Source organism: Finegoldia sp. P2-F-LR (assembly GCF_052932265.1).
Window position 1 is genome coordinate 1 of record NZ_JBRFJF010000003.1, and the last position, 115,343, is coordinate 115,343.

At 30.0% G+C, this 115,343-nt stretch carries 94 protein-coding genes and 5 pseudogenes; 5 read left to right on the forward strand and 94 right to left on the reverse strand.

Translation table 11 applies throughout. The features are described from left to right. On the reverse strand, positions 1–346 hold a 346-nt coding region (locus ACU68W_RS02350; RefSeq protein WP_446756047.1), incomplete at its 3' end, for a hypothetical protein. 793 nt (positions 347–1,139) lie between these two features. Between ACU68W_RS02350 and ACU68W_RS02355 the strand changes: the two genes are divergently transcribed. The 3 genes from ACU68W_RS02355 to ACU68W_RS02365 all read left to right on the forward strand — a co-directional run bounded on the left by ACU68W_RS02355 (position 1,140) and on the right by ACU68W_RS02365 (position 3,190). Continuing rightward, positions 1,140–1,688: a hypothetical protein gene (locus ACU68W_RS02355; RefSeq protein ID WP_311437624.1), complete on the forward strand. Its 549-nt coding sequence runs from the start codon at positions 1,140–1,142 to the stop codon at positions 1,686–1,688. A 60-nt stretch (positions 1,689–1,748) separates the two neighbouring features. Then, positions 1,749–1,961 (forward strand): hypothetical protein, encoded by a 213-nt coding sequence (locus ACU68W_RS02360; RefSeq protein WP_094204433.1) that lies wholly within the window; start codon positions 1,749–1,751, stop codon positions 1,959–1,961. An 80-nt stretch (positions 1,962–2,041) separates the two neighbouring features. Next, positions 2,042–3,190, forward strand: coding sequence for an MFS transporter (locus ACU68W_RS02365; protein WP_311437625.1), 1,149 nt, complete (start codon positions 2,042–2,044; stop codon positions 3,188–3,190). An 80-nt stretch (positions 3,191–3,270) separates the two neighbouring features. On the opposite strand, the gene ACU68W_RS02370 is transcribed toward ACU68W_RS02365, so the two are convergent. From ACU68W_RS02370 to ACU68W_RS02625, 52 genes and pseudogenes are all read right to left on the reverse strand, one after another. Next, positions 3,271–3,768 carry a M50 family metallopeptidase gene (locus tag ACU68W_RS02370; protein WP_311437626.1) on the reverse strand — a complete coding sequence of 166 codons (498 nt, stop codon included), beginning with the start codon at positions 3,766–3,768 and terminating at the stop codon, positions 3,271–3,273. Positions 3,769–3,800: 32 nt separating this feature from the next. Further along, the gene (locus tag ACU68W_RS02375; protein ID WP_278731750.1) at positions 3,801–4,274 is read right to left on the reverse strand and encodes a site-2 protease family protein; all 474 of its coding nucleotides are present in this window, start codon (positions 4,272–4,274) and stop codon (positions 3,801–3,803) included. Positions 4,275–5,096: 822 nt separating this feature from the next. Next, complete coding sequence (locus ACU68W_RS02380) at positions 5,097–5,579, reverse strand: site-2 protease family protein (protein WP_094223936.1); 483 nt, start codon at positions 5,577–5,579, stop codon at positions 5,097–5,099. Positions 5,580–5,651: 72 nt separating this feature from the next. Further along, on the reverse strand, positions 5,652–6,074 hold the full coding sequence (locus ACU68W_RS02385; protein WP_035109434.1) for an ATP-binding protein: 423 nt from the start codon (positions 6,072–6,074) through the stop codon (positions 5,652–5,654). A gap of 44 nt (positions 6,075–6,118) precedes the next feature. Next, positions 6,119–7,054, reverse strand: coding sequence for a TIGR01212 family radical SAM protein (locus tag ACU68W_RS02390; RefSeq protein WP_446756048.1), 936 nt, complete (start codon positions 7,052–7,054; stop codon positions 6,119–6,121). Continuing rightward, the gene (locus ACU68W_RS02395; RefSeq protein WP_094207729.1) at positions 7,047–7,487 is read right to left on the reverse strand and encodes a peroxiredoxin; all 441 of its coding nucleotides are present in this window, start codon (positions 7,485–7,487) and stop codon (positions 7,047–7,049) included. The genes ACU68W_RS02390 and ACU68W_RS02395 overlap by 8 nt, the downstream gene beginning before the upstream one ends. Further along, positions 7,480–8,316 carry a Cof-type HAD-IIB family hydrolase gene (locus tag ACU68W_RS02400; protein WP_446756049.1) on the reverse strand — a complete coding sequence of 279 codons (837 nt, stop codon included), beginning with the start codon at positions 8,314–8,316 and terminating at the stop codon, positions 7,480–7,482. Before ACU68W_RS02400 ends, ACU68W_RS02395 begins: the two co-directional genes overlap by 8 nt. Continuing rightward, a complete protein-coding gene (locus ACU68W_RS02405; protein WP_002836077.1) occupies positions 8,306–8,629 on the reverse strand; it encodes a DUF1292 domain-containing protein in 324 nt (107 codons plus the stop codon). The genes ACU68W_RS02400 and ACU68W_RS02405 overlap by 11 nt, the downstream gene beginning before the upstream one ends. Before the next feature lie 14 nt (positions 8,630–8,643). Further along, positions 8,644–10,035: a beta-Ala-His dipeptidase gene (gene pepD / locus ACU68W_RS02410; RefSeq protein WP_446756050.1), complete on the reverse strand. Its 1,392-nt coding sequence runs from the start codon at positions 10,033–10,035 to the stop codon at positions 8,644–8,646. A gap of 61 nt (positions 10,036–10,096) precedes the next feature. Further along, positions 10,097–11,192 (reverse strand): peptide chain release factor 2 gene (gene prfB / locus ACU68W_RS02415; RefSeq protein WP_374047978.1). Its coding sequence is split into 2 segments (ribosomal slippage): positions 10,097–11,119 and positions 11,121–11,192, totalling 1,095 coding nucleotides; the frame shifts between segments, so codons are not numbered across the junction. Between the two features lie 80 nt (positions 11,193–11,272). Next, on the reverse strand, positions 11,273–14,002 hold the full coding sequence (gene secA / locus ACU68W_RS02420) for a preprotein translocase subunit SecA (RefSeq protein WP_002840721.1): 2,730 nt from the start codon (positions 14,000–14,002) through the stop codon (positions 11,273–11,275). Between the two features lie 554 nt (positions 14,003–14,556). Beyond that, positions 14,557–15,267 carry a transaldolase gene (locus tag ACU68W_RS02425; protein ID WP_446756051.1) on the reverse strand — a complete coding sequence of 237 codons (711 nt, stop codon included), beginning with the start codon at positions 15,265–15,267 and terminating at the stop codon, positions 14,557–14,559. A gap of 27 nt (positions 15,268–15,294) precedes the next feature. Next, positions 15,295–16,653: a PTS ascorbate transporter subunit IIC gene (locus tag ACU68W_RS02430; protein WP_094206392.1), complete on the reverse strand. Its 1,359-nt coding sequence runs from the start codon at positions 16,651–16,653 to the stop codon at positions 15,295–15,297. A 27-nt stretch (positions 16,654–16,680) separates the two neighbouring features. Next, positions 16,681–16,956: a PTS sugar transporter subunit IIB gene (locus ACU68W_RS02435; RefSeq protein ID WP_002838763.1), complete on the reverse strand. Its 276-nt coding sequence runs from the start codon at positions 16,954–16,956 to the stop codon at positions 16,681–16,683. Then, positions 16,949–17,419, reverse strand: a complete 471-nt coding sequence (locus ACU68W_RS02440) for a PTS sugar transporter subunit IIA (RefSeq protein WP_094223945.1) — start codon at positions 17,417–17,419, stop codon at positions 16,949–16,951. The genes ACU68W_RS02435 and ACU68W_RS02440 overlap by 8 nt, the downstream gene beginning before the upstream one ends. Positions 17,420–17,525: 106 nt before the next feature. Then, on the reverse strand, positions 17,526–18,431 hold the full coding sequence (locus ACU68W_RS02445) for an AEC family transporter (RefSeq protein WP_275542321.1): 906 nt from the start codon (positions 18,429–18,431) through the stop codon (positions 17,526–17,528). Positions 18,432–18,979: 548 nt separating this feature from the next. After that, complete coding sequence (locus ACU68W_RS02450) at positions 18,980–19,729, reverse strand: ABC transporter permease (protein WP_446756052.1); 750 nt, start codon at positions 19,727–19,729, stop codon at positions 18,980–18,982. Continuing rightward, on the reverse strand, positions 19,713–20,597 hold the full coding sequence (locus tag ACU68W_RS02455) for an ABC transporter ATP-binding protein (RefSeq protein WP_446756053.1): 885 nt from the start codon (positions 20,595–20,597) through the stop codon (positions 19,713–19,715). Before ACU68W_RS02455 ends, ACU68W_RS02450 begins: the two co-directional genes overlap by 17 nt. Continuing rightward, positions 20,575–21,162, reverse strand: a complete 588-nt coding sequence (locus tag ACU68W_RS02460; protein WP_446756054.1) for an ATP-binding cassette domain-containing protein — start codon at positions 21,160–21,162, stop codon at positions 20,575–20,577. Before ACU68W_RS02460 ends, ACU68W_RS02455 begins: the two co-directional genes overlap by 23 nt. Positions 21,163–21,243: 81 nt before the next feature. After that, positions 21,244–22,047 carry a KilA-N domain-containing protein gene (locus ACU68W_RS02465; protein ID WP_022620611.1) on the reverse strand — a complete coding sequence of 268 codons (804 nt, stop codon included), beginning with the start codon at positions 22,045–22,047 and terminating at the stop codon, positions 21,244–21,246. 189 nt (positions 22,048–22,236) lie between these two features. Next, positions 22,237–23,757 (reverse strand): recombinase family protein, encoded by a 1,521-nt coding sequence (locus ACU68W_RS02470; protein ID WP_446756055.1) that lies wholly within the window; start codon positions 23,755–23,757, stop codon positions 22,237–22,239. Beyond that, positions 23,750–25,492: a recombinase family protein gene (locus ACU68W_RS02475; RefSeq protein ID WP_446756056.1), complete on the reverse strand. Its 1,743-nt coding sequence runs from the start codon at positions 25,490–25,492 to the stop codon at positions 23,750–23,752. The genes ACU68W_RS02470 and ACU68W_RS02475 overlap by 8 nt, the downstream gene beginning before the upstream one ends. Continuing rightward, complete coding sequence (locus ACU68W_RS02480; RefSeq protein ID WP_446756057.1) at positions 25,485–27,203, reverse strand: recombinase family protein; 1,719 nt, start codon at positions 27,201–27,203, stop codon at positions 25,485–25,487. Before ACU68W_RS02480 ends, ACU68W_RS02475 begins: the two co-directional genes overlap by 8 nt. A gap of 98 nt (positions 27,204–27,301) precedes the next feature. Further along, the gene (locus ACU68W_RS02485; protein ID WP_000332792.1) at positions 27,302–27,469 is read right to left on the reverse strand and encodes a hypothetical protein; all 168 of its coding nucleotides are present in this window, start codon (positions 27,467–27,469) and stop codon (positions 27,302–27,304) included. A 416-nt stretch (positions 27,470–27,885) separates the two neighbouring features. Next, positions 27,886–28,296, reverse strand: a complete 411-nt coding sequence (locus ACU68W_RS02490) for a sigma-70 family RNA polymerase sigma factor (protein WP_035110847.1) — start codon at positions 28,294–28,296, stop codon at positions 27,886–27,888. A gap of 618 nt (positions 28,297–28,914) precedes the next feature. Continuing rightward, complete coding sequence (locus ACU68W_RS02495) at positions 28,915–29,115, reverse strand: DapH/DapD/GlmU-related protein (protein WP_110057757.1); 201 nt, start codon at positions 29,113–29,115, stop codon at positions 28,915–28,917. Between the two features lie 12 nt (positions 29,116–29,127). Further along, a pseudogene (locus tag ACU68W_RS02500) lies at positions 29,128–29,466 on the reverse strand (maltose acetyltransferase domain-containing protein); the annotation flags it as partial. 67 nt (positions 29,467–29,533) lie between these two features. Next, the gene (gene rfbC, locus ACU68W_RS02505; RefSeq protein ID WP_051484041.1) at positions 29,534–30,130 is read right to left on the reverse strand and encodes a dTDP-4-dehydrorhamnose 3,5-epimerase; all 597 of its coding nucleotides are present in this window, start codon (positions 30,128–30,130) and stop codon (positions 29,534–29,536) included. Further along, a complete protein-coding gene (rfbD, locus tag ACU68W_RS02510; RefSeq protein WP_051484042.1) occupies positions 30,123–31,058 on the reverse strand; it encodes a dTDP-4-dehydrorhamnose reductase in 936 nt (311 codons plus the stop codon). The genes rfbC and rfbD overlap by 8 nt, the downstream gene beginning before the upstream one ends. Then, complete coding sequence (gene rfbB / locus ACU68W_RS02515) at positions 31,055–32,053, reverse strand: dTDP-glucose 4,6-dehydratase (RefSeq protein ID WP_035112325.1); 999 nt, start codon at positions 32,051–32,053, stop codon at positions 31,055–31,057. The genes rfbD and rfbB overlap by 4 nt, the downstream gene beginning before the upstream one ends. 15 nt (positions 32,054–32,068) lie before the next feature. Beyond that, positions 32,069–32,941: a sugar nucleotidyltransferase gene (locus ACU68W_RS02520; RefSeq protein WP_211305667.1), complete on the reverse strand. Its 873-nt coding sequence runs from the start codon at positions 32,939–32,941 to the stop codon at positions 32,069–32,071. Continuing rightward, on the reverse strand, positions 32,938–34,224 hold the full coding sequence (locus ACU68W_RS02525; RefSeq protein ID WP_110057755.1) for a glycosyltransferase: 1,287 nt from the start codon (positions 34,222–34,224) through the stop codon (positions 32,938–32,940). Before ACU68W_RS02525 ends, ACU68W_RS02520 begins: the two co-directional genes overlap by 4 nt. 42 nt (positions 34,225–34,266) lie before the next feature. Continuing rightward, positions 34,267–34,818: a sugar O-acetyltransferase gene (locus tag ACU68W_RS02530; RefSeq protein ID WP_035112330.1), complete on the reverse strand. Its 552-nt coding sequence runs from the start codon at positions 34,816–34,818 to the stop codon at positions 34,267–34,269. Next, complete coding sequence (locus tag ACU68W_RS02535; RefSeq protein ID WP_446756058.1) at positions 34,808–36,265, reverse strand: ABC transporter ATP-binding protein; 1,458 nt, start codon at positions 36,263–36,265, stop codon at positions 34,808–34,810. Before ACU68W_RS02535 ends, ACU68W_RS02530 begins: the two co-directional genes overlap by 11 nt. 35 nt (positions 36,266–36,300) lie before the next feature. After that, entirely contained in the window at positions 36,301–37,011 is a 711-nt protein-coding gene (locus ACU68W_RS02540; RefSeq protein ID WP_110057753.1) for an energy-coupling factor transporter transmembrane component T family protein, read from the reverse strand. After that, positions 37,012–37,590, reverse strand: a complete 579-nt coding sequence (locus ACU68W_RS02545) for an MptD family putative ECF transporter S component (RefSeq protein WP_019132828.1) — start codon at positions 37,588–37,590, stop codon at positions 37,012–37,014. A gap of 13 nt (positions 37,591–37,603) precedes the next feature. Then, positions 37,604–39,334: an ABC transporter ATP-binding protein gene (locus ACU68W_RS02550; protein ID WP_035112331.1), complete on the reverse strand. Its 1,731-nt coding sequence runs from the start codon at positions 39,332–39,334 to the stop codon at positions 37,604–37,606. 26 nt (positions 39,335–39,360) lie between these two features. Further along, positions 39,361–41,082: an ABC transporter ATP-binding protein gene (locus ACU68W_RS02555; RefSeq protein ID WP_035112332.1), complete on the reverse strand. Its 1,722-nt coding sequence runs from the start codon at positions 41,080–41,082 to the stop codon at positions 39,361–39,363. Then, entirely contained in the window at positions 41,069–43,537 is a 2,469-nt protein-coding gene (locus tag ACU68W_RS02560) for a methyltransferase (RefSeq protein WP_446756059.1), read from the reverse strand. The genes ACU68W_RS02555 and ACU68W_RS02560 overlap by 14 nt, the downstream gene beginning before the upstream one ends. Continuing rightward, positions 43,485–45,251: a condensation domain-containing protein gene (locus ACU68W_RS02565; protein ID WP_446756060.1), complete on the reverse strand. Its 1,767-nt coding sequence runs from the start codon at positions 45,249–45,251 to the stop codon at positions 43,485–43,487. Before ACU68W_RS02565 ends, ACU68W_RS02560 begins: the two co-directional genes overlap by 53 nt. Next, entirely contained in the window at positions 45,248–46,267 is a 1,020-nt protein-coding gene (locus tag ACU68W_RS02570) for a Gfo/Idh/MocA family oxidoreductase (protein ID WP_110057751.1), read from the reverse strand. Before ACU68W_RS02570 ends, ACU68W_RS02565 begins: the two co-directional genes overlap by 4 nt. A 2-nt stretch (positions 46,268–46,269) precedes the next feature. Next, on the reverse strand, positions 46,270–47,340 hold the full coding sequence (locus tag ACU68W_RS02575; protein ID WP_110057750.1) for a hypothetical protein: 1,071 nt from the start codon (positions 47,338–47,340) through the stop codon (positions 46,270–46,272). Continuing rightward, positions 47,337–48,776 carry an acyl carrier protein gene (locus ACU68W_RS02580; RefSeq protein WP_110057749.1) on the reverse strand — a complete coding sequence of 480 codons (1,440 nt, stop codon included), beginning with the start codon at positions 48,774–48,776 and terminating at the stop codon, positions 47,337–47,339. Before ACU68W_RS02580 ends, ACU68W_RS02575 begins: the two co-directional genes overlap by 4 nt. Continuing rightward, the gene (locus ACU68W_RS02585; RefSeq protein WP_446756061.1) at positions 48,773–50,224 is read right to left on the reverse strand and encodes a condensation domain-containing protein; all 1,452 of its coding nucleotides are present in this window, start codon (positions 50,222–50,224) and stop codon (positions 48,773–48,775) included. Before ACU68W_RS02585 ends, ACU68W_RS02580 begins: the two co-directional genes overlap by 4 nt. Then, complete coding sequence (locus ACU68W_RS02590) at positions 50,221–51,279, reverse strand: Gfo/Idh/MocA family oxidoreductase (protein ID WP_110057748.1); 1,059 nt, start codon at positions 51,277–51,279, stop codon at positions 50,221–50,223. The genes ACU68W_RS02585 and ACU68W_RS02590 overlap by 4 nt, the downstream gene beginning before the upstream one ends. A 19-nt stretch (positions 51,280–51,298) precedes the next feature. After that, a pseudogene (locus tag ACU68W_RS02595) lies at positions 51,299–57,169 on the reverse strand (amino acid adenylation domain-containing protein); the annotation flags it as partial. A gap of 3 nt (positions 57,170–57,172) precedes the next feature. Further along, positions 57,173–57,457 carry a phosphopantetheine-binding protein gene (locus ACU68W_RS02600; RefSeq protein WP_446756062.1) on the reverse strand — a complete coding sequence of 95 codons (285 nt, stop codon included), beginning with the start codon at positions 57,455–57,457 and terminating at the stop codon, positions 57,173–57,175. Further along, positions 57,438–59,045 carry an AMP-binding protein gene (locus ACU68W_RS02605; RefSeq protein WP_446756063.1) on the reverse strand — a complete coding sequence of 536 codons (1,608 nt, stop codon included), beginning with the start codon at positions 59,043–59,045 and terminating at the stop codon, positions 57,438–57,440. The genes ACU68W_RS02600 and ACU68W_RS02605 overlap by 20 nt, the downstream gene beginning before the upstream one ends. Further along, positions 59,045–59,737, reverse strand: a complete 693-nt coding sequence (locus ACU68W_RS02610; RefSeq protein ID WP_035112354.1) for a 4'-phosphopantetheinyl transferase family protein — start codon at positions 59,735–59,737, stop codon at positions 59,045–59,047. Before ACU68W_RS02610 ends, ACU68W_RS02605 begins: the two co-directional genes overlap by 1 nt. Next, the gene (locus ACU68W_RS02615) at positions 59,727–60,479 is read right to left on the reverse strand and encodes a thioesterase II family protein (protein WP_446756064.1); all 753 of its coding nucleotides are present in this window, start codon (positions 60,477–60,479) and stop codon (positions 59,727–59,729) included. Before ACU68W_RS02615 ends, ACU68W_RS02610 begins: the two co-directional genes overlap by 11 nt. Positions 60,480–60,641: 162 nt before the next feature. Continuing rightward, the gene (locus ACU68W_RS02620) at positions 60,642–60,791 is read right to left on the reverse strand and encodes an iron dependent repressor, metal binding and dimerization domain protein (RefSeq protein ID WP_005956652.1); all 150 of its coding nucleotides are present in this window, start codon (positions 60,789–60,791) and stop codon (positions 60,642–60,644) included. Further along, positions 60,767–60,931, reverse strand: a complete 165-nt coding sequence (locus tag ACU68W_RS02625) for a helix-turn-helix domain-containing protein (RefSeq protein WP_446756065.1) — start codon at positions 60,929–60,931, stop codon at positions 60,767–60,769. The genes ACU68W_RS02620 and ACU68W_RS02625 overlap by 25 nt, the downstream gene beginning before the upstream one ends. 729 nt (positions 60,932–61,660) lie before the next feature. Here ACU68W_RS02625 and ACU68W_RS02630 point away from each other — a divergent pair. Then, positions 61,661–62,029 (forward strand): plasmid mobilization protein, encoded by a 369-nt coding sequence (locus ACU68W_RS02630; protein WP_446756066.1) that lies wholly within the window; start codon positions 61,661–61,663, stop codon positions 62,027–62,029. Beyond that, positions 62,029–63,399 carry a relaxase/mobilization nuclease domain-containing protein gene (locus tag ACU68W_RS02635; protein ID WP_446756067.1) on the forward strand — a complete coding sequence of 457 codons (1,371 nt, stop codon included), beginning with the start codon at positions 62,029–62,031 and terminating at the stop codon, positions 63,397–63,399. Before ACU68W_RS02630 ends, ACU68W_RS02635 begins: the two co-directional genes overlap by 1 nt. Positions 63,400–64,120: 721 nt before the next feature. Here ACU68W_RS02635 and ACU68W_RS02640 read toward each other — a convergent pair. The 41 genes and pseudogenes from ACU68W_RS02640 to ACU68W_RS02840 form a co-directional block, all read right to left on the reverse strand. After that, positions 64,121–64,642, reverse strand: a complete 522-nt coding sequence (locus ACU68W_RS02640) for a VanZ family protein (RefSeq protein ID WP_004812176.1) — start codon at positions 64,640–64,642, stop codon at positions 64,121–64,123. Between the two features lie 27 nt (positions 64,643–64,669). Beyond that, positions 64,670–66,445: an ABC transporter ATP-binding protein gene (locus ACU68W_RS02645; RefSeq protein WP_022620836.1), complete on the reverse strand. Its 1,776-nt coding sequence runs from the start codon at positions 66,443–66,445 to the stop codon at positions 64,670–64,672. 30 nt (positions 66,446–66,475) lie between these two features. Beyond that, the gene (locus ACU68W_RS02650; RefSeq protein ID WP_022620837.1) at positions 66,476–67,705 is read right to left on the reverse strand and encodes an ABC transporter permease; all 1,230 of its coding nucleotides are present in this window, start codon (positions 67,703–67,705) and stop codon (positions 66,476–66,478) included. A 127-nt stretch (positions 67,706–67,832) separates the two neighbouring features. Next, a complete protein-coding gene (locus ACU68W_RS02655) occupies positions 67,833–68,030 on the reverse strand; it encodes an Apre_1838 family putative sactipeptide bacteriocin (RefSeq protein WP_022620838.1) in 198 nt (65 codons plus the stop codon). A 67-nt stretch (positions 68,031–68,097) separates the two neighbouring features. After that, the gene (locus ACU68W_RS02660) at positions 68,098–69,654 is read right to left on the reverse strand and encodes a radical SAM protein (RefSeq protein ID WP_022620839.1); all 1,557 of its coding nucleotides are present in this window, start codon (positions 69,652–69,654) and stop codon (positions 68,098–68,100) included. Further along, on the reverse strand, positions 69,614–70,894 hold the full coding sequence (locus ACU68W_RS02665) for an ABC transporter permease (RefSeq protein ID WP_446756068.1): 1,281 nt from the start codon (positions 70,892–70,894) through the stop codon (positions 69,614–69,616). Before ACU68W_RS02665 ends, ACU68W_RS02660 begins: the two co-directional genes overlap by 41 nt. Position 70,895: 1 nt before the next feature. Beyond that, the gene (locus ACU68W_RS02670; RefSeq protein WP_004818904.1) at positions 70,896–71,783 is read right to left on the reverse strand and encodes an ABC transporter ATP-binding protein; all 888 of its coding nucleotides are present in this window, start codon (positions 71,781–71,783) and stop codon (positions 70,896–70,898) included. 219 nt (positions 71,784–72,002) lie between these two features. Then, positions 72,003–73,049: a sensor histidine kinase gene (locus ACU68W_RS02675; protein ID WP_004816329.1), complete on the reverse strand. Its 1,047-nt coding sequence runs from the start codon at positions 73,047–73,049 to the stop codon at positions 72,003–72,005. Beyond that, positions 73,042–73,725: a response regulator transcription factor gene (locus ACU68W_RS02680; RefSeq protein ID WP_004816327.1), complete on the reverse strand. Its 684-nt coding sequence runs from the start codon at positions 73,723–73,725 to the stop codon at positions 73,042–73,044. The genes ACU68W_RS02675 and ACU68W_RS02680 overlap by 8 nt, the downstream gene beginning before the upstream one ends. Before the next feature lie 684 nt (positions 73,726–74,409). Continuing rightward, entirely contained in the window at positions 74,410–75,552 is a 1,143-nt protein-coding gene (locus ACU68W_RS02685; protein WP_022620871.1) for a hypothetical protein, read from the reverse strand. Between the two features lie 33 nt (positions 75,553–75,585). Further along, positions 75,586–83,952, reverse strand: coding sequence for an SNF2-related protein (locus tag ACU68W_RS02690; protein WP_446756105.1), 8,367 nt, complete (start codon positions 83,950–83,952; stop codon positions 75,586–75,588). A gap of 1,262 nt (positions 83,953–85,214) precedes the next feature. Next, positions 85,215–85,673 (reverse strand): TnpV protein, encoded by a 459-nt coding sequence (locus ACU68W_RS02695; protein WP_079392108.1) that lies wholly within the window; start codon positions 85,671–85,673, stop codon positions 85,215–85,217. Between the two features lie 1,029 nt (positions 85,674–86,702). After that, on the reverse strand, positions 86,703–86,933 hold the full coding sequence (locus tag ACU68W_RS02700; RefSeq protein WP_008901383.1) for a type III toxin-antitoxin system ToxN/AbiQ family toxin: 231 nt from the start codon (positions 86,931–86,933) through the stop codon (positions 86,703–86,705). Then, entirely contained in the window at positions 86,930–87,262 is a 333-nt protein-coding gene (locus tag ACU68W_RS02705) for a type III toxin-antitoxin system ToxN/AbiQ family toxin (protein ID WP_008901382.1), read from the reverse strand. The genes ACU68W_RS02700 and ACU68W_RS02705 overlap by 4 nt, the downstream gene beginning before the upstream one ends. Positions 87,263–87,540: 278 nt before the next feature. Continuing rightward, positions 87,541–89,247 carry a DNA topoisomerase 3 gene (locus tag ACU68W_RS02710; RefSeq protein ID WP_019117159.1) on the reverse strand — a complete coding sequence of 569 codons (1,707 nt, stop codon included), beginning with the start codon at positions 89,245–89,247 and terminating at the stop codon, positions 87,541–87,543. Positions 89,248–89,673: 426 nt separating this feature from the next. Then, positions 89,674–90,552, reverse strand: a complete 879-nt coding sequence (locus ACU68W_RS02715) for a CD1107 family mobile element protein (protein ID WP_019132978.1) — start codon at positions 90,550–90,552, stop codon at positions 89,674–89,676. 15 nt (positions 90,553–90,567) lie between these two features. Next, a complete protein-coding gene (locus tag ACU68W_RS02720; protein WP_116479662.1) occupies positions 90,568–92,922 on the reverse strand; it encodes a leucine-rich repeat protein in 2,355 nt (784 codons plus the stop codon). After that, a complete protein-coding gene (locus ACU68W_RS02725; protein ID WP_004837916.1) occupies positions 92,919–93,176 on the reverse strand; it encodes a hypothetical protein in 258 nt (85 codons plus the stop codon). Before ACU68W_RS02725 ends, ACU68W_RS02720 begins: the two co-directional genes overlap by 4 nt. 20 nt (positions 93,177–93,196) lie before the next feature. Continuing rightward, on the reverse strand, positions 93,197–96,163 hold the full coding sequence (locus tag ACU68W_RS02730) for a C40 family peptidase (RefSeq protein ID WP_019117237.1): 2,967 nt from the start codon (positions 96,161–96,163) through the stop codon (positions 93,197–93,199). Positions 96,164–96,172: 9 nt separating this feature from the next. Beyond that, a complete protein-coding gene (locus ACU68W_RS02735) occupies positions 96,173–97,138 on the reverse strand; it encodes a DNA-methyltransferase (RefSeq protein ID WP_019107261.1) in 966 nt (321 codons plus the stop codon). Continuing rightward, entirely contained in the window at positions 97,110–99,605 is a 2,496-nt protein-coding gene (locus ACU68W_RS02740) for a VirB4-like conjugal transfer ATPase, CD1110 family (protein WP_022620875.1), read from the reverse strand. Before ACU68W_RS02740 ends, ACU68W_RS02735 begins: the two co-directional genes overlap by 29 nt. Further along, positions 99,602–99,940: a PrgI family protein gene (locus ACU68W_RS02745; RefSeq protein ID WP_336195740.1), complete on the reverse strand. Its 339-nt coding sequence runs from the start codon at positions 99,938–99,940 to the stop codon at positions 99,602–99,604. The genes ACU68W_RS02740 and ACU68W_RS02745 overlap by 4 nt, the downstream gene beginning before the upstream one ends. Continuing rightward, on the reverse strand, positions 99,940–100,197 hold the full coding sequence (locus ACU68W_RS02750) for a hypothetical protein (protein ID WP_019107263.1): 258 nt from the start codon (positions 100,195–100,197) through the stop codon (positions 99,940–99,942). Before ACU68W_RS02750 ends, ACU68W_RS02745 begins: the two co-directional genes overlap by 1 nt. Before the next feature lie 17 nt (positions 100,198–100,214). Beyond that, on the reverse strand, positions 100,215–101,078 hold the full coding sequence (locus ACU68W_RS02755) for a VirB6/TrbL-like conjugal transfer protein, CD1112 family (protein ID WP_019107264.1): 864 nt from the start codon (positions 101,076–101,078) through the stop codon (positions 100,215–100,217). A 1-nt stretch (position 101,079) separates the two neighbouring features. Next, positions 101,080–101,160 carry a Maff2 family mobile element protein gene (locus tag ACU68W_RS02760; RefSeq protein WP_202947905.1) on the reverse strand — a complete coding sequence of 27 codons (81 nt, stop codon included), beginning with the start codon at positions 101,158–101,160 and terminating at the stop codon, positions 101,080–101,082. Positions 101,161–101,166: 6 nt separating this feature from the next. Beyond that, positions 101,167–102,813 (reverse strand): recombinase family protein, encoded by a 1,647-nt coding sequence (locus tag ACU68W_RS02765; protein ID WP_446756069.1) that lies wholly within the window; start codon positions 102,811–102,813, stop codon positions 101,167–101,169. A 3-nt stretch (positions 102,814–102,816) separates the two neighbouring features. Next, positions 102,817–103,041 carry a hypothetical protein gene (locus ACU68W_RS02770; protein ID WP_019132817.1) on the reverse strand — a complete coding sequence of 75 codons (225 nt, stop codon included), beginning with the start codon at positions 103,039–103,041 and terminating at the stop codon, positions 102,817–102,819. Positions 103,042–103,196: 155 nt separating this feature from the next. Further along, positions 103,197–103,898 (reverse strand): replisome organizer, encoded by a 702-nt coding sequence (locus ACU68W_RS02775; protein WP_446756070.1) that lies wholly within the window; start codon positions 103,896–103,898, stop codon positions 103,197–103,199. 82 nt (positions 103,899–103,980) lie between these two features. Beyond that, a complete protein-coding gene (locus tag ACU68W_RS02780; protein ID WP_446756106.1) occupies positions 103,981–104,340 on the reverse strand; it encodes a PDDEXK nuclease domain-containing protein in 360 nt (119 codons plus the stop codon). Positions 104,341–104,382: 42 nt separating this feature from the next. Then, positions 104,383–104,505: pseudogene (locus ACU68W_RS02785) on the reverse strand (DUF1016 N-terminal domain-containing protein); the annotation flags it as partial. Positions 104,506–104,642: 137 nt separating this feature from the next. Further along, positions 104,643–104,975 (reverse strand): annotated as a pseudogene (locus ACU68W_RS02790) (phage replisome organizer N-terminal domain-containing protein); the annotation flags it as partial. A gap of 66 nt (positions 104,976–105,041) precedes the next feature. Then, positions 105,042–106,073: a PDDEXK nuclease domain-containing protein gene (locus ACU68W_RS02795; protein WP_446756071.1), complete on the reverse strand. Its 1,032-nt coding sequence runs from the start codon at positions 106,071–106,073 to the stop codon at positions 105,042–105,044. A 202-nt stretch (positions 106,074–106,275) separates the two neighbouring features. Next, on the reverse strand, positions 106,276–106,803 hold the full coding sequence (locus ACU68W_RS02800; RefSeq protein WP_446756072.1) for a PcfB family protein: 528 nt from the start codon (positions 106,801–106,803) through the stop codon (positions 106,276–106,278). Positions 106,804–106,986: 183 nt separating this feature from the next. Continuing rightward, positions 106,987–107,160, reverse strand: a complete 174-nt coding sequence (locus ACU68W_RS02805; RefSeq protein ID WP_446756073.1) for a hypothetical protein — start codon at positions 107,158–107,160, stop codon at positions 106,987–106,989. 221 nt (positions 107,161–107,381) lie between these two features. Then, positions 107,382–107,476 (reverse strand): annotated as a pseudogene (locus tag ACU68W_RS02810) (PcfB family protein); the annotation flags it as partial. 202 nt (positions 107,477–107,678) lie between these two features. Beyond that, a complete protein-coding gene (locus ACU68W_RS02815; RefSeq protein WP_068455219.1) occupies positions 107,679–109,409 on the reverse strand; it encodes an ABC transporter ATP-binding protein in 1,731 nt (576 codons plus the stop codon). A 14-nt stretch (positions 109,410–109,423) separates the two neighbouring features. Continuing rightward, entirely contained in the window at positions 109,424–111,145 is a 1,722-nt protein-coding gene (locus ACU68W_RS02820) for an ABC transporter ATP-binding protein (RefSeq protein WP_446756074.1), read from the reverse strand. Positions 111,146–111,154: 9 nt separating this feature from the next. Next, positions 111,155–111,736: an MptD family putative ECF transporter S component gene (locus ACU68W_RS02825; protein ID WP_446756075.1), complete on the reverse strand. Its 582-nt coding sequence runs from the start codon at positions 111,734–111,736 to the stop codon at positions 111,155–111,157. A gap of 18 nt (positions 111,737–111,754) precedes the next feature. Continuing rightward, on the reverse strand, positions 111,755–113,920 hold the full coding sequence (locus ACU68W_RS02830) for an ATP-binding cassette domain-containing protein (RefSeq protein ID WP_446756076.1): 2,166 nt from the start codon (positions 113,918–113,920) through the stop codon (positions 111,755–111,757). Positions 113,921–113,924: 4 nt separating this feature from the next. Continuing rightward, positions 113,925–114,551: a TetR/AcrR family transcriptional regulator gene (locus tag ACU68W_RS02835; protein WP_237037597.1), complete on the reverse strand. Its 627-nt coding sequence runs from the start codon at positions 114,549–114,551 to the stop codon at positions 113,925–113,927. A gap of 308 nt (positions 114,552–114,859) precedes the next feature. Then, complete coding sequence (locus tag ACU68W_RS02840) at positions 114,860–115,183, reverse strand: DUF4368 domain-containing protein (protein WP_446756077.1); 324 nt, start codon at positions 115,181–115,183, stop codon at positions 114,860–114,862. Positions 115,184–115,343 lie beyond the last annotated feature (160 nt).

Consider the following 115,343-nt stretch of genomic DNA (forward strand, 5'->3'; position numbering starts at 1 on the left):
ACATTGGATTTCCTGAATCGTCTACTTTTTTTGGAATTCCGTCATTTGTTTCTTCAGTTTCTGTTTCTGTTTCTTCTTCTTTTTCAGATGGTTTTAAATCATGATCTGTGAACATTGGATTTCCTGAATCGTCTACTTTTTTTGGAATTCCGTCATTTGTTTCTTCAGTTTCTGTTTCTGTTTCTTCTTCTTTTTCAGATGGTTTTAAATCATGATCTGTGAACATTGGATTTCCTGAGTTATCTACTCCTTTTGGAATTCCATCATCTGCGTAAGATCCTACTCCACCTGTTACTACAATTGCTCCTGCAAGTGCAGCCATTAATAATTTCTTATTAATTTTCATAATATCATGACAATGGAAACTTCCCTTGTATAAGGGTGGAATTTGTCTCCTCCTTTTAAATTTTTTTGCATTCAATGCTATTTAAATCAAATTCGTTTCCAAGCAATTATATTGCCATTCCTTAGTTATTGTTTACCCAAAAAGGTATTTCAACAATCGAATTTCTCCAATTTATTAAATCGGTGTTCTTGCTTCGTCCACTGTCCAAAAATTTCCCAAGTGCAATGTCCACAAGCGTTAGGTTCGGTGAATTCAACGCCTACCTTTTATTTTAGCTACTATTTCTAGTAGTTATTATCATATTTTAGTGTGTAATTATGGAAAACATTATTCAGACTTCCAAAAAAATCATCAGAATATTTGTTAATAAATATCCAAACATTTAATTTTGATAGAGTTTCCTTTATCACACTACTATATTAGTTTAAGCTCATTATACTACATAAGTTCAAATAATACAATAAGTTTACAAAAATCTTTTTGTGTATATATTTTGCAGAATAGTTATGCAATTTGTTATTCAGTATTTTTTATTCCAAAACCAACATGTAGTGTATTTGCTTTATTCCTAATCACTTATTGTGTTGTGCTTAAATATTATTACAATTATTTATTTTTTTATTATTTTATGATGTTTTGAATTTGAATTTCCGAGTGTGAACTACCAGTTTTTCTTTGGTTTATGAGCTAATTCTACGAATTTTTCTTTTCAATTTAATTATACCCCGTAACAATGGTTACGGATTATTGTAACTGTTATTAGTATAATATAATCAAAAAATGGAGGAATAGTATGTCAAGATTTTTAGGAAAAATTCATTATATAATGTTCGATAAGATAAATTACGTTGACGAGATTACACGCAAGATGAGTGAGTTGTTGGATGATATTGATTTAAAAAATATTGAACGTGGAGCCTTGGAGGATTTGATCGACACGGACAATATTCACGGATGGTTACAAGTGAGAGTAGCAATTGTGGAGGATAATTTGGCGAGGGTTTTGAGCGAGCTTAAAAAAGAAGATAGACTCGAAGATGCTCTTGAAATCGCGTATAATTTTGGCGCTAAGGAAAATTTCTCGGGTGATGCTACCTGTGCATTTCAATTAATGTCCGAGAAATTCTTGGATGGTATGCCATGTGATATGGCGAATTTGCCAGTGGAATCAAATGAAGGAGAGTTCCGTTGGCTTAAGAGAATTGATGTGCACGAACAATATTACATCTACGGAGAATCTTCTGAAGTTTACGATGAGTTTCGTCGTGCGTGGATGAATGGTTTGTTGAATAATTGTGATCTAAAATACGTCGTGGAAGACGGAGTAAATATTATAAGGTAGATTTGTGCGTTTTTGGGGTATAATTATATGTAAGATAACAACAATTGTAGGAGGTATGTTATGTATATTAGAGAAGAAGTACTTAAAAACGCAAATAATAAGGAAAAAGTTTCAGAGATTTTGGAAAATTATTTCAAAACAGATGCAAATTACGAAAACGAACACGATCGTGACGAACTTCGCCGTCGTGGCTTTGAAGAATTGAAGTTAATCGGAGAAATCCAAGTTTATCAATTGTTGATGAACTCAGATAACGATAGAAGTAAATTATAATAATCAATCCCTTGTCATGTGGCAAGGGATTTTTGTGTGTGATAAAGTATATTTTATTGAAAAAGAGTTATAATGTATGTATGAAAACTTCAAGAAAAATATACGCAATGAATTTATTTTCCAATTTAATATTTTATGCGCCTGTTGCGTTGTTGGTTAGGACGAATAGAGGAATTAGCTTGTCTCAGTTTTTTGTGTTACAAGCGATACTATCTGTTACTTGCATGATTTGTGAATTTCCTTTGGGTATGTTGACTGATAAAATCGGACTGAAAAAGTCAATAGTTCTCGCACAGTTTACTATGCTAACTGCAAGGATAATTTTACTGGTATCCAATAATTTTATGCTTTTTGCGGTGGAATCCTTGCTTGAAGGAATTGCTTTTGCATTGAATTCCGGAACAATAAGCGCCTACATATACAAGCTTTTCGGCGACGATAATTACAGTAATAATATTTCGAAGTTCTATAATTGGGGAACAATAGCTTTTATCTTATCAACCGTAATGTTTCCTTTTATTAATTCAAGATGGAACATTAACGCTTTGATTTGGGTAACCATAATTGCAAACGCAATCGCAACTATGATTTCTATTTTTATTCCAGATACCGACAACTCAATAGAAAATGAGGAACAATTTAATTTGTCAAAAACATTGAAGCTATTGGTACACGATAAAACTTTTAGAGTAATCGTGTTAATCGTGTCGTTGTTTAATTTGTCATTTTTGTTGATCAACTTCTTCTATGTAAAAGTCATAATTGACAACGGATATTCGGAAAACATAGTGTCGCCATTGATCCTAGCTTACTCAGGACTTCAACTCTCACAAACATTTATCATAAAATATCTAGGAGAACAAAAAGCATGGAACAAAGTTCGATTATTTTCAGTTATTGCATCATTGTTCTTTGCTGGATTATGTGTGATATCTGGAAAGCCTGTAGTGTTGTTAATGATTATACTTCCAACAATCTTGTCTGTCTTGGGGATATTTATTGAAAAAATCCAAAACAATTATATAGACACAATAGGCTTCAAAAATCACAGAGCAACCATGTTATCAGCATTTAGCTTCTTCGCTGATGTCTTCGAAGTAGTATTCTTGTTGGCAAACTCGTATATTTCATCGTTCAATTACAAATATATCTTCGTGTTTATAGCCGCATCACTATTGTTGAGTGCAATTATGCTTAGAAATGATAATACCGTAAAGTCTGTATCGTGATTTGTGAGTTTGGTAAGTATGATATAAATTATAAAAATCCCTTGTCAGATGGCAAGGGATTTTTGGTGTGTTTAATAGTATTAGATTTTCGTTGTTTTTTTCATTCCTTTTATTGCGTTTAGGCATTGAAGTCCGTCAGATTGTTTCGCTCTAGCACCTTCGTATTCTTTTGGTAATAAGCTAAAAAAAGCCTTCCACAGATTAACATAAAATGTGATAAATACGATGTTACGGTAAAAACTACTCACATCAGTTGAATGATTGATATCATAGATAAATGGAATCATACTTACAAATAAAATAATGTTAACAAGTGGCCCCGCTAAAAAGACAATAAAATTTCTCTTGTAATACCAATCTTCATAATCATCATCTAAGTAGCATGCTCCATCGGCGGGAATTAAATGTATTTTAAACCTTTTGGTTTTCAATATTTGTTTGCCCCTTCCGATTTCAATTCTCCATTTTTTTGATTTGTATACTACTCTATAAGCAACAGCATGTCCCATCTCATGTAAGATTTGAGAAATTTGATAAACAAAATAAGATATTACGACTATCATTAGTGTATTAAGCATTTTAACCTCGATTATGTAAAATAAAAAACAAATCAGTCTTTAATTATTTCAATTATTCTTCTTCCGTCGCTAGGAACATCTCTTTTATAATTAATTGGCAACAAAGTCCAGAAAAGTGTTGCCATATTAAATTGCAACAAAAACCTTATTGATTCTTGAAAAAGATGTGAATATCCAGCTATCATTTTCCCTTCACTTATTAATAATGGAATTGTAACAATCAGTACTATTAAATTAAATAATGGTCCACCTAATGGAATCATTATTTTTTGTAATTTGCTCTTGCTATTATAATATTCTCCATCTAACTGTGGGAGTATTTTACCAACAACAATTATAGGTCTTATAATAAGTCTTTTAGTTTCAAATAAAACCTTACCAAGTCCCATATCTATTTTCCAATCTTCACATTTAAAGAAAATAATACACATTAAAATATGTCCCATTTCATGACAAAAAACAAGTACAATTATTATCAAGTATTTAATGATTAACTCAATCATCATCGTCTCCTCCTGAGTATTTATGATTACGATTTCATTCTACCTCCCCACACTATTTTTTGTCAAGCATTTTGTGAAAAAATATGCATTCAGGGAGTGTCTATAAGTGGTATGCAATACATCTTTTTGTCAGGTACACAAATCAGATTACTGCATTTGCTAAGAATATCGTCTGGAGAAAATAACTAAAAATCCAAGCGAAGTGACCCGTCAAAAATCTCACTCGTGCCAGTCGCAGACGCACTTGAGATTTTAGGGGCATGAGCGTGAGGATTTTTTTATTTTCGTAAGCCAGATATTCGTGCAAATCAGTTTCCTGATTTATCTAGGTCTGAAACAATTTCGGCATTCAATTTGCGTAAGCCAGACGATGCGCGTTACGACTTTTATTACGTATCTTTGTGAAGCGACAAACTTTTTTGCATATCAGTGAAACAATCAGATTACTGCATTTGCTAAGAATATCGTCTGGAGAAAATAACCAAAAATCCAAGCGAAGTGACCCGTCAAAAATCTCACTCGTGCCAGTCGCAGACGCACTTGAGATTTTAGGGGCACAAGCGTGAGGATTTTTTTATTTTCGTAAGCAGATATTCGTGCAAATCAGTTTTCTGATTTCCCATAAACCTAAACAGTCTGCTCTATTGCACCAATTTTCGTAAGTGAGATTTTGCGTGTTACGACTTTTATTCCGTATTTTTTGTGTTGCGATAAATTTCCTTGTCTCAGTGTTCGTGCAAATCAGTTTTCTAAGAATTCTTCTAATTGTTGTTCTGTCATCACAACTTATATAAAAATCCTTGCCTTACTCAGACAAGGATTACTTTAATTATATTGATTTCTAATTATATTTAGAATTCTTCTACCGTCACTAGGTTCCCCTTTTTTGTAGTATATCGGCAACAATGTCCAAAAAAGCATCCCAGCATTACACTTATAGAAAAATTTGAAACAATTTATAAAAAGTTCAGAATATCCCTCAATAGCAGCTCCATTATTTAAAGCTATCGGCAAAGCTAATAGCAACACTAGAATATTAAATAACGGTCCACCTAGAGGAATCATTGTTTTCTCTAATTTACTTTTATTCATATAGTATTCTGGATCTATGTTTGGCAATATTTTACCACAAATAATGAGAGGTTTAACAATAAATCTCCTCGTTTCAAATAAAACTTTTCCAAATCCCAGCTCTACTTTCCACTCTTTGCAATTAAAGAAAATAACACACATAAGAATATGTCCCATTTCATGACAAAAAATAAGCAAAATAATTATTAAATATTTAATGATTAATTCCAATATCATTTTACACTCCATTGAATATTTTACAAAAATAGACCTCTACAGAATATAGAGATCTATTCTAAACTTTTTAAATTATGCGTGCAATTCCACTGTTTCTTCGTGGTATTTTGCTGGTAAGCTTGTTTTTTCTTTGTTCATTCCTATGAAGAAGTTAACGTTAGCTTCTTTTGATAGAACTTCCAAGTTTTCTAGGAATTCTTCTAATTGTTGTTCTGTCATTTCAACGATTGAGTAAATTCCGTCTACGTAAATTGTTTCGATGTCGAAATCTTGTGACATTATTCCTGCCAAAAATCCATACAAACTTTCTGGACTTGAGATGTGGAATGTCGATGCATCTATAAGTCTTACTGAGTGATCAAGTGAGAATATATGCTTGTCATCAGAGTCTATAAATATTATGTTACCGTTTTTGTTTTGTTTTTCGTCGTTGGCCTTATCGATCAACCATTTTGTTTTTCCGCTACCTTTAGGACCTACTACAAATTTAACCATTATTATCATCCTTTCTTAAACCATTTTAAAAAGTTTAATTTACTTTATATTATTATACCCATTCTTTTACTAAAATTATCACCTTGGAAAATATTTTCTCGTTCCATTTTTTCAATTATCATATCTTGTATTTTCCAATGACTTGTATTCCAGTTGCAAAACACGGAAGTCTCTTCGGGCATTCTGCCGACTAGGCGTTGAATGAGGATATCCTTATCCAAATATTTCAAAAATTCACAAACTTCATTCACATAAATCTCCAGTGATTTGAGTTTCACTTTTCCTTCTTCGTACCACTTCGCAAGTATTGTGTGTTTGGGAATGTACAGTGAATGGATTTTGCATTCGTCAACTTTTAATACCGACAAAAGCTTCGCAGTTTCCTTGACATCGTCCATGTCATCCCATGGAAGTGCGAGTATTACGTGTGTGCAAATTCTAAATCCGTATTCTTTTATCATCAAACAAGCACGAATGAAATCCGCGACTGTGTGTTGTCTGTTGATTATCTTCAAAGTTTTGTTGTTGGATGTTTGAAGTCCAAGCTCTATGATGATGTCGACGTTTTTTTCGTCTTGAAGTTGTTTCAATATTTCCAAATGCTCACGTGCTATACAATCCGGTCTTGTGGATACGCTGACTGCAACGACATTTTCTACAACTGCTTCGTTGACGTATTGTCTGAACAATTCAAGCGGCATATATGTGTTGGAGTAATTTTGAAAATACGATATGAATTTGTGGGCGTTGTATTTGTTTTCGATGGTTTGTTTGTCTTTTTCCAATTGTTCTGTAATTGAAAGGTGTTTTTCTTTATTTTCGAAGCTTCCACCTTCTTCGTGACAATAAATGCAACCACCATGCCCCAACCTTCCATCTCTGTTGGGACAAGTCAAATCCAGTTTTATGGGTAGTTTGTAGACTTTTTCTCCGTAATGTTCTTTTAGATATTTGCTGTAAATGTTATATCTATCAGTCATTTAGGTTGTCTCGTACGAAATCCAACACTTCTTGTGGATTTTCGTCTGGTTTTACTTTTCTGAATTCTTTGACCAAGTTCATATCCTTGTCAAATACAAACGTGCTTCTTTCTGTTTTGGTAACTTCTTTGCCGAACATTTTGCCCTTGTAAACGCAACCAAAATTGTTCAAGAATATTCTTTCTGGGTCGGATATCAATTCTTGTTTTAGCCCTTGTTTTTTTCTGAAATTTTCGTGTGTCTTTTCTGTATCCTTGCTAATTCCCACAACTTCTGTGTTAAGCTTTTGAAATTCGTCGTAAATTTCAGAAAATCCGTCTGCTTCTATTGTACATCCACTTGTGTTATCTTTTGGATAGATGTATACTACCAAGTTTTTGCCCTTGTATTTGTCATAATATTCTTCATTCAAAAATTCTTTTAAATTATTCATAATCCCTCAACTCAAATAGTTCTTCTAAAAATTTCGCCAGTCCGTCTTCTTCGTTTGTGTATTGTGTTATGATGTCTGCGTTTTGTTTCAAAATATCGTCGGAGTTTTTCATCGCAACTCCAAGCCCACTGTTCACAACCATTTCCAAATCGTTGTGCGCATCGCCAATAGCAATCACTTCGTCACTTTTTATTCCAAAATGTTCAAGCACATGAATTGCCCTTTTGTATTTGTCCGTGTTAACGTTTTGCACTTCAAGCATTCTGATGTTTTTGGAAAAATACTTCGTGTGAATGTGATATGTCACGTTAGAATTAGCCTTGATATGATCAACAATATCGTAAATACGGTCTTTTCTTGCTATCATAATCATGCTAACACAATCATCTATCGGCAAATTCCTCTCAGACACTGCCATTATCTCACCAATATCTCCCACGCTATCCTCAAAATTCTTCTTATCTTCTTCATCTTGGATAAGAAGTGCGCATTTGTTTTCCACAAAAAAATATGGTCTTATCCCATACTCCTCTGATAGAGTGCTAAGCTCATCCACCACATTGGATTCCAACTTCAAATCCTCATCCGTTGCAATATTGGAGCTACTGTGAATAATAGCTCCATTATTTGCAAGGATTATTTTGTCAAAATCTAATTTTTCGGTTAATTGCTTAGCTCTGGATAGACCTCTTCCTGTCGCAATAATAATCTTTATGCCATTGTCATAAAGTTTTTGTAAAATTTGATTACTGAAATCAGTAATTTTTTTATCATCTGTCAGAAGAGTTCCGTCCAGATCAATCATAACAGCCTTAAAATTATTCTTCATCTTCTCCTTCAAAATCCACGAAAAGAGATTCAAATGTTTCTTTTGCTTTTTCGTATTCAGCATCGTCTTCGATAACATCTAAGTTAGCTTCTTCTTCGTTGATTTCTTCGTATTTGTAAATCATAATTTCGTTGTCATCTTCAGATACAAGTGCGATGTAATCACTGTCGTAGCCTTCAACTTCGAATACTCCAAGTATTCCACATTCGATTTCGCCGCCATCTTCTAATGTTAGTACGATTGTATCTAACTCTTCTTCATCATACATTTCTTCGTTTAATTCTTCGTTTTCTAAATTTCTTTCGTCACTCATTTTTATCCTCCATTTTATAATGATTCTACTAATTTCTTCAAGAATTCGTACACCCTAGCTGTAGATTCCAAATCCAAAGTTTCTTTTGGTGTGTGAACCCCCGTCATATCTGGGCCGATGGAAATCATGTCCATGTCCGGATATTTCTTTGAAAATACTGCACACTCAAGACCTGCGTGAATAACATTCACTTGCATGTCTTTTCCTGTGACTTCCTTATAAACTTTCAAACATTTGTCTCTTAGTTCGCTATCTTCACGGTATTCCCAAGGTTCGTAGAATCCTTCAGATTTAACTATTCCATTGTTTGATTTTGTTGTATTTGTAATCAAATCTTCAATTTCTTTTATCTTATCCAAAACTGAGGATCTGATTGATACCATAAACACGAATTTGTCATCTTCTGTTTTTGCGATTGATTGGTTAAGAGAAGTTTCCACCAAATCGGCGTTTCCTTTTACCATGTCCACAACTCCGTTTGGAATTGTTGTTAGGAAATTCAAGATATGTTCAGTAGATTGTTCGTCCATTGGAGTTTTTTCATCTACTTGTTCAAACTTAAATTCCATCTTTTCTTCGACTTGTTTAAAACCATCAACGTTTATTTCGTCGTCTTTGATTTCATCTTCACTTGCAATTATAAGTTCACAATTTCTTGGGATTGCGTTGTGTTTTGTACCACCATTTAATGATACAATTCTCAAATTGTGACGTGTCGATAATTCTTTAAGGATTTTAACTGTGGATTCTATGGCGTTAAGGTGATTTTTGTTGATATCTTGACCACTGTGACCACCTCTGAAACCATTGATTGCTATCCTGTAGAAATATTTGCCGAAATCTTCGCGTTTGATTGCAAATTCAGAATTCAAAGTATTGCCACCAGCACAACCACAAGTCATGATTCCTTCTTCTTCGCTGTCAACGTTGATAAGGTATTTGCCCTTTAAGAAATCTTCACTTACGGCATTCGCACCGATAAGTCCAACTTCTTCGTTTGTCGTAATCATCAATTCCAAATCAGGATGTGACAAGTTTTCATCTTGCAAAATAGCAATTCCCATTGCGATTGCTATTCCATTGTCAGCTCCAAGTGTTGTCTTGTTGGCAGTTAATTTGCCATCTTTTTCGATAAATTCTATCGGATCTTTTGTAAAATCGTGATTGCTGTCATCTTCTTTTTCGCAAACCATGTCCATATGACCTTGCAAAATAACTCCTGGATGATCCTTTTTGTCTTCTGTTGCAGGCTTTCTGATTACGATGTTTAATTCATCGTCAACATCGTAGTCAAGCCCCAATTCTTTTGCTTTATTTACTAAGTATTCGTTAATTCTTTTTTGGTCAAATGAACAACGAGGAACATTCGACAATTCTCTAAAATTTTCTAATACTATATTTTTCATTTAATTACACCTCAAGACTTATATACCCAATAAATTAATAAAACTCACAAAAATTTTGATTTTAATTGTGGCTCAAATACGCATTTATAAATTTATCCAAATCGCCATCCAACACATCTTGCACTTGTGAACTTTCGCAGTTTGTTCGGTGATCTTTTACCAATGTGTATGGTTGAAAGACGTAGGATCTGATTTGTGATCCCCACGCTATTTGGTTGTATTTTCCTTGGATGTCTTCGATTTTTTCACGCTTTTCTTCTTCTTTTATCATTATAAGCTTGGCGATAAGCATATCCATTGCGTATTTTCTGTTCGCGATTTGCGATCTTTCTGTTTGACATTGGACTGTAACTCCAGTTGGAATGTGCGTGATTCTAACTGCGGAGTCTGTCATGTTTACGTGTTGTCCACCGGCTCCCGATGCTCTGTATGTGTCGATTTTCAAATCTTTGTCGTCGATTTGAATGTCGTGATTGTCCTTTATTTCTGGGAATACGTCCACCGATGCAAATGATGTGTGGCGGCGTTTTTGTTGGTCAAACGGAGAAATCCTGACAAGTCTGTGGACTCCTTTTTCGCTTTTCAAAAATCCATACGCGTTAATTCCTTGCACGATTAGTGATACGGATTTGATGCCGCCTTCTGTGTCTTGGTTGTAGTCGGTGATTTTGTAGGAATATTTCTTGTCTGCAATCCACCTCGTGTACATTCTCAGTAACATTTCCGCCCAATCTTGTGCTTCAGTCCCACCTGCACCTGCGTGAATTGACATTATCGCATTATTTCTGTCGTATTCTCCCACCAAGAGAGTTTTGATTTTGAATTCGTCGACATTTTTTTCCAAATTTTTGAGCGTCTTGGAGATTTCTTTCTCGTATTCTTCGGTGTTGTCTTCCTTGCTGATTTCAAGCATCATCTTGACTTCTTCGATTTTTTCTTCGATGTCATCGTAGTTTTCGACATCGTCTTTTACAGAATTTAATTCGTCAAATATTTCTTGTGCCTTGTCGCTGTCATCCCAAAATCCCGGTTTCAATGTTTCTTGTTGCAATTCATCTAATTTTTTTCTTAAATTTTCTAAGTCAAAGAGACTCCTTTATTTCTTTTAGATTTTGAGATAAATTTTCTATTTTTTCGTTAATTAAAAATACGTCCATTTTTATCCTCCAATTGCATATATTTTTTGAACAAAAAAGGAGGATTTCTCCTCCTTTGTGTTTGTATTTGTTTTTATTTATTATCTGTTTTTACCACAGCAGTTTTTGTATTTCTTACCACTTCCGCATGGACATGGATCGTTTCTACCGATTTTCTTACCTTTAACTACTGGTTTGTTAATTTCTTCTTCTCCACCTGTTGCTGATGTTTCGTGAGCTACTTGTTTTCTTTCGATTTCTTCAACTGGTTGAACGTTGAACATTCCTCTAACTGTGTCTTCTTTGATAGAGTGGTTCATATCTTCAAACATTTCGAAACCTTCGTTGTTGTAAGCTCTTACTGGGTCTTGTTGACCAAATGCTCTTAGACCGATACCTTGACGCAATTGATCCATCGCATCAATGTGATCCATCCATTTTCTATCTACAACCATAAGAAGAATTACACGTTCGATTTCTCTGAATTTTTCTTTGCCGATGGCTTCTTCTTTTGCATTGTAAACTTCCAACGCTTTTTGAATTACATAATCTGTGAAAGTTTTCTTGTTGTAGCTGTTGAGTCTTGTAAGATCCAAAGTTCCTTCTGGAATGAATGTGTTAAGGTAAGTCATCAATGCTTCCATTTCCCAATTTTCTGATTTAGGATCTTGGCAATATGTGTCGATAGCATTTGAAATGATGTCCTTGATCATAGCAACGATAGATTCGTGCATGTCTTCACCATCAAGCACTTTATCTCTTTCAGTATAAATTACTTTACGTTGTGCATTCATAACGTCGTCGTATTTCAATACGTTCTTTCTGATACCAAAGTTATTAGATTCAACTTTTGTTTGCGCTCTTTCGATTGCTTTAGTAATTGTTCTGAATTCCATTGGTTCGTCTTCTGGGAACTTGCCAGATTCAGCGTATTTTTGGATAGTTTCTCCACCGAACAATCTCATTAAGTTGTCACCCAATGATACGAAAAATCTTGATCTACCAGGGTCACCTTGACGGCCAGAACGACCACGCAATTGGTTGTCGATACGACGTGATTCGTGACGTTCCGTACCGATAATATATAATCCACCGACTTCAAGAACTTTCTTCTTGTTTTCGTCAGTCATTTTCTTGTATTTTTTGTGCAATTCGTTGTAAACATTTCTTGCTGCAACTAATTCTTCATCTGTGCTTGGTAAGAATGAATCCAAACTTTCGATTACATAATCTCCGTAACCTTGTTTTTTCATGTCGTGTTTTGCCATGAAATCTGGGTTACCGCCTAAAAGAATGTCGGTACCACGGCCTGCCATGTTTGTTGCGATAGTAACTTTGTCAAACATACCTGCTTGTGCTACGATTTCTGCTTCACGTTCGTGTTGCTTAGCGTTCAATACGTCGTGTTTGATTCCATTTTTCTTCAACAAGTTGGACAATCTTTCTGAAACTTCAATTGAAATTGTACCAACTAGAATTGGTTGACCAGTCTTGTGAATTTCTTTTATTTCTTCAACGATTGCGTTGAATTTTGCATTTTCGTTGATGTAAACTCTGTCTTGTTCGTCAACTCTGGCTACTGGTTTGTTAGTAGGAATTTCAACAACGTCCATCTTGTAGATTTCATTGAATTCTGCTTCTTCAGTCTTGGCAGTACCAGTCATACCACTTAATTTGTTGTACATTCTGAAGTAATTTTGGAATGTAACTGTTGCCAAAGTTTTGGATTCGCTCTTAACTTCTACGCCTTCTTTTGCTTCGATAGCTTGGTGAAGGCCGTCAGAATATCTTCTACCTTCCATGATACGACCAGTAAATTCATCAACGATAAGAATTTCATCGTCTTTTACTACGTAATCAATATCACGTTTCATCGTATTGTTAGCCTTCAAAGCTTGATTGATGTGGTGAGCTAATTCCATGTTATTAGGGTCAGACAAATTTTCTACGCCGAAATATTCTTCAGCTTTTCTAGTACCAACTTCTGTAAGACTGGCAGTTTTTCTCTTTTCGTCAACCAAGAAATCAACAGTTTCATCCTTGAATTCACGATCGAAAATATCTGGCTTGTCTTCTTCTGGATCCATAATACGTCCAGTCAAACCATTAGCAAACATATTTGCTCTCATGTACATATCTGTAGATTCGTCGCCTTGACCAGAAATAATAAGTGGAGTTCTAGCTTCATCTATTAAGATAGAGTCTACTTCGTCCACGATTGCAAAGTTAAGGCCTCTTTGAACCTTGTCTTTTTTGTAAATAACCATGTTGTCACGCAAATAATCGAAACCGTATTGGTTATTAGTACCGTAAGTAATATCACAAGCGTAGTTTTCACGTCTTTCATCATTGTCCAAACCATAAACGATAACGCCTACAGTTAATCCCAAAAATTCGTGAACTTTTCCCATCCATTCCTTATCTCTCTTTGCAAGATAATCATTGACAGTAACCACGTGAACGCCCTTACCACTAAGCGCATTCAAATATGCAGGTAAAGTTGCAACCAAAGTCTTACCTTCACCAGTTTTCATTTCTGCAATTCTACCTTGGTGTAATACAACACCACCGATTAATTGCACACGATATTGTTTCATACCCAAAACTCTGTAGCTGGCTTCTCTAACTACAGCAAAAGCTTCTGGCAAAATATCGTCCAAAGTTTCTCCGTTTTTTAATCTTTCCTTGAATTCAACAGTTTTATGCTTTAATTCATCATCTGATAATTGTTGCATAGACTTATCATATGATTCAATTTTTTTAATAATTGGTTCTATTTTCTTTAGCTCTTTTTTATTAGCTGAGCCAAAAATAGATTCAAATACTCCCATATAAATCTCCTTACTTTAATATCTATAAATACTACCTTTTATTTTAACATGTAAACACATCATTTACAACAAAAACATCAACATTTAAAGGAAATCACTTATAAAATTTTCAATAAATTACAGAGCATATAATTTTAGGTGTAATTCATTCCTCTCTCCTCGTTTAAGTTAAATTACACTCTGTAATTCTTCGAAAACCTTCAAGCAATTGAGTTGAATATCCTCAATTTATGTAAACAGTCAAGCCTTTTTGCTAAGAATATCATACGGAAAAAATATGTATAAATTCAAGTGAAGTGAACCGTTAAAAAATTGTGCTGTCTGAGTGCGTAGCACGAGTTCACAATTTTAGGTTCACAAGCTTAGAATTTATTTATTTTTGTAGTCTAGATATTCGTGCAAAATGCTTGATCTGTGTTGTGTCTGAATAAGATTATTAAATTTTCACCAAGATATTCGTGCGCGATTGTTGCCGTAGCCTAGATATTCGTGCATGATGATTTTTCAATCACAGGACTAAAAAAAGAGCCCACATTTGTGAGCTCTTGTGTTTATTAAAGTATTGAAAATCCTAATTCTTTTGAGTCTTTGCAGAATGTTTTCACTGTATCTAGTGAGTATTCGTTCAAATCTTTTCCCATCAATGAAAGTTTCTTGATGATTGCAGGAGTACATGTGATGATGTCTACTCCCAATTCATTTGCTTGGTAAATGTTGAACACTTCTCTTGGAGATGCCCACAACAATTCGCAACCTTTTTTAGTTTTGCAAATTTCCAAAGCTTCTTTCATGATTGGCATTGGATCAACCCCTGTGTCTGCAATTCTTCCAGCAAATACTGAAACAATGCTTGGAACATTTTCAGTCAAGTTGTCTACAACTTCTCTTACTTGATCCACTGTGAAGATTGCTGTAACGTTGAGTTTGATTCCTTTTGAACTAAGTTTTTTCAATAATGGAGCAGTTGATGTTCCATCGCTTGTAGTTACTGGAATTTTGACGTAAACATTGTCGCCTAGTGATGCGATTTTTTCTGCTTCTTTTTCCATAGTTTCCAAATCATCTGCGAATACTTCAAATGATACTGGATATTCTGTAATCTCAGCTAGAACTTTCTTGGCAAATTCAACGTAATCAGTGATTCCAGCTTTTTTCATCAATGATGGGTTAGTTGTGAATCCCGTTACTTTTTTTGATGCCAATGATTCTAACATGTCTTCTAATACTGCACCGTCTGAGTAAATTTTTGTGTTAATTTTATCCATTTCAACCTCTTTCTTGTGTAGTTCAAATTATTGTTCGTTGTTAATTGCTGTGTCTTTCTTAGTGATAATTGAAGGAGCTATTAAAACTACTGCCAAAACAGCGATAATAATATAAACTCCGACATTACCCATAGCGTTACCGATCTTTCCTAATAATATTCCCAAAACTCCGAAGTCAAAATCTCCGAATGTTGTATTATTGAATCCTAATTGTCCTAAAACTGGAAGTAAGAATGCTGGAAGGAATGCCAAAAATAATCCGTTGATGAATGAACCTATCATAGCTCCTCTTCTACCACCAGTTGCATTACCGTAAATACCAGCAGTTGCACCGCAGAAGAAGTGAGGAACAAGTCCTGGAATAATTAATACTCCACCGATAGCTCCCAAAATAAACATACCGATCAATCCGCCTACAAAACTACATGCAAATCCCAAAATAACTGCTGTTGGTGCGTATGGGAAGAATACTGCACAGTCAACTGCAGGAACAGAGTTAGGAATAAGTTTTGTAGCAATTCCTTCGAATGCAGGAATTAAATCTGCCAAAATCATTCTAACACCGGCATATACGATTGCTACACCAACTGCGAAGTTTAATGCAGAGATGATTGCAAACAAATATGGGTTTTGTCCGTTAGACATTTTGCCAACGAAATCTGGACCAGCTTTGATACTTGCGATTAAATAGAACACAATCATTGTCAACGCTGTTGAAATTGTAGTGTTTCTCAAGAAACCCCATTTTTCTGGAATTTCGATATCTTCAGTTGATTTGGAATCTTTTCCAACTAATGAACCGATAAAAGCTGACAAATAATATCCCAATGATCCGAAGTGACCAAGTGCGATTTCGTCTCCGTCAGTAGCTTTCAAAGTGTATTTTTGTCCGATTGCTGGAGAGATAGAACTCCATGCTCCCAATATAAATCCACCAGCCAACACCAAAGCCACGCCTTTAAATCCGATCGCTCCTAATGTTGCTGACAATAGACATGCCATGAAAAAGCTGTGGTGACCAGTCAAGAAAATGTATTTGTATCTTGTAAATCTTGCTATTAATAAGTTAAAAATAAGTCCTACTAACAAAATTGACATTGTTTCAACGCCCAAAACTTTTTGAGCAACAGATGTGATAGCTTCATTATTAGGAACAACACCTGTTATGTTGAATCCGTGTTGAATCATTTGACTTAATGGATCCAAGTTAGTTGTAATAACATTCGCACCTGCAGCCAACATTAAATATCCCAAAATAGGACCTAATGTACCAGTCATAACCTTGTGAGCTGGTTTTTTAAGTGCGATAAGTCCTACCATTGCGATAAGCCCCATCAAAAACGCAGGTTCAGATAGAATGTCTTTTAAAACATTTAGAAATCCCATAAATTCCTCCTAATTTTTTAAATTATTTTATTTGAATTCTTCTAATACAGGAACTAAATCTTCTTCGATTTTCTTTCTATTTGTGTAGCTTTTTACTATGGCTACTTTTTGATCGTCTGAAAAAATCGACTTAAATTCCTTAACAGTTACAAAAAGGTCAGCGCCTTTTCCTACTGCTGCGTTAGAATCACAAGATTCAACGTTCGCTTCAATTCCCATTTCCTTGCAAATAGCTTCCACCTTCATTTTCAAAAGAAGACTACTTCCAATTCCATTACCACATACAGTAACAATATTAATCATCATTTCCCTCCTCTAATTTTTTATTAATAATATCCAACATTTCGTCCTCAGATTTTGCGTCGATAAGCTCATCTGTGATTTCGTCCGAATCCAAAAGCACTGCCAACTGTTGAAGTGCTACAATGTGTGATGAAGAATCCACAGCTGCTAAGCAGAACAAAATTCTAACCCAGTTGTCTTCATCTTCTTCATCGTTTCTAAAATTTACAGGCTCATTTAATTTTGTCAAACTAATAGCCATTTTGTCTACATTGCTGTTTGGTCGTGCGTGAGGAACTGCAATGTTCGGAGCAAGCACAATGTATGGGCCAGCATCCTCAACGCTTTTTATCATGTCTTCTACATATTGTTCATTAATGTAATCATTATCCAACAAACTTTTTGCTGCAATTCTTATTGCATCCTTCCAATCATTTGCATGATCTTCAATTCGTATCAATTCTTTTTTTATTAAATCGCTCAAACTATCACCTCTTTACAAAAAATATTGATTAACAAAAGTATTGTTAACCTTATTTTACCATATATTCACATTAGATTATATATGCGTTTCAAAAAATTTTGCCAATTTAAAGGATTAAACTACCAATCAAAATTATTACCGGCAAAGTCACCACCGAAAATATCGTCGACAAACACAAAGCCCTAGAAGGAAAATCCGTAGATTTATTAAACATCAAACAGAAAAGCACACTCACACCTGCAATAGGAGCTGATGCCATCGCCAACGTCGCAATCTTTGCATCTGTTTTCATCGGAATAATTAACAAAATTGCGATATAAATCAAAGGAAACAAAATATTTCTGATAAAAGAAACTTCCCACGCCATTTTATCCCTGTGAAAGGGCTCAGTAATACTCACGAAATTTGCGCCGATAATTATCATACTAAGAGGAGTATTCATACTAGCCAAATAATAAACAGGTTTTGTCACAACATTCGGCATTTTGTAAATTACTCCGAAGAAAAACAAAACAAACCCCAAAACAGAAGAAATAATACATGGATTTTTCACGACCTTATTCCATTGAATTTTCCCGTTTCCAGTCATTTCGTACAAACCAATCCCGTGACTCCACAACAAAATATTGAACACCGCCAAATAAGGAATTGCAAAAAAAGTTCCATCAGCACCAAGCAATGCTTCAATCAAAGGAATCCCCATGAAACCACAATTGCTATACACAGATGCAAACTTGTACGTACTTATGTTTTCGTTCTTAGAAAATCTATCGAATTTGAACAAAAAATGAGAAATCAAAATAGATGAACCCATCAAAACCACCGCAGCAAAGGCAGTCATACCAAAATTATTCAAAAGCACTGGCGTAACAGGTCTATTAAACGCGTTGATAATAACACTTGACCCCACAACATACATTACAAACCCAGTCATTTCTCTGATAGTTTCTCTACTGAAAAACCCCGTTTTCGCAAAAATGTAGCCCATCGCCATGAACACAAACATAATCAAAATCTGCTGCAACGTAACTAAAAAAATAAAAAACCACTCCTTAATACTCAATTATTTTATTATACCATCATTGTGAAAAATTTCTAGTAGTAGTTTAGGGAGTTTATGCGTGAAATGAGGGATTGATTGTAGTAGGTAGTTTCATAAAAAAAGAAAGCAGAAAACCAGTTTGCACGAATATCTAGACTACGAACGAATAAAACCACAAAAACTCGTAAATCGCTCATCTGTCTACAAAAATTGATAAATTCTAATCTCGAAATCCTAAAATTTGAAGCACGCTTCGCTTACGCGGTCAAATTTTGGACGGATTTCTTCGATTGAATTTAAAACAATTTTTTTCGAATGATTCGCTCCTTTACGATGTTTTTTGTTTTGTAATATCAAATTTCTTGTAAAGATTAGTTTTCTGCTTTTGTTTTCTGAAGTCACCTCTTACTACACACCCCAGCTCCAATCAAAAAAACAACATCACTCATCAAAAAATCCATCGCATAAATCTTTGAATAAAATTTAATGCAATGGATTGATGTGTTATTAATTATTTACTATAAATCTTTCTGTCTAAATTTTCGAACAGAAATATAAATTATTAAACTTATACATACTGCGAATACGACTAATTGAATCATTATAGTTTCTGGATTTATGACATTATCTGATTTTAAATTAAAATATCCTATGATAAACTTGTCTATTGTTTTCGCTCTGGTTAATAGCGATGTAACAACATATAACCCCATCGAACTTAATGTTCCGATTATCGCTCCTTTATCGATGGAAACTAACATCGCCGAGATTACCATAAAATAAACTTCTAAAAACCCAAACAATACTTGAACTAAAATCTCGAAGTTATCTTTAGTAAACAAATTGCCACTTACAGCATAATTTGTCCCCTTCACAAAAATTAAATAAGCTAAAACATTGAATGCTATATTAGTGATGAAATAAAAAAGAGTCATGCAAATCATAGATATAAATTTCCCGCAGATAAGTTTTTTTCTGTCTGCTACAGGAGCTACTTCCAGAATGATTTGACCTTTTTGAATTTCATCTCCTAAAATTTTCGATCCAGCATACATCAAAATTATCATTGGAACTCCCAATATGAAGTACAATTGCCATATTGAAAATACGTATCTGCATATGTCAAATTGACCTTTAAAAGTCACAAAACTCCATCCAAATTTAACACCAGCTCCATATAATATGGAAACAAGATTCAATAATAAAATCAACAAGAAAGCCTTGCTCTTTTTAAGCTTGAATAATTCTGCTTTAACTATTTTTTTCATTTTGCACCTCATCAAATAACTTGTTTATAGAATCAGATTCAATTAAAATGTCCTTTATCTCAATATTTTTATCCGCCAATATCTTAAAGGTTTTGTTTAATTGATTTTTATCACTTACAAGTATTTTATTGTCTTTTAAGACAATGTTCTTGTCATTTATTTCTAAGTTTGGTGTTTTGTTTGAAATTTCTATTATAAACATTTTTTCTTTGTTTAAGTTGTGATTTCTTATCTTTTTGTTTTCCAAGAATAAAAACCTATCACATAATTCGTCTATTTCCTTCATTTGATGCGAAGAAATCAGAAGTGCAATCTCTTCTTTTTCAACAATCTCTTTAATAAATTTCTTCACCCCATTTATACCGTTCGGATCAAGTCCAACAAACGGCTCATCTAATATAAGCAACTTCACATCTCCAAGTAGCGCCAAAGTTAGACTTAGTCTTTGTTTCATCCCAAACGAATAATCAGACACCTTTTTCTTGACACCTTTTAGCCCCACAAGTTCTAATAAATAGTTAGCTCTATCCCAAGTTTCTTTTTCATTTTTCAAATTTCTGTAAAGAATTTGAATTTGAATATTTTCCTCTGCTGTTAAATTCTCATAAAGTCTTGTGTCGACCAAAAATCCTATCTTACTCATTAATTCATGTTTATTGCTATAAGATTGATCGTTTAAAAATTTTACCTCGCCACTATCTTTAAAAATAAATCCCAATATCGTCTTCATCAAAGTTGTTTTCCCTGCTCCATTTGTCCCTACTAAACCCACAATCTCTTTAGGTTTAAGACTAAAATTCACATCATCTAAAATCAACACATCTTTGTAAGACTTCCTTAAATTATTAATCTCTAAAATATTTTCCATATAATTCTCCAAAATTTCTATAAAAATAACCCTGTTTTTCCAATAATTCTTCCAAGTTTCCGTTTTCTACAATCTCTCCATCATCCATGCAGATTATTTCATCTGCTTTAACTAAATTATGATAATTAATCTTATGAGTAACCATGACGATGGTTTTGTCTTTCAAATCAAAAATTCTATCCTCTAAAATTTTTGAACTAGTAGAATCAAGAGACGAGTTCAATTCGTCTAATAGAATTACATCTGTATCATTAAGAATTGCTCTTGCAAGACCAATTTTCTTCCTTTCACCACCTGACAAGGTATCCTGCAAGTTTGAATTTTCGTTCATCTTTCTGTCTTTTAAACTATCGAGCAGAGAGAATTCTATTGCTTTATTTGTTTCTTCATCAGAATACTCGTTGTATAAGGTAATGTTATTTTTCAATGTATCGTTGAATATAAATGTTTCTTGGGATACAAAAGAAATCATCTGCGATATGTTCTTATGAATTGAGTACTCACTTTCATTTAGGTACAGATTTCCAGAAGTATTTGATAAAATATTTGCCAAAATTTTTAGCAATGTCGATTTACCCTACAATGTCAAGCAATTGTTACATAAAATTAGACGATATTTCTATCGCCTAATTTATATACAAAACTTTTATTTTAACTTTTTTATACGTTCACTTTCTGTTAGAATCCTCATTTGTTCAATAGCAATTGCATTTAATTTTTCTATCCTTTCAGTTGCATCCATTCCCTCATTTATAAAAACAGCATTTAAGTTCTCAAGATTTGATAAACACACTAATTGTGATATATCAGCATAGTCTCTCATATTTCCTTTTAACTCCGGATTACTTTCACGCCATTCTTTTGCTGTCATTCCAAACAAAGCTACATTTAATATATCTGCTTCACTTGCATAGATATAGTTTATTCTTTCCTTTGATAATTTTTCAGGGACAAGATTATTCTTAATTGCATCTGTATGAATTTTGTAATTTATCTTAGCTAAATTCCTCTTGATATCCCAACCTAATTGTTTTTGTTCTTCTTCTTTTAAGCGCTCAAACTCTTTAATAAGATAGAGCTTAAAATAAGGTGATACCCACGACGCAAATTCAAAAGCTATGTCTTTATGTGCATATGTTCCACCATATCTTCCTGCTTTGGCAATAATTCCGATAGAATTCGTCTTATTGACCCATTGTTTAACCGATAAAATAAAACGATTAAAACCTGCTTCATTTTTAATTCCCTCGAATTCGGTGGAATTAAAATTCGCATTATACATTTCTTCCCATATTCCTAAAAATTCAATTGTATTTTTATTCCTTAGCCATTTTTCTATCAGTGCCACACCATTTTCAACATTTCTAACCATGTCGGTTAAAGAAATATAATCTCTATTATCTATGGCAATAATGCTAATTTCTGATCCTTCCACATTTATTTTAGACACAAAAATCACCTCACAATATCTCATTTTAACTATAATTATATCATTTTTTTGTTTGTTCCTAAATATTTACCCTATCAACTCATAGTAAACAGTACTATTTATTTCCGCAAATTTTCTCGTCATTATTTACATTTTGGCGTATTAAAATTAAAGTTGGCGAGATTATGAGTTACTTTTAATACTATCCATCTATATTTCTACAATTTCTATTTCTCCACTTCTTGATACAATTATCTTATCAATTTTATTGTCTAAATAAGCCTTCAATAAACTTTCTTCGTCTAAGACTGTAATATCCATTTCTTTCCTTGAATCAATCTTCTCTGACTTCAATTCTTCCAACTTACTCTCCAATAATATCTTTTTATCTTTGATAAAAGTTTTTTCCTTTAGATACTCCTCTTTCGAAATATTTTTCTTTTTATAGTTTTCATAGATGATTTGTAAATTGCTGTTTAATATGGATATTTCCTTTAAAATCTCTTCTTTTACATTCTTGTGTTCTATAACTTTCTCTTTATTTAATGTGTTTTGTATCTTAAAATCTTTTAATTTGGGTTTTATAAGTTCAATAATATCTTTCTCTTTGATATTGTTTGGTGTTTTCTCAGCTTTACATAAATTACAATAATAACTTTTATACTTGTATATTTTATCTGAATTCTTCTTTTGTCTACTGTCACATCGTAAACTCATATGTCTACCACATTCTTTACAAAAAATCTTATCAGAAAAAATAGAACGATTTTTGTTTCCTGTATATCCCCCAAAACTTCGTTTTTCTTTTATTTTCTTAACCTTATCAAACACTTCTCTTGAAATAATCGCTTCATGGGTATTTGGAAGTATTTTCCACTCCTCTTCAGGAAGTAAAATTCTTTTTCTTCCACCTATTTTTGTTTCTTTGAATTTATTATATACATAATCTCCTGTATATAGTTCGTTCCTTGTAATCTGTGAGATAGCTGCATTTGTCCAAACTCTTTTCTTTACCTCACTTCCAGTAATTAAATTTCCAGTATAATCAGAAAGTTTCAGTTCTTCTTTTCGTTCAGAGCGTGTAATATAACCTTTTTCATTAAATATATTAGCCACTTGAATACAGGAATATCCTTTTAGCAATAAATCAAAAGCTTCTTTAACTATAAAAGCTGTTTTTTCATCAATGATGATACTATGTTTATCTTTAGGATCTTTAATATATCCAAAAGGTGCTGCCCAATTTATATTTTTCCCCTGCGATTTAATTTGCCTAATAGAACTTCTTACCTTTTCAGATAATTCCTTACTGAATAAATCATAATACAATGTCTTAAACTGTGTATCTGTATCTAAGCCATTACCTTGTTCTTTTAAAGAATCATAGTTGTCATTAATAGCAATAAATCGTATTTTTAGAAATGGTAATATATTGCTTAAGTAATCCCCAAGCAAAATATAATCTCTTGAAAACCTAGACATATCTTTTACAATTATAGTTCCTACTTTACCAATCTTTATATCCTCAATAAGCCTTAAAAATGAAGGTCTATTTGTATTAGTGGCAGAATATCCATCATCTACATATTCTTCTATTTCACAACTTTTTAAAGATGATTCATTTTGAATGTAGCTTTTTATATAATCTCTTTGATTTACTATACTTACACTTTCATCTACTTTGTGATAATCTTCTTCAGAAAGTCTTAAATATATAGCTATCTTATTCATGCTCTACCTCCAACTGCTTTCCCACATCTTTATCAAGTTTAAACTTAAAATATATGGTAACCTGCTTATACTCTGATATTTCTATATGGTTAATTAATGTATCGACCAATTCTTTATCAACTTCTATACTTTTAGCATCCAAGCAGCAAAATAGTACATCTATAAATTCTATAATTTCTCTTTTTTTCTTTTTTATATTTCTTATTCTTTCATCAAAAACTTTTAATTCATTTTTTAAGGTTTTTATTTGATTATTTATTTTTTTACTTTCTATTTTAAAATCACTTAAAAGAACATCTCCTTTAACATAGTTTTCATATTGTTCTTGTAGATTGATCCTAAGAGAAGCAATCTTTTTATTATTTACATCTGTTTTTATAGAAACTTGATTTATCTTTTCAGCACTTATATTTTCTAAATATATTTTTAGTTGTAATCTTTTATCCTTTTTATAAAAGCTTGAAAACAGTCTTTTAAAGGTATCTACTAAAATTTTGTCTAGGTCTGTTTCATATATTCTGACATGAGATTTTTCTAATTTTAATCTGTCTCCACCTTTACAATAATAGCAATAGCAAATCTCATCATGATATTTCAGTCCTCGTGGTCCATATTGTTTTTTCAAATTTCTACCACAAACACTGCATTGTATGAGGCCGTCATACTTTCCTTCTTTTTTATAATCTCTTTGAATTTTTACTCCAACATTTTCTTTTCCGTCTTTTATTATGTTTTTCAGTGAATGGTAAGGTAGATAGTTTTGTTTTTTCTCCTTTATCTCTCTGATATTTTCAAATGTAGTTTTGTCTATTAACCCTTCGTGGGTGTTCTCTGTTATAATCCACTCTTCTTTATCACGAAACTTACTTTTCCTACTTGGATCATGTCTATTTGAGTATACTCTTTGAATCAAATTCCCAATATATACTTCATCAGAAAGCATTTTTGATATATAAGAAATATCCCATTGTTTTGTATCTTCTTTATCCTTAAAAATTTTACCTGTTCTTTTATATTCATCAGGTGTCGTATATGTTTTAGTCAATTCTCTTGCTATTTGCATATTGGATTTTCTTTGACTTGCCATATAAAAGATAAGTCTTACTACATCTGCTGCCTGTTCGTCCATCACCAGAACTCTTTTACCATCAATTTTATCAACCTTATAGCCATACGGAGCCATTGCTCCTATAAAAGACCCTTGTTTCATTTTTATTTCTTTAGAGGCTTTTATTTTCTTTGAAATATCTTTTGCGTATAAATCATTGAAGATATTTTTTATTGCTATTTCATAACTCTGATCTGATTTTATACCGTCTTTAGTATCCAGATTATCATTTACGGAAATAAATCGAACTCCCAAAAATGGAAATACTTTTTCGATATAGTTTGCGATTTCTAAATACTCTCTACCAAACCTTGACATATCTTTTACTATGATACAATTTATCCTGCCTGTTCGGATATCTTCCATCATTTCAATAAATGCAGGTCTTTTAAAATTTGTTCCAGAATATTCATAGTCCTTGTATACTCTTAAAATCTTTATATCTTTTTCTTTTGCAGCATTTATACAAAGTTCTTCCTGCATTTCAAGTGAATTACTTTTATCCCTGTAAGCTTCCTTTCTTTCCTGTGATAATCTAGCATAAATACCGGCAGTGTATATTTTTTCAATCACTTTTCCAACTTCTTTTTCTGATTGTGATATATGCCTATTTTTTGTTCTAGCCATAGCATACCTCACTTTCAGCGCTTACAAGACTTTTATTCATAACAGTGGGTATAGTTTTTGACTTCCTGCTTTTATCGATACTTTTCTTTTTTATAGTGTTAGCTTTAATGTCAGACTTATCCATTTTTGTCATTTCTTCAAGTAAAGACAATTCTTCAGTATGATTAAACCTAACATCTATCGTCTTATCTTCAGAAATAAAAATTTTATCAATAAGCATCACAACAGACAATCTATCTATTTCAGATAAATTTTTATACTTGTTAATGTCGATGATCCAACTCTTATTTTTGTCAATCTTCTCCTTAGTATATTCCTGTTTTTTCAATCTATACTCGATACTTTCATCTAATTTAGTCAGTTTCTCTGTATAGTTTTTTCTAAAAAGTTGATATTCTTCTTTACTAATAACATCTTCTTTTAGGTCAAGGTATAGAGAAGATAAGAGTTCTTCTGTCATTGCTTTTTCTCGTTTTAGTATAGGAATTTGATTGTCTTTCAAATTTTTATTTATATCTATACGCTGAACTTTAGAATATAGATTTTCATTAAATTCAATGTAGGACTTCATTATTTTAGATACTGCTTTTATCAAGGTTTCTTCTTTTATGCTGTGTCTTGTGCAAGATTTTTCCTTGTTGTACTTTGAACAGATATAGAATATCTCTTCTCTTTTTTTATACTTTACAGTCCTTCTAATCAAAGAACTTCCACATTCTTTACAAAAAAGCATTCCTGTAAAAATATCAATTTTGTCCTTTCCACGAGAGTTATTCAAATCTCTTTTTAACATAGTATTTGCAATAGTAAAAACTTCTTTACTTATAATTGATTCATGGGTATTTTCTACTCTTATCCATTCTTCTTTCTCTTTTTCTATCTGCTTTTTATTTTTGTAACTTAAAGTAACACTCTTTCCTTGTAAGGTATTTCCAATATATACTTCATTTTCTATAATTCTATTTACTGTCTTTGCTGACCAATTTCCACCTTTTGTATTTTGAAATCCATTACACTTAAATCCTTGACTTTCTTTATATTTTCTTGGAGTTAAAACTCCTAAATGATTTAGTTCATCTGCAATTGCCTTTGAGGAATATCCCAAGAGTTTCATATCAAATATATTTTTGATAATATCCGATATATCTTTATCAATCACTAACTTGTTTTTATTCTCCTCAGACTTTTTATATCCATAAGGTGCAAAAGCACTGATAAAGTCTCCTTTTTCTCTTTTTATCTTTTGAGAGCTTTTTACCTTATTGGAAATATCTCGGCAATAACTATCATTGATGAAGTTTTTTATAGGAAGTATAAGATGTGTATCGTTTATATCTGCACTTTTACTATCGTAATTGTCATTTACTGATATAAATCTTATACCATTTTCCGGAAATATTCTTTGAATATATTTTCCAGCTTCTATATAATCTCTTCCGAATCTTGATAAGTCCTTTACAATAATTGTATTGAACTTTCTATCATAGGCAGCATTTATCATTTCTTTAAAATTGGGACGATCAAAATTTGCACCTGAATATCCATCATCAACATACTCTTTGATCATTGTAATTTGATTTTTTCTTGCATAAGAGTTTATAATTTCTCTTTGATTGGATATAGAGTTACTTTCTGTTTTTTCGCCATCTTCTTTTGATAATCTTAAATACATAACTGCCAAATTTTCTTTTGCTAAATTGTTTTTAAACATAAAAAAGCCTCCTTTAATTCAATTTACATACAATAAATCGAACCAAGGTTAGGCTTCCACAAAAATATTATAACGCTCCTTATATTTTTTGTCAGCCCCTAATAGACAGAAAATTTTTCTTTGATGTATTCCTCTACTAAATTTTCTAAACTAAATCCATTTTCATTAAATTTAACTTCTATATTCCAACCATCAATTTGATTTATCATCTGTTTATCTTTTTTATCTGTTTTCATTTCTGTATTTATATTATGTTCATCACACATAATATCTTCTCCTTATCTTCAATATCTTTAAGTTTTTTGACATTAACAGGCGTGTAGGTCACGACATTGGAATTTCACCACCGCCCCTTTTCAAGATGAGCCGGCAACAACTGTAGAAGTATCATTATCCCCATTTGCTTCAATGCATCAGTTTCCTAGGCTGAATATATAATTTCTTTTTATCGCTCGTTTTCTTTTATCCTTCTTTTAACTAGAGTATTTATTTAAACCGAAATCCTTATCAGCAGAAATGTCATGGCGAAGAAATTATAAAGCTCCACAAATGGTTAATGTCCTGTCTTGGTCTATTCAGTTGTCAAGGTTCAAAATTCTTTCAATTTCTTTTTTTATATAAAAGAGGACAAAATTCCCCTTCACTTTATAAAGGAAAATTTGCCCTCTTTGGTAACCAGAATTTATAGTTCTTCTATAAATTTCTTTAGTTTTTCTAAAATTTTATCTCGCTTTTTAATTAAAGCTGGATGTGAAATATTTTTAGTCTTTGCTACTGCACGAAGTGTTTCATCATTGAAATATAGTCTTTCTATAATTTCCCGTTCTTCATCATTTAACTTTGATATAGCATTTTTTAGTGTTTCAATCATCATTTGTGTAGCTACAATTTTTTCTACATCAACGTTCTTATCTTCTATATTATCTTCAAAGTTTCCATCATGATTCAGAGAAGAAAAAAAGAGCAAGTGGTTTTTCTTGTCCACTCGCTCTAAATATTTTGCATGTTCTCTTTCTTGCCAGTAGACTTTATATATCTGCTCGCTTACTTTGATTTTTTGTCCACCAACATAGAGGTAATATTCTTTTGACATTTAAGTTTCCTCCATCCTTTTTTATTTTTGTTTTCTAGACAAAAAAGGAGGGCTCCTGCACTTAGGCATGAGAAGTCCTCTAAAATGAAAGAAACTCTTTCTAATATTGTTAATTATATTTAATTTTTCAACTAAATTATCTAGTTTGCAAACAGAATAAACTGAAGAAAAAAGGTGCCTTTATTTTAATTATATTTTTTTGCATCTTTTACCTCCATTCTTTTAGTTAAATCAATTAATAATCTAATTTTTTCTATTCAATACCTTTAAATATTGTTCTTTATTAATTAGTTATTCCAAGTTTCTATGCTTGTTCAAATACTCTAACTGCTTTTCTATACTTCGAATCTTTACCCTGCACAAAAATACTCTATAATTGGATAAATTCTAGAATAACCGAAACACAAAAAAGAACCTTAGAAAAAAACTATCAAAGCCCACGCAAACAGGCCATAATAAGAGAAAACAAGAAGGCTTTAGAATCTGTTTTACTAACATTAGCAGAGTATAAAACTTGATTTGAATTGACAGTAAAAATAGAAGCTAAAACAGCAGAAGCTGTAAATGCGACCCTAGGTGAAATCTTCAAAAGAGATTTTGAGTTAAAAAATAAACTCTTTAAAAGCGTAACATCAAATAACGGCTTCGAAATCGCAAGTTTAGCAGCTCCGACAGTCCATCTAAAATATTAGGAGGGACATCTTTCGTTACAACACTTCTAGCTGCTATCACGCTATTCGTTCCAATGGTTATACCTTTCTTTTCACCACAAACTATGATTGAATTTGCTCCTATCCATACATTATCTTCGACAACAATCGGATTCGCATATCAACAGCCATCTAATCTTTTTTTTGAATCTAGTCTATGTCCTGAAGTATAAAAACCACAATTGGGGCCTACCCAGATGTTATTTTTAAAAATTATTTTTGCTCCATCTAATAAACTACAATTACTGTTGATTATTACGAAGTCGCCAATTTCAATATTATACCCAACTCCACATTTTAAAGGCGAAAATATAAAAAAATCACCATTGACTTTTCCCAAAAATTTTTTCAGAATATTTTTCCTTTCCTCAAAGTGAGAGGCTGGTATATTGTTAAATTCATGGCATATTTCTTCAGATTTAATCAAATCTCCAAAAAAAGTGTGGTCATCATGAATATTAAATTCTTCTCCTCAACTTATTTTTTTGTTTATAATTCCTTCAGCATTATTCTCTCTTTTCATTCTCTTACTCCTTATCAAATAGATTTCTAAAACTCATGTTATTGATATCTTTATGGCTCAATATAATCTTTGACTCATCTTTTAATTTTGATTCGTTAGGATGGTCGCTATTATAAATCAAACCTTTCCATTTTATTTTTATATCCTCATCATTCCAAATAATTCCACATTGTTTTGCGGGGTAATAATACTCCGTACATTTATAGTGCACTATAGTTTCATTTTCTAATGCAAGATATCCGTGGGCAAAACCTTCCGGAATATATAACTGTTTTCTATTCTCTTCAGATAATAGTATGCCAAACCATTTTCCAAATGTCTTTGAGCTCTTTCTTATATCTACTGCTACATCAAATATTTCTCCCTTGGTGACAAGAATTAATTTCCCTTGTGGATGCTCTTTTTGAAAATGTAGCCCTCGTAACACACCTTTTTTAGATTTAACTTCATTATCTTGAACAAAAAATTTATTAAAACCATTCTCCTCTAAGTCTCTTTTATTATATATTTCTGTAAAACTACCCCTGTTATCCTGGAAGATTTCTGGTGTAATCAATGTCAAACCAACAAAGCCGCCACAATTATTCATTATATCAATCATACTTAACTCCAACTCTTTTATATACAGTTTCGTCAATAAACTTGTGCAAAGATTCTTGCCAATGAGGTAATTCTTTAAACCCACTGTTAGCCAAGTTTTTCATCTCTAATCTACAATTACTAGGTCTATCTGCGTATATTTTTTTATCCAAACTATTGACTGCAACTATTTTGGTCCTTAGATTTTTATCAGAAATTCTTTCTAAATATGAATTTATCTCAAGTGCAAATTCATACTTGCTAATATATTTGCCTGAATTGGTAACATGATATACGCCATATTTTTCAGTTTTAGCCATGGATAGAAGACAACTAGCAAGATCATAAGTATATGTAGGAGTTCCTATTTGATTTTTTAATACAAAGATTTCTTTACACATTAGGATTTTATTAATTACATTCGTTACAAAATTGTCTTTGTCTTCCCCAAATAGCCAGGAGGTTCTAACTATATAATATCTTTTCAGTGATGACCAAATTATTCTTTCAGCTATTCGCTTAGTTTCACCATATGAATTTTTAGGCTTTCCTTCTATAATTGTATCTTCTTTCCAGGGCATATCCGTATCTCCAGAAAATACATAATCACTTGAAATAAATATCAATTTAATACTATGCTTCTTGCACAAATCTACAATATTCTTTGTCCCAGAAACGTTTATTTCATAAACTTTATTTTTATATTCTTTTTTTTCTGCTAAATCTACGTCCGTGAACGCAGCACAATGAATTATTGTGTCAGGTTTGCAGTATTTAATTATTTTTTCTAGTGCAGAATAATTTGTAATATCAGCAGAATAATATTCACAATTATTTTGAACATTTAGTGTTTTTCTTCCGAGCCCAATGCAATGAATATTATTTCTAAAAGCAATCTTTGCTACAGCATTTCCTAATAAGCCATTAACTCCTGTTATCAATACATTCATACATTATCACCAATTCTTTTTCTCCACCACTGTTCATTTTTAACATACCATTCAACTGTTGACTTTATTCCTTCTTTAAACTGAGTTTTAGCTTTCCAATTAAGTTGTTTTTTAATTTTAGTAGCATCTATTCCATATCTATAATCATGTCCTTTTCGATCATTTACAAAATGTATATGATAATCCCCGTAGTTGAAAATCTCGCAAATGATTTTAGCTATTTCTAAATTACTTATTTCATTATCAGCGCCTATATTATATATTGATCCTATTTCTCCATCCGTAATTATACGGTATAATGCTTCACAATGATCTGAAACATGTATCCAGTCTCTTATATTTTCTCCATTACCATAGATTGGTATTTTCTTGTTTTGCAATATATTAGTAATGATTTTGGGTATATACTTCTCTGTATGTTGTTTAGGCCCATAATTATTTGAACATCTACTAATAGTTATTGGCAAACCATGGGTTCTTGCATAAGATAGTACGAACAAGTCCGCTGAAGCCTTACTAGCAGAATATGGATTAGATGGTTTTATTTTAGAGGTTTCATTAAATCTTAAACTCTTATTTAATTTTCCTAAATCACCATAAACTTCATCGGTTGAAACTTGATGGAATCTCTTAACAGAATTAACTAATGCGCAATCCATTAAATTTATAGTCCCCGCTACATTTGAATTATAAAAAGCAGATGAACAATCTATTGACCTATCAACATGTGATTCGGCAGCAAAATTTATTATGATATCAGGTTTTTCGTTTCTTATAATTTGATGCATTGCGTTTTTATTGCAGATATCTTCTTTATAGAATTTAAAATTATCTCTTTCTAAAAACTTTTCAATATTATCTAATTTACCAGCGTAAGTTAATTTATCTATACATATTAGTTCTCCACGATTTTTATTCTTGAAATAATAATCTATGAAGTTTGATCCAATAAAACCTGCTCCTCCAGTTATTAGTATTTTATGTGTTTTGCCCATATTAACAGTCCTTTATTATTTTTGTGTCATTTCGATATGATTTTCAACACTATTTACTGTTTCGAATGTTTCCTTTTTAAGTGGCATTCTAGAAACCCATCCTTTTTTATGTGCAATGTTCTCTATGCATGCGATTCCCATATTTCCTTTGATTTTCATATCTCTAACCTTCTTATTTGCAAGATACAAACTTTCGAATGTACCAGCATCAAACCAGTAATTCTCGTTTCCAATTATTTCAACATGAAGATTCTTTTTGTCTAAATATATGTTATTTATGTCAGTTATTTCCAATTCGTTTCTTTTCGAAGGTTTTAATCTTTTTGCATAGTCTATGACTTTATTATTGTATATATATAGACCCGTTACACAGAAATTAGATTTCGGATTTAAAGGTTTTTCCTCAATACATTCTGCATTTCCTAGTTTATCAAAATTTATTACTCCATATCTTTCTGGTTCAGTAACTTCATAAGCAAATATTACTGCACCATACTTACCTTTATCAACTTTTTTACAGGATTTTAAAATTTTATGTTCTAAATTATCTCCAATGAATATATTATCTCCTAAAATCAACATAACATTTTCATTCCCTATAAAGCCTTCTCCTAGTAGGAACGCTTCTGCTATTCCATTTGGTTTTTCTTGGATTTTATATAGAATATTAATGCCTATTTTTGTCCCATCTCCCAAAATTTTTTTAAAGTCATTGAGATTTTCTTTTTTAGTTATGATTAATATTTCCTGGATATTTGATTTCATTAATACAGCTAATGGATAATATATTAGTGGCTTATCATAAATTGGCAACAAATGTTTTGAAATATATTTCGTGAAAGGATAAAGCCTAGTGCCTAATCCTCCAGCCATAATTATACCTTTCACTTATTTCTCCTTTCGTCTTTATTATTACCAACCTTAAACTTTTTCTCAATTATATTAGCCGCTACTTTTACCCCGTCTTTTGTAATATATTTTTTTAATTTCTCAGAATTTTCTTTATATTTTTTCATATTTATTAATTCATTTACCTTCTCCTTAATCTCATCCATATTCAATTTGTTTTTGACATATATAGGAGATGGTCCTATACCTAATTCATAACATTGTTGCCCCCAAAATAATTGATCCGCTCCAAAAGCAAATATTAATTGTGGAACTCCAAATTCAAGGCAACAATGAACCGTACCATTGCCACCATGATGAATAGCTGCTCTAAACTTATGCATATATTGATTAAAGTCGATATAATCTACCAATAAAACTCTAAATTTATCTTCGTCATTCATCGTATCCATAAAACTAAAATCTGAACCCGATATTACAACGCTTATGTCTTTATCCAATTCTAAAATACTGCATAGAACCATTTCGAACAGTTTTTTCATATCATCATATACCATACTGCCAAAACCTACATAAACTATATTTTTATTTCTTTTAAAAAAATCATCTATTTTTTCTTTATCGTTATTTGTTCTATTTAATGACAAATTTCGCCACACCCCAGTAATAAAAATATGCTCAGACCAGTTCTTGTCTCGTTCAGCTAAAATAGTGTCATATTGATACAACGTTATTATCTTCTTTCTGTTCATATTCCTATAACTTCTAAATATATTCCATTTACTAAGACCAAGTTTTTTTCTCCATTCATTAACAATGGATAAAGAACCCATATTAAAAAAAATATAACACTTATAGTACCAAATATAACTACTAATACTATTTCGCTTTGCTTTATTAACAAGCGAACAAAATTTTGTTGTTGGATCAAATGGAAATACAAAACTTCTAACTAAAGGTATTTTATATTTCTCTGCAAAATGATATGATAGTGCTCCAAACAACGTATAAATTATTAGCTCAGAACCAATACACGCACTATTAAATTGCATAAATAGTTCTGGATATTTATTAAGTAAAAATGCTATCCCGCCAATCCCTTCCGAGCGTGTGTTCTTGCTATTTCCTAATAATAAACTCACTAGTTCTTTGGAATTACCAGAAATCTTTTTAAATATCAAGTCACTATCCTCACATACTGACTTAAACTCTTCGAATGTAGCAATTGTCACTTGATGACCTCGAGATTTTAATTCCTTGCCTAATGATAAAATTGGCAAAAAATCTCCATATGACCCTATTGCAAAAGCTGTTATTTTCATTATTTTACCACCTAACGAAAAAATTTACCTTATATTTTATTCTTATAATTGTCGTATTACTCTAAAAGGATTACCAGCTACTAACACATTGCTAGGAACATTTTTATTAATTACGCTACCCGTAGCAATAATACTGTTTTCTCCTATTTCTATTCCACTCTTTGAACTGCACACAATTGTTGCTGAAGCACCTATCCAGACATTATTCCCTATCTGTATAGGATTCGCATACCCTTCTCCATTTATTCTATTTATTGAATCAGTATCATGTCCCGAAGTGTAAAATCCAGAATTTGCTCCAACCCAAACATCATCTCCAAACGTAACACTTGCAAAATCTAATATTGTACAGTTTCCTCCAATGAAAACGTTATTTCCCAGTTTTATATTTTCTCCGACACCGCATTTAAATGGAGAAAATATCAAAAAATTCCCATTAACTTCCCCTAAAAATTCTCTTAGCATTTTATTTCTCTCTGATAGTTTTGATGGTCTAATAGAATTATACTCATAGCAAAAATCCTCAGCTTCAAGCATTTTTTTAAAAAGATCTTTTCTTTTGTTTATATTAAACTTATTACTATTAACTTCCATGTTTTTCTCCTAAATATAATTTTGTAATTTTCTCATCTGAAAAGTTTCCTATAATTCTTTTACTTTGATTATCGAAACATAAAATATGCTCACAACATTCTTCTATTAATTCATAGTCATGAGTTATTATGAAAATTGTCTTTCTTTCTTTCTTTAATTCCAACATATTTTTTGCCACCTCTTGCATATGGTAATAATCCAAACCACTTGTTGGTTCATCAAAAAAAATAATGTCTCTATCGGATACCATAGCTGTGGCAATAGCTAGCCTTTGTTTTTGACCACCTGACAAACTCATAGGATGTTTTTCTAGCAAATGATATAGATTTAAAGACTTTAATATATCTATATACTTACCATCAGCATACTTAGCAGATAAGTTTACCTTCATCTCCTCTTCTACGCTTTCAGTAAATAATTGGTGATTAACATCCTGCATAACAATATAGCTTTTTTTTAACCTTTGTTTTTTATCCATCTTTATCCCTGCTACTTTTATAACCTCTTTAGATTTCTTCTCAAGTCCGCAAAAGCAATTCATAAAAGTTGATTTACCTACCCCATTTAATCCAACTATACCAATAATAGAATTCATTGGTAAAAATATATTTTTAATATCTAAGAGTTCTTTTTCTTTTACTCTAAACTTTAAATAGTCTATTTGTATTAGGTTATTGTTTTTATATTTGTTTGCTTTGTTATCCGTAATATTCCCTATCCTGCTATAAAACTTTAATTTAGGATTTTGATTACTTCTTAGTCCCATCTCTTTAAGAGCTTTATATGGGATATCTTCAAATTCATTTCCCGAGAAAGTTCGTTCTATTTTCCCCTCTTTCATATAATAAACTCTATCAGCTAAACCCATTAAATACCAAAGTCTATGTTCTGCAATAATTATTGTCTTTCCCTCTTTTTTCCATTTTGTTATTATTTCTCTCAATTTCTCTATAGAGTCAACATCCAAATTAGATGATGGCTCATCCAACACAATAATTTCAGCTGGAAAGGTTTCAGAAGTTAAGCAACATATTCTTTGCTTTTCTCCACCTGATAGTGTAAAAAGATTTCTTTTTTGAAAGTCTTTAAGCTTATATTTTTCCAAGATGTCTTTTATATTCTTTACAATATCTTTTGGATTCATATTATAATTTTCAGGTTTAAATGCTAATTCGTCTTCTACTATGGCATTAAAAAATTGACTTTTTGGATTTTGGAATACAGAATTTACTTTGCGAGATATGTCTCTTATATCCATATTTGTAATGTTCTCATCATCTATACATACTTGTCCAGTTAATTCACCAAAATAAAAATTAGGTATCAATCCATTGATCAGCCTTAAAATGCTAGTTTTTCCGCACCCAGAAACTCCTGTAAATAAAATGCATTCGTTCTTTTTTATCTCTAAGCTAATGTTTTCTAAACATTTTTTGTCAGAATTCATGTATTTGAAATTTAAGTTTGTAAATTTTATCATGGTCAACCTCTTATAAATAAAACTACTAGGAAAAAAAGCATACTCATTAAGATATAATCAGCTTTACCAAAACATAATCGATGAATAGATGATCTGTTTTCTTCTATTGATAATCCTTTTGTCAAAGCTGAAACTGTAAGTTCTTCCCCAACTTTCATAGATGACATCATTAAGGGAATATATTTATACTCAATAATTTTAAAAATAGAAATACTATTTTTAAAACTTATCCCCCTAATTCTCATAGCTTTTTTTATCTCTATATTATCCATTATTACATTTGGTATGAATCGAAAAACAACAGATAGTGGTAAATTTATTTTTTCTGAAATTTTCATCTTTCTAAAAGCTTCTAATAGAGATGATACTTCTGTAGTATTTAGAAGATAATAGCCACAAAATAAACAAGGAAACATTTTTGCAATGATATTAACATACACATTAATAAAAATGTTAAGAACAAGTGGAATAGCATCTGTCATCCCACTTATCCTTATTAGTTGTGCAGATATATATATAATAATCCCCTTAACCACTGCACTAACTTCGCCTTCACATAAAAGCAAACCTGCTGTTAAAGCAAACAAGGCAAATTTGATATAAAGTCTATTACCATAATCATATGCATTTAATACTATAATATTTACTACAATCAAAAGTAATAGTTTGGTTCTAGGGTCGAGTTTAGCTAACGATTCTTTATGCAAAGTCATCTATACTATACCTGCTCTTTTAAAATGTTTATTTAATAATTTTTTACCAATGAAATATCCTATTAAAGCTCCAACAAAACCTAAAGCTACAACTACTATCAACATATAGTTTTCTGTCAAAGGTCGAACAGCTTTAACATATTCTGGTGCTATTTGTTCATATTTACTAAAATATACGTCCTTCATAATCCACATAGGTAACATAGAACCGACTGACCATTCGGTAAAAACTCCATATCCTATTGCGAGTTTGTTACTTGACTTATATTCTCCCGATTTTATAATTAGATCTGCAAGAATACCGCAAACACATCCACTTAGTAGTAATATCCAATGTTGACCCATCAAGAATCCAATTAAACCAAGAAGGATTCCCATAATTGAAATAGCTCCAAATTTTCCTACTTTTGTGCTAACAACTAAAAATGGTAAAGCTCCAAGTATTCCTAAGAAAAAAGGTATGAGTGGCATTAGTATGGGAATATTTCCTAAAATTCCACTTATCATAAAGGCCACCATAGTCAAAACTACCATTATACCAACTGTTATTAGATCCTTTGCTGTTAATCTCTTTTTCATTTTTTTCATCTCCTTAAATTTTCCAATTTTTCGCTTTTTCTATATTTCTTACAAAATTTTTATAAAGTCCTTCTTCCTGAATCAATTCACTGTGTTTTCCAATCTGTTCTATTTCACCTCTATTTAAAACCACAATCTGATCAGCTTCTTTTACTGTTTTTAAGCGATGAGCTATTATAATAACTGTCTTATCCTGAGTAAGATTTTTAATCGCTGTGTTGATATCTCTTTCATTTTCAGGATCTATATTGGCTGTAGCTTCATCCAAAATGATAATAGGTGCATTCTTTAATATTGCTCTTGCTATGGATATCCTTTGTCTTTCTCCTCCTGATAAATCAGCTCCTCCTTCTCCTATAATCGTATTGTATCCATCCTCTAGTTTTGATATGAAGTGATCACATTTAGCATTGATTGCTGCCTCCTTAATATCTTGTATTTCAGCTTCCGGATTGCCAAACTTAATATTTGCTTCTATTGTATCTCTAAACAAATACACCCTCTGAAAGACCATACTAATTTGGGACATAAGGTTTTCCAAATCGTAATCCTTAATATTGACATCTCCTAATGTTATCTCTCCCCTATCTACGTCCCAAAATCTGTTAACTAAATTTGCCAAAGTTGTCTTACCAGAGCCACTTGGCCCAACAATAGCTGTCGTTGAACCCTGCTTTGCAAATAAATTTATATTTTTTAATACCTTTTCATCCCCATAAGAAAAATCAACATTTTTAAATCTTATATCATAATTTATTGGAGCTACCTTTATGTTCCCTGATTTTATTGAAGGGAGTTGATCAATTGACATAATTTTTTCTATATCGGTAACCATTATAGGCAACATAAAAAACATACTTGAAGCATCTTCCAGTTGGCTATATATTTGGAATGAGATAATAATTAAAACCAAACAAGCTATTAAGCCTATATCACTATGAAAATACAAATAGACTGATACAAGTCCCGCGAGCATACTCATAATTCTTAATACCATTTTTTGTAAAGAAATATAGGGAACTCTCATTCTCTCTATCCTTAAACTTGCAATATGAAGCCTTTTTATGGACTGGCTTATATCACTTTTTGAAGAAGAAAACAAATTATACGACCTTATTACTTCCATTCCCCTAATAAACTCCAGTACACTGTCAGCAAATTCCATCTGATTTTTCACTCTTCCTGGCGCAAGTTCCTTTGAAAGATTTAACAACTTGTTATTTATTAGCAAAAAGAATCCTATACCTAATAAATAGATAATGCTTATCTTATAAGAGAATATGGAAATAACCATTGACAGAACTATGCTATTTATAATTCCAACTAATGTTGTCGATACAACAGCTAAAGACATACTCTCAAGTTCATTCATTGTTTCTGTTGTAATGCCAGTTAAATTAGCTAAGGTATGACTGCTAAAATATCCCATGGGCATAAATCTCATTTTATTTGCGATGGATATTCTTTTATCCTCGCACATAGAATAAACTGCTTCCGTTTGTACATCCCTTGATTTTATAGAAAGTAAAATTTGCCCAATCATGAGAATTAAGAGAGCTATAAAAATTAAAATTGAAATCTTTATATCTATAGCACTGTCCAAAAGTAGCTTTATAGAATAAAGAAGCAAAGCATAATTTGCCATAATAAATATACATTTTAAAAGCTCTAAACATATGCTTTTCCACCATAAAAATTGTCTTGTGCCAGCAAACTTGAAGAATAATTTATAAGCTTTTATCATCTCTTACCTCCTTTTCTATGCATTTTCTAATTCTCATAATTATTTGCCTTCCACATATTTCTATATAATTTTGAACTCCTAAGCAATTCTTCATGTGTCCCTGACGAAACTAGTTTTCCGTTTTCTAATAATATGATTTGATCCGAATTTACAATTGTATTTAATCTGTGGGCTATAACTATTAACGTTTTATCTTTTGTTAAGTCTGTTATAGCACTTTGAATCAACGTTTCATTTTCCGGATCTACATATGCGGTGGCTTCGTCTAAAATTACTATTGGAGAATTCTTCAACATAGCTCGTGCTATAGTTATTCTCTGTTTCTGCCCTCCTGATAAAAGATTTCCTTCTTTTCCAACTACAGTTTGATAACCCTGCTCAAATTCCATAATAAAATCGTGGCAATTAGCTCTTTTACAAGCATCTATTACCAAGCTGTCTTCTATATTTTCATTTCCCAATTTCAAATTTTCCATTATACTTCTATTGAATAAATAGTTATCTTGTGAAACATAAGAAATCATATTGGTTAATTGTGCAATGGGAATATCTTTAATATTTACTCCACCTATAGAAATACTTCCAACTTGAGGATCCCAAAACCTATTTATCAACTTGACAACAGTAGATTTCCCAGAACCTGAAGGCCCAACAATAGCTGCTTTTTCTCCTTGCTTTATATTAAATGAAAGTTCGTTCAAGATATTTTGCCCTTCAATATATTGAAAATCTACATTTTTAAACTCAACATCATAATTCAATATAGTTTTTTTGATGCTATTTACACCTACCAATTCATCTACGTTCAAAATATCGTTTATTTCTTTCATTATCATTTTTATTTTTGATAAATTATCAGTATATATCACTGCTGATAAAAGAGGGCCTGTAATCCCTAGGGATAAAATCAAACTGAAAAGGAAATCTGCTAAGCTAAGTTCTCCTATGCTATAAAGATAACAACCAATTGGCAGTGTAAAAACCATAGAGCTGACAAGATTCATCATAAATGAAGTATATTTTTGAGTACTTTTTAGCCATTTGATATTGGCTTTTGTATTCTTTTTTACCACATTCACAAACTTTGAATAGGAATTTTCTCCCTGACCAAAAGTCTTTACAACTTCTATTCCATTAATATATTCAACCACGGTAGAACTCATATGATTTCTTATATCGATGATATTTTTGTATTTTTCTGAAAAAGTATTCATTATCTTTGAATAGGAACCTATACCAAATGGTATTGTTAATACTGAAGCTATTCCCATTTTCCAATTTAGTGTAAAAATATATATAATAATCGCAATAGGAACTAGTATGTTTGAAGCTACCTCAGGAACAGCATGAGCCAATGGAACTTCAAGTTGTTCAACTCTCTCTACAAACAAACTTTTAAACATACCTGACGAATTATCAATAACATATCCCATTGGGACCTTTGTTAGTTTTTCTGCTATATAATTACGTAATTTATCTAGCACCCTAAAAGTAGCTTCATGAGATAACGATGTTGAAATACCTGTACAAGTATATTTTACGCCATATGCTATCATTGATATTGAGAATAAAATCACATAAGTTTTAAAACTATTCATATTTTTAATTAAATTCAAAATAATTTCCGAAATGCATATATACGGAATCATCCCAAATCCAACACCAATGATGGCCAGGATAATAGAAAAGATATATCCTTTTTTCTCTTCTTTTATAAAAGCTTCTAAGCTAATTTCAGTTCTCGTCATTTTTACATTCCTTTCCAAGTTTAATGGCTAATTCCTTAGCGAAATTGTGGTTTTCGATACAAGAAAAGTGATTCCCCCCTATATAATCTACCTTTATTTCACCTAATATTGCGTTTTCCCATAACTTTAATAACTTAAAACTCTGAGCAAAAAAGTCATCGTTATCCTTTGCAATGTAGTAATTAATATTGCCAAAATAAGGACTTGGGGTTTGTTTTTGAACATTAAAGGTTTTTTTGAATATCTTAAATTTTTCAAGAATTTTTCCTTTCTCCAGTAAAACCCCCGTTTTCTTGTATACAACATTAGTATATATTTCAAATCTCTCATCTTCTGAGCTATTACAAACTTTATTAATTATACTTCGGTCATTTAGATTATTTAAATGATTTTTGATACTGTTTATTGTTATGTTAGAGTTTTTAGTGTCTGAAAACTCTTCACTGATTATATTTTCCTTTTCAAGTCCAAGATCGGATAAACTCACTCCGTAATTGTTTAAATAAATAAACTCCAATATAATATTGTCAACATGAACATTTGGTATGCTACCACTTTCTATAATAGAAAGGTTGAGCACGTTAACTCCTCTCTCTAGCAAATAACGTGATACCTCTATACCAATGTGACCACCAAAACTATAACCTATTATCTGTACATTTTTTATTTTCTGATTGAAAATTTCTTCCGCAGCCTCTTGAGCTAATACAGGAATAACATCTTCGTTGGACGTATTTAAAAACTTGTTGTAATCATCAATCCCTAAGACCATAACATTTCCATTATTTTGAATCTGTAGTTGTTTTGCAAAGTATTCGATATCGCTAATATTTCCAAGAGGTCCTTGAAATATTACGCTTAAGGTATCTGAAGTACTGTAAGATTTATATAATTTACTCACTAATAACTTCTTATGATCATCTATTTCACTCTCAATATCATCAACTCTTTCAAGAAAAACTGCTAAAGATCTTATTGTTGGTTCTCTTATAAGTTCTCGTAAAATAGCCTCAAAAGTCAAATTCGTTTTTATCTTAGATATAATTTTAGTTGCTACTCGTGCTAATAACAAAGAATCGGCTCCATAGTCATACAAATTAGAACTTGAACTAATCCTAGGATCACCAAATTCATCATTTATGATTGCAATCAATATTTTTTCGGTGTCATTTAACTTCTCAATATTTTCTATTGTATGCTGGCTTTCTTCATTATCAGCGTATAAATCTATTTGGATTTTTCCACTTATTATTTGATCTTTTTCTGTCATGGTTAGTTCGTTAAAATACCTCGTTTTCACAGAAGAGAATATCCCTTTATATGAATCTTGAATTATATTATTTATCTCTTCAACATCAATCTTTGAATAATTATTTTTAAATTTTTTTGCTATGAAAATCGCTCCATGGTTTAACAATATAGAACCCTCCTTTGGTAACAAAAAACTTTTAGTACTAGGTTCAATATCATCCAATATTTCTGCCCACTCATTTGGTTCTATGAAGAATCTTTTTTCTCTAATCTTATCTTGTGGAGTCTCCATCATAAAAATCTGTGACCCCATAATCCATGGTTCATTTCTCACTGGTTCAGAAAATAGTAGATATCCGTTGGGAGATATTATTTTTTTTAAATACTTTAGTGTTTTTTTAATATCTTGCACATTTTCCAAAACATAAGCGCCAATGACTAAATCAAATTGATTTGGTAAAAACCCTTGTTCATATGGGTCTATATCAGCGTTGAATTGCTTTATTATTACATCTTGATTTTCACCATATTTCTTTTTTGCTAGTGGCAAAAAATATTTTAAGGAATCTGTAAAATAATATTTATATTTGTTTTCTCCAAGTTCACCTAGTATTTTTTCTGTAGATGCCCCAGTTCCTGCACCTATTTCTAAAATTTGTAAACTTTTAGAAGAATTCTTAGATACATACTTTTTTATAAATTGACAAAAATAATTATTTATAATTATCGAATTTATACTATTTTTGTAAAGAGCATTTGTATATTTGGCTAATCCCTTAGGATATAAAAGCTCAACAGGATCAGTCACACCTTTTAAAATGTCTTCTATTTTGTCAAGATTGTCTTTAATATAATTTATAATCTCAATGTCGCCAAACTCATCTCTCCATAACGAATATAAAGTATGCCAATTTTTATCAAACTCTTCAGTTTTATATAAAGTATTAATTTTATATAAGGCATTTCCTTTATCAATAAGAACATTATATGAAACTAATTCACTAATCCATCTATCTAATATCCATTCATATTTTTCATCTACATTTTTTTCTATATTTCCAACATATCTATAATATTTACTATCTTTCGTAAGTACTCTTAAATTTAAAAGCGCTTTCAAAATGCAACTTAAAGCTAGATTATCTCTGAGATTAAAAACTTTTTTTATATTCGATTGTCTGTAATTCCGTCTCCAATCTTTCATTATACTTGTCTATATCATCTAAGTTGATGTGTTCAATACCGTTGCTAGACTCTTTAGGAGATTGTATTATAGAAATATCTAATTCTCTATTGATTTTATTGGAGTTTTTTACCGAAATAATAATCTCTTCACAATTCTCCTTAGCAAATATATATTCACTTATGTTTTTGAACATTTCTTTATTTTCTGGATCATTTATAAATTTATCGTCTCCGAATATATTTAGATTTAACAACTTGCTATCTTCATTTTTAGTTAAACGATTCGTTGTATCTGAACATATTCGATTCTCCCATTCAAGTGGATTTGAGGAGTATTTATATAACTGAGCTTTAAAGTCAGAAAAAATATTCTTTATATCAACTAGCTTGAAAATATTTTCTCTAACGTCCCAATTAATTTCTAATCCATCTATATTGTCTGTACACTGACAATCTATAAAAACTTGTGGTGTCTGAGTTATTCCATATCCATAATTTCCCCTTAACTTATTGTTGTTAGTCCCTACTGCACTAGTAAAAACATATGGCAACAAAACTTCTCTAATATTCTTTTGGCGTGCAATATCTCTCATTACTTCAACACCAGAATATGATGAATGATCAATATTTTCAAATATATTTCTATTTATACTTGTTGCAAGTGCTAAAAATGTTTTTCCAAAATCGTCAATGGATATCAGTGATGTTTCAGTAAAGTCTCCAACACAATGATCTTCACTAGTTATAGCATTAGAGAAGACTGTGTAATTTATTGTAAACTTTTTGTTTGAACTCCATTTCATCAAACTCAAGGCATATACTGCTAATAATACTGAATTCGGTGTTAATCCATAACAACTGCTTGTTTTTTTTAGTTGCCTCCATTCTTCCACGCCAAGTTTTGTAGAAAAACGTATAAATCGATCATTCTTTTCGTCGACGTTAAGCCTATTTATCGTTGGTAATATAGGATACGTGTTTATAGTATCTAATTTTTTGCTCCAAAAAGCCCTATCCTCTATATATTTCTTTTTATTTTTGAAAAGGTATTTTTGTATGCAGTATTCTCTAAAGCTATAATCGCTCCCTTTTGGTTCTATACCATCAAAATATGCCGATTCAAATTCTGAAAGGAGAAACCATATACTTGACCAATCAGCTATCATAAAATCCATAGAAAAATGTAGTATTGAACCGTCATTTTTTTCTGAAATTCCGATATCAAACATAGGCCATTTTTTTAAAGGATATATTTTATTTTCTAATAAATCCCTAAGTTTATTTGTGTCTCCTTCTAGCACTTTAAAAGTTTCGACTTTTTTTATTGTCTGTTGTGTTGAGTTATTATTAATAACAGTTCTTAACATTGGGTGTTTAGAAATTAATTCATTCCATATATTCTCAACTTTATTTTTATCAAGTTTTTCTTTATAAATGTACTCTTGATATATATGACATGATGTGTTTCCGAAAGAATATGATTCTCCCCTTCCTAACAAATAAGCAGATTGTACCGTAGAAAGCGGAAATGGTTCATATAAACTGTTTTCAGTCTCTATATTATTTTGATTTACCAAATATTCTATTATTTCATTTTTGTTTTTCCTCAACATTTTAAAAATTTCATCAGATATAGCGTTTTTATATGTTCTATACTTTAATTTGTTGTTTTCTATATAGATTTCTATGCCTTTTCTTTTGCATTCTTGTATTATCTCCCTTACCTCACTCATTGTTTCCTCCCACTAGTTGTGTTAATTTGAGCAAATCCTGCACTTCTAATCATCTTCTCCCAATTTTTTGTAGCAATTAATTCTCCTTGAACTCTCGAAGCTTGGCATCCGCCCATCTCTATATACCTACAAGCTAGCAATATTTCTTTCTTTATAGCTTCAATCCAACTGGTTTCAAAAATCTCTTTAATATTTGAAGATCCATAATCGTACAGACTTAAATAGGGATTTACCTCGTAGGAGTGTTTAGAAGTTAATTCATTCTCTATAAAAGTTTTGGTTCTCCACGCAACAGGTCCAAAAGTATCTTCTAACATTAAGTTTCCAACACTGTAGAAAGTACAAAATCTATGCATGATTTCCATATCTACATTTGGATCCTGAGAATTTACCATATTGTTTAATTCAATAGTTATTGGTATTTTCCCTATATATCCACTAATTATATCAAATGGGCCATGTCCTTTTTTAAGAACTTGCAAACTATGAACTTCTCCCCAAATACCTGATAATAATAAAATATGCCAGCCAGTAAAAGATATTTGTGTCGATAGCATCATACTTAAATATTTCATTTTAGAATCCTTAGCCATTTCAATAGATTTTTTTATAAACGTTTCTATATTCGGCAAGTGAATATAGAAATTTGACACCATAAACAATAACCCTCTTTGTTTTGCTTGTTTGTAACATTCCAAAAGATATTTTTGATGAATTGGTTGCTCTTGTATAACATTTATATTTCGGCTTAATAACTCTTTACTTAATTTAGTTCCTTCTCCACCAACACCTTCAGACCTTATAATTACACACGCTAAGTCAATATCTTTTGGTAATTTTTTTACTTCTTTATATGTTTTTAATCCATATTTCTCTGCAATATGCTCAGAATGTTCGCTGCCTCTGGATAAAATACCTACTATATTAAATCTTTCATAGTCCCTACGAAGAGCTTTTATATAATATTCTCCAAATCTCGTTCCACAAACTAGAACATTCGTTTTTTTTGAAATCATTTTTATATTTCCCCCTCTGACTGAATTATTTCAAAAACTGACTTATCATCAAATATGTTGATATATAATTCAGGATCTATGCTAGACATAATATCAAGAAGTGTTCCTAGCTTATTTAAATCTGTGATATCATAAATTCCACAATGCAATTGAGTTTTCTTCACCAACACTAATACAGAAATAACCACATCAACAGTGATTTTTAAAGATGAACTGCTTTTAATAACTACGCAACTTTTTCTTTCCTTTTTTTCATATACTCCATTTATATCAGCTATAATAAATGAATCTAAAGGATAAAGTTGTCTATCTATCATAGATGCTTCTACAAGTTTTCCTATTTTATAATCTAGACCCTTTTTATATTTCTTTCTTTCCATTAAGAATTTATATGTTTCGCCATACGGAATGCATATGCTGTATCTAGCATTTTCGATTCCTAATCTTTCACATGTAGAAATTGATCTGCTGTCCATATACGGAATCTTTTCCAGTTCTTTTTGAATAATATTAAATTGAATAGCTTTTTCATTGCTACTAACTGCTTGTAACCTACCGTCTTTTATTTCAGTCATAGGGTAAATATCTACGCTTTCGATGTATTCTAAATATGACTTTGCTGCTGAATAGGAAAATATATCCATTGCAACATAGTACAAGTCAAAATGTATTATTGAATCAAATTTTTCCAACATAATCTTAGGTAGTGCTTCCGTAAGCCCGGGAGAAAGTCCAATACCATGATATATTGATGCGTTGCTAACTTTAGGTAATTTAAACCCTTCGTAATAAGTCAAATCAAAAAGTATTTTGCCACAAAATTCCACAGCTTCAACTAAATTATATATTCCTTTATGATTTGCTGTAGCACAATTTATTACGAAGTCACATCGTTTAACAAAGTCAAAACACGACCTTTTGTCCATTAAGTCAATATATTCATAATTGATATCATCCTCATTTAATAATTGTTTATTTCTTACTCCTCCTATAATGCCCCCCAATCCAGAATTTACTAATAATTTATAACATAACGTGCCTACTTCGCCACTCACACCAATTATGCCTATCATATCTCACCTTCAACTATAGTCTTATCTATATCATCGATGCTAATTTTTTCTTCTACTAAGGTTAACATATCTTGAAATACCGAGTTAGTAAATATTTCAGAAAGACTTATTTCATAATTTAACTCATTTGATATACTCCTTGCTAATCTAGTTGCGGACATACTGTCCCCTCCTAATTGAAAATAGTTAGAAGTCTTATTTATCTCCCCTTCAAAATTTAGATTTTCTTCCCAAATATTTCTCAGTTTTTTAAAATTCACGTCCTCCTCTTCTAGAATTTCGCTATTTGACTCTTGGTAAATAATTTGTTTAGTGTCAAATTGATTTTTTAACACATTTACCTCTATGTTATTCCCATTTGAAACAACAATACTTCTTTTTGAGATATTGTATTTCTCAGCTATATTTTCAACCTCATTTTTATAATCCCCTTTATTTTTAAAACACACATGAAAAACTCTCTCATTGTTATCTATATAACTCCCATTCGGATCAATATATAGATAATCTGCTATTTTTTTTATATATTGTGATTTATAAAAAAATTCATCTCGTATTTTATTTCTGGCATATAAGTGTTTTTCCTGAAAGAAAATAGCTATTAGAGTAGACATTGAGTCCATTTTATGAAAATCAATGATATGAAACTCCCCAGCTTTTTTCAATGTTAAATTTAATAGGCTCACTACATTTTTTAAGTTTTCAAAATGGTGTGCCGTATTCGGCATAATCAAATAGTCGTATTGCCCTAACATATCGCCAGATATAAACTCTTCATTAAATTCCAATTTTGAAAATATAATATCCCCATACTTTTTCTTTAGATTATCTAAAAGTAACGAAGTGAAACCTATTAAATCTACCTGCTTAACAGATTTGACTTCTGATAGTAGATATTCTAAAAATAAACCTTGACCTGGATTTACCACCCCAATTTTTTTTGATTTCTCTTCATTATGATTTTTCATTTGGTTAATCATTGTTTCATATGCTTTTTTTAAACTCAACTCATTATAGCTTAATTTTTCAGGGGATAAATCCCTATCCGTTAACAAAAGATATCTGTTGTCTTTATTCTTTAATACTTCAATAAAAAGTTTCTTTTTTTTATTTAATATAATCATTAATTCGCTGTTTTCGACCGTTTCATTTAAATAATCAGTTTCAATGAAGTCTTCGATAAAACTTTCCCAATAATCAATTATTCTATCATTTCTACTGTCCACTTCAATTTTATTTTGATTAATCTCATTTAAAATGTTTTTTATATACTTTTTCGCTATATAATCTCTCATTATTGTCCATTTGTTTTCTTTGCTCACACGCAAAAGAGATTCGTTAATATGACTTTTATTATTAATTTTTTTTATTTTAGCAAAAATTATTTCTCCCTCTTTTTTAAAACTAAAAAAATCTTTACCAACTATTCTACTCATATAAATTCCCCTTTGTTTTTTGAATTACATATATCATTTACACGATTTACGTATATTTCTATAATATTATTTATGTATTTCTGATTGAATAGCTCTTCTATATAATCAAAAGAAATCCTCATCTCCCCATCAATTATCCTTACGTGGTGATCAATAGTTACTTGTGGAGTCTGACTCAATGAATATATTTCTCTGAATCCATTTAGAGTAGATTTATAATTCTCGCCTATCATACATGTCATTACTGCCGGAAAAAACAAGTTTAGACGTTTTGCTTTATTTAATATGTTTATTCCTTCATACTCTCTAAATTCCAATAGTTTAAAAATTTGGTACTGGGTCTTTATAACTGTATCTATAAAATTAATACTTTCATCTTTATATTCAATTAAACCTACATTGGTAAATTCACCCAACGTCTCATCAGCATGCTTGTCTAAAGGTAGTTTTCCAAACATAGTTATATTTATTGTAAGATTTTTCTCTGAGCTTACTTTTGATAAAGTTTCCAAATAAACAGTCATGATAACAGCGGTAAGCGTTACATGATTTTCTTTAGAAAATTTTTCCAATTTTCCCACAATTACTGTATCAAAAGTATACTCCTGCCTAACAAACGTAGTGGATTCTAGGTTTTTTAGCTCTAGTTTATATTCCAATTTAGGCCCATCACTTATATTAACTATTCTGTCCGTCCAATATCTATCAGCATTTTTTATAGTCTCTACACTCTTATTTCTCAAATTACAAAGTTCGTTAACATATTGCTTATATGAATACCTTGGATAAGCGACCTTTTGTCCTACATATATCGAAAATAAATCTGATACTAATTTTCCTGCACACCAAGCATCTAAAATTGAACAGTCAAAGCTAAAATGTAAAACATCCTCATGTACCTTACTTTTCCCTACTTCTAAATGAAACATCGGCCATGAATCATAAGGATACAATCTGTGCATCATACTTTCCCTTATATTAAGTTTATCTATATATTTAGTAAATTCATAAGTTTTAATTTTATATCTAGGAACGGTGTTAAGTATTAATCCTTCCCCTTTAGATTTGATAATTAACCTTAAAACATCATTTCTTTGGATTAAAATATTTAAAGATTCTTCAAGCCTTTTTATATCAATTGAATCTCTTAAAAACTCAATATAATAATGTGCATTAACATTATTTAATCGTTGATATTCTATTTGTCCAGCCATATAGGCCAGCTGTAACTGACTTAAGCTTACTGAATTTTCTTTTTCTAAATTTAGAAACTTTATAATTCTTTCTTTATTTGACTTTATCTCATGTAAAACGCCACTATCTAGAATATTTTTTATAGCCTTATATTTTAGTTTTTCTCCATCAATATAAAGCCAGATCCCTTTCTTTTTTAATTCATTTAAATAGTTAAACGTATCCAGATCGTTTGTATGCCTACTGCCCTTCATTCTTCACCTCTTTTTAGCATTGGTGTATAATCTATATAATTAGCACTGAAGTTAACCAATTTAGGGAATCCGATTACAGAACTTAAAACACTCCATTTCTCAGAAATCAAAATTTCTTTCTGCAAGACTGCTATATCCATTGTTCCTTTTCTTATTTCTTTTATGAATTCTTCAATTTGTTTTTCAATAGCATTTGGAAATATTGTTCTCAATAATTCATCGTAAGAATTTTCTTCTTCTTTTATCAAGTTTATACTCATTGGTCGAAAATCATAATCATGCTTAGTCTTCTTTTGATAAACATCTGATTCAGATATATTCATTCTGCTTCTCCAACATAAACCACCAAATGTATCATTTAATTCTAACCTCCCAGAATCATAAAAAAATATCATCCTATGTAGCAGATGCATATGATTATTCCCATCATTTTCAGAAACTTCGTTGTGAATTTGTAAAAAAATATCTTCCTCTCCATTAGTGAGCTTTAATTTTGTGAAGGGATAGTTTATTTTAGTTTCCCTGTCATCAATTGTAAAATTTCTATAATTACTAAGCGAATTGGCTAATATAGCAGAAAGCGAATACAACCCCTGTGATGAAGAAATTATACTTGCATATTTAAATCTATCATTTGTATTCAAAAAAAGGCTTGTATCACAAAATTTTTTTATGGATTCTAAAAATGGATATAAATCTCCCACTTTATAACAAACTTTATTTTTAACCGCTATTCTACAGCATTCTGATATCTCGTTATAATTTATAGGATGCTCTTGCATAACGTGAATCCCCCTATTTAATAGTTGCTTGGCGATTTTTGTTCCTTCTCCTCCTAGTACTGACGATTTTACTATTACAAAAGCCATATCAATGTCAAAAGGCAAAGAAGTTACATTTTTAAATAGAGGCACGTTATATTTTTTTGAACAATCAATAGATCTTTTACTACCATTCGCATAAATTCCAACTAATTCTAAATTTTCGTTTTCGCTAATTGCTCTCATGTAAGACTGACCAAAAGTAGTCCCACACACCAAAACTTTAAATCTCATTTTCTAACCCTCGTTCATATTATCTTTTGTAGTTCCCGATAACTTCAGAAGCTATATAGGATATCGTAGGTTTTTCAAAAAAATCACTAAAATTTAGCTGATATCCAAATTCTTCTGATAATTTATTAGAAAGTTGAATCATATTCAATGAGTTTCCGCCAAGAGAAAAAAAGTTGTCATCAGATTCTATCTCATTGCACTCTAAAATCTCCATAAATATCTCTCTTATTATTTTTACTAAATCAGTACTGAGCAGTTCAGCCTCTTTTTCGTTTGTTATTTTATTTTTGTCTAAACACTTCAAATTAAATATTGTTTCACATACTTCTCCATTAATATTTTCCGCAGTGTTTTCAAACCTATGATTTTTTGTTATTGTTGTGTATAAATTTTTAACTTTCATATCTCCATTTATAGACACTTCTGTAATGGCTTTTACATAGTCATTAAAACAAACCCCCATTTTAGATTCATCAAATAATTCCCCGACATAATCCCAAGCCAATACCAAGTTTCCATCTATTTCCATTATTTGATGATCTAACCATATTTGAGGCGTTTGACTTAACATATAATTTAAAGTTCCTAAAAAATCTTTGCTTCTACTTTTATTAATTCCTAAGCCACTCGTAAAAACTACTCTCGCTACATCACACTTCTCCTTTTTATCTCTTAAATCTCTTAGAAATTCTAAAATACTATATGATGTATGTTCCATATCGGAAAGAAACTGATACTGGATATTTCTGGCATTTTCAACAATTGTGGTATCTTCATTTAATTTTACCTCAAGTAAATTTAAATCCGTAAAATCACCCATAACTTTAAAAAATTTAGAATTCATATCCTCTCTTGAAAATTGAGTCATATTTATAGTAAATTCGCTTTTTTCGCTATATTTATTGATTATAGTAGCGAATATGGAAAGAATTAAAACCGTTGGGGTTATATTGTTAGCGTTTGCTATATTTTTAATGTTTAGCCAAATACTTTTACCGATAGTCTTTTCCTTTCGCTTGAATTTTTGAATAAATTTATTGGATTCTTTCTGCATAAAATTAAATAGTGGAGCATCAGGAAATGACTCTATTCTGTTTTGCCAATAGGTCTTATCTCGAGCATAGTTAGCTTTATTTCTCTGCTCTTTATATAAAACATAGTCTCTAAAAGATATATCTATATTTTCTTCAACAAACTCCCCTTTATACCTTGCATTCATTTCATCTAAAAAATTATACATACTCCAACCATCAAGTATTGTGTTATCTATTCCTATGCATATTCTGCATTTATTATCACAATATTTGGCAACTTTAAAATCGAACGTTGGAATTTTACTTAAGTCTATGACTCTGTGAGACAGTGAATCTCTAATTTGCATCAAGGCTTTCTCTCTATCACTTTCATTTAGTAAGGTTAGTTCATTGATTTCAATAAGCACTCTTGGGGGATTTTTAATAACTTGTTGCTCTCCAGATCTGAGTATTACTGTCCTTAATGCCGGGTGATAATTTATCATGTCGTTTAATACATTTTGAAGTTTACCAATGTCGAGATTTTCGCAATCAAACTCAAAATAACAATGAGTTGAAACATCTCCTAGCTCATACGCACCTTGTCTCCCAATCCAATAAGCCATTTGCACATCAGTTAATGGAAAAGTCTCATATAAATTTTCTTTGTCTGATATTATTATGTCTAGATCATTAATATCGACTTTTTTTATAGTTTGGCTATTTTTAATTAGTTGACTTAATTTAGTTACTGTAGGATTTTCAAAAATATCCTTAACTGATAGTTCGTATCCCAACTCACTTCTTATTTTCCCGATAATTGACGTTGCAACCAACGAGTCGCCTCCTATAGAAAAATAGTTGTCGGTAATTACTATATCTTGATTACTTAAACTGTTTTTCCATATTTCCAAAATTTTTCCTTCCATTTCATTGTTTTGAGTACCCTCATTAGGAGAAGCATTTAACGTTTTATTAATATCATTTGTAATATTGCTTTTTAGTTTTTTTCTATCTACTTTCCCATTTTTATTTAATGGTATCTCAAATACTTTATAAAATGATGTTGGAACCATATAATTAGGGATTTCTTTATATAAATGATTCTTTAGTTTGTCGAAAGTTACTTTTTCATTCCTTTTGTTTTGTAATACAAATGTACTAAAGTTCAAGTTTTTTGAATCTTCTTGATTTGTTAAATATACTATTTTGTAGTCAGGATTAATATGTTGTTTTATGTTTAAGGCTTTGAAAGATTCTTGATTCATAACATCTGCGGTGATAATATGAAGTAAATTCTTGTCTTGTATTTCATGTCCTATGAGGATGCCATTTGGGTTTAAAATAGATTGTATTTTCTCTAAAAATAAATTAACATCTACATTTCTATGGATAGAATTAATCGTAATTACTACGTCAAAATAATTCTCATTAGATTTATTGGCATATAGATCTTTTATATACATATATTTAAATTTATTGCAGTCGTCAAGCTCTGATAACCCCGCTTTTGAATATACAGTATTGTCTGCGTATACATATTCGCTAACATAATCTTTTAGGTTTTCAAATAATTTCTTCGTTAAGTTGGCATCCCTAGTTCCATATTCTAAAACTCTAATTTTTTCATTTGAATTTATCCCTTTATATTTCTTAATTGACGAAATAATACTTTCTATAGATTCCTTATATCCCATAAGATTTTCTGTAAGTTTCGTTAAGTTAAATTGATTGTCCTCAGTGTATAAAAGCTCAACTGGGTCTTTTTCACCTTCTAGAATTTTTAATAGGGTTGGTTTTAAGCTATTAATTCTTCTCGTAATTTCTCTTTGATCACTGTATTCTGGAATTCTTTTGAGCTCTGCCAAACTATATCTTCCATCATTTAACTTTAAGTAATTATTATTTAATAATTCTTTCATCCAAATTTTAACGATAAACATACTCAACTCAGACATGTCAGTAAGTTTATAGATATCTTCAATGTAGTATTCTCTATTACTGAAATCTACGCCTATATTTCTTAGAATATCCATAACCATGTTCATCACGATTTTGTCTATGGATTTATTCTGAGATATTACATCATTAGATGGTATACTCTTCGGAGTTTCAACAAAACTTACACTGGTCTCTTCTAAGTTTATTTTTTTGGTAAAATTTTCTGAACTTTCATCAATTTTGATAAAAGCTACTAAGTTTTTGCTGTTTCCTCTTTCAAAAACATCAACAAAAACATTATCCACCCCACCATATTTTCTTATTGCATCTTCAATTTCACCAAGCTCAATACGATGACCTTTTATTTTAACCTGTGTATCTTTTCTCCCTAAGAATTCTATTGTTCCATCATCCCATGTTCTCCCGTTATCACCTGTTTTGTACCATCTTATTCCATCCTTTTTTAAAAATTTTTTCTCCGTTAATTCTCTGTCGCCATAGTAACCTTTAGCAACACCAACCCCACCTATTAAAAGCTCACCCATTACATGATTTGGGCAGTTCCTTCCAAGTTCATCCACAACTCTATAAACTTGATTTTTTAGCGCTTTCCCATATGGAATTGAAATCCAATCTTGAGGAATAGTTCTAGGTACGTTTAAGTAATTTGACCATATTGATGCTTCAGTAGCTCCACCCATTGCGACAACAATTGCATTATTATTACTAATAGAATAGAATCTTCCTGGTAGATCTTTTGCTATCCAATCTCCTGATAACATAACAATTCTAAGTGGTAAGTTTTTCTTTTCACCCTCTGCCATAGTTACGAGCATGTCAAAAAGTATAGGTACAGAGTCCCACACACTTACATTATATTTTTCAATAATTCTAATCCACTCATCAGGATTACGATAATTATCTTCATTAGTTGTTATTAGAGTTCCACCTACACCAAGTATTCCAAAAATATCATATACTGATAAGTCAAAGTCTATTGCTGATACCATAAGTAACGTATCATTTGAATTAATAGAATATTTTTCATTTAAATCATTAATAGTATTAATGGCACTTGTATGCATAATCTCAACACCCTTTGGCACTCCTGTAGTACCTGATGTCATTATTATATAGGCTGAGTCAAAAGGACTTACTTCTATAGGCTTATCAAGACCTAAGGATTTGTCTATAGCTTTGTCTAAGTCAATTAAAGAAACTTCTCCCGTATCTAGTTTGCAATTTTCTATTGTTTTATTTTCACTGATGACAAACTTTATACCAATTTGTTCGTATATTTTAGTTCGTCTTTCGCTAGGCTGATTTATTCCAACAGCAACATATGCCGCTCCAGAAAAAAGTATTCCAAATATAGCGTAAATTTGCTTGCTTGATCTTGGGAGAGTAATGCCTACATAGTCTCCCTTTTTTATTCCATTTTCCTTTAAATATCCTGCTACATTTAAGGATTTTTCATATAAGTCTATATAAGATATTTCTTCTTTAGATTCTGAATCTATAATTGCAATTTTTTCTGGATTTTCTTTTACATTTTTTATAAATCCATCATATAATCTCTCATCAGGAAAGTTTAACGGAAGAATTGATTTAAGCTCTTTTTCTCTTGCTAGTTTTTGATTTTCTGATAGTACATCAAATTTGCTTTCCCAATTTTCCTTTTCTGTTAGTATTAAAAGTTGTTCTTCTAAAGAATTTAACATGTCATCTAACATTTTTTCAGGGAAAAGTTCATCTACACTGTCCCAGCATAATACTAAATCTCCATCTTTTATATAAGATTGGAAATCTAACCATACTCCTGGAGTTTGTGAAACCATATATGTAATTTTGCCCAAAGCTTTCCTTGAAATTTCAGTCTCTAGTGGATAGTCTATGTTGCACGCAAAAACTACAGGTGAAACATTAAGACTTGTACCCTGTGATTTCGATATATCTCTTTGAACTTGTACTCCACTATAAGATGAATGACTAGCATTGTCTATAAAGGTTTCGCTTATTCTATTCAAAGTTTCTAGGAAAGAAGTATCATTTTTTCTTTCATGTTCTACTAATAAGATATTTGTAAAGTCTGCTACCATATCTTTCAGGTTTTCGTTTGAAAGATCTCTATTAAATAATGGTAAATTTATAAAAAACTTATCTTGGTTAGTCCATCTTTCTAGAATTAAAGCATACGCAGTTAATAAAACCATTGATGGCGTAGATTTATAGCTTGCTGCAAGCTCTTTTATTTTGCTCCATTTATCTTTTTCAATAACTCGTTTTCTTCTAGTGAATCTCGTTTCTTTAATTTGTTCAGGAGCTTTCTTTAATGGTAAATTAGGTCTTTCTATCTCAAATGAGTCTATTTTTTCTTTCCAAAACTCTTGGTCTTTTTTATAAATTTCAGAGTCTACTTCAAGATTGTTTATATAATCTTTAAAGGTATAATTGTTTAGATTATCTAATTCTTTTCCTAAATACAATTCTCCTAATTCTTTTAAAATAAAGCTCAAGCTCATTACGTCAGCAACTAGCAAGTCTAAATCAAAGAATATTTTGTTTTTATTTTGTGATAGATTTGCAAGTTTTAATCCAGCGACTTCTCCCATTTCTACTCTGAGTTTTCTATGAGATAAATTTTCTCGTATTTCGTCTAGTCTAATTTTGTTTTCTTCATCATCTAAATTAGATAAATCAAAAACTTCAATTTCTTCGCTAAAAGGTTTATCTAATATTTCTTGTTTTCCATCTTCTGTGAATCTTGCTCTAAGCATTGGATGCCTGTATTGAAGTTTATTCCAAGCATTTTCTAGCTTAACTTCATCTATGTTTTCTCCGTCAATCTCGATATATGCATGACAACTCACCCCTCCAAGTGTTTGTTCGTCTTCTCTTCCAATGAAATATGAGTACTGAACATCGGTTAGTGGAAATTCTTAATTTTGATTATTTTCATTTATGTAATAAGACTCTTTTTGTACAAAATTATTGTCCGTAATCAATTGTTCCCAGTGTGCTAAAGTTGGATTTCCCATTAATTTCCCAAAGTTTATATTTAGTCCATTTTTCTTCAACTTGCTAGCCACTTTCATAACTTTTATTGAAGTTATCCCTAACTCTTTCAAATTCACATTTTTGTCAATTGTTTCAATGTCAAGTTGTTCTTTCAAATATGATTCAAGTGATGAAATAATCTCGTTTTTATTTTTTATTAGTGTCATAATGCAACTCCTTATACATCTCTTTTAACCTATTTTTATCTATCTTTCCAACAGCAGTTAACGGAAATTCTTCTACGCATTCAACTACATCTGGCAGTTTATAACTTGCCAAACCCTCTTTTATTAAATATTTTCTGATATGATCTATAGGCATTGCCTCATCACTTAACATATAGAGGCATATTATTTCTTCTCCATTTTTATTTTTTATACCTACAATGCTTGCTTTTGAAATTCCGCCCATCTTAATTACGGTCTTCTCAATTTCCCTAGGTTCTATATTTTCTCCATTTTTTATAATTGTATCTTTTAATCTCCCTATTATATTGATGTTTCCATCTTTTGATAAAACAATCTTATCCCCTGTAATAAAGTAATTATCTTCGTTTACTACGGTTTCGTCCTCATTGTAATTGTAATATCCATATATAGTATATGGTCCTCTTGTTAATAATTGCCCAACTTCTCCAGGTTTTGTTGATTGATTGTTCGAATCAACAACTAATATTTCATCATATTTTGAAATTGGCTTGCCTTGAAAATTGTATCTTATATTTTCAGAATCGTTCACGTCTGTCATACATATCAAACCTTCTGCAAGACCAAAGCTTTGTTGAATTCTAACATTTAACGTATTTTCAAGCATCATAGCTTGCTTAGGCTCAAGTTTTGCAGCACCAACTATCATTAACTCCAGAGAACTAACATCACTTTCTAACAGCCCTACATATTCTAAAAACACCTCAATTAACGACGGAACTATTTGTATAGTATTAATTTTATTATTTTCGATTATGGGAACAAATTCATCAGGACTAGCCGTATTACTAATAAATACAGTTCCTCCATATGCCAAAGTCCCAAGTACCCCTGGACAGCAGAGCGTAAAATTATGTGCCATAGGCAATATTGCTAAAAACTTAGTGTTTAAATTGAATTCTGACTTTATTCCTGATTCTTTCGCCACATAGATATAATCACAATGTCTCCTTGGTATCAATTTGGGTATACCAGTTGTACCTCCTGATAAAAGTAATAAGCCTATTTCTTTATAGTCAACATCTATATGTTGATATATATAATCTTTATCATCAAGATTGTAAAAATTTTTATATCCTTGATTATCTCCAAGAATATAAACTTCAAAATCTATATTTAATTCTTCTCTTACTTCTCTAATCATATCAACATATGAAAAGCCAAGATATTTATCCTTAGCTATATATGCTATTGCCCCTGATTTTTCTAATATTCCCTTTATTTCATTTTTCCTATGAGCTGGAAGTGATAATACTGGAATCACACCAATCTTAAACATGGCAAAAAGGATAATAACAAATTCGTGACAATTAGGAAGTTGAAGAACGATTCTATCTCCCTTTTTAAATCCAGCTTTCAATAAACCATTGGCATAATGGCAAGCTTTTCTATTTAATTCTTGATATGAAAGTTCAACATCTCCATCTACTAAGGCAATTTTATCCCCATATTTTTTAGCACAATCTTCAATAAATTCTCCTAAGGTTATATGCGGCCACACTTGTTCATCATAAAATTTTTCTAATTTTTCTTTTAATTCAATGTTCATTAATTTTCCTCCGAGCATATTGCCCCGACATATTTGCCATCATAATTTAATGGCTGTAATCTACTTATTATATTGTTTTTATTATCGATAATTTCTATAACTTTATTTCCATAAGAAATTATTTCAATTTCTTTCAAATTTCTTATAAGACCAATCCCATCATATTTAAGATAGGCTTCTTTTGCAGTCCAATATCTATAGAAACTAATTATGTTGTTATCTATATTTATGATTTCATACTTAGTAAAACAGTTTTCTAATATATCCTTAAACTCAAATTTATAATTTATTTTTTCAACATCTACTCCTACTTCTCTTTTAAAAAAAGCTAACAGGACTAAGCCATCAGTATGTGAGATGTTAAACTTTAATCCTATAGTGTTTTCTAGGTAAGGCTTATTGTTTTTATCTCGTTTGACTATCAGATCATCAATTTCTTTTTCTAGTAAACATTTTAGGACTAAATTAAGTATTGCTCTTGATACTAGATAATTAATTTTTGCTATTTCTGATTTATAATCCTTTGATTTTATTATCTCCTCTTCAGTTAAGTAAGAAAGTAATTTTTCTTCTAATAATTTGTCTGTATAAGCCTTAATTAGTGTCAAATCATTATTAGATAATTTAGCTTTTAAATTTTCTAAGGTAAGAAAATCTTTAGTATTTCTTATCTCATATTCTTCAATTTTCATTTACTTTTATAAACTCTTTTATCTCTTTAATGACACTATCAGGAGATGTGTTGACAAACATATGCTTGCCATCTATATATCTATAAGTGAATTCTTTTGTGGTATAATCTTGCCATTTTATAAGTTCATCTAAGGTCATTTCTTGATCTTTATCTCCCATAAGACCTAGTATAGGTGATTCTAATTTCTCAAATTTTGTATCTTGATAGTCTTCATCTATTACAAAATCTGCCCTAAGTGTTGGCAAGAAAATGGAAATTAAATCCTTATTATCTAAAATTTCTTTTGGTGTTCCTTCATATCTTCTCAAGCCTTCTATAAATCCGTCATCGTCAAGATGATAAATTGGAAGAGGTTCTTTATATAATGGTGCTCGTCCTCCTGATATTATTATTCCTCTTGGATTTATGTAATCCGAATTTTTAATTCTTAATGCAAGTTCATAAACTATTTTTGTTCCCATACTATGTCCAAATAAATAATAAGGTTTTCTAAAATTAAAATTTTCTTTCATATCTTCAAATAAATTATCCACTAAGATGTTAATGTCACTTATAGCCTTTTCAGAAAACCTGTTTTCTCTTCCTGGATACTGGGCAACAAGTAATTTTATATCTTCAAACTCATCTTTCCATTTTCTAAAGGCAGACACTCCACCACCTGCAAACGGGAATATAAAAAGATTTGCTATTATATTATTTTCATTAATTTCTTTATTTAGTATTTCAAAGTTTTTTGACATAAATTCACCTTTTTATTTATTTTCTGTTAGCATTGGCTAACTCAAAATTATTATATACCATTTGATAGCTTTTATCAATAGCTTTGAGATGTTTTTAAAAATATAATTTTAAAAATAAAAATAGCATAGACATCTCATTATGCGAGTCATCTATGCTATTTACTATAAATTATAATCGAAATGTTTTTTTAATTTTTCAAAAGTTTCATCAGAAATAACATGCTCTATAAGACAAGCTTCGTCTTCAGCATTTTTTGCATCTATTCCAAGTCTTATAAATACGTCCGTCAAATATTTATGCCTTGTATACATTTTTCGCAAAATATTTTTGACTCCTCTGTTAAACGAATTATTTTATCTTCACCATAAATAATCAGCCCTTTATTTTCAAGTTTTTTTAGCATTCTTGTAACAGTAGGTCTTTTATATTCTAAGTAATTAGCAAGATCCATATTTCTTACTTCCTCTTTTTCCAAAGATAAAATATATATAGCTTCTAAATAATTTTCCTCTGCAAATTCCCTGTGTAGAATGGATTACCCCTCCCTTAAAAATAAAAATAATTACATCCAAATTTAGTAAATACGAAATTAAAGAACTTAAAAAATGATTTCCTTAATCTTTATACTATCTCATTATACTTATAAAAATCCTTATTTAAAAGTAAATTTTGCAATATTCCTCTAGATTTGTCATGTATTGTTTATTAACTTCACTTATACTATTAGTATATGAGCAAGCACAGTAAGTGCATATGCACTTACTAAAAATGGAATAAAAATACTACGAATATATCGCTTATTTTTTCCATTTTACTTGTTGGGGAATATCCCCAAACCCCTAAATTTATAATAATTAAATTCAGCAACAAACGCTTATAATAGCTTAAACGTAAACTTGAATATTATCTCAAAAAGTGATAAAATATCAATAATAAAAATTTAAATCAGGAGATTCCCAAACGAAATATATAGAATAAATTAAACCTGTAAGTCAAGTTATCCTACTTGAATTTACAGGTTTTTCTTTTTTATTTCGATTAATAAATTTATTAGTAAGAGGAACTTCAAGGAAGTTTACTACGAGCTCTATCTATATAATTATTATCACATAAGAAAGAGGGATTGAGAAAAAAATGTAGTATTTATTATTACAACTACAATATACGAGGAGGTTAAATTATGACAAGTAGATTTAGAAATAACGGAATCTATTTAATGTTATCTGATGAGGAGTTAGAATTGCTAAATGAAAAATATAAAGCATCTAAGTGTAAAACTCTTAGACAATTTATTATGAAATGTATTTTAGAAAAAGATATTTATGTATTAGATATGGATGTCTTTCGTGAAATGTCAACAAATATAAGTCGTACTTCAAATAATATAAATCAAATTACTAAAAGGGTAAATACTACATCAATTATATATAAAGATGATGTAGAAGATTTAAAAAGCTTATTAGAAAATCAGGCAAAAGATATTTTCTCTATACGTAAAAAAATATACTCTCTTACTAATTCTAATAGCATAAATACTGAGAAAAAATAATGGCAATTACTAAAATTCATCCTATAAAATCCACTTTAAAAGCAGCACTTGATTATATTATGAATAGTGATAAAACAGATGAAAAAATTCTAATTTCCTCCCTAAACTGTAACCCTATAACTGCTCATTTAGAATTTGAACAAACAAAAATAGAATGTAATTCTAAATCAAAAGTTTTAGCAAGACATTTAATTCAATCTTTTTTTCCTGGAGAAACTACTGCTGAAGAGGCTCATCAAATAGGCATAGAACTATGCGATAAAATCTTAAAAGGAAAGTATGAATATGTTCTTACTACCCATATAGATAAGGGACATATTCACAACCATATACTATTTAATAATGTTTCTTTTGAGACTGGTAAAGCATATCAAAGTAACAAAAAAACTTATCACCAAATTAGAAATCATAGTGATAATTTATGTAGAAAGTATAAGCTATCAGTTATAGATGAAGATTATGTAAAATTTAAGGAAAAGTATAAAACCAATGGTAAATCCTACAAAGAATATATTGAATTTAAGAAAGGAAAATCCTGGAAACATAAACTTCAAATCGCTATTGATCATACTATTAATAAAGCAAATAGCTATGAGAATTTCTTAAAGCTTATGGAAGAATATGGCTATGAAATTAAACTTGGAAAATATCTTTCTTTCAGGCATAAAAAACAAGGAGAAAAAGGGCGATTCATTCGTGCGAGAGAAACTACTCTTGGAAAAGATTATACAAAAGAGAAAATAAAAGAGAGAATTGAAAATAAGGTAAATGAAAATTACAAAAATAACAAAATTTGTTATGATAAAAAATCTTATAAGAAATTTGATAATATAATAGACACAGAAAGTAATGAAAAGGTTAAATCTTCTAAAGGTTATGAAATATGGGCAAGAAAGCATAACATGAATACTATGGCGAAGACCTTAAATCAGCTTAGAAAATACGGACTATCATCTAGTATGGATTTGGAAAATAAACTCCAAGAGGAGGCTATTAATAGGCAAGAAATCCTAAATGAAATAAAGGATATAGAAAAAGTTATGAGCGAAATTTACACAGCTATTGAAGACATTAACACTATAAAAATAAATAAGGTTATCTATAAAACCCATAAAGAAAATCCAAATGATAAAGATTTTTATAGTGAATATAAGCCTCAAATTATCGCATATGAAAAAGCAATAAATGCTTTAGAAAAGTGTCAATATAAAAATCTAAGTATAAAAGAGTTGTCAAAATTATATGATGAATACAAAAATAAAAAAGATATTCTTATGGATGACTACGCCAACGAGAATATATTGATAAATGAATTGACTCAATTAAGAAAGAATACTGATAAGTATATTTATAATGAATTGTATAAGTAAGGATCTATAAAAAAATGATAGGATAGTGTGGAAACTTTTCCACAGCCCCTTTCAAATATGAGCTCTCATTTTGCCTTTGCCAATAAAAATCGAGTAGGACTAAATATAACCCTCTCACACCATCGTACGTGCCATTAGACATACAAGTAGTTCAATGCAAATAATAATCAAAACAGCTTTAAAGTCCTCTCTTTTTGAGGATTTCTTTGTTTATATAGTACAATCCTGTTATGTTAGTTACAACTTAATAATAGTCGCCAAACCCCTAGGACTGTTTTCCATCTACAGTGGGACATTTAATTTTCTTTTAATCTTTTATAATGAATTCTCGTGTTCCCTAGCCTTCCAACTCTCTTTTCTTTTTCAGACTTCAAATCCAAAACATTTTAGCTTTGTTGGTTTAATAACTTTGAATTTTGTTGCATTTATTTTAATCCTAACTTCTTTTCTATACATTGGTTACTAAAACTATTACTCTATTTGCCACTACACTGTTTGCTACTGTTAGTATACTGTAATCTACATATCTAACCAACCTTAATATCATATTCATGTTCATCAAGTCAGGTCGTTCCTCTCTTCCACATATCTCCATGTGAAATTTCAGGATTGCTATGGAATTCGTCGACAAATACGCTATTTAGGAACTTTCACCCCAGTATTGGAACTTGCCCGTTATACAAAAAATTTTGATACTAATAATTTAGTTAATATCAAAATTTTAAATACCATTATATTTTAAAAAAACAATTAATACTAAACTTATAAAAATAGCACTAATAAAAGCTATCCAAAAAATAAATTTATCTACTTTAAACTTAGATTTAAATTTTTTTAAAGCTAAATTATATATTCCCACGCCCAATACACCACCTAATGTATTATTAATTATATCAGTTATATCAAATACTCCAATTGACAATGCGTACTGTAAAAACTCTATAGCTAAACTAAAGAAAAATACAAAAAGAATACTTTTTAAATTGTTTTTACGAAATAAAATAGATCTAATCATAATTCCCAAAGGTAAAAAAATGAGTATATTTGATACCATCTCATCAAAAATAACTTTAATATTAACTGTATTGTCATAATAAAATGGTAGTAAATTTATTTGTCGCTCAATCAATAAATTATTGATTGAAAATGTCATTTTAAATACTACAATAAAGATTAACCAAATTATATAGTATACAGTTAGCACTTTCATCCCAACTGAAATATATTGATTTTTCAATTTCATAATTAATTCCCCTTCAATCTATTAAAGTCACTTAAATTCCTTATTATACATTAACTTATATCTATTACAGTTTTCAATTAAATCATCGTGACTCCCATCACCTACTATTTTTCCATTATCCATCACAATAATTCTATCAGAATTCATCGCACATCTTATCCTATGGGTGATATATATAATAATCTTATCATTCGAATTATTTAAAATATTATCAAATATGATTTTTTCAGAAATTATGTCTAATGACGAGCTTGGCTCATCAAATAACAATAGACTTGATTTTCTATACATAGTTCGTGCTATTGCAATTTTTTGCCATTGTCCGCCTGAAAGTTCCTGCCCATTTTCAAACCAATTACCTACTACTTTATTAATATTATATTTACCATCATTTTTTAAAAATTTTGCATCAGCACTATTTAATGCTGTTAGAATCGAACAGTCGTCTTCATTTCTATCAATTTGCCCTAATATAATATTCTCTTTTATTGTCCCCTCATATTTCAAATAATCTTGAAATAATGAACTAATCTGTGTTCTATAAGATTCTATTTCAATATCATCAAATTTCATCCCATTAATTAAAAACACACCTGAATCTGGACTATACAATCCAGCTAAAATTTTTAGAAGTGTACTTTTTCCTGAACCATTTTCCCCAATTATTGCAATGGATTCTCCTTTTTTTATCTTTAAAGAAATGTCTTGCAGAGCTAAACTATTATCATCATAAGAAAAGTTTATATTAGATAACGATATTACATTAATGTCTTTTATTGATCTTAGTATAGTTTTTGTCTCTACTTTTAAATCGTCAGTTTTAAATTCAAGAAACTCTTTAAGTAAATTTATATATAAATTTGAATTAATAATATTGTATACACTGGTTCCTGTTTCATTTAGAGAACCTTGAAATATAACAATTGTGCTTATGTACACCATAGCAGTTCCAATTAAAAATTCTCCATTATACGTTTTAAATGCAAGTTCTTTAAAAATATATAAATTAATAAGAACTTGAAAAAAATTTATAACAATTATTAATAAAGCTTTCAATTTTTCAATGCTATTATTTTGATTAATAATAGTATCTGTAATTTCTTTATACTTACTAATAAAATAATTTTTTAACCTAAAAGTTTTTATCTCCTTAAAAGCAATATCGTGAGTTAATAAAAAAGAATAATACCAACTTTTCCTCTCTAAAGTACTTCTTCTATTTCTTATATTAAATTCTAATTTACCTATTTTTATTTCTCCAAACACTGATATTATGGTAACTGCAAACAAAAGAATAACCAAAAAATAATTCCATTTAATTAATACATACATAGCTATAATAGTTTGCGTTAAATTAAAAAGCAAATTAATAACTGACATCAATATTTCATATGGCTTTAATGTAGCATCTTGCTCTATTCTGTTCAAAATATCGTAAGTTTTATTATCTTCAAGTTTTTTTAAAGGCAAATCAGCACATTTTCCCATTACTTTCCTCATGGAAGAATAAGTAACTTCATTACTTAACCTTTGTAAATAGTAGTTTTTAATATTATCTACTATTACAGATATAAATTGTAAAGATAAATATATAAGTATAAGTATTATAATATTATCAAATCTAGTGGAATGAATTTGAATTATATTAATTATTGTTTGTCCTAATTTAAGAACTAAAAACGGAAAAACACCACTTACAATTGACAATATTATAGTAATCGCAAAAGAATTTTTATCTACTTCATAAATCATCTTGAATGCTATTTTTATACATTCAAGATGATTTATTTTATCCTTACCCATATATTTATCCTCTACTTCCCATTAAAATATTTATTGCTCTATTTTGTTATATGATTTTATACTTAGCAATAAATACAGAGCAATATTAATTAAAGCCATTATTACTAGAAACTTTGGAACCCATAAAATTTTACCTGGCAACTTAACAAATTCAAATTTTTGATACTGTTCAATTAAGCTATTTTCTGCAGTACCTAATCCCAAAGACGGCAAAAAATAAAATATTGATTTAAACTCAGTTTTTCCATACAATAATGATGGAATAAAAAATAAAGCACACGATATGGCTGTTGAAACCATAGAAACTTTTGAATTTATAGCGACAAATATTGACATCATTGAACTTGCAATAGTAAATAATATACTTAACAAAAATACACTTAATATAACTTTACCTATAGTTAAATTAGATATTGACAGTTGATTAAATAGTAACATTTGAAAAGATGAGTCTAAACCACTAGTGTAAATATATTTAATAGTGCCATAATAAATAGATATATTTAATATCAAATAAAGCGATATAATACTTGCTAAGGCAAGTATCTTGCTGCAAATATATTTATTTCTTCCATTTCTAGTTGTTCTAAAAATTGAATCTAGGTAATTTTCTTTATCTTCAACAATGCATTGTGATGAAATCAATATACATATTAATGATAATACTGTTACAAATATCATTACGAAAAATAGTGTATCTTCACTAAAATACCCTGCATAATAATATGGTTTATTAACCTCTTCATATTTTTTTAGAGCAAATTCTGTTATCTTGTCGTTGTTATATTTCTGTTCTATGTCTTTTTTCAACGCATCATTACAACTTTGATAAAAATTTAAATCTTTTTCTGTATCAAGTTCGTTTACATCAAGTAAACTTCCAGATGTTGTAATTGTATATGGGTATGTTATTACTCTTAATATAGGATCAAATTTCGATATATTTTTTTTAGCATCCTCTGATAAATTTTCTCTACTGTTTACATTTTCATTATTTAATATTTCTTTATAAGATTTTACTACTTTAGTTATTTTTTCTTCTGTCAAATAACCTATAGAATCTTTACTATCCTCATTAAAGTGTTCTATAGCCTCTTTACCAAAATAAGTAATTGTATCTCCAGAACTTATATCATCATATTGTATACTTACATAAGTAATAAATGATATCAAAAAAGTAAAAACTAAACCCATGCCCAAAAAGACTCTTACCGATTTTTTAAATAAAAATCTTTTAAGTTCCTGTATATATATATTCATAATCTATAAACTATACCTCCCTTACAGCTTTGACAAAGCAAACTAGTCTTATTATTTATAATTATTATAGAAGCCCACAAAATATAGACTAAAATTTCTATATATTGTGAGCCTCTATGATTCATCATTAATATGATGCTCTTGGAGTTTTTAAAGCGCGAACTCTGTTACCAGTTCTATATTCTCCTTTACCGCCACAACCACAGCCACAATGAATACAACTATCATTGTTGCCACGATATCCAGCAAAACCTGTTGAACACATGCATGCTTGTGGTTGAGCTCCACTGCCCGGATGTCTTCCTATAGGATTTATAAATTTCACATTCTCACCTCCTTCTCAATTATTTAAATATATATATACATATATACTTATCTAATTCATATCATTTTTACTGAAACTCAATTTCGTTAAATTCCTTGAGTACATCTGGATTTTCTTCCAATATCTCATGATATTTTATCAAGCTATCTAATAAATATTTTCTTTCACTTCTACAAGAATTATGTCTATAAGAAAAATGTGTGCCATATTGATCATAGCAATTTACATAACATAAAGTACATAAATTAATAGCCCAACAGTCTTTGCAATATTTGCTAGATTCTTTAATAAAATCATCAAAATATAATTCTTTTATTCTTTTTTCATCAAACCCTTTATGTACATTTCCTATCTCTGGAATATCTCCTACCTTTTCACAAATTTTGAAATTTCCGTCTACTGTAACATATATTCGTCTTTCTCCAGGGACACAACAACCATTCATCCCATATTTTTTAACAGGCTTTTCAGATAATAATCTTTTGTGTATAATCATCATAGCCTTATCTACATCAGCATCTGTAAATATTTCATTAGTATTATCTTTATTCCTTATTTTATTTTTTTCATCCCACGATAAAATTGGATCATAATAATCTTTTAAAATCATTCTTTCTTCATAAGATTGTGGTCTTGTATATATGCTTTCATGTGGTCCATAATCTATGGAAGATGTTAATATGTTTATATTCTTAGGCAACCAATCGCATTCATTTAAATAAACTTGTATCTTATCATACTTATTCTCATAATCAGGTCCTTCGATTACCATGTTTAAGGTAATGTTTTCTTTATTATTATATTTTTCTGCTGATCTCAATAAAATTTTTAATCCATTAATAGTTTTTTCAAAACTTCCCTCTCCAGTAACAAACAATCTATTTTTATTATGAAGTTCTTTATATCCATCTAAACTTACTATAATATTGAATTTATTCTTCATAATATAATCAGCAATTTCTTCATTCATTAAAGTAGCATTTGTTGTCATAGAATAAGTCATTTTATCAAATAACTTATTCGCATAATCTGTTGTTTTCTTTATAAGATCATAGTTTATTAAAGGTTCTCCACCATAAAATCCAATATGTCGTTCTTCAGAATTTTGTGAATGACTTTTCAAAAATTCTACAGCTTTTTTTGCAATTTCCCAATCCATATTCCTATGACCAAAAGCTCTATACTCAGGGTGAGATTCATTATAGATGCAATATTTACATCTTAAATTACATTTCTCTGTAACCTCTAAGGTAACATTTTGTATCTTATTATCTATTATCTCATCAATTTGTTCATAAGTTTTTCCAGTCAAACAATTAAATTTAGTTGCTGAGAGTATACTTTCTTTATTAATCGCATCTTTTATTTCACTTATAGCCTCACAAAATTCTTGTTCAGACATATCAAGTTTTATAAAATCCAAGAAATTTTCGCTCTCTAAAAATTTAGTTAAGACTTTATACACATTTTCATTTATTTGTGCTACTTTACCAGTACCACTATCATAATAGTAAAAATTATATTTTGTTTTAAATGTTTTGCCTAATCTCCCTGGATATTCTTCCTTACATAACTCTTTGTACTTATTTTCTAACTTTTCTTTTTCTAGGGTTATTAAGTCCATAATTACCTCCAATTTTTGAATACATCATTACTACTAAACTTGGTAAAATAATAATATATATTACAGCTGATATCATTATAAGACTTGATGAACTCATCCAATTTCCAAAAACATTTACAAAATTAAAATCAGCTATTTGATTTTGTAATGAATTGAGTAGTCCTACTCCTGAAGATGGAAAAATATAGTTTATAGCACTAATCATACCAATAGGAGAAATTATTGTTGGAAATACTGCTAATAAAATTGATTTCATTATGGATTCAACTTTTCTTTTACTTAATACAGAAATAATTAGTGTAGCAAGAATGGTTGAAATCAATATGATACTATTACAAATAAGCATATATTTATTAAACTGTCCAAAGTTCCAATTATGCAAACTTAAAGCACTAAACATCATCTGAACAGAAGTCTTTTTATACTCTGTTCCAAAAGCATAGTCTAATATAGAGCCTTGTATGAAGTTTCCTAAGAGCAAAGTTAATACCGAAATCGTAAGTATTGCTAGGATTTTATAGATGGCAAACTTTCTTCTGCCATATTTAGTTGTTTTAAATATATAATCTAAATCATTCTCACTATCTGACGAGAATATTGGAGCTGCTACTACAACCATTAAAATTATTATTATCGTATTATAAAATCCTCTATAATCATTTGCATCTGTACTATAATATCCATAATATTCATATGGAGTTTTTATTTTACCCAGTTCTTTTTCAGATTTTTCTATAATTTGATTCTGAGCTTTATTAGGATATTCATTTTCAATTACTTTATTTAGATAATCAAATACTTTATTGTAAAAATATTTGGTATCATTGATATCTATGCTTAAAACTGGAGGAAGGTTATTACTTTGAGAATCAGTGAATACTTCATTTACTTTCTTACTTATATGTTCTATAGGCATAAGCTTCTTTGTATTAATTTCAGGTTTTAATTCAGACCTATCAGTAACATTATATTCTCTTAGTATTTCTCTATATTTTTTTGTGCCATTATAAATTAAATCTTCTGTTATCTTTCCTGAATAAGGCTCTTTAGCTTTTTTAATATATTCTATTGCTTCTTTTCCTTTTAAATTTTTTACTTTATCTCCTTCTCCATAGGTAATTTTTGTAAAATTAATTGGAGCTATGGAAAGCAATATAGCAAGTAGTAATGAAAACAATATTATAATTTGATTTGATCTTATTGATAAAATCCTCTTTATCTCATTTAAGTAAATTTTCATTTTAATTCACCTTAAAACTTCTATCTTCTGGAAAGACCCATAAATAGAAGTCTTCTAGATGAGCTTTTGTTAATTTAGAATTATTTAAAACATCATCTTTATCTGATATGTATCTAATGAGTACGTTTCCATCATCTTGTTGTTTTACATTAACAACATTCAATTGTGTTTCTTTTTCTGCATATTCTCTATTTGATATAGATGCTTCGTATACCTTATTCTTAATTTTAGATATCAGTTCATCAGTTGTTCCAGAATATACAAATTTACCATCTTTCATAATTAAATTTGATGTTGATATATATTCAATATCAGAGACTATATGAGTCGAAAGCAAAACTATTTTATTTTTTGATATTTCCGTGATAAAATTTCTTAATTTTATTCTCTCACCAGGATCAAGTCCTGCTGTTGGTTCATCTAAAATTAATATTTTAGGATCATTTAAAATAGCTTGACATATTCCTACTCTCCTTCTCATTCCTCCTGAAAGCTTTACTACTTTTTTGTACTTGACATCAGATAAGTTTAATACTTCTAGGAGTTTATCAATCATTTCTTCTGTTTTGCTCTTGTCTATACCTTTTAAAGCAGCTACATATTGTAAAAATGAATTTACAGTAAACTCTGGAGCACAAATAAATTCTTGAGGTAAAAACCCTAACAAATTCCTATATTCTTCTCCTAATTTGTTGATTCTTTCCCCATTATATAAAATTTCGCCTTGACTCGGTATACTAATTCCAGTGATCATTTTAATTAAAGTTGTTTTCCCAGCACCATTTGCACCTAAGAGTCCCCAAACACCTGGACATAACGTAGCTGATGCATTATCAACCGCTAATTTATCTTTAAATTTCTTACTTACATTTTTAATCTCTAATTCCACTAAACTACCTCCCTTATCTTTTATGCTTCCTTATTAAAAAGTAAAAAATACATCTTCATGTTAGTGATAAAAATTTTACTCCTCTATGATTTTATTTTAATTGATACAATAAAAAAGTGTTTTAATATTCTATTGATTAATTCTTAAGATTTCATTAATTTTTAAAAAATAAAAAAACACCTTAATTATGTAGTTTTATACATAATTAAGGTGTAATCCTCATTTATTCTTTAATCTTACAATGACAATAACTTCATTATTAGAACTTTCTACCTCTATCTTACCCTCATGTAATTCAATAATTTCTTTTGCGATAGGTAAACCTAAGCCAGATCCCACTTTTTTTGAATTTCTTGCTAGATTTAATCTAGTAAATTTGTTAAACATATTTCTTATCTGCGCTTCTTCTAGTGTATCGGCCTTGTTAATAATTTTTAATATTACACACTTATACGTTTGATATATTTTAACTTTTATCTCTGTATTTGCATAAGAATATAAGATTGCATTTTTTAAAATATTCTCTAAGGCTCTTTTCATTTTATTTGGATCGACATTTACAAATATTGAGCCTTCACTTGAGATATTTATCTTATGATTATTCTCTTTCATCATAGGATAAAGCTCATCTCTTAATTGTATTAAAAAATATTCTAAATCAATTTTTTCTTTATGAATACTAAATTCACCATTATTTAATCTAGCAATTTCAAAAAATTGGTTTATAAGATCTTCTAATCCTAATGCTGTTTCTAATAATTGTCTAATATATTTCTCTCTTTGCTTATTAGGCAAGTCTTTCATTTCATCGAGCATTGATAAATATCCAATGATAGATGTCAAAGGAGTTCTTAAGTCATGTGCTAAGTAGGTGATTAAATCATTATCTTCATTTTCTCTTTTTTTAAGCGTATATTCTATCTCTTTTTGTTTAAATTTTAATCTATTTATGGAATCTTCTAAAGTTTTATAAGGAGTCGGGAAACTAACAACATTCTCATCCAAATCGTCTATTTTTTTGCATAAGTCAATATAATCTTTCTCTAATTTTGAAAATTCTTTTATTATAATAATTAATATCCCCAATAATAAAATAACAAAAAAAATCAGATCCAATCTATTAACAAAAAATTCGTGTATTTCATTATTAAATCTAAAAATATTGCTATCTATTGCAAGCATACAACTTAAAACTATAATTAAAAATATAGCAATTTCTTTTATCAGCTTTTTCAGAATACTTTCAAAGTATTTATCTTTATCCAATCTTATAACCTACCCCCCAAACAGTTGTTATTATATTATTTTTTTCTCCTAATTTTTCTCTAATATGCCTAATATGAACTGAAACCGTATTGTTTTTTATATAATATTCATCCGGATATATTTTATAGAATAAATCTTCGGATCCTAGTACTTCAGATTTTTTCTCTAGTAATGATTTTAAAATAATAAATTCAATAGGAGTTAAATCAATTTCCTGTCCATCAACTAAAACTTCTCTTGATTTGATATTTAAATCCACATTTTGATAAGTTAAAATATTTCCTGTACCTTCTTTAGTTTTTAAATTATAATTATTGTATCTTCTTAATTGAGCCTTTACTCTAGCAACTAACTCTCCAGGTAAAAATGGTTTAGTTACATAATCATCCGCTCCAAAGGTTAAGCCCTTAATTTTACTTGACTCATCATCTTTTGATGTAAGCATAATAATTGGATAATTAAAAGACTCTCTAATCTTTTTGCATAAATAATATCCATCTTTATCAGGTAACATAATATCTAAAATCGCTAAATCAAATTCTTCTTCCTTAATATATCTAATTGCTTCCTCTGAACATGTTGCCTTTTTTATAATATAATTTTCATTTTCTAGATATATCTCTATTAAATCTAAAATACTTTCATCATCTTCTACTACTAATACTGAGTAATTCATAACTAAATTTCCTCCATTTTAAATCTATCACTTTTGTCAAAACAACTTTAAAAAAATAAAGAAATTTTTTAAGTAAAAGAATCAAGAAGAACAATACAACATCCTTTTAATGAATTAAATCTATCTTTCTAAATTTCTTAAATCTATAATTTTTGATTTAATATACATTTCTTTCGTTGTTTATAAATGTCTACTTATAAATAAGTATACCATTATTCTTTATCTCATTTCAATATCTATATCTACTATATTGATAATAGATTGTCTTTGCTGTCATCACATATACTATATCTTTTAAAAAGTTTTCGTCTGTTCTAGCCTTCTAATCGTCTTTTCTTTTTCAGACTTCAAATCCAAAACATTTTAGCTTGGTTGGTTTAATAACTTTGAATTTTGTTGCATTTATTTTAATCCTAACTTCTTTTCTATACATTTGGTTACTAAAACCATTACTCTGTTTGCTACTGTTAGTATACTGTAATCTACATATCTAACCAACCTTAATATCATATTCATGTTCATCAAGTCAGGTCGTTCCTCTCTTCCACATATCTCCATGTGAAATTTCAGGATTGCTATGGAATTCGTCGACAAATACGCTGTTTAGGGACTTTCACCCCAGTATTGGAACTTGCCCCATCATACAATACAGTAAGCAGACTAAAACCTGCCCCCTATAATCTTTTACCTTTCTATGCTATTATCCTTTTTCTTCTTTTCATCCACTTTCATATCCCCTTTAGTCTTAAATTCCTTTAATTTCCCTAGTGTTGATGCTTTTGCTTTAGTATGCTCTTTAGCTTTTAATAACTTTGCAGAGTATACTTTTAGACTTGTGTATTCCTTATTATCCTTTCCCATACTTTTCTTTTCTTTGCCAAATAGGTGTACAAAATCTCCTTTTTTCAAATTTTTTACTTGATTGATTTTGTCATTATAGGCGTAGCAGCTGATGAATTTTGCATTTCCTTCCTTGTCATTTTCAGCAATAGAAAAGGAGGCTACTTTAAAGTCCCTTCCATCTTTTGATTTTAAATCTTTAATTTCTATATCAGTTGCTATATTTCCATCTATATTTAATGTATCCTTTTCTTTATTATCTATATCTTTCATTTCTTTATCTCCTTGTTCTTGATTAGCTTCTAAGTTTTCTTTTAACTCTTCTTCATCTATATATTCAATAAACTTTTCATCAATAAGACCCATAACTGAATCGTTCATATAATTATCATAGGCATTATTAAGAACATTTTCATTTTCTACTCCTGTTTCAAGAGATATAATACCTTTTACAAATTCTTTATGATTATATTCTGCTAAAAAATCTATTGTATTTTTCATGCTTTCAAAATTTGTATTTCCCATATTTGCTATTGTTTTTATATCACTTGCGTATCTAACAGAATCCCATTCATACTTTCCACTTTCTTTGTTAAACTCTACTCTTGTGGCTAAAATAAATTGCTTCCCGTCAAATAAGGTAGCTTGATTATCTTTCACATCCAATACCATAGTGTCCCCAAATTCAGTTTCAATTACATTTCCCTTTTTTATATTCATTTTTATTCCTCCATTTCTATTTTTATCTTTCTTATCTGTTAAATCTTTTATTTCTTCTTCCTTTCCATCACTAATAATAAATTGTTTTATTTCTTCAACTGTTGGATCATCAATTGTAGTCTGAATAAATTCAACTAATTTATCTTCTGAATCGGCAAAATTTTTAATTCCATATTCAACTATATTGTTGATTATTCTTTGAGTATTACCATCAAAAGAAAAATTTTCTCGAATAAATTCATTAAATCTATCTCTATCAAATTCCATATTCTTTGTCCTCTAATAATCTCATTTAAAGTTTTATCTGCCACATGGTTCACTATTATTTATTTCTTTTATATTATTATTTACTACTAAATTTCCCTTATATTCCTTTAATTTATCCATAATAGATGTTTTTTCTTTCCTTTCAAAATCTCCTATTTCCTGCACTTTACTATCTCTAAAGTCAGCATCATTTCTATCTATTATTCCATCTAAATCCATATCTTTAGATAATGGATCATAGAAGTTGCCATCATCATCTATTTCAAGTCCCATTACTTCTCTCAGTTTTTCTTCATTTACTGATACAAGCTCACTAAAATTCCAAAAGCCAATAGATGTCTTTATCTGTACTAGCTCTTTTAAATCACTTGCATCTAAGGGATCATAGGTGTATTGAAAGCTGTCAATTAGGTTCTTATCTACATAGGTGTTCATCTTGTAATTTATTAAATCTAAACTTACTTGTATTTCATGTTTTTCATCTGGTGTAGTTGTATAAGCTATTCCTATATCTGTTAAGTCAGGAAATATAGTATCAAAGTCCTCTAACCTGTTTTCTTCATCATATTCTCTGTTAAGGAAGTCTATCAATTCTTCCTTTACTTCTTCTAGTAATGGATTATCTTGGCTTATATTTTCACTTTTTCCCATATCTAGTAAATTATTTACTTCTGCAAGTCTTAGTGTCTTATCCTTTAAAAGTTCAGCTTGTGGAAATGTCTTTTGTATTTCAATTTTGGTTGTTTGAAATTGCTCTTCTGTATCTTTTAGTTTTGAAATTGTATTTTCTAATCTTTCTGGTAATTTATCTAATACATTATCCATTCTTGTTATATTACCTATTCCATCTGTTCCAAACTCTCCTCTATATTCTCCCTTACCTTTTAATATAAAGTTATATTTATTGAAAAAAGAATCATATTTTATGGATAAATCAAAATTTCTATATTCACCTATTTTTTCTCCATCTTTATCCATTTCCCTATATATTTTAACTCCCTTAATTTTGTTCAACAAAAACTCTCCAGCTATTTTCTTATCTATATACTTCTTTCCGTCAATAATTAGAGAGGTAAATTTATTATCTTCTTTTAAATTTTTATCTACTTCTCTATAAGGCTCAACATTTTTAATATCTTCCTTTAAGTTCTCTATCCTTTCTTTTAATCTTTCTATTTCCTTTGGATAAAATTTAACTACTTTATCTTCCAGCTTGTAAAGATTTGATTTAAAATTGGACTCTAGCATTTTAAGTTTAGAAACTTCAACATCAAGGTCCATCTTCTCCTTTATTAATGGATTTCCTGTTGCAAGAGCTTTGATTTCGGCATAGTTTAATGTGGCTTCGTCTACATCTTCTGCAACTCTTACAGGAGTCTTTGACGTCATAATTTGGGAAATATATTTTTGTTTATTCTCTAAGGTTTGGAATAGGTAGGCATCAAAAGTATTTTCTGTTACATATCTAAATATATGGACTTCCTTATTCTCATTTCCCTGCCTAACAATCCTGCCTGCCCTTTGAGAAAGATCAGCAGGTCTCCATGGTATATCAAGATCGTGAATTGCAATTAGTTTGTCTTGGGCATTAGTACCTGCTCCCATTTTCTGTGTTGAACCAAGTAAGACTCTTATTTCTCCTTTTCTTACCTTATCAAAGATAGCGTCTTTTTCCATATTGTTTTTTGCCTTATGAATAAATTCTATTTCATTTTCAGGTACTCCCATATCTATAAGTTTTGTTTTAATATCATCATAGATATTAAAATCATTACTTGGTGTAGACATATCACAAAATAATAATTGAGCAGATTTTTTATCTTTATATTTATCCCAAATGCTAAATACATTTTTTATACAGGTATTCACCTTACTATTAGGATCATCAGAAAGTAAAGGATTGATTAACCTTTGGTCAAGTGCCATTTTCTTTCCGTCATTTGTAATCAAAAGCATATTATCAACACTTGCATCTACCTGCTTATCACGAACCTTATCTGCTCTCTCGGAAAAAGTTTCAAGAATTTCTTTTTGTTCTTCGGTAGGCTTTGTTTTTATAGTTTCATAATGGGCAATTGGTGTAGGAAGATTTAAAACATCAACTGTTTTAATATCCATAAATCCTTTTACAGTATTCATAAGTTCAGGAAGATTATAAAATTTTGCAAATCTGGTTTTGCTCCTATAACCATTACCCTCAGGATTTAATTCTATTGCCGTTATTGTTTCTCCAAAAGTAGACGCCCAAGAATCGAAATGTTGCAATTTCATCTTTTTTAATTCATCATACTGTAAATATCTCTGCATGGTATAAAGTTCAGCCATACTGTTGCTTACTGGTGTACCTGTGGCAAATACTAATCCTTTATTATTAGTTATTTCATCCATATAGCGGCATTTCATAAGCATATCTGATGATTTTTGTGAATCTGTAGAAGTAATTCCTGCTACATTCCTCATTTTAGAAAATAGATAGAGGTTTTTGTATGCGTGGGCTTCATCTACAAATAACTTATCTACTCCCAGTTCCTCAAAGGTTACAACGTCATCTTTCTTATAATCAGCATTTAGTTTTTCTAACTTTGTCTCTAATTTTTTCTTTGTTTTTTCTAATTGCTTTACAGTAAATCTTTGATCCCTTTCTCTCTTATATTCATCTATATAGTCAATGATTTCATCAATTTGACCTTGCAATTCATATTCTTGTCTTTCTTTTGATATAGGAATTTTTTCAAATTGACTGTGCCCTATAATAACAGCATCAAAACTTCCTGTAGCAATACGACTACAAAATCTTTTTCTTCTATCTGGTGTAAAATCTTTTTCTGTAGCACATAATACATTAGCTCCTGGATAAAGTTCATTAAATTCTCTTCCAAATTGCTCTACAATGTGGTTAGGAACAACAAACATTGACTTATTACTCATACCAAGTCTTTTTGACTCCATGGCTATACCTATCATTTCAAAGGTTTTTCCTGCTCCTACTTCATGGGCAAGTAAAGTATTTCCACCAAACAAACCTCTTGCTATGGCATCTTTTTGATGTGCTCTTAATTCTATTTCAGGATTCATTCCTTCAAAAGTAAGATTAGATCCATCATATTCCCTTTGTCTTATGGAATTGAATCTTTCGTTATAATCTTCTACTAATCTATTTCTTCTTTCCACATCATCAAATATCCAGCTTTTAAATTCTTCTTTTATCATCTCTTGCTTACTTCTTGCAAGCATTGTTTCTTTTTGATTAAGCACAGATTTTTTCTTTCCATCACTGTCTTCTACTTGGTCAAATACCTTAGTATCTCTTAAATTTAAAGTATCTTCTATCAATTTGTAGGCATTTACCCTATTTGTACCATAGGTAAAAGAAGCAAGGTCATTGTCCCTATCAGAGCTTTTTCCTTCAACTCTATATTCTCCTGTAAAGTCAGAATACTTAATATCTATATTCCACCTTGATGAAACTGGTGTTTTCAACAAATCAAACATAAATTTTTTGTAATCTTGTTCCGGTATCCATGTTGCACCCATTCTAACTGTAATCTCACTTGCATCTAGTGCTTTAGGCATTACTTCCACTAGCTTTGCTTTTTGAAAATGTAACTCTTCTAATTCTTTTTTTAAGAGTTTACTATCCTCTAGATTTTCTTCCTTTCCTAACTCTTTTTCGATGTTTTTAATATAAGAGTCTACAACTTCAATTTTATCTCTTATATTTCCTGACAAGTATTCATCAGCACTTACGTAAGGTCTTGAAAAATCTCCTAGCTCATTAGCAGACTTAAATGGATTTATATCATTAGGTTCAAAGGAATCTAAATTTAAAAATATTTCTCCCTTTAATTCTTCTATTAATTTATCTCTTGTTTTTCCTGTCAATTCTTCCATATAATCAAAATTTATTTTACCTTTTTGACTAATAGAGAGTACCAGAGCATCTATTGCCCTATCTGTATGATCTATTATTACAGCTTTTTTTATAGTTCTCTTGTTAAAGATGTCAGATTTTCCTATAAAGTTGCCTTCTTTATCTAATTTTTCCAAAGTTGAAATTAAAGAAAAATTGGCATCTTCTCTAAATAACTTTTTATTGGTTTTTGAATTTAGTCTTCCATGTTTGCTATTGAAATCATCGTAGAATTTATTTAGATTTTCTTGTTCTTTTTTTATCTCTTCATCTGAATAGTCTTCTCTTTGATAGGTTATAACTTTCCTTAGACTTTCATTTAATCTTAAATATTTTTTTACCTTATCTTTATCCTTTTGGTTTAAGGATATTCTTTGCATAATTGAATTTTCTCTAAAATATATTTCATCATCCACTAAAGCAAAAGAATAGTTTTTAACACTATCATCAGCTGGTATTGTTTCTTCTCCTAAATCATCATTTATTTGAGCTTCTTCATACCTACCTTGGATATTTTTAATGGCTTTTTTTAGTCCTTCTTCTAAAGAAATATCTTTATTTTCAATACATGCAAGGCTTGTCCCAAATCTTGACGGTATTTCTTCCATAGTCCCTATTACCATCTGAGGATTATCTACAAAGTATTTATTATATATTAGTCCTTTTGCATCTTTGTCTAGCTTTATCCAGTCTTCATCTATCTTTAATAGCCTATTTCTCTTTTTTAAAAAGATTATATCTGAAGTTACTTCTGTTCCAGCTACCCCTTTAAATGTAGTATTTGGCAGTCTTATTGCTCCTAAAAACTCTGCTCTTTCCGATATATATCTTCTAACATCTTCACTTTTTTTATCCATTGTTCCTGAAGATGTTATAAAGGCAATGATGCCGCCATCTCTAACCTTATCTAAAGTTTTAGCAAAAAAATAATCGTGAATTAGAAAGTTATTTCTTTCGTACTCACGATCTGCTACTTTAAATTCTCCAAAAGGAATATTTCCTATGGCCACATCAAATAGGTTATTAGAAAAAGAAGTTTCTTCAAAGCCTTTTATTTGGATATTGGCATTAGGGTAAAGTTCTTTGGCAATTTGTCCACTAATGCTATCTAATTCAACTCCATAAAAGTTTGACTCTTTCATTTCTTCAGGTAGATTTCCTATAAATCTCCCTGTCCCAGCACTTGGTTCTAATATATTTCCTATTTCAAATCCAAGATTAGAAAGACTTTCATAGATAGCGTCTATAACTACTTTCGGCGTATAAAAAGCTGTTAAGGTTGATTCTCTTGCCCTATTATATTCTTCCCCAGTTAGATTTTCTTTTAAAAAGTTTCTTGCATCAAGCCATTGACCTTCCTTTTCTTCATCAAATACATCAGAAAGTCCTCCCCAGCCGATATATTTTGCCAAAATTTCCTGTTCATCTTTTCTTGCACTTCTATTTTCTTTTTCTAAAGCCTTTAAGACATTTATAGCTTCAATGTTGTTTTTTAATCTCTGTGAAGGTGGTAGGATTTCTTCTTCATTAATAATTTTATAGTTTTCTAAAGAAACTTCAGAAACACCTTCTATATTCTCTCTATCAGTCCTTATTAAATCATTATTTTCTTTCCATTCCTTATATTCTTCTAACTTCTTATCAATAGTTTCTTTTCTATGAGTGGTTAATTTCAATGAATTACCATCTCCGTCAATTTTGTCAATTCCTTTGAGGTAAGAAAAAGGTAGAGTAAATTCCCTATGATTTTTTGGATTAGATGAACTATATACTAAAAATTCTTCCTTTTCATTATCAACACTTACTATAAACTGATCAGCAACAAGAGAAGATTTATTATTTATTACATCAAGGCTTTTATATAAGAGCCTTGAATTGTCTTTTTTAACTTTTTCTTCGTTATTATTGTCAATATCTTCAAAGCTAATTTGTTCTACTAATTCCTCTTTATCGATAGATTGTTTTTTACTTAATTTATCTTTTTCACTAGATTTATATTCTTCTAAATCTTCCTTTCTTACAAAGATATTAGAAACAGGTCTTTCTCTACTATATATTACTTCAGTAATACCACTCTTATCTATTGTACTTAAAGCTAATCTACCCATTCCAGCTTCATTAAATTCATTTTCTTTAATTAAATATTCCTTATTTCTAAATTGAACTGGTAATCCTAAAAGACTATAATCTTCTATTTCTAACGGAATTAATTCCTCTTTTTTTATAACTTCCAAATCAAGATCTTTGTAGTCATTAAAAAGAATTATTTCACTTCCGGTAATAAAACCATTCATTAGTCCTGTGCTATCTTCTAGTTCTATAGTTTTAGGACTTGTAGTATCGTTAATGGCAGTTATAGTGTATTCTTTTCCTTTGTATCTAACATTCATACCTTCTTTAAATGGATTTTCTTCTTGCCTTGTTCTATCATTTTCAATTTGCTGATTTAAATATCCATTTAAAAGCACTTCTCTATGTTTATCATCAAGTAAATAAGGTAAGTTACTTAATATGTCCTTATAACTTTTATATTTTATAGCTTGATTAGAATTTAAAATATACCCATTGTATCGTAAATTTTGTTTAAGAGATTTTCCCTTAACATCTAAGATTAGCTCTACCTTATACCCTTCTTTTCCATCTATAATATTTTCTGGTTTTTTTAATAATCCATCTTCTATTTTCTTTGACAGTAGTAAGTATTCTTCATCTTGAGGATCAAAATAGTATTCTCTTTTTTCTTTGATATCCTTATCTATTAACATGGAAAGAACTTGTTTCTTATCTCTTATTTCTTCAATTTTGGATTTTTCTTCTTGCGATAAATTTATATTAAAAGTGATTTTATTTTCTTCATTTATATGTGCTAAATTTTGATATGCTCCATTGATTTCAAGATTTTTATTAAAAACATATATATCATTATAATAATCTGGAAATTGCTGATTAAAGCTTTGAACATCTATATCATAGCCTTCCTCAAATTTTGTAACTTTATCATCAGTAATTTCAAATAAACCTTCCCTTTCCAATTCTAATACATCATTTAAATTTGTAAGATTTGCTTCTTTCATTTTGGCAGTAATTTCATCAAACAAACTGTCTATTTTTTTGCTATCTTCAAAAGATTTCCCTTTATATAAAGTATAGATCTTTCCTTGTGAGTTTTCCTTTCTTGGATAAACTCTAATTCCTGTTTCTTCTAATTCTATATCCTTTGTTTTATATTTATCTACTAAAGCATAATAAAATCCTACTTTTACTGCTATTTTATCTTCTACAATCTCTTTTGTTAATTTTTCTTCTACTTCATTTCTTAATACTTCTAAAGCTTTTAAATCGCTTTCTTTAAAGGAATGTGAGAATAGTTTTAAGTCCTTATCAAAATAGGCATCATATGAATAATATATTATTTGATTATGGTTATTATCATATCCACTGGAAATATCTTTTATTTTTAAATATTTATTATCCTCTGTTCTAACTATATCTCCCACTTTTATAGAGAGTATCTCCTTATCATCTTCTATATTGTTTTCATGTGAATTATTTAAATATTCTCTATATCTATTTTCTATTCTAATAGCTAATTCTTTAACCTTATCTATTGCCTTCATATCATCCGGAAGATTTCCCTGTTTATCGGCAACTTCTCTCATGATTTTTACATATTCTCTTTGGAATACAGAGTTAAAACTTGCTAAGGTATTATTTCCTAAGTTTTCTCTTGCCTTTATAATTTCATTTTCTAAAACTTTATCCTTAACTAATACATCAAAAATTCTATCTTCAATTTGATTTATTGAAATTATTTTTTCATCTATCTTATTTCCTTCTATAGTTTGATTAAGTTCTATCTGACTTTTTCCTATTTGTTCATAAAGAAATTCAAAGTCTCTTTGGTTGATCTCATTTCCATCACCTATGTCTATCTTATAGTGATCAACTATTTTCCCATCTACTATATGGTTAAAATAGAATTTGGAATACCCCTCCCACTTATCAGTCATCTGCCCATATTCATCTTCTCCTAAGGTCTTATTATGAAGTCTTATCTTTTCATCTATTTCCCTTATTTCATCTAATAGTTCTTTAGTCAGCCTTTGTCCTGCATAATCTTTTTCTATTAGACTTGAACCCTCATTAAACTCAATTATCCAATAATCATCTTTTCTATGGCTATCTAAATCAAAACCTATATTCTCTTTATTTTTATTAGGATAAAATTCCTTAAATTCTTCAAAACCATTTACTATATCATCATCTATAACTTCTTTGTTAGAATTAACTACAATATTTGGAATATCATCATATCGACTTTGACTTTCTAAAAGGTAATATTCTCTTCCTTCTATTTCTTCCTTTTCTTTAATATAAAAAGTGTCATGTATTCCCTCAAGAATAATTCCATCGTCTAACTGGTCTAATGGTATATCTAATTGTTTTTCAAAGGCTATGGAATATATTTCTTCTTTTAAAAAGTTTGGCATAAATTCATCATAAATGATAAGTTTTCCATCATCACCTATACTTGCTACAGACTGTCCTTGATAATAATATATAGAACTATTATTTGTTCTTTCTATATATACATCATTATCAGTTGGAGGCAAATCATCTTGATAATTTATATACTCCTGGCTTTCTTTTTCTGTTTTATTTATTTCCTGATCTGTTTTTTTCTTCCTATTTTCTTCAAAACTTTCTTCATCTATATATCTATTCTTTTTAATAAGGTCATTAATTCTTCTTGCAACATTAGACCAAGATAGTAGTATTTCTTTTGCATTACCTTTATTATATTTTATTCCCTTCGCATCGTGCCACTCACCACTTTCTCTTGCAGCAGATAGTGCATGAGAACTTCCACCTACGCCATATTCATTTTTCAAGAAATCTGCTTGTTCTTTTAAATCATGCTTTTCAGTAAAAAATTCATATATTCTTTTCTTTCCATCAGAAAACCCGCTTCCTCTTTTTAGGCTTTCATCTATTTCATCTTGTGTTATAAAACTCTGAATAGGTGCAATATCCTTTAAATTTGACCTATATAATTTTCTTTCTATTTCTAAATCATTGATATCATTATAGATTTTAGATAATTTATAATGATGAAATCTTAAAATATCAGGATTAATCTTATATTCTTCTAAAAATACCTCGTATTCTTTTCTGAGTTTATTTATAAAATTTTTATCTTCAAGTTTTTTCCCGAGATTTTCTTTTTCATCTGGGAAGCCTCTTCCTTTTATATCATTAAGAATCGCTAAATATCTATCCTTAGTTTCATCAGTAAGATCTCTCTTTAAATACAATAATTTTTCTGCTATTTTTTCTCTTTCATATGTCGCACTTTCTACAATCTCAACATTGCTAGCAAATTCTCCTCTATCTAATAAATTATTAATATTATTAGCTAAATCTTTCCAAGAAACTATTTGCCCTTCTCTATATCTTGCCTCATCTCCATCTTTAAAAATTGCTCCTTCCTTTCCAAACCATGCAGATATCTTTCTTCCTTCAATTTCAAGACCATTGGCTCCCCTATATATTTCTTTCAAAAAGTTTGCCTGTTCTTCTAAAGATTTACCCTTAGAAAATTCTGCTATTACTGCTAATCTTCCATCTTCATGATTTCCTCCATGTATTAAAAATGTATCTATTTCTCTTTGACTTATTGGATTTGAGAAGGATATTTGCTCTCCATGATTTTTAGCAGAAAAAAAGGAAGTAGACTCTACTTCCTCATTTTTTAGATTAGGATTATCTCCCTTTCCCCTATTTCTTGTAGGGTCATATCCATGTTCTTCTTCAATCTCAGATATTTCAGATAGTCCTCTTCTTTCAGTTCTTCTGTCAGACCCCAAGTTTCCATCATTTTGACTTCTTCCCTCGTGATAAAGTCCTCTATCTCTTTTTCCTTTGATAGAAGATGATCCATCAATGTCCCTTGCAAATACATTATCTGATAATCCTCTTCTTTGTTCTCCTTGAGAAAGTTCAATCTCATCCTTCCCCATCTGTTGAGTTTCTTTAAATCTATTTCCTTGGGAATTGCCATATTGGGTATTAGGACTTCCATGCCTTCCTCCAATTCTTCCATCTTGTATGTCCCTCCCTGTCTCTCGAAGGAATTCTCCTTGACGATTGGTGTGTAAATCCCCTCCTCCATGAGGTATTCCTTGCCTGCCAATGTTAATTTCTCTTTCATCTTCCAAGCCTCCTTTAAAATTTATTTCACCGTTTATATCAGAACTTAATTTATTATAACGCTCCTTAAGCTCTTTTGTCTGCTCCAAATCTTTTCTTTCTTGAATTTTCTCTAAAATTTCTAATCTTTTTATTTCACTTCCCAAATCAAGTAAGATATTTTTACTTATATTAGCACTTATACTTAATACTTTGTCTATGTCCGAACTTGATATTTTAGACAGTAAAGATAAGTTTTCTTCTTTTAGCTGATATGAGACCTCCATTCTCTCGCTTATAGAAATTTTTACGGATTCTTTTAACAAATTAAAAAGGTCTACCTTTTGAATGCTTTTTAAACTTTCATCAGATAGACTTTCTAAAATTTTATTGAATTTTCCTCTAACATTACTTTCTACTAAGGCAGCAATTTTATCTTCTTGGCTTAATAGAAGCTTACTATCTTTTTCTTTAAACTTATCTATCATTTCATCTAGTAAGTTTAAATGCTTTTTGCTATCATATTTCCATAACTTTACCTCAGAAATATTATGATTAATACTTACTGTTTGCCTTATGTCGAAGATATATTTTATCCTTCCACTATCTATATCTAAAAGTGGTATTCCTTTTTCGCCTCTTTTAACGCTTCTACCTATACTTTTCCAATAATCAAATTCTGCACAGGCTGTTGCTTTTGGATCCATATTGTATATAGATATTTGATGTATATATGGATACTTATAGTTATTGCCTGATACCTTTAAATATTCCTCATATTTTTTTATATCTTTCTTAAATTCTTCTTTTGCAAGATAGATTGTTCTACTTAAATCTACTATATCATATCTTGGCATTTTATCCCTCCTCATTATAGTGATAAAAATGAACTAAATTTTTATATATTTATTTATTAAACTTTATTTCTTTCTATTTTTTAAATTTCTGTAAGCAAAAGATAACTTTAAAATGTCATTTACGCTATCTTTTTATTGCAATAAAAAAACGATTGGAATTTTTTACTTTTCTAATCGCTTTAACTGCCTTTATTCTATTGCTTCCAATCCAACATTGCTTTTTCTAACTTTGAAAAATTGCAATTTGCTCTTCTTATAATTCCTGTTTTCTTTTGATTTTTGTATATTTTTTCTACCTTTATCAAGACCTTTGTTTTTATTTTTAAACAAAAAGCGTATTCTTTTTGAAATAAGTCTTTATATCTAATATCCTCAAGTTCGTTAAAATCAATTCTTTCATAACAATCAGTCGGTACAGGAATCATTTTCTTAATATCCAATATAGATAATATGTGCATTTTTTTCTATCAGAATAATATTTGTAGATATCTCCATCTATAGTAATACTATTATCGATCACTTCATAAATCAAAAAATGCTCATCAGAAACATTCTTCCATTTTTTATGTTTTTCCTTTGCAGAAGAAATTGGAATAAAATAATTATAATTTTCTATACCAACAATAATTCCAACAAATGGTTTTATACTGTTTCTATACGATGGGTTGTAATAAACTTCTGAATCTACTTTATTTAGATATTCAAGGTAATCAGAGTTTACAGTATAAAATCCATATTTTATAACTTCTACCATTATTTTCTCCTAAAAAAACAGAGAGGTTTAATCCTCTCTGCTTGCTTTAATGCTTCACCTTTGGGATATAGGTAGTGAGACACCTTCTTTAATGCTCCACCTTTAACGGTAGTGGGACACCATCTTTATCTGATAAGAGTATAACATATATTCATAGTAATATCAAATAAGTAAATTTCCTAATGCCTACTCTTTTATCACTTATATTATACCCTATTTCTTTCATAAATCACTCCTTTCTTCATTCCTATAACCGTATTCAATTTTTTATAATCAATTTACTTATAATATTTACCTATAGTATTTTTTATTTCTTCTTCAATTTCTTTTAAAAAATTCTCTTTATTTTCCTTACCCTTTGCTATATCACTTAATCTCATTTCCCATTTTGCTGTTGTCTTTGGAGATTTAAACTCATCTATAACTATAGTAACTAGGTTTAATCCCTTCCTAGTTGATATTAGGTTTTTCTTTTCTCTTTTTATATAACCTTTGTATATCAAATTTTCTATTATTCCCGCTCTTGTAGCAGGAGTACCAAGTCCTTTTCTTTCAATTTCAACATCCTTAACTAATTCATCATTTCCAGCTATTTCCATTGCTTTTAAGAGTGTGTCTTCAGTGAAGTGTTTAGGTGGATTTGTATACTTCTCTTTTATATCTTTATTTTCAATATATAAAAAATCTCCTATTTTTACATCAGGAAGTTGTATATCTTCTTTCTTCTTTGATGTATATTCTTCTAAATATTTTGTAAACCCTTCTTCTGCAATTATTTTATAAGTGTTTATAAATTCAAACCCGTCAAATTCAGCCACTATCTTTGTTGTATTTTCTACAAGTGGATATCCAAAACTTGCATAGAGTTTATTTGTTATAAGTCTATATACTTTGGCTTCGCTTTCCGGGAGATTTGAAATATCCTTATTTAATGAACTTATCGTTGGAATTATTGCATGATGATCTGTAACTTTCTCAGAATTAAAAACTACCTTAATTCTTTCTGTGTCAAAATCATTTTTTCCTATAATATTATTTACAGTGCTTTCTATCATGTCTACTGTCAAATATCTTGAATCTGTTCGTGGATAGGTAATATACTTCTTTTCATACAGGCTTTGGGCATAATCTAGGGTTTGTTTTGCACTGTATCCAAAATACTTATTACATTCTCTTTGAAGTGTTGTTAGGTCAAAGGGCAGATTAGGCTTTGTAATCTTTTCTTTTTTAATTACATCGGTTATTTCAATTTTTTCTCCGATTAAATTTTTAAGCTGCTCTGCCACTATCTTGTCATCAATTCTATCTGTCGAAAGTGTAAATCCATTCATGGAAATCTCCACTGTATAATATTTTTCTTTTTTAAAACTATTTATCTCATCATCTCTATTCACAATCATTGATAAAGTTGGTGTTTGTACTCTGCCTACACTATAATTTTCATTATATAGACAGGAGTAAAGTCTACTTATGTTCATTCCAACAAGCCAATCAGCTATGGCACGAGCCTTAGCTGAATCAAAAAGATTATCATAATTACTTCCATCTTTTAAGTTGCTAAATCCTTCTTTTATGGAAGAGTCTTCCATTGAGGAAATCCAAAGACGTTTCATTTTCTTCTTACAATTTGCCATCATATATACAAGTCTAAAGATAGCTTCTCCTTCTCTACCAGCATCACAAGCATTAATAATGGTGTCAACTTCATTACTATTCATTAGTCTTTTAAGAATATTAAACTGTTTTTTAGTTGTCTTCGTTACCTCATACTTGTATTCTTTTGGGATAATAGGTAAATCTTCAATTCTCCACTTCTTATATCTTTCATCATACACATCAGGATTTGCCATTTGTACTAAATGCCCAACACACCATGAAACAATGTATCCATTCCCCTCATAATATCCATTATTTCTATTTTTTGCTCCTATAACTTTTGCTATTGATGCTGCAACACTTGGTTTTTCTGCGATTACTAATTTCATTTTTCCTCCTTTAATTTTTTAATAAAAAAATGAGAGATTAAATTTTCAATCCCTCATCTTTTTATAGCTCTACCGATTTTTTATTTTTTCTATAATATTTATTCCATTATCTATTACATCTTCAAACTTTATGTCTCTAGCATAAAGATTTTTCTTCGAATAAGAATTCCATCCGTATAAAAAAGCTTGATCCGTTTTTAGCATTCTCATTAAACTTATGATTTTATCTATATCAAATTCTTAATTATACAATCAATCATTTCAACTTAGCTTTACTTATATATTAAGTTTGTGCTGTCGTTTTGTTCATCGTTTTTTATTAAAGTTCCAGAATTCTAATTGTACTTTTCTATCGTATGTTTATAAATTTACACGATAATTAATTTTATTGTTGTCCTTAATCTACTGCTTAAATCATTGAGAAGATTAAAATTCATCTTCATCTGGAATAATTTCTGTATCTTCCTTATCTTCAAGATCATAATCCTCCCCTTCAGATTCATAATCATCTTCTAATTCATTATAATCTTGCTCATCTTCAAAACTTGCTTCTTCATTTTTTTTATAGATTTTGAAGTAATATCCTGCACCCATTACACCAACAATAATTAAACCCATAAATAAATAAAGTCCTATCCCTGATTTCTTTTCTTCTTTCTCCTCTTTCTTCGGTTTTTCCTCCACCGGTTCTTCTTTTTTCACTACTTCTTCTTTTGGCTTTACTTCACTTTCTCCTTCAATCATATTTAGTAGATCTTGTTCTCCAACTTCTGTTAGTAATTGTACATTTTCTTGATTTTCCGAATGATCTACAATGAGGTGCATAGTTTTTCCACTCTTTGTTTGAAAGGTTAAAAATTGTCTAACATCTATTGGATTTTCCTTTTTTTCATCTCTTGATGTTTGATCTTCTACTTTCGGTGTAATATCCTGTCCATTTTTATCTACATTTTCTATAACTGTTCCTCTTGCCTTATTTTCTTTTGTAGCTAATGGATTAATTGCTTTAGTATTGCCACCTTTAACAAGTTTAGATGGCTTTTCTTTTTTATCTACTTGCTCATTTTTTATGTTATTTTCTTGTATTTTCGGCACTTCCTGATAAGGAATTTTTTGACTCTCATTAGATGGTTCATATACATCTTCATCAAATAAGCTTTCTAATTCTTTACTTTTTTCTGGCAAATAAATATCATTTGACTGATTTTTTATTTCATTTTCATTGCTCTTAGCTATGGATATGCTTGGCATACTGAATAGTAAAAGGAGTAGCACTAAGGCTACCCCTAATCTTTTTTTCTTCATAATTCTCTCCTTTTCTTACTTTATATTCTTGAAGACATAAACTGCCTTTCTGCTATTATCCCATTCTATACTTTGATCTTTTTCATCTCTTATATCCCCACAGCTTGCATTAAAAGCTTTAGCTATATTGGAAATAGATGCGTGAATTCTTCCATTTATAATTACAGGTTTAGTGTCAGAATGATAAATGTTTCCTTGACTATCTTTCATAACACCAGTATCTATATTTAATCTTAGAGTTTTTTTAGGTAAGGCTGTATTTTCTTTATTTGAAAAGATAGCCTCTCTCTTACTATCATCATATTCTACATTAAACCCAAGAGTATAAGCTGCATATCTAACAGGTAGCATAATGCGATTATCCTTAATATATGCTTTTACATCCATATACACAGTAGTTTTCTTTCCATCTTTTATAATGTTATAAAAGTTTTTGTCTACTTGGAAAACTGCAAATTCTTTTTCATCTTTAACTTGTTTTTTGCCTTGTTGGTTTTCTTGCTCTTTCATTTTGTTAAGATCAAATTGATTTAGGATATTCTTGTCATCAGCTTTCAAAAGTTCGTCCAACTTTTTATCTTGAGATTTCTTGTCTTCTTTCTTCTCTTTATTTTCTTTTTGGAGTTTTAGAATTTCATCTAATTTCTTGGATAAGTCTTGGTTTAAATTTTTGTCTTTTTCATCTTTAGCTTGTTTCTCAAGTTCTTCTTTTGCTTTTTTATTTGCTTCCTCGATTAACTTCTTTGCTTCTTCAATTTTCTTATCTAACTCTTCTTTTAGCTTTTTAATTTCTTCTTCAGAAGCTTTTTGTTTTTCTTCTAACCCTTTAATCTTCTCTTCTAATTCTTTTTTTGTATTTTCAGAAGATTCTTTTAAACTATCAATAGCCTTTTGAAGCTCTTCAATTTTCTTACAGCATTCTGACTTAGAATTTTCTGTTTCTTTCTTTTTAGACTCGAGGTCTTTTATCTTAGTATCTTTTTCATCAAGAGCTTTTTCTAAGTCCTTAATTTTATTATCTTTATCCTCAATTTCTTTAGTCTTCTTTGCTAGTTCTCCTTCTAAAGACTCGAGCTTTTCTTGCATTTCTTTGATTTTATTTTCGTTTTTATCGGTCTTTTCTTTCTCAGCTTCTAACTCCCATTTTGTAGATGAATAATCTTCTTTTAGTTTTGCATTTTCATCTTGTAATCTTTTTAGTTCATCTTTAAGCTGAGTAATTTCTGCTATTAGTTCATCATTGTTAGAATTTTTAAGATCCTCAATTTCTTTATTCAATTGAGCAATCTTATTGTCTTTATCTCTAATTTCTTCTTCTAGCCTAGCTTTTTCTTGTTTTAGTTTCTCTCCATTATCTTTGCAAGATTCTAACTTTTCCTTTAACTCATCTATCTTTGATTGATCTTCTTGTTTCTTATCATTTAAGTCTTTGATCTGATTTTCTAAGTCCTTAATGTTTTTAGTTAAATCATCAATCTTATTGTCCTTTTCATCAATATCTTGTCCTGTCAAATCAGTTTGAGTATCAATGGAATATTTATTTGGATTGTATATAGTCATCTTTCCTTGATACATATCATTGTTATAATCAAATTCAAGTTCTACACTATCTACGTTCTTATCAAAGACAAACTCTCCATTTTCAAACCTTAATCCATTAGGAATAGATTTGAATCCTTGATTTCCGTTGAAACCAAAATGATTTTCGTAAAATGGATTTTGTTTTGGTCTATATTCAACATCTTGATTATGGAATACTCCTTTACTGTTAATGTTTGGATTGCCTAAAACTTTTATAGTGTGCAATTTATTTCTTGAAAAAGCGTATTGTTCAATTGTCTTTACAGACTTCGGTATAGTTATTTCTTGAAGGTTATTTCTTTCAAAAGCATTATGTTCAATATTTACCAAAGTATCAGGTAAAGTCACTTCTCTAAGTCCACAATTAAAAAATGCTAAACCACCAAGATAAGTTAGCCTATTTGATAGTTTTACCTCGTCTATACTTGCATCGTAAAAGGCAGCATAGCCTAAATGCTTAACAGAATCAGGAATAATTACTTTATCCCAATGTTTGCCACGTCCAAATTCTCTTTTATATCTAAGTTCATCGTTTAAATGACTTAAAGAATAATTTCCATTTATAGATTTTGTTCCTTCAGGAAATACTAGAACATTTGTCTTTTCTTTCTTTTCTAAGCCCTTATCACTAAAGGCAATTATATTTCCCTCAGAGGAATACATAAAATCATCTTCCGTCCACTCTACCTTATAATCTGTACTTGCATATACAGGACTTACAGCCACTATATTCACTAGACTTACAAGTAGCATTATCACAGCTAAAATTCCACTTGTTATTTTTTTCATAAATTTTCCTCACTTTCATTTGTATCTTTTCTTTTAAGTTCTTGTCTTTCTCTATTTTCTTCTTCCTTATTTTTTCTAACAATAAATAAAAATTCATCAAGAGATATTTTTTGACTTCGAAATTCCTTGATGACCTCTAAATTTTCTATTTCTTCTTGTTCCTCTACTAATAACTGAAGTTCTATTTCAATTTCTTCTTTTTTCTTTCTTAAATTCTTCTGTTTTTCTATGTTTCTGATTAATTTTTTATTCATAGATTTTTACTCCTTCCCCCTTATTTTGGTCTACCAAAGGAATAAAAGTGATTTTTCCAATATCTTGAGTTTATACTGGTATATTGGATAGGATCTCCTGCATGGAGCATCATTCCATTTCCGGCATATATCCCTACGTGAGAAATTGGCGTACCGGAATTATATGTGCCTTTAAAGAAAATAATATCCCCAGGTTTTGCCTCGCTTGGAGATATTGGATTACAATAGTTTTTATAAATAAGCCAAGCTGTAGTTCTTGGCATTCTCTTTACACCAGACTTTGTAAATGACCAACATACAAAACCTGAACAGTCAAAGTTAGATGGTCCACTTGCTCCAAACACATATCTTTTACCTATATGTTTTTCTGCTTCATTAAATAAGGCTTTGGCAGTTTCAGAATCAAAAGCAAGACCGGGATTTCCAAAGTTTGGATTGTCTATAATCTCTCCCAAGTTCCCATAGCTTGATCCAAAATATCCACTCATATTTCCCTGACTATCAAGTAATGCTAAATAATGAGCCATATTTGTTTCATAGTTTGCAAATTCTTCTCTTGCTATTTCATCAATACTTTTCTTTTTTATAGTTAATGTTAGAATTCTATAGGTGTATGGATTTCCTTCACTGTCATATTTTGTAATAGACTTTGAAGTATATTTTTTCTCATACATTTGATTAAATAGCTTTTTTAATTCCTTTTGTATCTCTTCAGCTGACTTAATCTCTCCATATCTTGCTGTTAAATAGCTAAAAAGCTCGTGTAGGTCATGACCAACAGAATCTCCTTTTATATGATATTCATCATAATTTGGATAATTTTCTTTAATACTATCTATTTCATCTTGTAAGGCATATTCATAACTTGTAAATTCATTGTTAATATCCATTAAAACTTCTTCTTTTGATAGATAGCTTGTAGCTATAACATTACTTGTTAATCCTGAAGTAAGACTGCCAACATTGCTAATTCCTTGAAATAGCATAAAAAAAAGTCCTAAAATACAAAGGGCAATTAAAATTTGCTTATATCCTTTGTTTTTTAAAGCTTCCAATGTTTTCTTTCCAATATTAGCGAAAGATTTCTTTACTCTATTTACTAAACCTTCCCCGTGTTTCTTCCTAAAATCTCTCTGAAACTTCTTTTTCATAAAAAATCGATTCAGTTTATTAGAGTTTTGATAAGCTTTAGTCTTCTTCAATTCTTCAAAATTTCTTTGAAATAGAAGTTTACTTTCTTTCTTATAAATTTTTCCTTCTAAAGATTTTATTTTTCTTTGAGTTTTTAAAGGTTTTTTTCTTCTAAAATGGCTAATTTCTCTACCTACAACTTCGGTAGTTCTACTAAGCTTATAAGCAGCGTTAACACCTGCATTATCATCTTTCCCACTATATAGATAGTTTGCCGTCATAGCACTCGCAAAAGTAATAGGTTTTTCTAAACCCGCTTTTTTTGACTTTTTCTTATACTTAATTAACTCTTTTTCTTTTTTATTCTTTTTCTCATATAGTTTTGATATTTTATCTTCCTTTTTATAAAACTTATCTTTTTCACTTTTGTTATCTTTTTTAGAATGGAATTTAGTTTTATTTTTTGTATCTACCTTATTTTCTTCAGATACATTTTTAGAATCCTGTACTTCTTTTTTTGTCCTGGTGTATTCTTTCTTTGGATCAAAGTTGCTTTTCTTTATAGTATTATCAAAAGCGTCTTTTATTTGTCTTTTCTTTCCCTTGTTTTTATTAGAAATTCCACTATGATTTAAATCAAGTTCATCTACTTCAAGATTCTCATTTTTTATTACGTTTTTTTCCTGTTTGAAGATTTCTTTTTTCGTGCCTATTTTTTCTTGATTCTTTTTATTTATATTATATTTATCTTTATTTTTTTCAGATTCACTTTTGAATCCTTCAGATAGGCTATCCTGTCTAAATTTCCCACTAGAAACCTTACCCATTAGCATATCTTTTTCTTCTAAATTTCTAACTTTGCCTTTGAAATATTTGCTATTTTGTTTTTTATTAGTATTCAGGTCTTGAATTATTTTTTTATCTTCTTCATTTGCCTTATATGATAGATATTTTCTTCTAAACTTCCCATTTAAAGATTTTAATTCTACTTTTTCCCCTTTATCCTTAAACTGACTTTGAGATTGATAAAGTTTTTTAAAGGTGTTTTTTTGAAAGCTTTCTTTCCCTTTCTCACCAAGAATAGAATAACCATCCCAATTTTTTCTTTGCACATCAGAAGATGGTAAATACTTATAGTCATCTCTTGTGTCCCTATATGATACATTGCTATCACTAAAGTTCATGTCATAGCGATCTATGACACCATCATTATCTGAGTCCTGCGATAAGGGATCATATGTTGAACTTACCTCTATATTAAAATCCTTATCTTCTTCTTTTCTAAATCTCCTTATTTTTTTCTCTTGCACTCCATTAAAACTTTCACTCTCAACGTTTTTCTTCCATTTTAAATTACTATTCCCCTTGTAATTTTTTTGGGGAGAAGTGCTACTTTTTAAATTAGAGCTAGTTGAATTTGGTCTATCATTAAAATCTTCTTTAAAGTTACTTAGCCTGTATTCTGTTTCTTGCCCGTAATATTCACCATATCTACTTTCCTCATTTTCTTCCATTTTTCTATGCTGCTGTTGCGAATATTCTGGCTGATATTCATTATGATAGGAGGCTTCTGCAAATTTTTCCTCATGGTTTTTTCTTTGTCTTCTTCCTCTATTTGACTTATCTTTTTCGTTGAGTAAATCCTGACTATTTTCTTGCAAATGAGATGAATAATACTTAGAGTTTTCATCATTATTGTCTATGTTATTCCTGCTTTTTACTTTATTAATTTCTTTTTTTGAAAAATCTGATTTTCTCTCTGTACTACTGAATTTTTCATTGCTTTCTTCTTTCTTTTCTGATATAAGTTTGGTCTTTGGTACATCTCTTGGGTTTACTTTCCCTTTCTTTTTCATATATACCTCCTATTTCATATTTTTCTCTATCCTTTCTTTAGCTATTTGACAGTAGTCTTTGTTTATGTCAATTCCAATATATTCTCTGTCCATCCTAATAGCTACCATTCCAACAGTTCCTGAACCCATAAAGGGATCAAGAATTAAGCCTTTTTTAGGACATCCTGCTTTTATACAAAGTTCTACCAGTTTTGGTGGAAATACCGCATAGTGTTTTCCTTTAAACGCACTGGTGTTAATAGTCCAAATATCTCTATTGTTTCTAAACTTAGGGACATTATCTCCTATATATTCTCCATACTCTCTTGCTTCATTTATGCTCTGTCTTTTAGCTCCTGTGCCTTCTTGTAAATACTTATTATCTTTTCCTCTTGCCCTCATATATCTTTTCTTGCTTATTTCTTTTATTGGTTCTTTCATAGCGTCAAAGTTATAGAAATACTTTCTTGCTTTTGATAGTAGGAAGATATGTTCATAAGACCTTGATGGTCTATCCCTACAAGACTCAGGCATGGCATTTTCCTTATGCCAAATAATATCGCTTCTTAAATACCAACCATCCTCTCTTAATTTTAAAGCTAGTTGCCAAGGTATCCCCATTAAGTCTTTTGCCTTGTAGCCACTGAGTTTTTCTGTAATAGACTCTTTTTGACCACTTCTTCCTTCTATGTTTTTAGGATCTTTATATTTTTTTTTGCTTCTTGTACCTGCATAAGAATCTCCAATAACTACCCAAAGTGTTCCTTCTTTTTTTAATACTCTTTTTACTTCTCTAAAGACTTTAATTAATTTATTTAAATATTCCTCCGGACTTTCTTCTCTTCCAATTTGTCCTTCTGCTTTATAATCTCTAAGTCCATAATATGGAGGAGATGTAATACAGCAATCAAATATTTTATCTGGAAATTCCTTTAGAGCAGAAATTGCATCTAAATTAATAATATAGTTAGTTTTTAACTTCTCTCTGTCTATCAATTTCTATCCCTTCCTTTAATTCTTCTGGTTTAGTTGTCATTAACTTATACAATTTTGTATCTTTAGGAAATCTATCTACAAAAGGTACTATTGTGTTTCCATAGAATAGTAATCCCTCTCCCTCATTGGAATTTGTTACGTAGGATAACTGATAAAGAGATATATTTAACTTGTTAGCTAAAATTTCCCTATCACCACTAGCTTGATTAAGCATTAAGATAAAATCTGTATTATCAAATATATTTTCTATTTCGGGACTGGCTAAAAGGTCCTTTACATTTTGTGTTAATCCTGTTGGAATCCCGCCCCATTTTCTAAATCTCTTCCAAATTTCTATGGAATATGAGGCTGTTTGTTCTTCTCTTAAAAGCAAATGGAATTCGTCACAGTAATATCTGGTTTCCTTCTTATTTCTATTAATAGTTACTCTATTCCACACTTGATCTTGAACAATTAACATACCTATTTTTCTAAGTTGCTTTCCTAATTCCTTAATGTCATAACAAAGAATTCTATTTCCTGTATCTACATTAGTCCTATGGTTAAATACATTGAGGCTGCCTTTGACATAAATTTCCATTTCTACCGCTAATTTTTTCCCTACATTTTCTTCTTGTTTTAAAAGTAAATTATATAAATCTTCTAAAATTGGCATATTTTCAGAAATTGGATTGTCGAAGTAATCCTTATATAATATTGGAAGACATCTATCAATTACTGAAGTTTCTTCTGCACTTAACCCTTCCTTTCCTACTACAAGTTCAAACAGTGAAAGAATAAAGTCAGACTTTAAAGATAAGGGATTGTCTTCATCGGCATAGTCTACATTTATATCCAACGGGTTTATATAATCCTTACTTGTTGGCGATATTTTTATAACTTCTCCACCTAGTGCCTTAGTTAAATTTCCATACTCCCCTTCCGGATCACAGATAATGATGTCATCTTGTGTGATTAAAAAAGCATTGGTAATTTCTCTTTTAGCTGAAAAAGATTTACCGCTACCCGGTGTTCCAAGTATTAAACCGTTTGGATTCTTTAAAAGCTTTCTATCTGTCATAATGATATTACGACTTAAAGCATTTAATCCGTAATATAAGCTCTCTCCTTCTAAGCACAACTCTTCTGTTGTAAAAGGAATAAAGACTGCTGTAGAGCTGGTTGTAAGTCCTCTTTTTATTTCTATTTCATTTTTTCCAAGTGGCAGGGAAGAAATTAGTCCTTGTTCCTGTCTATAGTTAAGATTTTTCAATACACAATTATGCCTACCTGCTATTGAATTTAGTTGAAAGATTATATTACTCAATTTCTTTCTACTTTTTTCCATATTTGTAAACAAAATAGTTATGACAAACATTCTCTCATTATGATTTTGAAGTTCTACTAATAGTTTCTTAGCATCATTACCGTAGGTAATTAAATCGCTTGGAAGAATATCAATGTCATATCCTGATCTTATAGCCTTCTTATTTTCTTCAATTTTCATTTTATCCAAGTCTGTTATTTTTCTTTTAATCATCTTTATAGCTTCTGTTTGATCAATGGAATTTATATGAAATGTTACAATCATATTTTCTTCAACTCCTAAAAATTCTGATAATAATCTATCTGATAATTCAGGTGCTAGAATTTGTAGAAAGTTTACTTCTCCAAAGTATTCTCCAATTTTAAATTGATTGTTAGATGAAAAGTTAAATGATGCTGGTACTATATAATCCTTAGTAGATAGTCCACTATATTTTAGGTCTTCAAATGAAAAAACAAAATTCTTATTTGGATTTAAGATATCGTGAATAACCTTTAACCTTTCATATCCACTTAATACATAAGCTTTTACTCCCATCTGCTTAAAGTTATTTAATATATCCATTTCCATTCTTTCAAGTCTTGTAGTTGCCTCTTTTAAATCTTGTGCTTGTAAGCTAAAGGTGATATACATATATTTAGTAAGTCCATTATTTCCTTTTTGACTCTGATTTTTTAGCATTTCCCTGTACTCTTTTCGTATTTCATTATATGAATCGTTTCTATCCGGAACATTGATGTTTTTTTCTACTTCTTCATTTTTTCCTATGCGATTAATATATGAAAGTTCTATATCAACACTTGGATCAAAATAGTTTAAAAAACTTGAAAATTCATTAAATATACTTTCCTTATCTTCTTCTGTTGAAAGCTGGTAGTTAATATCTAAAAAACGTATCATTTTATTAAATTTGTTCTTCTCAACTTGGCAAATCCCATTTCTCAACATTCTTAAATAAGGGATTGTTTCCTGAACACTCTTTTTCTTCTTCCCACCAAAAAAGGAAAGCTTCTTTTTGGGCTTTCCTTTTTCTTTAGAAATATTTGCTTTTTTCATCTTTTTTTGACTTATACTAATGCTTTTTAAATCTTCTTTTTGTTTTTTTAAATTTCTTTTTTCTTGATTTAATTTTTTCTGTTGTTTTTTCTGTATTTGATTCATTTACTCCTATCCTTTCTTTGTTTCTTTATATCATAAATACATTCTGTCTTGTATATCCTTATACTTGTCTGTCTTTTCTTATCTATAATATACTTTAAATATTTTTCAAAATAGATCCCGTCCTTTTCATAAAGAGTTGCAAATATTATAGGAAAAGACACACCTATCATGATTAACATAGATAGGTCATTAGGCAGCACTTTTTTTACCATTAAATATACTGGAAAGCCTATTAGACCTGCAATTGTAAAGCCAATTAATTGTCTTTTTGTTAGATTTAGAGCTACCTTTGTTTTTACTTTTGTTAAGTCCTTTGGGACATTTACATAAGCCATTATTCTAAACCCTCTAAGTAAAAGCCATATATATCTTCTCTGTTCAGATCTTCTAATGATTTTCCCATATTCACTGCTATTTCTAATACTTTTTCATTCGTTTCTTCTCTATTATCTAAAACTTCCGATGTTTTTCTTATAATCATTCTATTTTGTATTTCTCTTGTAATATATCCCCCTATTAAAAGTATTGGGAGTCCTATTGTTCCAAGTGTTTTTAAATTAATTTTTTTGTCCTTTTTTCTTCTAATTTTCATCATCTTCTCCTTTTTTATTAATGAGCATTTAAAATTGATTTTGCAATACTTCCTGATTTCATCATAGTTATCCCAAGTATTAATGTGTATCCTAGTAATTCAAAAATACTTTTGTGTATGTCTGATATATTTAAAGTCTTAACAAGTACGGCATAAATTCCTACGCATATAAGTAAGAATAAACCTTGCAAGCCAAGTGCGAAGAGCCCTCTTATATAGTTTGTTCCAATACTTCCCCATTCTTTATTACCCATTGTGGCAAAAGGTATGGCGCAAACTGAAGTATAAATATATATTTCTATCATCCTGCCGTATAGAATAACTGTAATGAGTATTGATATCCCTTGAATTATCATCTTTACAATTGATGTCTCTAGTACTATAGTCATTAATTTTCCTATTGACTCTCCTTTTAGGCTATCTACCATATTAGCTATATCACCCGGAGAAACTTTTGCACTAGCATTTGCCACACCTGCTGCCTTTCCTATTAAATTCTGTGCCACATCAAATACTGCCATAGAAAAGTCAAAAGCATGAGATACAAGCCATACTGCTATCCACATTTTTATCATATATTTAAAAAAACCAAAGGTATCTGTGTCATGCATATTATTTTTGTTCATTACCATTTGAATTAATTCAATACATAGTACAGCCGTTATGATAAGACCTGCTATGGGAAGTATAACATTTTCTGAAATAGACTTTATGAAGTGGAAAACCTCCGAGTTCCATCCACTCGGAGTCTTTCCTACCTCATTTGCTATCGTTGATACTTTGTCATTTATATCAAGGAGCATTCCGCTTAAATTTTCCTTGATCATATCAATAAGTATCTCCGAAAAAAACTCTTTGATCTTATCTACTATATTAAACATTTTATTTTAACACGTTTGCTAATAGCGGTATTAGTTTTAAACCTATGAGTACAATTCCCCCTCCAGCCATAAGCTGCTTTATGCCTAATTAGAGATTGTAAAATACTTGTAGTGTGTCTGTATTTCCTATGAAATTGTAGTAAATATCAATTGTTTGGGTGATTTCTCCATTCACTACTTCTTTTTCGTGAACATAGATTTTTGAGATGAGTTCGTTTAAGGTTTCTTTATCCAGCTTCTTTATATCCCTATGTTTTTTTATGAGTTCAATCCATTTTTTGACATTAATATCTTCAAGATCTTCTTTAACAATCAATTTTTGATTATCTTCTATTCTTTGATTTAGATAATCTTGTTCGTTTTGTGATTTTTCAAGAATTTTTTGGAAGTTACTTTCACTTATCTTGTTAGCTAGCCAGTCATCATATAATCTTTCAATCTTTTTAGTTAAGTCTTCTACTCTTATCTGATCTTCGTAAATCTTATCCATGATAAATTTTTGTTCTTCTGCATTATCAATTTCTAGTGATCTTTCAAGTGCTTTTATGATTTCTTTTTCATCTTTTAATGCTATTTCTGCATTTTTTCTAATATCTTTAAGCACTATCTCATAAAGAGTATCGTAATAAATTCTATGCTGACTGCATAATGACTTTCCGTATCTTCTATAAGTGTTACAAGTGAGTAACTTTTCTCTTTTTTTCGATTTGTTTCTTCCAAGATTTAAAGATTTTCCACAATCAGGACATTTCACAATGCCTGCAAATATGCTTTCTTCTCCATTTTTAAATGGTCTTCTCCTGCTTTTCAATTTTTCATTCGCTACATTATAAATATCTTCAGAAATTATTGGTTCGTGTGTGTTTTCTACGATTATCCATTCCTCTTTGGGTTTATCGGATAACCAACCTACTTTGAATTTATAATTAACTTTTTGACTAGCAATATGACCAATATAAACTGGGTTTTCAATAATTTCTTTTAGGGTTGTGCAGTCCCACCAATACTCTCCACCATCTACGGTCATTTCTAACTTAGTTTTTTTATTTCTAAGTCCTTTTTTTCTATTCCACCAGGTAGGTGTAGGTATTTTTTCTTCAAAAAGTCTTCTTCTAATTGCTTGTACTCCATAACCACTAAAAGCAAGATCAAAAATTTTTTCAACAATCCATGAAGTTTCATCATCGATTACTAATTTATGTGGATCATCATTGTCTTTCCTATATCCTATTGGTGCAAGACAACCAATAAATTTTCCTTGCCTTGCCCTTGTCATATAGGCAGATTTCATCTTTTTGGAAACATCTCTTGAATAAAACTCGTTTAAAACATTTTTAAAAGGAACTATTTCATTGTTTTCTTGAAAGGTATCTACTCCATCATTTAAAGCTATATATCTGACATTGTTCTTTGGGAAGAAATTTTCTGTATAGTATCCAGTCTGTAAATAGTTTCTTCCAAGCCTTGATAAGTCCTTAGTAATGACTATATCCACTTTTTTATTTTCAATATCTCTAATTAGTCTTTGAAATGATGGTCTATTTGTATTTAATCCAGTATATCCATCATCTATATATACATCATAAATACTCCAACCTTTTGATTTTACATAGTTTTCTAAAAGTTCCTTTTGGTTTTGTATGCTGGCACTCTCTCCTTTCTGCTCATCATCTTTAGATAGTCTGCAATAAATTGCAGCTTTGAATGAAAAGTGATTTGAATTTGTTTGTATCATTTCCTATTCCTCCTTATTTGAGTTTTCGGAAATAACACAACTTTCTCTAAAACTATTTTTATTATAGCACTCTTTTCTATTACTATCAATATTATATTTGCTATACTCAATTTCATTGTCCTTACTTAATTTGCTTGATTTTTTTATTAATCTTAGAAAAGCGTCTGTGTCTGTTCTTCTATTATCATAATTTCTTTTTACAATATATTTTGTTTGTCTTTTTGTCATAGCTTATCCTTTCATGCAATAAAAAAAAAGGCGATTAGATTTTTAATTTTCTAATCACCTTTTACGTGTCATATTTACATTTTTATTATCTCTGGCATACTTTTATACCTTTTTAGACTTAAAGTCTTTAATAGTGCCTTTCCACCTCTTTTTATCTATAAAGATTCTCCTACATCATAGTTCATTTTTTTATTTAAACTTTTCTGTGTTAGTTTTTCTTTATCTTCTTGATACCATTTTAAGATTGTCGCATAGTGGTTTTGATAGGTCTTTCCACTGCTTTTCATGTATCTTGATAGTTTATTTATCATTATGTCTGTGTGTGAATTTAGTTTTTCTTTAAGATTTTTATATTCTTCTTTGCTTAACCTTACATTTTTGAATTCTCCATAAAAAATGGGGGTGGAATGTTCTTCTCTCCCCTTATCTATACTAACCTTATCTAATCTACCCTTATCTATACTGGGTTGACCACTTGACAACCTTTGGTTAACCAGATGACAACCAACTTTTTCTTCTGAAATATATGCTCCATTTTCCGTTTGATAAAGCTGTTGTTTCTGCTCTATATACATTGTTGGCTTATATCTGTCTTTTCTAATATAGTTATTTATCTTCCAATGAGTAATGACAATAATTCCCTGATCAAAGACTATCACAAAGCCTTTGGCAATAAGTATTTTTAGGTCATCTTCATTAGCTCCGATAATTTTGATGATTTTCTTAGGATTATTTACAAAACCATCATCATCTGCCCTCATTGATAGATGAAAATATAGACATTGACTACTTAGTGGCATATCCAAAAATAAGTCGCTATCTACTATCTTTAGTGAAAACATTCTTTTATCTGCCATGCTCTCCTACCTTTCTTTAAATAAAAAAAGACGATAGTTTTTACTTCTACCGTCTTGCGTACATTTATTATGTTTTCAAAATTTATTTTAGTTCATTTTCAATTTCTTCTATGGTTGGTAATGCTCCTTTTAACCTTTCAGGAATTAAGTTTTGTAGTTGATATTCTGAAATTCCAATAGGCTCTCTTGAGCTTTCAGAAGCATATTTTGCCAATACATTATCCTTTGTCTTACAGATTAAAAGACCTATTGTTTGATTATCCCCATCTCCCTTTAATATATGGTTTACAGATGTTACATAGGTTCCAAGTTGTCCTATATCCGCAGGTTTAAATGCGGAAATTTTAACCTCCACAACTACATAGCAATGAAGCTTAATGTTGTAGAATAACATATCAATAAATTCTTCTGAATTTCCAACTACTGAGATACTAAAAATCATATTAAAATATTCGCCGACTTTAGATATTCGTAAATCGTCCACAAGCTGTGGACGATTTAATGGCGAATACATTTCATAAAATTTTTTCATATATTTTAAATTAGTAACAGAAAATCCTTTGACACTGGGAATTTCATTTTTTAAATCCGAACTTAATTTTTTATAGAATCCGCTACCTCATCTGCTTTCTGCCTTTAAGCTAATAATTTCTTCTCCTAAACTATAGTAAAACTTTAGCATTTCAGAATTGACCGAAACTGCTACTTTAAGTTGCCTGCTTGTATATGTTTTTTATTTTATTTTGTTTCTGATCCGATTAAGTTTGGTATTTCAATTAAATAATATTCATCGTTTTCTGTTACAACTTCTAGTAAGCCTTGATTGATTAAATAATTAATTGTAACCATTACATCATCGTCTGTTTCATCTATGGTTAGTGCTAACTTTTTTGTAAAATCACTTTCTACTCCGTCATAATATAGTTTGCCCTCATCTTTTAGGCTTAGTAGTAGAAGTTTTAAGTAGATTATCGTATAGGTATCTCCTCCCGATATTCTCCTTATTCTTTCTATCCTTTTATCTATGAAAAATTCTTCTTTTAATTTTATCCAATAATATCTCTTGTTTATTGCCATTCTAATCCTCCTTGCAATAAAAAAAGAAGTAGATTTTTTTCTCTACTTCTCCTTATAATTTATATTTTATTTTTCCTTATATTTTTTAATAACTTTCTCCACTTGTTCTTCAAGCTCTTCCCTGTCTGGGATATATAGGGTGTATTTTGATGCGAATATTTTATTTGATAAGTTTCCTAAGGCGTATTCTGCTTGTACCCCGTCCTTATCTGTACACAAGATTATTCCTATCGGTTCATTGTCCATCTCATCATTTACTTCTGCCTTATAATAATTAAGATACATATTTATTTGCCCAACTGCTTCTGGCATTAGCTTGCTTGTTTTTAGTTCGATTAAGACATAGGACCTTAATATCTTATTGTAAAATACCATATCCACATAATAGTGGGTGTTGCCTAAAGTTACTCTTTGTTGGCTGCCTACATACATAAAACCCTTGCCAAGTTCAAGCAAGAATTTTTCAATATGATCTATGAGTGCTTTTTCTAAATCACTTTCCATCATTGGCTTTTCTTCTGGCAAGCCTAAAAATTCAAATACATAAGGGTCTTTTACAAGATCTGCTGCCTTATTTATTTCATTTCCCTTTAAGGCTAAGTCTAGGACTTTTTCTTTGTTTTCTTCTCCAGATGATAGGAGCAATCTTTCAAAAAGTGATGTTTTTATTTGTCTTTTAAGTTCTCTCACCGACCAATTTGCATTTATACTTTCTTTTTCATAAAAGCTTCGCTTTTTCTCATCGCTAATTGATAAAAGCTCACAATAATGGGACCAGGTCAATTTAACAGACACTGTCTGTTGAATTTCATATTCTTGAAAAAATCTCCTCATAAATTGCAAGTTTGATACTGAAAATCCTCGCCCATATTCTTTGGTTAACCTCTTTGATAAATCTTTAAGCAATTCTCTACCATACTCAGCTCTTTCTGAATGACCTTGCTCATCTTCTACGATGATACGTCCAATCTCCCAGTAAGTTTGAACCAGAATATTATTGACTTCTCTTGCGACTTCATTTCTTGCCTTATCCATTAATGTTTTTATACTATTAAAAACATCATCATGGACTCTATCTATGTTAATTTTCTTATTCATACAAGCACCTCTTTGACCTCTTAATTGCTATAATTATATCATAAATATTGTATTTATCTAATTTTATATCCTATTCACCTTGATATTTCCCAGATTTTCGATAATCGAAATTCTTGATTTCCGATTTTCGGAATTCTGGACTCCTGCTTTTCGGAAGTCTTGTTATTGTGGTTATTTAAGGGTGTAACTTTTCGTTACTCCCTTAGATTTCTCTGGTCATATCTTTTTTGTTTGGTTTTACTTTTTCTTTTACTTTTCTTTTTACTTTCTCTTTTGTCTTATCCTTGTTCTTGGATAGGTCTTTGTATTTCTTTATTTGTTTTAAGATACTTTCTTTTTCTTTTTTATTTTCTTTGGCTATGACTTGCTTAAAGGCATATTCCATTACTTTTATGTCTTTGGCTTGGAAAAATACTTCATAGTTTTGGCTTTCTTTGTTTTTCATTACTGAGAAACTTACTCCAAGTTTGTTTAGTTCTTTTTTTAAGTCTTTGAGGTTGCTTTGATCTATGCTTATATTTTCTAGTTGTCCTTTCTTGTAGAGGTCTTTTATTTTCATTTCATCGCCCATAAGGCTTTTGAGGTTTCCGTTTGCTTTTTCTAAAGTATCATTCATCTTTTTTCTTATTTCTTTTTCAAGATTGATTGATTCTTTTGCTGCCTTTATTGTGTATGTTATTATGGTTTGTGCTGCTTGCCCTGCTTCTTTGCTTATTTCTTCGTTTATCATGTTTTATCTCCTTTGTTTGAATTAAAAAAAGGGAAGTATAGGCTTTAATTTTTCTATACTTCCCTTTGATTGTTTTTATTTTATTGTTCTTGGTGGTGGAATACTTATTTTAGATGTTTTTATAGCTTTCTTAGGTATTTGTACCTTTTATACTTTAAAATAGCTTACAATACCTTTCCACCTTTAGTAGTTTATGTGTGTTCTTTTGTCTGATAGATAGTTTTTCATGTTGGAATATATAATCTGCAATTCCTCATTGTTCATTGCTTTTATTTCTTCTGTGCTTTTATATGTTTTATATGTTCCATCTTCATTTGCTTTTATGAGTTCATCTATTAGCTCTTGCCTTTTATTCATCTCTATTACCTCCTAGATCTACCTTTATTTTCTTGGTCATATTATAGCTTGGATAAGATATTTTTACCAGGTCTTATCTTTCTTGATTTTTATAAAAGTCTTTAGTCATTTGTCTTTTTTTATTAAACTTATCACTATCTTGCTTATACTCTTTTATTTTTTCTATGATACTTTCTTTTTCTTTTTTATTTACCTTGGCTATGGCTTATTTAAAATCATACTCCATTTGCTTTTTCTAAATATTATTCACCTTTTTTCTTATTTCTTTTTCAAGATTTATGGATTCTTTTGCTGCCTTTATTGCGTATGACATCATGGTTTTCTGAGAATAAAAAAGGAGGACTTCTCCACTTTGGCGTAAAAAGTCCTCCGAAAATAACAATCAAATTAACTCTTATTGTTATTGAATTATTTAATTTTTGTGTTAAAAGTTACTTTCAAAAACTTTTATTATCAAAAAACATCGTCATCTCCCATTAAATACTCATCTATTTAGTCAAACATCAAAATAGATGTATTTACTTAAAACTCCATTTATTTGCTCGCTCTCTTATTGAAATGAATGATTTATATATCCCATCTTGAGTTATAAGCTCATTATGCGTTCCTTCTTGTGCTATTTCCCCTTTATCTAAAACTATGATGTTATCTGCTTTCCTAACAGTTTCTAACCTGTGTGCAATCATAATAACTGTTTTATTCTGTACTAAATTATCGATGGCTTGCAAAATATGGCGTTCATTTTCTACATCTAAAGCACTGGTAAATTCATCTAAAATCACAATGGGAGCATCTTTGAGTATTGCTCTAGCTATCGCTATTCTTTGTTTTTCTCCGCCGGATAAAGTGCTACCCGCTTCGCCAATTTTAGTTTCGTATCCTTTTTGCAAGCTTTTTATAAAGTCATGACAGCGCGCTTTTTTTGCAGCGGATATAATATCCTCATCACTGGCATTTGGCTTTGCCAAACGAATATTATTCATAATTGTATCTTCAAACAAATACACATTTTGAAATACCATACTTATATTTTTCATCAATTCTTCGGTGGAGATATTTGTTATTTTTGCTCCACCAATCAGAATTTCTCCTTCGCTTACATCATAAAATCTCGGTATAAGCTTGCAAAACGTTGTTTTTCCTGAACCTGAAGGTCCGATAATCGCTGTAAGTGTGTTCGGTTTAAGAGCTACTGATATTCCCTTTAAAGCTTCTCCTTTTCCGTAAGAAAAACTCACGTTTTTAAATTCTATTTCATTGGATTTTATATTTTGAATAGGTGATAATACCTTTATTTCTTCAGCATTTTCCATACTGCTTATATCCTTTAGTGAACTATCTAAAAGCCCAATCATAGAAAGAATAGAACCTGCTTGACTTACAGACTGGAATATTACAAAGCTCATAATCAATAAATTGATGGCTTTTTGAGGAGAAATTTCTCCACTATTCCACATAAAAAACGCATAGCTAATAATCATAATTTCAAACAGTTGTATCGTAAGACCGGCACCTATGCTTGAGGGAATAGATTTTTCGGATAAATTTATATTATTAACACAACTACCATCTATATCTTTTTTTACTCTTTCATCTTTTTCTCCCATACCAAAAGCCTTAATTACGCTTATTCCCTGTATAAATTCAATAGCACTTTCCGTTAATTTTGTTTGTGCTAATTGTCTTTTGGGAGCTTCGCTTCTTGAAATTTTCATTTGATAATTAACTACAAACAAATATGTTAATATGCCTGCAAATATTACAACGGAAACTTGCCATTCATAGTAAGCAAATCCTAAAACTATTGATATAGCAGATAAAATTCCACCTATCACATGAATTAAAATGATTGGTGCGACTTGTTCTACAGTTGAAATAGATGTAGTCAGTGTTGAGTTTATATTTCCTACTGAATTTTTGCTAAAGAACCCTAAATAGAGTTTTTTAAATAATGAGCCAAAATATAACCTTTTATCTTTCGCCATCTCAAATCCAACGGATACAGAACCCAGTTGTGTGAAATAACCAAGACCAAATACTCCGATGATACATACAATTCCGAGTATCATTACCTTATAAATATAATTGTCCATTAAATTACTATTAAACATGGCGTTTACCGCTAAAATTATTGCTATCATTTTCAGCATAACGAATATGCCTTCTATAAATGATAGAATTAAAATTTTGACTAAACTGCCTTGCCTTTTCTTACTAAAGTTCCATACACTTTTTATAGCTTCAAACATATTCTCACCTCCAATCAATTTGCTATTTCATATAAATGCTTATACGCAGAACACGACTTAATAAGTTCTTCATGTTTTCCATCGCAAATGATTTTCCCATTTTCCATATATATAATCTTATCTGCATTTATGATAGTTTTAATTTTATGTGTAATAACAATTAGTGTTTTTCCTTTGGTAAATTCCAGTAACGCTCCTTGAATTTTTTCTTCATTTTCAATATCTGTACTTGCAGTTGCTTCATCTAATATGATAATTGGAGCATTTTTTAGAATTGCTCTGGCAATAGCTATTCTTTGCTTTTCTCCGCCGGATAACCTATCCCCTGCGATGGTGTCATATCCATCAGGCAAAGTTACAATAAAATCATGGCAACCGGCTCTTTTAGCAGCTTCTATCACCTCATCATTCGTTGCATCTTTTTTACCTATTCTAATATTTTCCAAAATAGTATCATCAAATAAAAATGTATTTTGATCCACATAGGAGATAAGAGTATTCAGGTCATTCATTGAAAGGTCTTTTACCTCTATACCACCTATTTTTATTTTTCCTTTCTCAAAATCCCAAAATCCGGCTAAAAGTTTCATTAGAGTTGATTTTCCTGAACCTGAAGTACCAATAATTGCAGTCATAGTTTTTTCTTTAATGGTTAAATTCACATCATCAACATCATTTTTTGTCCCATCATAAGAAAATTGTAAATTTTCAAACGCTATGTCGTATGTCATTTTTTCTTTTACATTAGAATTCTCACTTCTCTTAAGTTCCGGATAATCTAAGATTCCTTTTATTTCCTTAGTAACAGTTCCCATCTGTGCCAATTGGTCAACATAACTGGATGCTTTAACAATCGGTTTAAATATTCCAAGAGAAATCATCATAAACAAAAATAAACTTTGCTCAGTAAGAAACCCATTATTAAAAAATATCAATCCCACAACAATTGTTGGAAATATAGATACAGGAGCTATGCTATAGGAAAGAGACGCATAAATCTGTGAGCTTTTCATCCAGTTTATAGCATACTCCGCATGGCGTATGACTGCATTTTTATATTTAGCATAGGAGCTATCTTCCATATTGAAAGTTTTAATTACATCAATCCCCTTGACATACTCTATAACCGCTTGATTCATATTCTTTTGTGCCTGTACTTGTCCCTCATATTTTTTCTTATATCCAATCATCATAAGCATTCCGATTGATAGTCCAAATATAACCCAAAGAAATATAATCCCGGTAAGCTTAATATTAACTGCAAGCATCCAAACAATCATGGCAATAGGTATCAATAAATTTGCAGTCATCTCAGGAAGTAGATGTGCTAATGTTTTTTCTATATCTTCCACCCTATCTACCAATATCGTTTTTAATGTTCCACTAGGATTCATATCAAAATATCCCATCGGCAATCTAACAAATTTATCACAAATTGCATATCTTAAGTCCTTTAGCGTTAAGTATGCTGCTTTATGAGATATAAGTGTTGAAATATTTGAAAGCAGCACCCCTGATATTTTGCAGATTATAGTAAAAATCAAGACATATATCATGTTGTTTCCATGAAATCCTTTGAAGATATATCCCGCTAAAATTCCAACAAAAGCGTAGGATAACAGTTCGCATAGAACAGAAAGCATACTTAGCATAACAGATAAAATATATCTTTTTTTGTATGGCTTTATAAACGAATCCATTTCTTTAAAAAAGTTTGGTTCTTTCTTTTTTTTCATGACTTCACCCTATGCATTAGCTTCTTTTTCTAAAATATGTTTCCTTACGACCTTGCTACCTATATAAGCTCCTGCGATTGCTGAAACTATAACTAAGGCAAGTAAAATCAGCGTTCCCCAAGAAGAAATCATTTTGCCTGCCGCTATAATATTTGAAGCTAATTCCTTTTGTTTCATGGCTCCTATAGTTTTATTCAAGGCTATTGTATATGGATAAATTACACTTCCAATTGAAGCCAAAGTTTGCTGAATAACATAGCTGATTCCAATAACTTTTAAATTACCATAACCTTTTTTATATAATAAAAACTCTGCTATCAATCCTGAAATTACAAACATCAAAATATATGGTGGATAGAATGCTATCACTCCTTGAATAAGGGAATATATAAAAAACGCTCCTCTTTTTTTCACTTTCACTCCGATAACATAGAAAACAATACCCTGTAATAATGAGTAAAGCACCGGTGTTAAGAGTATGGTAATTGGTGTTGCATACATGAATGTTCCAATCGAAAATATCAAAATGTTACACAATGATAATAAAGTAACTGTAATGATATCTTTCGCTTTCAATTTGTTTTTGTTCATGATTAAGTCCTCCTATTTTTATAAAATATTTATCATCAAAATTACTATCATTCCAATCATCAATATGTAATCGCATAAATTGAACTGTAAAGTAACATAAGATGATTTTTTATGATTTAAAGCAATTCCTCTTGTTTCTGCTGAAGCTGATAAAGTTTCCCCTATTCTTATCACTCGAAAAATGAGTGATACAATCAGAGCCTCAAGATAATCTATTTTTTCTTTTATTATATTTTTATGCTTGCAACTTCCTCTATTTCTAAGCACCTGTCTAAGTAATTTAAAATCATTCCTTAGCACCGGGAAAAACCTGAAAGAAACTGCAAGAATCAATAATAACTTCTCAGGTATTCTTATTTTTCTAAGTCCCGCGAGCATATTTGTTGCCCCTCTACCTCCAAGAATAATAGGAAATAGTAGAAATATTAAAATAAATCTAGGAAACAAATTTGCCGTAAACATTGTAATTTCATTCGGATATATGATTTCAAGACCGTAAATAAGTCCTATAATGATAGAAGTAATTCCTAAAGTCTTATATCTTCTATTTGCAAGAGAAAAAACGAGAGCTAATAAATTGCATTCAAAAATCAAACTTTTATTGTCGATTCCTACTGCAACCATACAAAGAAGCCAAAACAAAATATTTGTTCTCGGATCCAAAAGATTTTTTTCTCTTTTTGCCGGAGGTTGATGTTCTAAATCTTTTTCAAATATACTTTTAATGCTTTCAATATCTCTATTCTCTTTTACTTCACAAATCCTTTGTATCGTTCCATCATCAAGTTCCAAACATTTATCCGCAACTGATGAAATAAATTCTAAGTCATGGCTAATTGTTATCACGATTTTTTTCTTTTTCATATCGTTTATCAATCCCACTACAGTATCTAAACTTTTTTTGTCCATTCCTGAGGTTGGTTCATCTAAAATAACCACACTTTTATCCGAAAGATACGCCATCATTAAGGTTAATTTTTGCATTTGCCCACCTGAAAGAGAAAATGGATGTCTATCACGATATTTCCACATATCAAACTTTTTAAGTAGAGCTTCTATCTCATCATATTTGTTTCGATTTACACCGTACTTCAGTTCAGATAATACAGAATTTGTAAAAAATTGAAATTCAGCTTCTTGCATAATAAATAGGCTATCCTGCGATAGCTGCCTATGGCTCAATTCTTTTTCCTTTAAAAAAACTCTTCCCTTTTTTGGTTTCAATAGTCCACATACACATTTTCCTAAGGTGGTTTTACCTGAACCATTTTTGCCAATCAAGCAAGTCACTTCTCCCAAATAAGCTGTAAACGACAAATCATTTAAAATATGTTGTTTTTTATATCCAAAGGATATATTTTTCACTTCTAATTTATCATTGACAACATTAGAACACTTCTTCTGAACCTCAATCTGCTTCAAATCCGTAACTCGTAAACACAAATTATTTAATTCATCCTTAGAAAATATCTTAAAATCGTCCTTATCATACTTTTCATAAAAGCTTCCATTTTTTATCAGCCAATATTCATCAGCCAACTCTTTCAAATAGTAAAGCCTATGTTCACTGATTATTAGAGTTTTTCCATCTTCTTTTAGAAGCAATAAGATATTTTTCAGTTTTTCTATGGCTAAATAATCTAAGTTTGCAGTTGGCTCGTCAAGTAAAATAATATCCGTATCCATTGCCCAAGCAGACATAATCGCTATTAGTTGACGCTCTCCGCTTGAAAGTTTGAATACTTCCCTGTTTTTCAGATACTCTAAGCCAAATTTTGAAAAAGCTTCTTCTGTTCTTCTTTTTATTATTTCATGGCTTAACCCTTTATTTTCAAGTCCAAAAGATACTTCCGTATCGCTTTCCATTGTAAAAAATTGACTTCTTGGATCTTGAAAAACGGACGAAATCAATTCTCCAACTTCTCCAATGTTCTTGTTTTCTATATTGTTGCTATTTACCAAGATATAGCCATTAAATATCCCATCATAGAACTCCGGTATTAAATGGTTTAAGCACCTAAGTAATGTTGATTTTCCACATCCACTTTCGCCACAAAGAACTATGCAATCTCCTTTTGATATGCTGCCAATTACATCATCTAACGACTTTTCCTTTTTGCCTTCATAGGAAAAATCTATTTTAAAATCTAAAATATTTTCGTCCTTCTTGCCTTTATCGTACATAAATTCAATACCTATTTATAATTTCATCAAATATCTTTTCCCAACCCGCCCCAATAAATTCGCCGAGCATTTTTGTGTACTCGATTGTCTCCTCTTTGCTATATCCTTTTTCAATCACTAATTTAAAAGCACTAAATTGTTGATTCATCAAAAGCTCTACCAAATCTAATTTCATCTCACTTATATTCGGGTCTATATTTTCCCTTATAAATTGTTTTGTTATGGAAATTTTTTTATTCATCATTTCACGAAATATTGCTTCTACAGAACTGCCTTTACTTGAGCAAAGTATTAGTTTGCACTCCTCGTAATATTTAAATAACACATCTATATATCCTTTGGTTTCTTTCTGAATGCTACGCAAAAAATGATCAAAGTTTTTATCTACGCAGTATTCCCTATACGAGTATTCGTTCTCTTTTCTTTTCACACTTATAGCTTCTAAAAATTCTTTTATCAAACTATAAAAAAGTTCATCTTTCCCTTTATACCTTGTATAGATTGCTCCCGTTGTAACTCCCGCTCTTTTAGCAATATTGCCTATTGAAGCAGCCTGAAATCCATTTTGCAAAAACTCTATTTTAGCAGCTTCAATGATTGGTTTATCAAGTTCATGGTTTCTATTTGCCATGTCCATTCCTCCATTCTTACAAAACTTTAATTTTAATAGTATAATCAATAATCAAATTATCAATAATGATATTATTGATTATACATCAGTTAGTTTTATCTAACAATAGTTGTAAGATGTTTTTTAGAAAATTTACTGTCTTACATATTAATTTGTATGAAATAAAATAGTCGGTGCAGTTTTAAAACTACGCCGACCACAAAGTCATAATTTTTTTCCATACTGGCTTTTTTCTTTTTTAAATATCTGTAATTATACTCTCGCTTCTTCTCTCTCTTTTTCCTTAGCTTCTCTAGTTCATCAAGTTGCTATTGCGTAAGTTCTTTAGGTTCTTCTTGTGACAATTCAAACTTGCCAATAAAGTTCAGGTATATTTCAACTTCCTGTGTTCTTTCATAGTTATCCCATTTACCCTCGTGAACCAGTATCTTATCTACAAATTCATTTATCATTGGAGTTGTAAGTTTGCTAAAATCAGTATATTTCTTTACAAGTGATATAAACTTATCTGCTCTAATACTATCTTCCTCAAAGTTTTTTAATATACTTTTTGAATGTTCAATGGATTTTTCTAATGCCATTTGCTCTTTTGAGGTTGAGTACACTTTTTTTATAAATTCTTCTTCATTCAACTTTATATACTCGCTTACTTCTTTGATAGTCTCTAAAACTAATTTATTAAGAACTTCGTTCCTGATATAGTGTGATGAACATTTTTCTTCAAAATTCCCTTTTGCTAAGTTATATGTTGAACAAATATATTCATCTTTAGGGGGGCGGCTTTTATCTGTT

Excerpts from the sequence above, each read along its gene's own strand:
- ACU68W_RS02530 (WP_035112330.1), bottom strand. The coding sequence starts at position 34,818 with ATGGAAGTTAATAGTAATAAGTTTAATATAAACAAAAGAAAAGATCTT.
- ACU68W_RS02540 (WP_110057753.1), bottom strand. The coding sequence starts at position 37,011 with ATGACTTTGCATAAAGAATCGTTAGCTAAACTCGACCCTAGAACCAAA.
- ACU68W_RS02815 (WP_068455219.1), bottom strand. The coding sequence starts at position 109,409 with ATGTTTGAAGCTATAAAAAGTGTATGGAACTTTAGTAAGAAAAGGCAA.
- ACU68W_RS02375 (WP_278731750.1), bottom strand. The coding sequence starts at position 4,274 with ATGATGATTGAGTTAATCATTAAATACTTGATAATAATTGTACTTGTT.
- ACU68W_RS02425 (WP_446756051.1), bottom strand. The coding sequence starts at position 15,267 with ATGGATAAAATTAACACAAAAATTTACTCAGACGGTGCAGTATTAGAA.
- ACU68W_RS02640 (WP_004812176.1), bottom strand. The coding sequence starts at position 64,642 with ATGAAATTGAAAAATCAATATATTTCAGTTGGGATGAAAGTGCTAACT.
- ACU68W_RS02385 (WP_035109434.1), bottom strand. The coding sequence starts at position 6,074 with ATGGTTAAATTTGTAGTAGGTCCTAAAGGTAGCGGAAAAACAAAATGG.
- ACU68W_RS02400 (WP_446756049.1), bottom strand. The coding sequence starts at position 8,316 with ATGAAGAATAATTTTAAGGCTGTTATGATTGATCTGGACGGAACTCTT.
- ACU68W_RS02770 (WP_019132817.1), bottom strand. The coding sequence starts at position 103,041 with ATGACAAAAAGACAAACAAAATATATTGTAAAAAGAAATTATGATAAT.
- ACU68W_RS02430 (WP_094206392.1), bottom strand. The coding sequence starts at position 16,653 with ATGGGATTTCTAAATGTTTTAAAAGACATTCTATCTGAACCTGCGTTT.
- ACU68W_RS02585 (WP_446756061.1), bottom strand. The coding sequence starts at position 50,224 with ATGAAGGGCAGTAGGCATACAAACGATCTGGATACGTTTAACTATTTA.
- rfbB (WP_035112325.1), bottom strand. The coding sequence starts at position 32,053 with ATGGGCAAAACACATAAAATACTAATAACTGGAGGAGCAGGTTTTATT.
- ACU68W_RS02535 (WP_446756058.1), bottom strand. The coding sequence starts at position 36,265 with ATGAATTCTGACAAAAAATGTTTAGAAAACATTAGCTTAGAGATAAAA.
- ACU68W_RS02435 (WP_002838763.1), bottom strand. The coding sequence starts at position 16,956 with ATGATTAATATTGTTACTGTATGTGGTAATGGAATTGGAAGTAGTCTT.
- ACU68W_RS02775 (WP_446756070.1), bottom strand. The coding sequence starts at position 103,898 with ATGGCAGATAAAAGAATGTTTTCACTAAAGATAGTAGATAGCGACTTA.
- ACU68W_RS02615 (WP_446756064.1), bottom strand. The coding sequence starts at position 60,479 with ATGTCAAAAAACTTTGAAATACTAAATAAAGAAATTAATGAAAATAAT.
- ACU68W_RS02710 (WP_019117159.1), bottom strand. The coding sequence starts at position 89,247 with ATGAAATTAGTAATCGCAGAAAAACCAAGTGTTGCAGCATCAATAGCA.
- ACU68W_RS02745 (WP_336195740.1), bottom strand. The coding sequence starts at position 99,940 with ATGGCTTATGTAAATGTCCCAAAGGACTTAACAAAAGTAAAAACAAAG.
- ACU68W_RS02695 (WP_079392108.1), bottom strand. The coding sequence starts at position 85,673 with ATGAAAGAGAAATTAACATTGGCAGGCAAGGAATACCTCATGGAGGAG.
- ACU68W_RS02360 (WP_094204433.1), top strand. The coding sequence starts at position 1,749 with ATGTATATTAGAGAAGAAGTACTTAAAAACGCAAATAATAAGGAAAAA.
- ACU68W_RS02605 (WP_446756063.1), bottom strand. The coding sequence starts at position 59,045 with ATGAACATTGAATTAAAAGAAAAATTAGAAAAATTTTATGATGAACAA.
- ACU68W_RS02610 (WP_035112354.1), bottom strand. The coding sequence starts at position 59,737 with ATGAAAATTGAAGAATATGAGATAAGAAATACTAAAGATTTTCTTACC.
- ACU68W_RS02705 (WP_008901382.1), bottom strand. The coding sequence starts at position 87,262 with ATGGTAGAAGTTATAAAATATGGATTTTATACTGTAAACTCTGATTAC.
- ACU68W_RS02390 (WP_446756048.1), bottom strand. The coding sequence starts at position 7,054 with ATGACTGATAGATATAACATTTACAGCAAATATCTAAAAGAACATTAC.
- ACU68W_RS02700 (WP_008901383.1), bottom strand. The coding sequence starts at position 86,933 with ATGATTCCTGTACCGACTGATTGTTATGAAAGAATTGATTTTAACGAA.
- ACU68W_RS02450 (WP_446756052.1), bottom strand. The coding sequence starts at position 19,729 with ATGAAAAAAATAGTTAAAGCAGAATTATTCAAGCTTAAAAAGAGCAAG.
- ACU68W_RS02545 (WP_019132828.1), bottom strand. The coding sequence starts at position 37,590 with ATGAAAAAGAGATTAACAGCAAAGGATCTAATAACAGTTGGTATAATG.
- ACU68W_RS02650 (WP_022620837.1), bottom strand. The coding sequence starts at position 67,705 with ATGAATATATATATACAGGAACTTAAAAGATTTTTATTTAAAAAATCG.
- ACU68W_RS02800 (WP_446756072.1), bottom strand. The coding sequence starts at position 106,803 with ATGATAAACGAAGAAATAAGCAAAGAAGCAGGGCAAGCAGCACAAACC.
- ACU68W_RS02820 (WP_446756074.1), bottom strand. The coding sequence starts at position 111,145 with ATGAAAAAAAAGAAAGAACCAAACTTTTTTAAAGAAATGGATTCGTTT.
- ACU68W_RS02550 (WP_035112331.1), bottom strand. The coding sequence starts at position 39,334 with ATGATAAAAGCTTATAAATTATTCTTCAAGTTTGCTGGCACAAGACAA.
- ACU68W_RS02380 (WP_094223936.1), bottom strand. The coding sequence starts at position 5,579 with ATGATATTGGAATTAATCATTAAATATTTAATAATTATTTTGCTTATT.
- ACU68W_RS02635 (WP_446756067.1), top strand. The coding sequence starts at position 62,029 with ATGGCAATTACTAAAATTCATCCTATAAAATCCACTTTAAAAGCAGCA.
- ACU68W_RS02825 (WP_446756075.1), bottom strand. The coding sequence starts at position 111,736 with ATGAACAAAAACAAATTGAAAGCGAAAGATATCATTACAGTTACTTTA.
- ACU68W_RS02680 (WP_004816327.1), bottom strand. The coding sequence starts at position 73,725 with ATGAATTACTCAGTATTAGTAGTAGAAGATGATGAAAGTATTTTAGAT.
- ACU68W_RS02580 (WP_110057749.1), bottom strand. The coding sequence starts at position 48,776 with ATGAGTAGAATAGTTGGTAAAGATTTTTTTAGTTTTAAAAAAGAGGGA.
- ACU68W_RS02720 (WP_116479662.1), bottom strand. The coding sequence starts at position 92,922 with ATGAAAAAAATAACAAGTGGAATTTTAGCTGTGATAATGCTACTTGTA.
- ACU68W_RS02365 (WP_311437625.1), top strand. The coding sequence starts at position 2,042 with ATGAAAACTTCAAGAAAAATATACGCAATGAATTTATTTTCCAATTTA.
- ACU68W_RS02690 (WP_446756105.1), bottom strand. The coding sequence starts at position 83,952 with ATGCCAAACTTTTTAAAAGAAGAAATATATTCCATAGCCTTTGAAAAA.
- ACU68W_RS02490 (WP_035110847.1), bottom strand. The coding sequence starts at position 28,296 with ATGTCAAAAGAATATTACCTCTATGTTGGTGGACAAAAAATCAAAGTA.
- ACU68W_RS02715 (WP_019132978.1), bottom strand. The coding sequence starts at position 90,552 with ATGAAGAAAAAAAGATTAGGGGTAGCCTTAGTGCTACTCCTTTTACTA.
- pepD (WP_446756050.1), bottom strand. The coding sequence starts at position 10,035 with ATGAAAAATATAGTATTAGAAAATTTTAGAGAATTGTCGAATGTTCCT.
- ACU68W_RS02685 (WP_022620871.1), bottom strand. The coding sequence starts at position 75,552 with ATGGAATTTGATAGAGATAGATTTAATGAATTTATTCGAGAAAATTTT.
- ACU68W_RS02480 (WP_446756057.1), bottom strand. The coding sequence starts at position 27,203 with ATGTTTAAAAACAATTTAGCAAAAGAAAATTTGGCAGTTATGTATTTA.
- ACU68W_RS02830 (WP_446756076.1), bottom strand. The coding sequence starts at position 113,920 with ATGTACGATAAAGGCAAGAAGGACGAAAATATTTTAGATTTTAAAATA.
- rfbC (WP_051484041.1), bottom strand. The coding sequence starts at position 30,130 with ATGATTGATATAATGAATAATTGTGGCGGCTTTGTTGGTTTGACATTG.
- rfbD (WP_051484042.1), bottom strand. The coding sequence starts at position 31,058 with ATGAATGTATTGATAACAGGAGTTAATGGCTTATTAGGAAATGCTGTA.
- ACU68W_RS02740 (WP_022620875.1), bottom strand. The coding sequence starts at position 99,605 with ATGAATCAAATACAGAAAAAACAACAGAAAAAATTAAATCAAGAAAAA.
- ACU68W_RS02395 (WP_094207729.1), bottom strand. The coding sequence starts at position 7,487 with ATGAATAATTTAAAAGAATTTTTGAATGAAGAATATTATGACAAATAC.
- ACU68W_RS02405 (WP_002836077.1), bottom strand. The coding sequence starts at position 8,629 with ATGAGTGACGAAAGAAATTTAGAAAACGAAGAATTAAACGAAGAAATG.
- ACU68W_RS02525 (WP_110057755.1), bottom strand. The coding sequence starts at position 34,224 with ATGAAAATAACAGCTTTTGCAATAGGGTCATATGGAGATTTTTTGCCA.
- ACU68W_RS02630 (WP_446756066.1), top strand. The coding sequence starts at position 61,661 with ATGACAAGTAGATTTAGAAATAACGGAATCTATTTAATGTTATCTGAT.
- ACU68W_RS02750 (WP_019107263.1), bottom strand. The coding sequence starts at position 100,197 with ATGAAAATTAGAAGAAAAAAGGACAAAAAAATTAATTTAAAAACACTT.
- ACU68W_RS02625 (WP_446756065.1), bottom strand. The coding sequence starts at position 60,931 with ATGGATCTTGCTAATTACTTAGAATATAAAAGACCTACTGTTACAAGA.
- ACU68W_RS02455 (WP_446756053.1), bottom strand. The coding sequence starts at position 20,597 with ATGGAAAATATTTTAGAGATTAATAATTTAAGGAAGTCTTACAAAGAT.
- ACU68W_RS02590 (WP_110057748.1), bottom strand. The coding sequence starts at position 51,279 with ATGAGATTTAAAGTTTTGGTGTGTGGGACTACTTTTGGTCAGTCTTAC.
- ACU68W_RS02470 (WP_446756055.1), bottom strand. The coding sequence starts at position 23,757 with ATGAATAAGATAGCTATATATTTAAGACTTTCTGAAGAAGATTATCAC.
- ACU68W_RS02780 (WP_446756106.1), bottom strand. The coding sequence starts at position 104,340 with ATGATTTTTAGTATCTCAGTAGTTGGAAATTCAGAAGAATTTATTGAT.
- ACU68W_RS02475 (WP_446756056.1), bottom strand. The coding sequence starts at position 25,492 with ATGGCTAGAACAAAAAATAGGCATATATCACAATCAGAAAAAGAAGTT.
- ACU68W_RS02755 (WP_019107264.1), bottom strand. The coding sequence starts at position 101,078 with ATGTTTAATATAGTAGATAAGATCAAAGAGTTTTTTTCGGAGATACTT.
- ACU68W_RS02725 (WP_004837916.1), bottom strand. The coding sequence starts at position 93,176 with ATGAATAAAAAATTAATCAGAAACATAGAAAAACAGAAGAATTTAAGA.
- ACU68W_RS02370 (WP_311437626.1), bottom strand. The coding sequence starts at position 3,768 with ATGCTTAATACACTAATGATAGTCGTAATATCTTATTTTGTTTATCAA.
- ACU68W_RS02805 (WP_446756073.1), bottom strand. The coding sequence starts at position 107,160 with ATGAATAAAAGGCAAGAGCTAATAGATGAACTCATAAAAGCAAATGAA.
- ACU68W_RS02560 (WP_446756059.1), bottom strand. The coding sequence starts at position 43,537 with ATGAAAGATTGGAGACGGAATTACAGACAATCGAATATAAAAAAAGTT.
- ACU68W_RS02665 (WP_446756068.1), bottom strand. The coding sequence starts at position 70,894 with ATGAAAATTTACTTAAATGAGATAAAGAGGATTTTATCAATAAGATCA.
- ACU68W_RS02660 (WP_022620839.1), bottom strand. The coding sequence starts at position 69,654 with ATGGACTTAATAACCCTAGAAAAAGAAAAGTTAGAAAATAAGTACAAA.
- ACU68W_RS02555 (WP_035112332.1), bottom strand. The coding sequence starts at position 41,082 with ATGACGAGAACTGAAATTAGCTTAGAAGCTTTTATAAAAGAAGAGAAA.
- ACU68W_RS02575 (WP_110057750.1), bottom strand. The coding sequence starts at position 47,340 with ATGATAGGCATAATTGGTGTGAGTGGCGAAGTAGGCACGTTATGTTAT.
- ACU68W_RS02355 (WP_311437624.1), top strand. The coding sequence starts at position 1,140 with ATGTCAAGATTTTTAGGAAAAATTCATTATATAATGTTCGATAAGATA.
- ACU68W_RS02600 (WP_446756062.1), bottom strand. The coding sequence starts at position 57,457 with ATGACACTAATAAAAAATAAAAACGAGATTATTTCATCACTTGAATCA.
- ACU68W_RS02645 (WP_022620836.1), bottom strand. The coding sequence starts at position 66,445 with ATGGGTAAGGATAAAATAAATCATCTTGAATGTATAAAAATAGCATTC.
- ACU68W_RS02565 (WP_446756060.1), bottom strand. The coding sequence starts at position 45,251 with ATGAGTGAGGTAAGGGAGATAATACAAGAATGCAAAAGAAAAGGCATA.
- ACU68W_RS02730 (WP_019117237.1), bottom strand. The coding sequence starts at position 96,163 with ATGAAAAAGAAAGGGAAAGTAAACCCAAGAGATGTACCAAAGACCAAA.
- ACU68W_RS02835 (WP_237037597.1), bottom strand. The coding sequence starts at position 114,551 with ATGGCAAATAGAAACCATGAACTTGATAAACCAATCATTGAAGCTGCT.
- ACU68W_RS02795 (WP_446756071.1), bottom strand. The coding sequence starts at position 106,073 with ATGAATAAGAAAATTAACATAGATAGAGTCCATGATGATGTTTTTAAT.
- secA (WP_002840721.1), bottom strand. The coding sequence starts at position 14,002 with ATGGGAGTATTTGAATCTATTTTTGGCTCAGCTAATAAAAAAGAGCTA.
- ACU68W_RS02765 (WP_446756069.1), bottom strand. The coding sequence starts at position 102,813 with ATGATACAAACAAATTCAAATCACTTTTCATTCAAAGCTGCAATTTAT.
- ACU68W_RS02485 (WP_000332792.1), bottom strand. The coding sequence starts at position 27,469 with ATGTGTGATGAACATAATATAAATACAGAAATGAAAACAGATAAAAAA.
- ACU68W_RS02620 (WP_005956652.1), bottom strand. The coding sequence starts at position 60,791 with ATGTATACAAGGCATAAATATTTGACGGACGTATTTATAAGACTTGGA.
- ACU68W_RS02570 (WP_110057751.1), bottom strand. The coding sequence starts at position 46,267 with ATGATTTCAAAAAAAACGAATGTTCTAGTTTGTGGAACGAGATTTGGA.